Origin of the sequence: Gluconobacter sp. Gdi, from assembly GCF_014132155.1 — a bacterium.
In the GTDB taxonomy this organism is placed as follows: domain Bacteria; phylum Pseudomonadota; class Alphaproteobacteria; order Acetobacterales; family Acetobacteraceae; genus Gluconobacter.
In genome coordinates this window covers 173,014-279,113 of record NZ_BLJQ01000005.1, presented here as the reverse complement: position 1 = coordinate 279,113, position 106,100 = coordinate 173,014, and the positions used below count along the sequence as shown (strand labels likewise).

The 106,100-nt window shown below is 54.6% G+C and carries 79 protein-coding genes, 2 pseudogenes and 2 riboswitches (1 of these 83 running past the window's edge); of the genes and pseudogenes, 50 read left to right on the top strand and 31 right to left on the bottom strand.

Features of this window, described 5'->3' with window-relative positions:
* Window positions 1-369 precede the first annotated feature (369 nt).
* From paoC to JN414_RS11525, 6 genes are all read right to left on the bottom strand, one after another.
* Window positions 370-2,574: an aldehyde oxidoreductase molybdenum-binding subunit PaoC gene (paoC, locus tag JN414_RS11550; RefSeq protein WP_202208006.1), complete on the bottom strand. Its 2,205-nt coding sequence runs from the start codon at window positions 2,572-2,574 to the stop codon at window positions 370-372.
* On the bottom strand, window positions 2,571-3,524 hold the full coding sequence (locus tag JN414_RS11545) for a xanthine dehydrogenase family protein subunit M (RefSeq protein ID WP_202208005.1): 954 nt from the start codon (window positions 3,522-3,524) through the stop codon (window positions 2,571-2,573). The genes paoC and JN414_RS11545 overlap by 4 nt, the downstream gene beginning before the upstream one ends.
* A complete protein-coding gene (gene paoA, locus JN414_RS11540) occupies window positions 3,521-4,150 on the bottom strand; it encodes an aldehyde dehydrogenase iron-sulfur subunit PaoA (protein ID WP_202208004.1) in 630 nt (209 codons plus the stop codon). The genes JN414_RS11545 and paoA overlap by 4 nt, the downstream gene beginning before the upstream one ends.
* A 166-nt stretch (window positions 4,151-4,316) precedes the next feature.
* A complete protein-coding gene (locus tag JN414_RS11535) occupies window positions 4,317-5,468 on the bottom strand; it encodes a replication-associated recombination protein A (protein ID WP_202208003.1) in 1,152 nt (383 codons plus the stop codon).
* A gap of 202 nt (window positions 5,469-5,670) precedes the next feature.
* Complete coding sequence (locus tag JN414_RS11530) at window positions 5,671-6,663, bottom strand: aldo/keto reductase (protein ID WP_202208002.1); 993 nt, start codon at window positions 6,661-6,663, stop codon at window positions 5,671-5,673.
* Between the two features lie 42 nt (window positions 6,664-6,705).
* On the bottom strand, window positions 6,706-7,533 hold the full coding sequence (locus JN414_RS11525; RefSeq protein ID WP_202208001.1) for an oxidoreductase: 828 nt from the start codon (window positions 7,531-7,533) through the stop codon (window positions 6,706-6,708).
* 1,284 nt (window positions 7,534-8,817) lie between these two features.
* On the opposite strand from JN414_RS11525, the gene JN414_RS11520 reads away from it, so the two are divergent.
* From JN414_RS11520 to JN414_RS11510, 3 genes and pseudogenes are all read left to right on the top strand, one after another.
* Window positions 8,818-10,275 (top strand): NAD-dependent succinate-semialdehyde dehydrogenase, encoded by a 1,458-nt coding sequence (locus JN414_RS11520; RefSeq protein WP_202208000.1) that lies wholly within the window; start codon window positions 8,818-8,820, stop codon window positions 10,273-10,275.
* Between the two features lie 29 nt (window positions 10,276-10,304).
* Window positions 10,305-10,808 (top strand): annotated as a pseudogene (locus tag JN414_RS11515) (Lrp/AsnC family transcriptional regulator).
* The gene (locus JN414_RS11510) at window positions 10,805-11,680 is read left to right on the top strand and encodes a GNAT family N-acetyltransferase (RefSeq protein WP_202207999.1); all 876 of its coding nucleotides are present in this window, start codon (window positions 10,805-10,807) and stop codon (window positions 11,678-11,680) included. The pseudogene JN414_RS11515 and the gene JN414_RS11510 overlap by 4 nt, the downstream one beginning before the upstream one ends.
* 452 nt (window positions 11,681-12,132) lie before the next feature.
* On the opposite strand, the gene JN414_RS11505 is transcribed toward JN414_RS11510, so the two are convergent.
* Complete coding sequence (locus JN414_RS11505) at window positions 12,133-12,954, bottom strand: MurR/RpiR family transcriptional regulator (protein WP_202207998.1); 822 nt, start codon at window positions 12,952-12,954, stop codon at window positions 12,133-12,135.
* A 315-nt stretch (window positions 12,955-13,269) separates the two neighbouring features.
* Between JN414_RS11505 and iolC the strand changes: the two genes are divergently transcribed.
* From iolC to JN414_RS11470, 7 genes are all read left to right on the top strand, one after another.
* Window positions 13,270-15,192 (top strand): bifunctional 5-dehydro-2-deoxygluconokinase/5-dehydro-2-deoxyphosphogluconate aldolase, encoded by a 1,923-nt coding sequence (gene iolC / locus JN414_RS11500; RefSeq protein WP_237390015.1) that lies wholly within the window; start codon window positions 13,270-13,272, stop codon window positions 15,190-15,192.
* A 24-nt stretch (window positions 15,193-15,216) separates the two neighbouring features.
* Window positions 15,217-17,073, top strand: coding sequence for a 3D-(3,5/4)-trihydroxycyclohexane-1,2-dione acylhydrolase (decyclizing) (gene iolD / locus JN414_RS11495; protein WP_202207996.1), 1,857 nt, complete (start codon window positions 15,217-15,219; stop codon window positions 17,071-17,073).
* Between the two features lie 45 nt (window positions 17,074-17,118).
* Window positions 17,119-18,021, top strand: coding sequence for a myo-inosose-2 dehydratase (gene iolE, locus JN414_RS11490; RefSeq protein WP_202207995.1), 903 nt, complete (start codon window positions 17,119-17,121; stop codon window positions 18,019-18,021).
* Window positions 18,003-18,803: a 5-deoxy-glucuronate isomerase gene (gene iolB, locus JN414_RS11485; protein ID WP_202207994.1), complete on the top strand. Its 801-nt coding sequence runs from the start codon at window positions 18,003-18,005 to the stop codon at window positions 18,801-18,803. Before iolE ends, iolB begins: the two co-directional genes overlap by 19 nt.
* Before the next feature lie 97 nt (window positions 18,804-18,900).
* Window positions 18,901-20,382: a sugar porter family MFS transporter gene (locus JN414_RS11480; RefSeq protein WP_202207993.1), complete on the top strand. Its 1,482-nt coding sequence runs from the start codon at window positions 18,901-18,903 to the stop codon at window positions 20,380-20,382.
* A gap of 5 nt (window positions 20,383-20,387) precedes the next feature.
* Window positions 20,388-21,509 (top strand): Gfo/Idh/MocA family protein, encoded by a 1,122-nt coding sequence (locus tag JN414_RS11475; RefSeq protein ID WP_202207992.1) that lies wholly within the window; start codon window positions 20,388-20,390, stop codon window positions 21,507-21,509.
* Window positions 21,510-21,539: 30 nt separating this feature from the next.
* A complete protein-coding gene (locus JN414_RS11470; RefSeq protein WP_202207991.1) occupies window positions 21,540-21,938 on the top strand; it encodes a tautomerase family protein in 399 nt (132 codons plus the stop codon).
* A 137-nt stretch (window positions 21,939-22,075) separates the two neighbouring features.
* On the opposite strand, the gene hydA is transcribed toward JN414_RS11470, so the two are convergent.
* From hydA to JN414_RS11440, 6 genes are read right to left on the bottom strand one after another with little or no spacing between them, the layout of a single operon-like run.
* Window positions 22,076-23,464 carry a dihydropyrimidinase gene (gene hydA / locus JN414_RS11465; RefSeq protein WP_202207990.1) on the bottom strand — a complete coding sequence of 463 codons (1,389 nt, stop codon included), beginning with the start codon at window positions 23,462-23,464 and terminating at the stop codon, window positions 22,076-22,078.
* 28 nt (window positions 23,465-23,492) lie between these two features.
* A complete protein-coding gene (locus JN414_RS11460; RefSeq protein ID WP_237390014.1) occupies window positions 23,493-24,146 on the bottom strand; it encodes a GntR family transcriptional regulator in 654 nt (217 codons plus the stop codon).
* Entirely contained in the window at window positions 24,146-25,087 is a 942-nt protein-coding gene (locus JN414_RS11455) for a dihydrodipicolinate synthase family protein (RefSeq protein WP_202207989.1), read from the bottom strand. Before JN414_RS11455 ends, JN414_RS11460 begins: the two co-directional genes overlap by 1 nt.
* Window positions 25,084-26,238: an FAD-binding oxidoreductase gene (locus tag JN414_RS11450; RefSeq protein WP_202207988.1), complete on the bottom strand. Its 1,155-nt coding sequence runs from the start codon at window positions 26,236-26,238 to the stop codon at window positions 25,084-25,086. The genes JN414_RS11455 and JN414_RS11450 overlap by 4 nt, the downstream gene beginning before the upstream one ends.
* Entirely contained in the window at window positions 26,235-27,656 is a 1,422-nt protein-coding gene (locus tag JN414_RS11445) for an NAD(P)/FAD-dependent oxidoreductase (RefSeq protein WP_202207987.1), read from the bottom strand. The genes JN414_RS11450 and JN414_RS11445 overlap by 4 nt, the downstream gene beginning before the upstream one ends.
* Window positions 27,643-27,918, bottom strand: coding sequence for a 2Fe-2S iron-sulfur cluster-binding protein (locus tag JN414_RS11440; RefSeq protein ID WP_202207986.1), 276 nt, complete (start codon window positions 27,916-27,918; stop codon window positions 27,643-27,645). Before JN414_RS11440 ends, JN414_RS11445 begins: the two co-directional genes overlap by 14 nt.
* 132 nt (window positions 27,919-28,050) lie before the next feature.
* Here JN414_RS11440 and JN414_RS11435 point away from each other — a divergent pair, with 132 nt between their 5' ends.
* The 12 genes and pseudogenes from JN414_RS11435 to JN414_RS11380 all read left to right on the top strand — a co-directional run.
* Window positions 28,051-28,845 (top strand): transporter substrate-binding domain-containing protein, encoded by a 795-nt coding sequence (locus JN414_RS11435; protein ID WP_237390020.1) that lies wholly within the window; start codon window positions 28,051-28,053, stop codon window positions 28,843-28,845.
* A complete protein-coding gene (locus JN414_RS11430; protein ID WP_202207984.1) occupies window positions 28,842-29,501 on the top strand; it encodes an amino acid ABC transporter permease in 660 nt (219 codons plus the stop codon). Before JN414_RS11435 ends, JN414_RS11430 begins: the two co-directional genes overlap by 4 nt.
* Window positions 29,498-30,151, top strand: a complete 654-nt coding sequence (locus JN414_RS11425; RefSeq protein WP_202207983.1) for an amino acid ABC transporter permease — start codon at window positions 29,498-29,500, stop codon at window positions 30,149-30,151. The genes JN414_RS11430 and JN414_RS11425 overlap by 4 nt, the downstream gene beginning before the upstream one ends.
* Entirely contained in the window at window positions 30,138-30,911 is a 774-nt protein-coding gene (locus tag JN414_RS11420; protein ID WP_202207982.1) for an amino acid ABC transporter ATP-binding protein, read from the top strand. Before JN414_RS11425 ends, JN414_RS11420 begins: the two co-directional genes overlap by 14 nt.
* 26 nt (window positions 30,912-30,937) lie before the next feature.
* Window positions 30,938-31,828: a dihydrodipicolinate synthase family protein gene (locus tag JN414_RS11415; RefSeq protein WP_202207981.1), complete on the top strand. Its 891-nt coding sequence runs from the start codon at window positions 30,938-30,940 to the stop codon at window positions 31,826-31,828.
* Between the two features lies 1 nt (window position 31,829).
* Complete coding sequence (locus JN414_RS11410) at window positions 31,830-32,687, top strand: transporter substrate-binding domain-containing protein (protein WP_237390013.1); 858 nt, start codon at window positions 31,830-31,832, stop codon at window positions 32,685-32,687.
* A gap of 28 nt (window positions 32,688-32,715) precedes the next feature.
* On the top strand, window positions 32,716-33,447 hold the full coding sequence (locus tag JN414_RS11405; protein WP_202207980.1) for an amino acid ABC transporter permease: 732 nt from the start codon (window positions 32,716-32,718) through the stop codon (window positions 33,445-33,447).
* Entirely contained in the window at window positions 33,447-36,335 is a 2,889-nt protein-coding gene (locus JN414_RS11400; protein WP_202207979.1) for an FAD-dependent oxidoreductase, read from the top strand. The genes JN414_RS11405 and JN414_RS11400 overlap by 1 nt, the downstream gene beginning before the upstream one ends.
* Entirely contained in the window at window positions 36,332-37,060 is a 729-nt protein-coding gene (locus JN414_RS11395; protein WP_202207978.1) for an amino acid ABC transporter ATP-binding protein, read from the top strand. Before JN414_RS11400 ends, JN414_RS11395 begins: the two co-directional genes overlap by 4 nt.
* Before the next feature lie 112 nt (window positions 37,061-37,172).
* Window positions 37,173-38,441 carry an ArgE/DapE family deacylase gene (locus JN414_RS11390; RefSeq protein ID WP_237390019.1) on the top strand — a complete coding sequence of 423 codons (1,269 nt, stop codon included), beginning with the start codon at window positions 37,173-37,175 and terminating at the stop codon, window positions 38,439-38,441.
* A 114-nt stretch (window positions 38,442-38,555) separates the two neighbouring features.
* Complete coding sequence (locus JN414_RS11385; RefSeq protein WP_202207977.1) at window positions 38,556-41,132, top strand: TonB-dependent siderophore receptor; 2,577 nt, start codon at window positions 38,556-38,558, stop codon at window positions 41,130-41,132.
* Between the two features lie 186 nt (window positions 41,133-41,318).
* Window positions 41,319-41,666: pseudogene (locus tag JN414_RS11380) on the top strand (transposase); the annotation flags it as partial.
* Between the two features lie 114 nt (window positions 41,667-41,780).
* On the opposite strand, the gene JN414_RS11375 reads toward JN414_RS11380, so the two are convergent.
* The 3 genes from JN414_RS11375 to JN414_RS11365 form a co-directional block, all read right to left on the bottom strand.
* Entirely contained in the window at window positions 41,781-43,712 is a 1,932-nt protein-coding gene (locus tag JN414_RS11375) for a Hint domain-containing protein (RefSeq protein ID WP_202207975.1), read from the bottom strand.
* A gap of 715 nt (window positions 43,713-44,427) precedes the next feature.
* Entirely contained in the window at window positions 44,428-46,137 is a 1,710-nt protein-coding gene (locus JN414_RS11370; RefSeq protein ID WP_237390012.1) for a Na+/H+ antiporter, read from the bottom strand.
* A gap of 607 nt (window positions 46,138-46,744) precedes the next feature.
* Window positions 46,745-48,853: a TonB-dependent receptor gene (locus JN414_RS11365; protein ID WP_202208024.1), complete on the bottom strand. Its 2,109-nt coding sequence runs from the start codon at window positions 48,851-48,853 to the stop codon at window positions 46,745-46,747.
* A gap of 835 nt (window positions 48,854-49,688) precedes the next feature.
* Here JN414_RS11365 and rsgA point away from each other — a divergent pair.
* The 8 genes from rsgA (at window position 49,689) to JN414_RS11325 (ending at window position 66,906) form a co-directional block, all read left to right on the top strand.
* Entirely contained in the window at window positions 49,689-50,720 is a 1,032-nt protein-coding gene (gene rsgA, locus JN414_RS11360; protein WP_202207973.1) for a ribosome small subunit-dependent GTPase A, read from the top strand.
* A 615-nt stretch (window positions 50,721-51,335) separates the two neighbouring features.
* Complete coding sequence (locus JN414_RS11355) at window positions 51,336-53,318, top strand: Hint domain-containing protein (RefSeq protein ID WP_237390011.1); 1,983 nt, start codon at window positions 51,336-51,338, stop codon at window positions 53,316-53,318.
* Between the two features lie 117 nt (window positions 53,319-53,435).
* A complete protein-coding gene (locus JN414_RS11350) occupies window positions 53,436-54,887 on the top strand; it encodes an AMP-binding protein (RefSeq protein WP_202207971.1) in 1,452 nt (483 codons plus the stop codon).
* Window positions 54,888-54,946: 59 nt separating this feature from the next.
* Complete coding sequence (locus JN414_RS11345) at window positions 54,947-61,300, top strand: type I polyketide synthase (RefSeq protein ID WP_202207970.1); 6,354 nt, start codon at window positions 54,947-54,949, stop codon at window positions 61,298-61,300.
* A complete protein-coding gene (locus JN414_RS11340) occupies window positions 61,297-63,108 on the top strand; it encodes a fatty acyl-AMP ligase (RefSeq protein WP_202207969.1) in 1,812 nt (603 codons plus the stop codon). The genes JN414_RS11345 and JN414_RS11340 overlap by 4 nt, the downstream gene beginning before the upstream one ends.
* 2 nt (window positions 63,109-63,110) lie before the next feature.
* A complete protein-coding gene (locus tag JN414_RS11335; RefSeq protein WP_202207968.1) occupies window positions 63,111-64,295 on the top strand; it encodes an autotransporter strand-loop-strand O-heptosyltransferase in 1,185 nt (394 codons plus the stop codon).
* Entirely contained in the window at window positions 64,292-65,626 is a 1,335-nt protein-coding gene (locus JN414_RS11330; RefSeq protein WP_202207967.1) for an autotransporter strand-loop-strand O-heptosyltransferase, read from the top strand. Before JN414_RS11335 ends, JN414_RS11330 begins: the two co-directional genes overlap by 4 nt.
* Window positions 65,627-65,727: 101 nt before the next feature.
* Complete coding sequence (locus tag JN414_RS11325) at window positions 65,728-66,906, top strand: serine hydrolase (RefSeq protein ID WP_237390010.1); 1,179 nt, start codon at window positions 65,728-65,730, stop codon at window positions 66,904-66,906.
* An 86-nt stretch (window positions 66,907-66,992) separates the two neighbouring features.
* Here the strand turns inward: JN414_RS11325 and JN414_RS11320 are convergent, their stop codons facing one another.
* The 5 genes from JN414_RS11320 to JN414_RS11300 all read right to left on the bottom strand — a co-directional run bounded on the left by JN414_RS11320 (window position 66,993) and on the right by JN414_RS11300 (window position 73,048).
* Window positions 66,993-68,627: a S10 family peptidase gene (locus JN414_RS11320; protein WP_202207966.1), complete on the bottom strand. Its 1,635-nt coding sequence runs from the start codon at window positions 68,625-68,627 to the stop codon at window positions 66,993-66,995.
* Between the two features lie 232 nt (window positions 68,628-68,859).
* Window positions 68,860-70,221, bottom strand: a complete 1,362-nt coding sequence (locus JN414_RS11315; protein WP_202207965.1) for an 8-oxoguanine deaminase — start codon at window positions 70,219-70,221, stop codon at window positions 68,860-68,862.
* 152 nt (window positions 70,222-70,373) lie between these two features.
* Window positions 70,374-70,868 (bottom strand): nucleoside deaminase, encoded by a 495-nt coding sequence (locus JN414_RS11310; protein ID WP_202207964.1) that lies wholly within the window; start codon window positions 70,866-70,868, stop codon window positions 70,374-70,376.
* 12 nt (window positions 70,869-70,880) lie between these two features.
* Window positions 70,881-72,212, bottom strand: coding sequence for an amidohydrolase family protein (locus JN414_RS11305; protein WP_202207963.1), 1,332 nt, complete (start codon window positions 72,210-72,212; stop codon window positions 70,881-70,883).
* Window positions 72,209-73,048 carry an aromatic ring-hydroxylating dioxygenase subunit alpha gene (locus JN414_RS11300; protein ID WP_202207962.1) on the bottom strand — a complete coding sequence of 280 codons (840 nt, stop codon included), beginning with the start codon at window positions 73,046-73,048 and terminating at the stop codon, window positions 72,209-72,211. Before JN414_RS11300 ends, JN414_RS11305 begins: the two co-directional genes overlap by 4 nt.
* A 128-nt stretch (window positions 73,049-73,176) precedes the next feature.
* Between JN414_RS11300 and JN414_RS11295 the strand changes: the two genes are divergently transcribed.
* From JN414_RS11295 to JN414_RS11260, 8 genes are all read left to right on the top strand, one after another.
* On the top strand, window positions 73,177-73,404 hold the full coding sequence (locus JN414_RS11295; protein ID WP_099212816.1) for a hypothetical protein: 228 nt from the start codon (window positions 73,177-73,179) through the stop codon (window positions 73,402-73,404).
* Window positions 73,401-74,012: a Rieske (2Fe-2S) protein gene (locus tag JN414_RS11290; protein WP_202207961.1), complete on the top strand. Its 612-nt coding sequence runs from the start codon at window positions 73,401-73,403 to the stop codon at window positions 74,010-74,012. Before JN414_RS11295 ends, JN414_RS11290 begins: the two co-directional genes overlap by 4 nt.
* On the top strand, window positions 74,009-74,560 hold the full coding sequence (locus JN414_RS11285) for a glutathione S-transferase family protein (RefSeq protein WP_202207960.1): 552 nt from the start codon (window positions 74,009-74,011) through the stop codon (window positions 74,558-74,560). The genes JN414_RS11290 and JN414_RS11285 overlap by 4 nt, the downstream gene beginning before the upstream one ends.
* A complete protein-coding gene (locus tag JN414_RS11280; protein ID WP_086634647.1) occupies window positions 74,551-75,654 on the top strand; it encodes a BMP family ABC transporter substrate-binding protein in 1,104 nt (367 codons plus the stop codon). Before JN414_RS11285 ends, JN414_RS11280 begins: the two co-directional genes overlap by 10 nt.
* Entirely contained in the window at window positions 75,647-77,233 is a 1,587-nt protein-coding gene (locus JN414_RS11275; protein WP_202207959.1) for an ABC transporter ATP-binding protein, read from the top strand. The genes JN414_RS11280 and JN414_RS11275 overlap by 8 nt, the downstream gene beginning before the upstream one ends.
* A complete protein-coding gene (locus JN414_RS11270) occupies window positions 77,230-78,276 on the top strand; it encodes an ABC transporter permease (protein ID WP_046901946.1) in 1,047 nt (348 codons plus the stop codon). Before JN414_RS11275 ends, JN414_RS11270 begins: the two co-directional genes overlap by 4 nt.
* 2 nt (window positions 78,277-78,278) lie before the next feature.
* Window positions 78,279-79,214, top strand: a complete 936-nt coding sequence (locus JN414_RS11265; protein ID WP_202207958.1) for an ABC transporter permease — start codon at window positions 78,279-78,281, stop codon at window positions 79,212-79,214.
* A 111-nt stretch (window positions 79,215-79,325) separates the two neighbouring features.
* Entirely contained in the window at window positions 79,326-80,543 is a 1,218-nt protein-coding gene (locus JN414_RS11260) for a cation:proton antiporter (RefSeq protein WP_202207957.1), read from the top strand.
* A gap of 56 nt (window positions 80,544-80,599) precedes the next feature.
* Here JN414_RS11260 and JN414_RS11255 read toward each other — a convergent pair whose 3' ends face one another.
* Entirely contained in the window at window positions 80,600-83,233 is a 2,634-nt protein-coding gene (locus tag JN414_RS11255) for a M1 family metallopeptidase (protein WP_202207956.1), read from the bottom strand.
* Window positions 83,234-83,432: 199 nt separating this feature from the next.
* On the bottom strand, window positions 83,433-86,999 hold the full coding sequence (gene putA, locus JN414_RS11250; RefSeq protein WP_202207955.1) for a bifunctional proline dehydrogenase/L-glutamate gamma-semialdehyde dehydrogenase PutA: 3,567 nt from the start codon (window positions 86,997-86,999) through the stop codon (window positions 83,433-83,435).
* A gap of 136 nt (window positions 87,000-87,135) precedes the next feature.
* Between putA and JN414_RS11245 the strand changes: the two genes are divergently transcribed.
* Together JN414_RS11245 and JN414_RS11240 are read left to right on the top strand one after the other, a co-directional pair.
* The gene (locus tag JN414_RS11245; protein WP_202207954.1) at window positions 87,136-87,588 is read left to right on the top strand and encodes an Lrp/AsnC ligand binding domain-containing protein; all 453 of its coding nucleotides are present in this window, start codon (window positions 87,136-87,138) and stop codon (window positions 87,586-87,588) included.
* Window positions 87,589-87,673: 85 nt separating this feature from the next.
* Entirely contained in the window at window positions 87,674-88,603 is a 930-nt protein-coding gene (locus JN414_RS11240; RefSeq protein ID WP_202207953.1) for a bile acid:sodium symporter family protein, read from the top strand.
* Here JN414_RS11240 and JN414_RS11235 read toward each other — a convergent pair.
* The gene (locus tag JN414_RS11235; protein WP_202207952.1) at window positions 88,590-89,495 is read right to left on the bottom strand and encodes a LysR family transcriptional regulator; all 906 of its coding nucleotides are present in this window, start codon (window positions 89,493-89,495) and stop codon (window positions 88,590-88,592) included. The two genes, JN414_RS11240 and JN414_RS11235, sit on opposite strands and share 14 nt — an antisense overlap.
* Window positions 89,496-89,694: 199 nt before the next feature.
* Window positions 89,695-91,413, bottom strand: coding sequence for a M20/M25/M40 family metallo-hydrolase (locus JN414_RS11230; protein WP_202208022.1), 1,719 nt, complete (start codon window positions 91,411-91,413; stop codon window positions 89,695-89,697).
* Between the two features lie 139 nt (window positions 91,414-91,552).
* Between JN414_RS11230 and JN414_RS11225 the strand changes: the two genes are divergently transcribed.
* Complete coding sequence (locus tag JN414_RS11225; RefSeq protein WP_202207951.1) at window positions 91,553-92,104, top strand: histidine phosphatase family protein; 552 nt, start codon at window positions 91,553-91,555, stop codon at window positions 92,102-92,104.
* Here the strand turns inward: JN414_RS11225 and bluB are convergent.
* From bluB to cobT, 5 genes are all read right to left on the bottom strand, one after another.
* Window positions 92,094-92,732, bottom strand: coding sequence for a 5,6-dimethylbenzimidazole synthase (gene bluB / locus JN414_RS11220; RefSeq protein WP_202207950.1), 639 nt, complete (start codon window positions 92,730-92,732; stop codon window positions 92,094-92,096). The two genes, JN414_RS11225 and bluB, sit on opposite strands and share 11 nt — an antisense overlap.
* 3 nt (window positions 92,733-92,735) lie before the next feature.
* On the bottom strand, window positions 92,736-93,473 hold the full coding sequence (locus JN414_RS11215; protein ID WP_202207949.1) for a CbtA family protein: 738 nt from the start codon (window positions 93,471-93,473) through the stop codon (window positions 92,736-92,738).
* Between the two features lie 15 nt (window positions 93,474-93,488).
* A complete protein-coding gene (locus JN414_RS11210; protein WP_202207948.1) occupies window positions 93,489-93,713 on the bottom strand; it encodes a CbtB-domain containing protein in 225 nt (74 codons plus the stop codon).
* A 26-nt stretch (window positions 93,714-93,739) separates the two neighbouring features.
* Window positions 93,740-93,878: riboswitch (cobalamin riboswitch) on the bottom strand.
* Between the two features lies 1 nt (window position 93,879).
* Window positions 93,880-94,647: an adenosylcobinamide-GDP ribazoletransferase gene (gene cobS / locus JN414_RS11205; protein ID WP_202207947.1), complete on the bottom strand. Its 768-nt coding sequence runs from the start codon at window positions 94,645-94,647 to the stop codon at window positions 93,880-93,882.
* The gene (gene cobT, locus JN414_RS11200; protein ID WP_237390008.1) at window positions 94,644-95,702 is read right to left on the bottom strand and encodes a nicotinate-nucleotide--dimethylbenzimidazole phosphoribosyltransferase; all 1,059 of its coding nucleotides are present in this window, start codon (window positions 95,700-95,702) and stop codon (window positions 94,644-94,646) included. Before cobT ends, cobS begins: the two co-directional genes overlap by 4 nt.
* 72 nt (window positions 95,703-95,774) lie before the next feature.
* On the opposite strand from cobT, the gene cobU reads away from it, so the two are divergent.
* The 8 genes from cobU (at window position 95,775) to cobJ (ending at window position 104,815) form a co-directional block, all read left to right on the top strand.
* On the top strand, window positions 95,775-96,293 hold the full coding sequence (gene cobU / locus JN414_RS11195; protein WP_202208020.1) for a bifunctional adenosylcobinamide kinase/adenosylcobinamide-phosphate guanylyltransferase: 519 nt from the start codon (window positions 95,775-95,777) through the stop codon (window positions 96,291-96,293).
* A gap of 37 nt (window positions 96,294-96,330) precedes the next feature.
* A riboswitch (cobalamin riboswitch) is annotated at window positions 96,331-96,569 on the top strand.
* A gap of 120 nt (window positions 96,570-96,689) precedes the next feature.
* Window positions 96,690-97,103, top strand: a complete 414-nt coding sequence (locus JN414_RS11190) for a DUF1636 domain-containing protein (RefSeq protein ID WP_202207946.1) — start codon at window positions 96,690-96,692, stop codon at window positions 97,101-97,103.
* The gene (gene cobW / locus JN414_RS11185) at window positions 97,100-98,152 is read left to right on the top strand and encodes a cobalamin biosynthesis protein CobW (RefSeq protein ID WP_202207945.1); all 1,053 of its coding nucleotides are present in this window, start codon (window positions 97,100-97,102) and stop codon (window positions 98,150-98,152) included. Before JN414_RS11190 ends, cobW begins: the two co-directional genes overlap by 4 nt.
* 4 nt (window positions 98,153-98,156) lie before the next feature.
* Window positions 98,157-101,525 carry a cobaltochelatase subunit CobN gene (gene cobN / locus JN414_RS11180; RefSeq protein ID WP_202207944.1) on the top strand — a complete coding sequence of 1,123 codons (3,369 nt, stop codon included), beginning with the start codon at window positions 98,157-98,159 and terminating at the stop codon, window positions 101,523-101,525.
* Complete coding sequence (cobG, locus tag JN414_RS11175; protein WP_202207943.1) at window positions 101,522-102,706, top strand: precorrin-3B synthase; 1,185 nt, start codon at window positions 101,522-101,524, stop codon at window positions 102,704-102,706. The genes cobN and cobG overlap by 4 nt, the downstream gene beginning before the upstream one ends.
* The gene (locus JN414_RS11170; protein WP_202207942.1) at window positions 102,703-103,344 is read left to right on the top strand and encodes a precorrin-8X methylmutase; all 642 of its coding nucleotides are present in this window, start codon (window positions 102,703-102,705) and stop codon (window positions 103,342-103,344) included. Before cobG ends, JN414_RS11170 begins: the two co-directional genes overlap by 4 nt.
* Window positions 103,341-104,066, top strand: coding sequence for a precorrin-2 C(20)-methyltransferase (locus JN414_RS11165; RefSeq protein WP_202207941.1), 726 nt, complete (start codon window positions 103,341-103,343; stop codon window positions 104,064-104,066). The genes JN414_RS11170 and JN414_RS11165 overlap by 4 nt, the downstream gene beginning before the upstream one ends.
* Window positions 104,063-104,815, top strand: coding sequence for a precorrin-3B C(17)-methyltransferase (gene cobJ / locus JN414_RS11160; RefSeq protein WP_202207940.1), 753 nt, complete (start codon window positions 104,063-104,065; stop codon window positions 104,813-104,815). Before JN414_RS11165 ends, cobJ begins: the two co-directional genes overlap by 4 nt.
* Here the strand turns inward: cobJ and JN414_RS11155 are convergent.
* Window positions 104,788-105,549: a cobalt-precorrin-6A reductase gene (locus JN414_RS11155; protein ID WP_202207939.1), complete on the bottom strand. Its 762-nt coding sequence runs from the start codon at window positions 105,547-105,549 to the stop codon at window positions 104,788-104,790. The genes cobJ and JN414_RS11155 overlap by 28 nt on opposite strands.
* Before the next feature lie 29 nt (window positions 105,550-105,578).
* On the opposite strand from JN414_RS11155, the gene cbiE reads away from it, so the two are divergent.
* Window positions 105,579-106,100, top strand: the 5' portion of a protein-coding gene (gene cbiE, locus JN414_RS11150) for a precorrin-6y C5,15-methyltransferase (decarboxylating) subunit CbiE (protein WP_202207938.1). It continues 699 nt past the right edge of the window; only the first 522 of its 1,221 coding nucleotides appear in the window; its start codon is at window positions 105,579-105,581; its stop codon lies off the right edge, out of view.

Genomic DNA, 106,100 nt, shown 5'->3' with positions numbered 1-106,100 from the left:
TTCCACATACCGCTGGACAGATGGCGATGCGACGTTGCCGCTGCAAAGCGGAAATAGCAGCAGGGAACCGGGTATTCTTTCCATTCAGGTCGTGTCCAGCGGACCCTATCTGATGGAGGATCGCTCTGCTCTGTCCGAACTCCGTCAGGTCGGATAACAGCCTCTGGGTACTGATGGGGAAGCCTCGGCTTCCCCATCAGTCTTGAAGAAGACCATCAAGCCCTTAATGGCTCTCAAATGATGTTCGAACGCTTCAAACGACAGGCTGATTTGTTCTTGCGTTAGAGAGTAAAGGGCACTTCGGAAAGAGACATCAATCTGTTTGAACCACTCGTGGTTGGCCGGGTTGTGTAACTTTTACGGAAGTGTTCAAGTCATACGCGGTAGGTGAGCCAGATGCTTGTCTAACGTGACGGGGTAATCACGGACACGGACCCCTGTTGCATTATACACGGCATTGGCAATCGCTGCTGCCACGCCACAAAGCCCCAGTTCCCCGACCCCTTTTGCTTTCATGGGAGAGGACAGGGGGTCGACTTCATCAAGAAAAATCACGTCCTGATGAGGAATATCAGCGTGTACGGGGACTTCGTAACCGGCCAGATCATGATTGACGAAGAAGCCACGTCGAGTATCGACTGCCAGTTCTTCCATGAGGGCTGCGCCAGCGCCCATGGTCATGGCACCGATGACCTGGCTTCGGGCGGTTTTGGGGTTCAGAATGCGGCCTGCGGAGCAGACGGCCAGCATCCGCCGGATACGGACTTCGCCGGTAAATCCATTGACACCGACTTCGACGAAATGGCTTGCAAAGGTGGACTGCTGGTATCGTTTGTCTACGTCAGCATATTCAATGGTGTCCTCGGCAACCAGTTCACTCTCATGTGCAGCCTGTCCAAGGGGGAAAACACTGTTACCGACATGGACATTTCCGCCTGAGAACTGCGCTTCGGCTGGTGGTAATCCCAGTTTCTCCGCAACATTTTCTCGCAGTTTGACGCATGCGGCATATACGCCCGCAGCCGAATTGTTGGCCCCCCACTGGCCTCCGGATCCTGCCGATACAGGGAAATCCGAATCACCAAGAATGACCCGGACCTGATCGATGCAAACTCCCATCATTTCCGCCGCTGTCTGGGCAAGAATGGTATAGGTGCCTGTGCCAATATCGGTCATGTCGGTCTCGACCGTCACGATCCCCTGCGAATCAAGACGCACGCGTGCCCCGGATTTTGTCAGGAGATTGTTGCGGAAGCCTGCCGCGACGCCCATGCCGATGAGCCATTCTCCCTCCCGCACGGATGCGGGGCGGGGGTTCCGACGGCTCCAGCCAAATTTCTCGGCTCCATGTTCCAGGCACTCGACGAGATGCCGCTGAGAAAACGGCCGTCCTAGTTTTTCAGGATCGACCTGCGTGTCATTCAGAATTCGGAAACGCACAGGATCCATGCGCAGCCGTTCCGCCATCTCGTCCATGGCAATTTCAAGTGCCATCAGGCCTGACGCTTCGCCAGGCGCCCGCATCGCATTCCCTTCAGGCAGATCCAAAACAGCCAGTCGCATCGCCGTCAGTCGATTGGCACCCGCATACAGCAGCTTGGTTTGATCTATCGCGGCTTCCGGACGCCCGTGAGGAAGATTGCCCGACGTGCTTTCATGGGCAATAGCCGTGATCCTGCCGTCACGATCCGTACCGATTCGGATGCGCTGGATCGTCGCAGACCGATGCGTTGTATTGTTCATGATAAAGGGGCGGGTGAGCGCAACCTTGACGGGACGTCCTGCAGCTTTGGCGCCGAGAGCCGCCAGCACGGCGTCAGAGCGCAAAAATAGCTTCCCGCCGAAACCGCCCCCGATATAAGGGGAATCAACCCGGACATTTTCCTTCGACAGGCCAAGGGCGGTCGCAATATCGCGCCGGTTCCAGGCAATCATCTGGTTTGACGTCCAGAGTGTCAGTTTTTCGCCTTCCCATGCGGCAAGTGTTGCATGGGGCTCCATCATGGCATGCGTCTGATCGGGGGTGGTGTACGTCTCATCCAAGCGCGTTGCAGAAGCCGAAAACGCCCTTTCAAAGTCTCCAACACGGTCCGCACGAGATCCATTGGCACCCTGCACCGGGCGAGCGGCATGTTGCGCCTGTTTCAAATCGAACTGACCCTCATCGTGGTCATATTCTGTTTCGATCAGAGCTGCTGCCGCGCGTGCCTGTTCGAAGGTTTCGGCCACCACAATCGCAGTGGCCTGATGGTAATGTGTTATGTCGGGTCCACCAAAGAGCTTTGCCGTATTCATGGGGCCATTTTTCAAGGCGGGCATGTCAAGCGTTGTGACAATTGCCAGAACGCCCGGTGCGGCTTTTGCATGGGCGACATCCATGCGGGTGATCCGCCCTTTGGCGAAAGCGCTCCCGATAATATAGCCGTAGGCCTGATGAGGGACGACGTCATGCCGTTCATAGGCATAAGGTGCGGTGCCTGTTGTCTTTAAACGTCCGTCAATGCGATCCAGGGGATGGCCGACAACATGTAACTGATCAATGGGGTTTTGACCTGCGGCTCTATCGAACTTCATGATGCCTTGGCCTCCTGAATGACGGCTGCCAGAGTGCGCTCCACCAGCGAAACCTTGAACGCATTCTCCGCAGTGGGGGAGGCACCTGCCAGAAGCTTTGCTGCAACAGCCTCCGACCCCTTTGGTATTTCTGAATCCGCAGCCTCGATACGCCACGGTTTCGGCGCGATGCCGCCGACAGCGACCCTGCCTGTACCATCTTCCTGGATGATGGCTGCAACCGAGACGAGGGCAAAGGCATATGAAGCCCGGTCACGGACTTTGCGATAGAACTGACGTCCTCCCACTGGGGGCGGGAGGGTTACGGAGGTGATCAGTTCATCCTGGTTCAGAGACGTTTCGATATGCGGACTTTTTCCCGGCAGATGGTGAAAATCGGCAATGGGAATACGACGCGATTGCCCATGGACGTTTATGGTCTCAACAGTGGCGTCAAGAAGACGCATGGCGACGGCCATGTCACTGGGATGCGTCGCAATACAGGCCTCGCTTGTCCCGATAATACCCAGCTGTCGGGTGACGCCCCCAATGGCCGCGCATCCTGCTCCAGGCTGGCGTTTGTTACAGGGCTGGTTCGGATCATAAAAATAGGAGCACCGTGTGCGCTGTAGCAGGTTGCCGGATGTCGTTGCCTTGTTCCGTAGCTGTCCTGAAGCACCTGCAACAAGGGCACGGCTCAAGACGCCGTAATGGCGACGAACCCGCATATCCGTTGCAAGATCCGTATTCCGGACAAGCGCACCAATACGGAGCCCCCCGTCTGGGGTGTCATCAATGGTGTCCAGACCAATCCGGCCGATATCGATCAGGTGTTCCGGCGTTTCGATCTGCAGTTTCATCAGATCAACGAGGTTGGTCCCTCCTGCAATGAAACGCGCTCCCGGTGTCCGGGCGAGGGCAGTGACCGCTTCGTGAGGTGTCCGGGCACGCTCATAAGTAAATACTTTCATGGTTGCGCTCCCGCGACTTCAGCCATGGCTTCTGCGATGTTCGAATACGCACCGCAGCGGCAGATATTGCCGCTCATCCGCTCCCGCATTTCCAGACCGCTATGCTCCATCGGTCCGAGCAGATCCTTCGTCACATGACTGGGAATGCCGCTCTTGATTTCATCAAGAACGGCAACGGCGGAGCATATCTGGCCGGGCGTGCAGTATCCGCACTGATAACCATCATGCTGAATAAAGGCGGCCTGCATCGGATGAAGATGCTCCGGGTCCCCGAGACCCTCGATCGTTGTAATGCTGTCTCCCTCGTGCATGACCGCAAGGCTTAGGCAGGAATTGATGCGCTGACCGTCCACAATGACCGTGCAGGCCCCGCATTGCCCATGATCGCATCCCTTTTTGGTGCCGGTCAGAAGCAGGTGCTCGCGGAGGGCATCCAGAAGTGTGGTTCTTGGATCCAGGCGAAGGCTGTGAGCGCGTCCGTTGACTTCGAATGTAACGTCCATGCCTTCGCTCACCTGTGTTTGAGCCTCAGCAAATGGTACGCCAGAGGCCATGATGGTTGCAGTGCTGCCTGCCAGAACCGTGCGACGGGGAAAGCGCGCTCTCTTAATCGTCTGAGAGGTCATGATCGGGTTCCTCGCTCGCCATTAAAAGCAGGTGGCACCAGCGTCATTCAGTGCTGACTTGGTGATTGGGGCATTCTATCGCCTGCTAAGCTAACGTATCCAGACCGCAGAGGTTCTGTTCAGATTGTTCGTTCATTCCGCATAAGCTTATAGACTTTATCATTAATCATTCTTGATTGTGGGCATTGCCTGTGAGGCGTTTCCAATAATCGTCGGCACGTTTTTCAAACGTTGCGGCATCGCGGGCATCACTTTGATAAAATGTCCCTTTAGGTATTGGAGAATAAACTTGCTCTACCCAGCCTCTGGGATCGTCATGTGGTAGGCGATACCCGATATGGCCGAGTGCTGCGGCTCCCTTGTAATGGGCGTCGCGTAAATGCAGGGGGACTGCCGCCGGAGGCTGAGTTGCGACATACTGTAGCGCACTTGAAATGCCTCGGCATGCCGACATTGATTTCGGGGCCCGTGCGATATGTAACGCTGCATGGGCCAGAACAATCTGCGCTTCTGGATAACCGATTTTCTCAACGGCTTGCGCTGCGGCAATCGCGGTTTGCAGAGCGGTGTTATCGGCAAGTCCTACATCTTCAGAGGCATGGATCATGATCCGTCGTGCAATATAGCGTGGATCCTCGCCTCCGTCGATCAGGCATGCCAGCCAGTAAAGCGTTGCGTCCGGGTCTGAACCTCGCATGGATTTAATGAAGGCCGAGACAATGTCATAATGCGCGTCTCCCGAACGGTCATGGTTGATGGGAGCCGCGGCATAGACTTCCTCAAGCATGGCATCAGTGACAGTCACTATCGCTTGGGTATGTCCTACTGCAAGGCTTTCAAGTGTTGTCAGAGCACGTCGCGCATCGCCGCCGGAACGTCCGGCGATCAGTCGGATCTGAGGAGGGGTTAGCGCAATCTTTACACTGTTGTTTTGCAGATGGGTTATTCCGCGTTGGATAACCAGTTCCATCTCCTCAATGTTCAGAGGCTCCAGTTTCAGAATTGTTGAACGAGAGACGAGAGCAGGGGTAAGGACGTGGTAGGGGTTGCCAGTTGTTGCGCCGATAAAATCCGCCGTGCCTTCTTCACAGATGGCAAGAAGGTCATCGGTCTGGGTTGCTGAAAATCTCTGGACTTTGTCAACGAAGATCAGAAGGGGAACCATACGGGCTTCATCAGCCAGCTTGCGGATATCCGAGACCCCGGCACGTGTAGCGTTAAGGGCCCGGAAATTCTTGCCAAGCATGTTGCCGACAGTGCGTGCGATTGATGTTTCGGCTACCGCCTCGATGGCTATAACCGGGGCACCGACAGTCACGACCGGCCGGGCGCAGGCATGGTGGCTGCTCTGCGGAGAGCTATACTAAACCGAATTTTGTACCCGTAAGACCGATTTCGTCACGTAAGTATTGGAGCAGGGACGTGTCAGGATTACCGTTCAGGTGGCCAGTTAAGGTTCGGGTACCAGCTAAGGGTACCCGGGCGGGATTACCACGGTCTTTTGTGAAAAAGTGGCCTTTTTACAGGCCAGTCATTTTTAGGACGGCTTCAGGCAGCCGGTCGCCCTGCACGATGATCCTTGCGGTTGCCGCGTCGATTTCCTGAAGATCAGATGGAGTAAGCACAAGATCGACGGCGCCAAGGTTCTCTTCCAAGCGTGACAGCTTTGTCGTTCCGGGAATAGGGGCAATCCACGGTTTCTGAGCCAGAAGCCACGTCAGTGCGACCTGAGCTGACGTGGCTCCTTTACGTTTGGCCACATCTTTTACAATACTCACAAGAGCCAGGTTGGCCTTACGTGCTTCTGGAGAGAAGCGCGGCACCAGATTGCGAAAGTCACCCGGCGGGAATTTGGTGTCCATGGTGATCTGGCCCGTCAGAAAGCCTGCACCGAGTGGACTGAAGGGCACGAAACCGATCCCAAGTTCCTCAAGGGCGGGGAGGAGTTCTTTTTCTGGTGCACGCCAAAACAGGGAGTATTCGCTCTGTACAGCCGTGACGGGTTGTACGGCATGAGCCTTCCGAATTGTTTTTACACTGGCTTCAGAGAGGCCGAAATGCTTGACCTTGCCCTCCCAGATTAGTTCTTTAACCGTATCAGCGACCTCTTCGATCGGCACGTCGGGATCGACACGGTGCTGATAGAACAGATCAATCCGGTCGGTCTTCAGGCGCATTAGAGCTGCTTCCGCTACAGCTCGGATATGCTCGGGGCGACTATTAACGCCACCAGAGCGCTGACCGGTTTTCAGGTTAATATCGAAGCCAAACTTGGTGGCGATAACCACCTTGTCCCGAATAGGGACAAGGGCTTCGCCTACCAACTCCTCGTTGACAAACGGTCCATAGGCTTCGGCGGTATCAAAGAACGTGACGCCATGTTCGAACGCATTGTGGATCAGTTTGATCATAGAGGCACGGTCAGTGGCTTCGCCATAAACCCCCGTCATCCCCATGCAGCCGAGGCCAAGTGTGGAGACTTTGAGATCCTTGCCCAATGTACGATATTTCATAGTAATCTGTCTCAATTGCTACTTAGGGAATACAAAGCGTAATCACGCAAAATCCGTGCTTGTGCTGACGGCTTTCCAATCATCGATTTCCTGAAGCTCGGTTTTGATGGCTTCCATGGCCCAGGTCACGGCATCGCTTCCAAGAAGAAGACTGTCAGGTAGCTTTGCTTTCATGACGACATCCACGAGAACATGAACGGCCTTGGCCGGGTCTCCCAATTCCTTACCGCTGGTTGTATCAGCGGCTTTGCGCCGGGGACCAACAGTTTCATCATAATCGGCAATGGTGTTTGCTGAGCCCTGCAGGGAACGACCCGCAAAATTCGTACGAAAGGCTCCCGGTTGCACAACCATAACCTTGAGGCCCAGAGGTGCTATTTCCTTGCGCAGAGTTGCGGAAATCCCTTCGAGCGCCAGCTTCGTTGCGGAGTAATAACCTGATCCAGGGCTAGCGATGCGAGGTGCTACCGATGAGACGTTTACAATTATTCCGGACCGGCGTTTACGCATACCGGGGAGGGCAGCTTTTATGATGTAAACCGGCCCGAAGACATTAGTGGCAAACAGAGCCGTTACGTCCGCTTCCTCGCCTTCTTCGATCGCTGCGCGATAACCGTATCCCGCATTGTTGACCAGTACATCTATGCTGCCGAACCGCCTCTCGGCAGCCTGTACGGCTTGTGCAATCTGGTCTTGGTTTCTCACATCAAGCGCCTGAGCCAGAGCATTGTTAGGATAGGCCTCAACGAGTTCTTTCAGGCTATCCGGGTGTCGGGCGGTGATGACGGCGTTATGACCGCGTTCCAGCACAGCCTGTGCCAGATCGCGCCCTAATCCGCTGGAACATCCTGTAATGAGCCATGTGGCCATTATATTTCTCCATCGAGCTCGAGCGTATCAGGGCGCTTGTGCTCTGTTTGTTTGCTGTTAGGGCAGGACTACGAGAGCAAAAGATGCCTGTTCTTTCGTAGTGTGAGTTCATGCCCAACGGGGTATGGCAGATAGATTATCCCGCATTATGTTTTGTGATTAGGCACCATAAAGCGGATGATATTATTAGTGTGTCTAATTAATAGCGCATAAAAATTTTAATGGTCTGACTCTGCGGATAAAATCTGTGCTCGATGGCTCAGCCATGGACGATACTAATTTTGTGTCTATAAAAATCTCTTGTTCTTTCTGGGCGGAGAGAGCCGATAGTTCGGGTTTTGGTTCTTCCTGTGTCGGGAACAATCAGTGAAAGATACTTGGGCGCGCATTTTACAAATCAATTGTCGCGCCAGATAACAGGCGCTGTAGGTGTCGGTTTCGATGAGTTTACGACCGACCTTGAGATTACAATTCAGGTTGAGGTTCTTGCGAACAGGGGAGGCATAGCGGGCATCTATGCAACCCATAACTGGGCGGCTCTGGTTCAGACCGCTAACTGCGCGTTGCTTTCAAAGATGCAGCTTTTTGGGAAGGTCTCGAAGATCTAGCTCCAGACAGCCAGTAAGGTCAAAGGATCGAGACGAGACGCCCTGCTGGACGTGCGTAATCTGGTGATAGGGTAGAGTCGGTCTACGAGGGCGGGTCGGCGGGGGAAGTGATTATCAGTCATGCCAGCTTTAGCGTTTTTAAAAGAGGCGTGCTGGGTATGAATGGAAAGTTAAGGCGTGGGAGAGTACGCTTGTTTGTGCATCGTGAAGTTTCAACCTTGGGGCGCAAAGGAGATTCTTAATGAAGCGTTGTTCTCCGGGAATCGTGGAGCGCGCACGCCAGAACGGCAGTGTTACTGACAGCTTGTCGTTCACGATGCGCACAGCGTCTGAGTTCTTCGAAGTTGACTGAGAAAACCCTCGAATGGGTTATCCGTTTTTATGGCGGTTAGCAGGGCGAGGCTATGGTGTGGCGTTTGACCGAATTTTTGAGTCTGCCGCGGCTTTGGCTCATTTGCGGATCCCGATTGCCCTCGGAGTTTCTTCTTGGTCAGAAAAAGAGGATTAGCTTGGCCTTCGCACGAACTGCAGATCCGGAACTATGCTGCTTTCTTGAGCGGTGCCCTGATCGTGTGAGCGGCCTCTGCGACAGGGTTCCACCTCCTGTTCGTCCTGTTCCAGCAGGCCCCAGAGTTCTTTGTCATTTGCCTGCGTCAATCTGTTCGGAGTTTTCGACATGACATTTTCCTTGAATGATCCAGATCTTTTCCGTCAGACCGTTTTTCTCGGAGGAGACTGGAAAGCATCCACGAGCGGTAAGACCCTGACGGTCGATAACCCTTCAACAGGTGAGATCATCGGCAGTATCCCAGCCTGCACGGCTGAAGAAACCCGCGCTGCCATTGAAAGCGCGCGGATTGCGCAGGGCAAGTGGCGTCGGAGCTCAGCCGCAGATCGTGCGGGTCTGCTGATGGCATGGTACCAGCTGATGCTGGACCATGCTGATGACCTGGCCAAGATCATGACACTTGAGCAAGGCAAGCCTCTAACAGAAGCCAAAGGAGAGGTTGCTTATGCTGCATCTTTCCTCAAATGGTTCGCGGCTGAAGCCGAGCACGTACAGGGCAGTGCACTGGTGCCGACAGCCGACCGCCGGGTCATCATCCTGAAAGAGCCAGTGGGAGTGACAGCGGCTATTACGCCCTGGAATTTCCCTCTTGCCATGATTACCCGCAAATGTGCCCCGGCTCTTGCCGCAGGGTGCAGCATGGTGATCAAACCGTCCGAACTCACACCGTATTCTGCTTTGGCTCTAGCCGTTTTGGCAGAACGCGCAGGCCTTCCAAAAGGGCTTCTGTCTGTTGTGACGGGCTATGCGCAAGAGATTGGCCCGCAACTGACTTCAAGTCCCGTTGTGCGCAAGCTGTCTTTCACGGGCTCTACGAAAGTCGGGTCGTTGCTGATGCGTCAGTCCGCGGACACGATCAAAAAACTCAGTCTTGAACTAGGCGGAAACGCTCCTCTCATTGTCTTTGATGACGCCGATCTTTCTGTTGCGGTGTCCGGAACAATGCTGAGTAAATTCCGGAACGCCGGGCAGACCTGTGTCTGCGCGAACCGCGTTTACGTTCAATCCGGGATTCATGATGCGTTTCTGGAAAAACTCGCAGCAGAGGTGATGACTTTGAAGACCGGCGACGGATTTGATCCGCAAACGCAGATTGGACCGCTGATTAATGAAGCTGCCGTTGCCAAGGTAAAGGAACATGTGGAAGACGCTTTGGCCAAGGGCGCTCGTATTGTTGGTAAACCACTGGACATTAACGGTCGGTTCGCCTCTCCCGTGCTGCTGGCGGATGTGACGTCCGAGATGCGGATTGCACAGGAAGAAACGTTTGGTCCGATCCTACCCGTGTTCCGCTTCGATAACGAGCAGGATGCAGTTCAGCAGGCCAATGCTACTCCTTTCGGTCTGGCGAGCTATTTCTTCACGAATGACATCGCGAGAGGTTGGCGGGTTGGCGAGGCTCTCGATTTTGGCATGGTAGGACTGAACACCGGTTCCATCTCCCTTGTGTCAGCACCTTTCGGGGGCGTGAAGAAGTCCGGGCTCGGGCGGGAAGGGGGCGCACTGGGCCTCGAAGAATTCTTGGAAGTGAAGAGCTTTCACATTGGACTGGCGACTGCACAATGACCGTCGTTGAAGAGAAAATGGCCTGACTTATGGCAATCGCGCCCAAGCTTGATCGTATTGATCTTAAAATCCTTGCTCAGCTGCAGAAGAACGGCCGGCTGACCAATGTGGAACTGGCAAACCGCGTTGGTTCTGTCTGCCAGTCCATGTCTGATCCGCGTCAAGCGGCTGGAAGCAGCCGGTTACATTGTGGGATATGGGGCGCAGATTGCCCTGCAAAAAATCTCGAGCGTCATGACTGTCTTTACAGAGGTCACACTGTCAGATCACAGAAGGGATGATTTTTTCGCTTTGAGACTGCAATGCAGAAAGTGGAATCTCTGGTGGAGGCGCATCTTATCAGTGGTGGGTACGATTACCTTCTGAAATTCATGGTCAGAAACATTGATCATTATCATGAAACAATCGAAGCTCTTCTGGATCAGAATATCGGTATCGAGAAGTACTTTAGTTATATTGTTATAAAATCTCCCATTCTGAAGCCTGCATTTCTGATCGAAAGTCTTACCAGAAACACGGAGCGTTCGTTATGAGCCTGGAAAATGCGAATGTACGTGAACAGACGGCCATTAACCTCCGGAGTATGACCGAGGAAGATCTGGGGGCTGCATCGGGTCTTTCAAAGGTATTGGGGTGGCCACACCGTCTTGAAGACTGGTATTTCATGCTGCGTCTTGGTCATGGGTTAGTGGCGACACTGGAAAGTGGAGAAATCATTGGCACCATTATGTGGTGGTCATTTGGGGAACGTCACGCCACAGTTGGGCTGATTATCGTCAATGGTGCATGGCAAGGGCACGGCATCGGCACAAACATGCTGACAACGGTGCGCAGGCTTCTTCCTGGCCGTTCAATATCCCTTAACGCGACGCCTGCTGGGCAGCCGCTCTATGAAAAACTGGGTTTTGTTCCGACGGGGATTGTGGAGCAGCATCAGGGTAATGGTGTGTCTTCTCCCATTATCGCTCTTGAGGCGGGCCAGCGGCTGCGGCCGGTTGTTCAGTATGATCTTCAGGATCTCATAACGTTCGACAGGGCCGCTACTGGGATGGATCGATCTGCACTTGTTGAAGAACTGGTGCAGAGCGCCAAAGGTGTGGTGATCGATACGGAAGAGGGGATCCGGGGATACTCGTTCTGCCGTCGGTTCGGGTGGGGATGGTTGATTGGTCCTGTTGCAGCGGAAACGACAGAGCAGGCTAAGGCGCTCATTTCTCATTGGATTGGTACGTATGGTGGAGAATTTATCAGAATTGATACGCCGACTTCATCTGGTCTCTCAGGCTGGCTGGATGAAATGGGGCTAATCCGCGTGGACGTCGTCAACACAATGTCGACCGAGCCTGTGGTGATCTCTGACAGTGCTCCGCAATATTTTGCTCTGACCAGTCAGGCTCTTGGTTAAGGATTATTGAAGTGTCTTTTGTGCTGAAATCTACTGAAGAGCGTGCACGTCTGTGGAGGCCAATGTTCGCTAGCGAACTGCCTGAGCTTGCGTTTCATGTTTGGCCAGAACCGGAGATCCGCAGAAGGTTCGCTATCTGGCCGCGTGGCAGCCACCGGAAAATCTGGCAGAGGTTTTTCCCAATCTTGAAGTGCTCTTTTCTGTTGGTTCAGGTGTGGATCAACTGGATGATTTTCGGGCTGACACAGATGTTTTTGCGTGCCTATTCCGGCAGAGAGGGGCGGTGTCTCATATAGAATCTGAACGCTGGATGCAGGGCAACTGAGCTAGGTTCTTTTTGGATGTGGCAGCCTTTGCTCTCGACTTGAGGTACATTCTTCTATCGTATCGGACAAATTTTTTGAGATCAGCGTTGTGTTATGAGATCCGAATTAAAAAATAGCGAAAATGATCTATAAATTCCTCCGGTAGTTTCCGATTGCCATGGCGAGCGTCATGATCATCACAACTGAAGCAGCATTGGAGCGGAATCCATGGAAATCGGCTTCAGTTACTTGAATCCATACTCCTGATTTCGGTATAATCGGGCTATTTTTATTGTCAGTCATAGAAACGATAGGCACTTTTCGCTCTTCGAATTTGGTGAACAGCTCTACTGTTTTTTGGGCATACGCTGCGTAGCTGATAATAAGTGCTGCATCTGACGGTGTTGCGGAAAGAAGTGCCTCGTCTTCCATGCCACTCTCCGTGCCAATAACCTGATGGGAAATGCCCATTTTTGTCAGTAGATAAGCGAAATAGCGCGCGACTGGCATAGAGCGTCTGAGGCCAAGAATATGAATGCATCGGGCATTCGCCAGAATATCGACTGCCTTATCAAGAAGGGCTGGGTTTGTCTTTTCCTGGAGGCTGTTCAGGGACGTAACTGCTGCGCGGTGGAAGCCGGTTAACAAATTAATTGTGGAATGTGCAGTATCGTCAGGGCTCTGCAGTGCCTGCAGGCGCTCAGGGTAGGATGAAGCTAATCCGCGAAGCCTTTCCCTAAAAATTGCCTGGAAATCTGAATACCCTTGAAAACCGAAAGTCCTTGAGAAGCGGACGACCGTAGAGGGCTGAACATTGGCATGATGCGCAAGAATGCTGACGGTCCAGTGTGCAATGTCGTCAGGATTGCTGGAAACCACATCAGCAAGCTGTTTTAGGCGCGGGGGGAGCGAAGTATAGCGTTTTCCCAGTTCATCGGAGAAAGTTTGATACCGGTCAGTCATGGTCATTTAGTCAAGCCTTCCTTGCCATCTTATGTGCATTGTTAAGGCGATGGTTTTTCCGCTGGGAAATCTTAGACGAAAGCTATGAAAACGTCTGCATTTCCAAAGAGAACATATATTCCATACTTACTGAAGATTGGGCTCTCAATCTCACAAAAAGACGGAACAATGAGATATATAACATGATACGTATGACATATATCATCATAAAGTGATATATTTAACTGAGAATCAGATTGCAGGCTCATCACAGAGTGTGGGAATAGAACAAATATTCCGCATGTCGGGGAATGTTCAGACACGATGAAGGTGGATCCTGCGATGTCTACAGATCTTGATGTTATCACCATTGGTCGCGCGTCCGTGGACCTTTACGGACAGCAGATAGGTAGTCGGCTTGAAGACATGGCCAGTTTTAGCAAGGCGGTCGGGGGGTGTCCGGCCAATATTGCAATCGGAACGGCGCGTCTTGGATTGAAATCCGGCATCATTACCCGCGTCGGGAACGAGCATTTTGGACGCTTTATTCAGGAGCAGATGAAGCGTGAAGGTGTGGCGATTGAAGGAATTCATACAGATCCGGACCGGTTTACTGCTTTAGCGATTCTGGGCGTCAAAAATAGGGAAAGTTTTCCGCTACTATTCTATCGGACAGATTGCGCAGATGCTGCATTGAATGAAGACGATATTGATCCGGCCTTTATCCAGCGCGCGCGGGCAATTGTCGTAACCGGAACACATTTTGCCCAATCTGGGTCTGCCGCAGCACAACGTAAGGCAATGCGTCTGATCCGACAGGCCGGTGGTCGTATTGCTTTCGATGTGGATTATCGGCCGAACCTCTGGGGACTGGCTGGGATCGGGGACGGCGAAGCCCGCTACGTTCGTTCTGAGAATGTGACATCTCATTTGCAGGACATTCTTCCGGATTGCGATCTGATTGTTGGCACGGAAGAAGAGCTTCATATTGCGGGTGGTAGCGAAGAGACGTTGGAGGCCATCCGGAATATCCGTTCGGTGTCAGACGCCACGATTGTTTGCAAGCGTGGGCCTATGGGATGTGTCGTTTTTGACGGCGAAATACCTGGCAGTCTTGAGGAAGGTATCAGCGGCCCTGGTTTTCCTGTGGAAGTCTATAATACGCTTGGCGCGGGGGACGCATTCATGTCCGGCTTCCTACGTGGCTGGCTGAAAGATGAGCCCCTATCGGAATGCTGCCGATATGCAAATGCCTGTGGTGCTTTTGCTGTTTCGCGTCTGCTCTGCTCGTCTGAAATCCCAAGCTGGAAAGAGCTCGAATATTTCCTTTCACACGGATCGACTTACAGGGCCCTGAGATATGATAAAGCTCTGAACCATCTTCATTGGGTTACAACCCGCACAGAGCAAGCCTTTCCGGTCATGGCCTTGGCCTGTGATCATAGGGTTCAGCTTGAAGAGATGGCCACCGCAGCCGGAGCACCATCCAGTAGGATTGCCCGTTTCAAGATCCTGGCTGTCGAAGCAGCGGCGAAGGTCGCGAAGGGGCGGGAAGGTTTCGGGGTCTTCATGGACGGTCGGTATGGTCAGGATGCTTTGTTCCAAGCGGCGGAAAATGGCCTCTGGACAGCACGTCCTATTGAAAAAACCGGCTCAAGGCCGCTGGATTTTGAAGGGCAGGGCAGCTTGGGTACGTCGCTCATCGAATGGCCGAAGGATCAGATCATCAAATGTCTCTGTTTTTACCATCCGGACGACAGCGACGATCTGAAACTCCGGCAGGAACGTGAACTCCGCCGCGCTTATGAGGCATGTCGTTTGCAAGGGCGGGAGTTGTTGCTGGAAATTATTGCTGGAAGGCACGGTGAACTCAAGACGGATACTGTCTCTTGCGTGCTTGAGCGGCTCTATGACATCGGCATTCAGCCAGACTGGTGGAAACTGGAGTCACAGCCCTCCGAAGCTGCGTGGAAAAAGATCGGCGAGGTTATTGAACAGCGTGATCCGTTCTGCCGGGGCATTTTGCTTCTCGGACTGGACGCTCCGGTCTCGGAACTTGAAGAGTCATTCCACAAGACGACAGCAACACCCTGGGTCAAGGGTTTTGCAATCGGGCGGACCATTTTCAGTGACACGGCCCGGGCGTGGTTGGCTGGCCAGATGTCGGACAATGAGGCTCGTGACGAGTTGGCGCGTCGTTTCGAGCATTTTGTAGTGGCTTGGCAAAGCAGGGGGCGTCCTCTGCCTCATCAGAGTGCAGCCTGAGCGAATGCCCGGAAGGATATCCCCATGAAAACGATACGCCTGACTATGGCTCAGGCATTAGTGCGCGCCATGGCCGCACAGAAGACTGAAATAGATGGCCGAATAGAGCCGTTTTTTGCCGGAGTATGGGCAATTTTCGGGCATGGCAATGTGGCGGGCCTCGGAGAGGCATTACACGAGGCCAAGAATGACCTGGTTACCTGGCGTGCCCATAATGAGCAGGGTATGACGCATATTGCGACGGCCTTTGCCAAAGCATCTCGTCGGCGCCGTGCGATGGCCTGCACGAGTTCTATTGGGCCTGGTGCCTTGAATATGGTGACGGGGGCGGCTGTGGCTCATGTCAATCGCTTGCCGCTGCTGCTTTTACCAGGCGATGTGTTTGCCAATCGTATTCCGGATCCTGTGCTTCAGCAGATCGAGGATTTTAGCGACGGTACAGTCAGTGCAAATGATGCGTTCCGGTCAGTGTCGAGCTATTTTGACCGTATAACACGGCCAGAGCAGATCATCCCGGCGTTCAATCGTGCCATGACGGTTCTGACTGATCCTGCCGAATGCGGTCCAGTCACACTATCTCTTTGTCAGGATGTTCAGGCAGAAGCCTTCGATTATCCGGAAAGCTTCTTCGTCGAGCGTATTCACCGTATTCGTCGGGTTCAACCTGATGAACGTGAGTTGATGGAAGCGGCGGAGCTCATCCGTGCATCCAGTAAACCGCTGGTGATTGCAGGTGGGGGAACCCTTTATTCTGGCGCGGAGCAGGCGTTAGCGGAGTTCTGTACCCGACATGGGGTTCCGTCTGGCGAAACTCAGGCGGGGAAATCCTCTCTGTCTCCTGATCATCCGTTGAATATGGGAGGTCTTGGTGTGGCTGGTACATCTGCAGCCAACGACCTTGCGGAAGAAGCGGATCTTATTATTGCTGTCGGGACCCGTCTTCAGGATTTTACTACGGGGTCCTGGGGGATGTTCCGTAATCCATCCGTAAAGATCGTGACTTTAAACGTGCAGGTAGCCGATGCGACCAAGCATCTCGCAACCCCACTTGTGGCGGATGCCCGCGTAGGATTGCGGGCGCTGGAAAGTTATCTTGCAGAATGGAAAGCTGACCCTGACTGGATGCAGAAGGCCAGAAACGCTCTTGCAACATGGTCTGAGAGCTCTCTGGGCTATCAGGCCGAGCCCTCTGTCAGGCAGGAAACCCTACCCAGTGATGCACAAGTGGTGGGGGCGGTGCAGCGCATGGCCCAGCCGAGCGATATTGTTGTGTGTGCTGCCGGAGGATTGCCAGCGGAGCTCCAGAAGCACTGGCGTCCCGGGATGCCAGGTGGATACCACATGGAATACGGCTTTTCCTGCATGGGGTATGAGCTGGCAGGTGCGATTGGCGTGAAGATGGCGGAGCCTGACAGGCATGTGACTGTTATGCTCGGTGATGGTTCTTACCTCATGCTAAATTCCGAAATCGCAACTTCCGTGATGCTGGGCCAGAAGCTGACGGTCGTTCTCCTTAATAATCAGGGTTATGGCTGCATCAATAGGCTTCAGCAGGCAGTCGGCGGTGCGCCGTTCAATAACCTTCTGGAAAATTGTACACAGGTCGTGACGCCGGAAATTGATTTTATCCAGCTGGCGCAGGGGCTTGGTGCCCGCGCAGAAAAAGTCTCGGGAACTGCGGAGCTTTCGGAAGCCGTGCAGCGGGCAAGAACTGCAGATCGTACAACAGTGATCGTTATTGATACTGACCCCAAGGCAATCACTGATGACGGTGGAACATGGTGGGACGTTGCGGTCCCGGAAGTGTCATCGCGTGAATCGGTTCGGGATGCGCGTGCAACCTATGAACGCTTGCGCATGGGACAGCGCATCGGAAACTAAAACTGCACAGGATGTGTGGCCTTCAGGGAAGGCCGGGAGTCTTCAATGTCTGTTAGAATTGGTGCCAACCCGATCATCTGGAGTAACGACGACATGCCGTTTCTGGGTGGAAAAATTTCTCTGGAAACCTGTCTTTCCGAAGCGCGAGAGGCAGGTATTGAAGGAATGGAACTAGGGAACAAGTTTCCCAGAACGGCGTCTGAACTGGAGACAGTGCTCACGTCCTATGGCTTGAAGCTGGTTTCCGGATGGTATTCGACAGAGCTTCTGATCCGGAGTGCCGAAGAAGAAATTGAGCGCATGCAGCCGCATCTTCAGGTTCTTAAGGCGCTGGGTGCTCCCGTTTTTATCGCCGCGGAAACATCTAATGCCATTCACTCGGATGTCAGCATTCCGCTTTCCCGTCGGCCTGTTCTGGAAAATGAGGCGTGGCTGGAATTCGGACGCCGCATGACGCTCATGGCGGATGCTGTCGCTGCTGAAGGCCTGGATTTCGTTTATCATCATCACATGGGCACTGTTGTGCAGTCCCGGCAGGATATCGATGACTTGATGCGTTTGACAGGGCCGTCCGTAAAATTGCTTCTTGATACCGGGCACGCTCTGTGGGGAGGTTCAGATCCTGCAGAACTGGCGAAAGTTTATCGTAATCGTATCCGGCACGTGCATGTGAAGGATCTGCGACCAGAAAAGCGAGCCAAGGCGGATAGGGAAGACTGGAGTTTTCTGCAGGCAGTCATGGGAGACGTTTTTACCGTTCCCGGAGATGGTTGTATCGACTACGCCAAGGTATTTTCGGAAATCCCTGAATATTACGGCTGGGTCGTTCTTGAAGCCGAACAGTATTCGGAAGAAATCAGCCCTCTGACTTACGCTCGGATGGGCCGGAATCATCTGGTGAATATCCTCTCACAGACGGGGCACATGTCATGTCTTCGCGCCTCCTGATTCACGCTCACCCTCGCGATGAAAACTGCCGGATCATCAATCTGACGCCGGAGAAAGCGGGTTGGGACTACATTGGTTTTGAAGTGATGTCACTCAAGGCTGGTGAAACGGTTTCTGAACCTACGGATCGTACTGAGGTCTGTCTTGTTCTCGTGAGCGGTCGTGCACGTATCGAAGGTGCGGAGCAGGATTTCGGTTTGATTGGAGAACGGATGAGTCCATTTGATGGGCTTCCATGGTCCGTATATCTTCCTCCGGGGACAATCTGGCGGGCGGAAGCCGAGACGGATGTTGAATTGGCAGTTTGCCGCTCACCCGCGTCCGGCAAATACCCTGCACGGCTTATTCCTCCCGATGAGGCTGGCGAAGTTGCTCGCGGAACCGGGACAAACGAGCGGTTTATCCGGAATATCCTGCCGGATACTGCACCAGCGGAAACGCTTCTGGTCGTAGAGGTAATTACCCCTGGTGGCCACTGGTCCAGCTATCCACCACACAAGCATGATACAGACGATTTCCCCAATGAGACCTATCTTGAGGAAACGTATTATCATCGCTTGAAACGGGGAAGTGGCTTCGCTTTACAGCGTGTTTATACCAAAGACGGATCGCTGGATGAGGCCATGGCCATATCCAATCGCGATACGGTTATGGTTCCGAAAGGGTATCATCCTGTCGGGGCGCCGCATGGTTTTGACCTTTACTATCTCAATGTGATGGCCGGCCCGCGTCGGGCATGGAAATTCTCCATGGATCCAGACCAGGCACACCTTCCATATTGAACGATAAAGAAAGCCTGCAAGGCAGGTTTTCAACCAGGAACGATAAAGCCAACCAGTCACCAAGAGAGAAATGCTTCTTAGTGATGGAGTAGAAATCATGGCAAGTATCAAGGATGTCGTGTTCGTTCAGTCTGAGCGGCATGACGTGAAATATGTGCTTCGTATCTGTGCCGTTGCAGCGCTTGGGGGTATCCTCTTCGGATATGATACTTCCGTCATATCCGGCGCCATTGACTCACTTCGCGACTATTTCCATCTGTCTCCGGCAGAGACAGGGTGGGCGGTCTCGAATGTGGTTGTTGGATGCATCATCGGTGCAGCCCTGTCTGGCTGGATGGCGCACAGGCTGGGTCGGCGCGTAACGCTTTTTGTGTGCGCCATTCTGTTTACGATTTCGGCGCTGGGTGCCGCGCTCGTTGATAGCTTCATGTGGTTTGTTATTTACCGCATGATTGGTGGCATTGCAGTGGGTGTGGCTTCGGCAGTCTCTCCGATGTACATGTCGGAAGTCTCACCGAAAGACATGCGCGGTCGTGCTCTGACAATGGAGCAGTTCGCTATTGTTTTTGGGCAGGTTGTGGTCTTCATCGTGAACTATCTGATCGCGAGAAGTGCGTCGACCGAGTGGTTGAGAGACGTTGGCTGGCGCTGGATGATCGCCTCGGAAATCGTACCCTGCGTTATTTTCTGCGCTACGATTTTCCTGATCCCGGAATCTCCCCGTTGGCATGTTCTGCGTGGCCGTGACGAAGAGGCACTCAAGACCCTGAAGCGGATTTCCAATGAGCAGCATGCTCAGTCTCTGCTGGGTGAAATTCGTGAATCTGTTGCCAATATCGAAATGGATGCCCGAAATAGCGTCTCTGTATTGAAACGCGACGGAGCCAAGTGGATCATTTTCGTAGGCGCCATGATTGCTCTGCTGCAGCAGCTCACAGGCGTTAATGTCATCATGTATTATGCTCCTATGGTTTTGAAGACAACCAGCGGTGGCATTCAGGCGGCACTCTTCCAGACGATCTGGATTGGTGTGGTCTCAGTCTGCGGTGCGATACTTGGCGCGTGGATTATTGACCGAAAGGGGCGTCTACCCTTGATCCGTGTAGGATCGGTTGTCATGTGCATTGGCCTGCTGACAGTTTCCTGGGCTCTCTATACCCAGACGACAGGGTTGCTGGCGCTGGTTGGTATGCTGGTTTTCATGTTTGCTTTCGGCATGTCTTGGGGGCCGGTAACATGGGTTTTGGTCGCCGAAATTTTCCCAAATGCTATTCGCTCCATTGGTATGAGTATTGCCGTTTCATGCCAATGGACCATGAATTTTGTTGTCAGCCAGACATTTCCGATGCTGAGTGAAAACAAGTTCCTGAACGAGCATTTTCACGGAGCATTCTCCATGTGGCTCTTCGCCGGATTGTGTCTCGTATGCATGTGGTTCGTGCTTAAATTTGTTCCGGAAACCAAAGGCGTTTCTCTGGAAAAAATCGAATCTGTCATGCTTAGTCGTCGTCCGGGTGGTGCACCAGTAACTGTGCCGGTAAGTGCGCCGATTGCTCCTGCCGTATCTGGTCAGGAGTAAAGGTTGTGAATACATTGAGGATTGGCCTGATTGGCACGGGTTTCATGGGAAAAGCCCATGCCCTTGCTTATCAGGCGGCTGGAAACGTTTTTGACGACATTTCCCGGCCCGTTCTTCATAAGATCGCCGATATTGATGGAGAACGCGCACGCCTTTTCCAGCGTCAGTTCGGTTTTGCGTCCTATACCCAGGATTGGCAGGAGCTCATTGATGATCCATTGATTGACATCATCTCCATTACGACTCCGACACTTTTACATCGTCAGATGGCACTGCCTGCTATTGCTGCGGGCAAACACGTTCACTGCGAAAAGCCATTGTCTCCTACCGCGTCAGAGGCGTGGGAGATTGTTCTGGCGGCTGAAAAAGCAGGTGTGAGGACACAGAGTGGTTTTAATTATCTTAAAAACCCGCTGCTGAAATACGCACGTGATTTCATCGAGTCAGGGGAGTTGGGAGAAATTTACGCTTTTAATGGCATCCACGCAGAAGATTTCATGTCGGATCCCTTGTCCCCCTATAGCTGGCGATGCGATCCTGCGGGAGGGACGGGGGCGCTGGCAGACGTGGGAAGTCACATTATTTCCGTTGCACGGTTTCTGTTAGGACCCATAACGTCGGTCTTTGCCCAGTTGGACACGGTAGTGAAGAAACGGCCTGCCTTTGCCGGGGCGTCAGAGCTCAGAGACATTAATATTGATGACGTGGCTAGAATGATTGTCACGTTTGAGCGTGGATGTTCCGGAACTCTTCAGGCCAACTGGCTTGCGACAGGACGGAAAATGCAGCTGGAATTTGAAATTTCCGGCAGTAAGGGAGCATTGTCATTCACTCAGGAACGCATGAATGAACTGCTCTATTATAAGGCTGGTGAGGATAGCCGGACAAACGGTTTCCGGCTGATCGAAACTGGCCCACAACATCCGCCTTACGGCGCATTCTGCGTCGCGCAAGGCCACCACCTTGGCTTCAACGATATCAAGACGATCGAAATGGCAGAATTTATTCGCGCCATTGATCGTGGCGAACCCAGCACTCCAGATTTCCGGGAGGCATGGGAAATTCAGAAGATCATCGATGCTGCTGTTTGCTCACATCAGCAAAGGCAGTGGCAGACGATTTCCTGATCCGTTTCAATTAAAACTGGAGAAAATACCATGCCATTACTTCACTTTCATATGCTTGAAGGCCGCACGGATGCGGAGATCAAGACGCTTCTGGATGCTGCCCATGAAGCGATGCTGGAAGCCTTTGAGGTCCCGCGTGGAGACCGCTATCAATTGGTTTCTGAGTACAAGCCTTCACGCATGATCGTGGAAGATACGGGTCTTGGAATTCCGCGGACTGAAAAAGTTGTGGTTGTTCAGATGTTCAGCCGGCCACGCGGCGAAGAAAAGACGGCATTATTCTACAAACTGCTAACAGAACATCTTGAACGGGAGTGCGGAATTTCTTCGTCGGACGTTATGGTGTCCGTGGTTGAAAATCAGGATGCGCACTGGTCCTTTGGGCTGGGAAGAGCACAGTTTCTGACGGGGGAACTCGGAGGGAAATAGTCTTCACCTCCCATAGCTCTAACCAAACCTTGATCAGAGGACAGGCTGCATCAGTGTTGAGAAATATTCTGTGCAGTCTGTCTCTTCTGAACGTGGTTCATAGATGTGGAAAAGTGCAGTATAAGTGCCAGAGCCTTTCAAGCGTGCCGAACCTTGAGAAATTGTCCGGCTCCTGGCATGGCGACAAGCTTTCCTTCTTCCATGGCAAGAGTTCCACGTAGAAAAACTTTTGTCGGCCAACCGCGCACAGTCAGGCCCTCATAAGGGGTGTAGTCAATATTGCTCTGGAAGAGGTCATTGGTGATCGTGACTACGCGGTTCGGGTCCCATAGAACCAGATCGGCGTCAGAACCGGGGGCGATCGTGCCTTTTTCGGGATAGAGACCATAGCGTTTTGCTGGGGTCGTAGCGGTGAGGCGCACGAAGTCGGTCAGGTCCAGCTTCCCGCTGTTGATGGCGGCATCATAAAAGACTGGCAGGCGTGTGCCGAGACCGGGCATGCCATTGGGAATAAGGGAGAAATCGGCATCCCGACCATGACGACCTTTCCCGACGGCGCCATCAAATGTGTAACCACAATGATCGGACGAAATGATACTGATGACACCGCTTCGAAGGTAAGACCACATACCCTCCTGCTGTGCTTGGGTGCGCAGCGGTGGGCTACAGATGTATTTTGTACCTTCGAAATTGTCGCGTTTGAGGGCGTCTTCGGTCAGAGTAAGATAATGGGGGCAGGTTTCAGCCACAACCTTGACGCCCCGTGACTGGGCCCGGCTGATTTCCTCAGCGACTTCGGGGCAGGAAACATGGAAAATCTGAATTTCCTGGTTCACGAGTTCACTCAGTGTCATCGCGCGGTAAGTGGCCTCACGTTCTACACTGGGGGGCCGCGAGGTTGCATGACCATGAGGTTCGGTCCGACCCTCATCCAGGTGACGCAGGATCAGGTGACGGATGGCATCGTAGTTCTCACAATGGACGGAAACAATGATCCTGCTTTTACGGGCGGCTTCCAGAACCTGAAGAAACTGCCCGTCGGCAAGATGAAAGTCGTCATAGGTCATGAAGACCTTCAGGCCGGCCGCTCCCCGTTCGGCTACAATGGGAATCTCGTCATGGATTGTCTGGTCATCGGTACGGGTGATGATCTGGTGAATAGCAAAATCGATCCGGGAATTTGCGCCTTTCTCACGATAAGCCTCAAATTGCTCCACGAGACCTCGTCCGGGAACATGCGAGGCAAAGCAAACCGCTGTCGTGGTGCCTCCAAGCAGGGCCGACCCGGTAGCTGAGACGAAATCGTCTTCATGAATTGTGCCGTCAGCCTCTTCCTGCTCGATATGGCAATGGCCGTCGATCCCGCCTGGCATGACCAGAAGACCGGTCGCATCGACCGTTTCATGTCCTTGGAGATTGGAACCGATCTCAACGATTTTTGAGCCGTTGATCCCGAGGTCGGCGATATATTTGTCTGTCGCGGTCACGATCATACCGTTCCGGATCACGAGGTCAAAAGTCGTCATGATGGTGTCTCCTGTAAGATGGGGCGTTTTAGCCGCCCCTGAGAATGTCCATGCAGTCGGCCGCGACATTGCGCAGATGTGTAACCATGGCTGCGCGTGCGGCCTCGCGATCGCCTGCAAGCAGGGCATCTACGATGGCCAGATGTTCAGATGTGGAAGAGGGGACGCGACCGAGGGGGTAGGTGACTTCGCACAGCCGGGTAAGGGTACGGAGTTCGTCGATCGTACGGAGAAGAACACTGTTTCCTGAAACTGTCGGGAACATGCGGTGAAGCCGGTCATCGAGCTGCCATTGGGCGGCTGTCTGGTCGGGAGTTTTTCCCAGTTCCACAATGTCGCGACGCAGTTCCTCGAGCGTGGCGCGGTCGAGTTTGTCGAACGAGAGGGCGATGGCTTCGCTCTCTAGAATTTCACGGATATGAATGGCCTGAAAAAACTCAATAGCCGAGACATTACGGACGGCAAAAGAGCGCGATCCCTGTTTGATCAGGAGGTCTTCGGCAGCAAGGCGCATCAGGGCTTCGCGCACAGGTGTGCGGGAAATTTCGAGATGGTCCGCAAGACGGCCTTCCACGACTGACATGCCGCTGGGTAGCTTTTTCTCAAGGATCATACGTTTAATCTGCGTGTAAGCCAGTTCTGCGAGATTCTGCTCGCGATCGGCCACCATGTAATCGCTCATTACGGTCCTTCCACTGTCATGGCAGTTTTCAATGCAGTTGACAGTTCCTGCCATTCTTCTGGAGCGATGATATCAGAAGCCTTGCGCGTGCGGCAGGAGGGCCATTTATCCTGCATGACCAGGCAGGCTTTCAAGCGTAGGGTGGCTCGTCCCCCTGGGGCACGGCCGTAGATCAGGTTGGCGAGGGGCTGGACAGCTTCATGGATCTTTTGCGCGGCAGGCAGATCGTTTGCACGTATGGCGCTGAACAGACCTGCCATGGCCTTTGGCAGAATAGCGGCCAGGCTGACGAGACTACCGGTGGTGCCGATAGCAAAACAGGCAAGGAGATGTTCGTCTCCCGATGCCATAACGTCTACGTGTGGCGCAATGCGTGCGGCTAGTCTGCGGTGTCGGTCATAGGCATTGGCTTCCCAACTGCCTTCCTTGACGGCAACGACCCCCGGAAGCCTTAACAAAGTTTCGAGAATTGGTAGGGAATAGGCCATACCCCCGCTGCTGATCGAGGACTGATAGAGCATGATTGGGACGTCAACCGCTTCACAGATCGCGGTGTGATGGGCGATAATGGCATCGGCGTCCTGTGAGACGGCCCAGGAAAAGGGTGGAAACACAAGGAGTGCGTCAGCGCCGGCAGCTACGGCGTCCCGTGCGTGCTCGCAGGCTTCATCAAGGTCTTCGGAAAGAACACCGGAGACAATGATCCGTGTTTTTCCGATGGTTTCCGCAGCCAGCTCCACCACCCGGCGCTTTTCGGCTCGGGTCAGAAGATGGTTTTCGCCAGCATGACCGTTGCAGAGAATACCGACGATGCCTTGGGGAGCAGTGCACTCTGCAAGATGCTGACTGAAAAGGGCTTCATCCAGCGTGCCATCAGCCAGAAAAGGCACAAGCGTGGCGGCGTAAACGCCCCGGAACGGCGTAGGAGACGCGGGAATCATAGCTGAGCTCTGGTGGCTGAAGAGGGGGAGAAACGAGAGGGATTAAAGGCGCTTAAGTCGGGATCGGCGCCGAGAATGCGCTCGGCAAGGAGACGACCCATGTAGGGGCCACTGGTAAAGCCCGAGTGGACGCAGCCAACAACAAAGGCATCATCATCAGGTGTAAGAGCGCCTATCAGCGGCATGGCATCTGGAGTTTCAGATTCCAGTCCAAGCCATACCCGGAGGATCTGTGCCTCGTTCAGACGAGGGACGACATGCTGGGCGAGGCGGACGTTACCCTGAAGATTTTCAGGAATGACGCGGGTGCCACCGTCACGAATGTTGCCTTCACCCTGCCAGCCTCCGCCAATCAGGACACTGCCATTGGCGAACTGTTTGAGTGACAGCAGACCGTTGGCGATGCTCAGTACGCTTCCCATGACAGGTGGCAGAGTTTCTGTAACGACGAGCTGGTTGATAAGGCAGCGGATTGAAATGTCATGTCCAAACCAGCCAAGCATCTTTTCCAGCCAGGCACCGGTACTAAGAACCACACGGCGTCCGTGTATGGCGCGCGCGTGACCAGTAAGGCGGATTTCATGACCTTGTCCCCTTACGGAGGAGATACTCTCGACGGGAGCATTCTCGATGAGAGTGATACCAGCTTCTTTTAATGCGCGGGCATAGGCTCCTCCGACGCGATAGGTCGGGATATGACCATCCAGCGCACAATAGGCGGCGGCACGCAGACGGGGATTTACGCCTGGTTCAATGCTGACGGCTTTTTCTGCTGAAATAATCTCAATAGGTGCACCCATATTTTGACGGACGCTCGCGCGCTGTCGAAGAAGATCTTCTTCTGCTTCGGTAAAAGCCATGGACAGCCCTGGCGTGGCTAGGGCACCGACATCCTCGCCCAGCCATTCTGCGCTGTTGAGCCACATTTCCCGCCCGCGAATGGCGTGAGGAATGAGTTGCGCACGTGTCATGTGCAAAGTCAGTGTTCCAGCGTTAACACCTGAAGCAGCACGAAACATGTCTTGCCGGTCAACTAAAGCGACTTTCAGGCCTGCGCGAGCCAGAAATAGGGCAGTAGTAGCCCCCATGACACCCGCCCCGATGATGATGGCATCATAGATCACGGGTGATTCATGAAATGCGACGGTCATAGCGGAGCCGCCTTTGGTAAAGGGATATCGGAATAACTGAAGTCTCCGGTTACGGAGGTCAGGGGCAGTGGAAAGAAAGGTATGCGGGCCGTGAAACTGCCTGCCTCTTCGGGAGTGCTGTTGCAGGCAGTCGTAAGAAGAGCACGCGCACTGTCTTCACACATACGTCCTTGACAGGGCCCCATGCCGCAGCGGGTCCATGCCTTGAGCTGGTTCAAATCTTCTGCGCCAGACTGGATGGCGGTTCGTAATGTTCCAGCTTTTACACGCTCGCAGCGACAGACGATGGTATCATCAGGCAAACGGGCGCCTATCGTACGCCCCGCGTTCATAAGCGGCAGCATTCGGCGGGAGACAGCATCAAGACGGCGAAGATGCCGGAGCGGCGTTCTGGTCAGGCTGGCATATGCTTTGGCTGGAATCAGCCCGCGATCGTGTGCGACTGCATGAGCCGTGACAAGGCCGCGTAGGCGGGCGACGGCCATGCCACGGATGCCCGCAGCGTCTCCCGTGACGTATAAATCAGGATGGCTTGTGCGACCCGCGACATCTGTGACGGGCTCGAGATAACCACCAAGTGAATCATAGCGGTGCTGAACACCAGCGGTTCGCGTAATGAGTGTCGAAGGCTTGAGACCATAGCCACATGCGGCGGCTTCGGCAGTGTAAAAGTGGTGACGCTCCGGATGGTCCATATCGCTAACCGTCAGAAGCAGGCCTGTTTCAGTTTCCTCCGCGGCCGACAGGAACGAGCGGTGATGGACTGGAATTCCAGCTTTGCGTAAGCGAAGCATCCACGCGGCAGCCTGCGTGAGGCGAGAGGAATCGAGCGTGAGCATGGCACCCAGCCGGGTCCAGTCGGCACGGTTGCCTGAATCTATAATCGCAGTGACTTTGCCGCCCATTTCAAGAACCTGATGGGCGACCGAAAAGAGAAGCGGCCCGGATCCTGCAACTACGACACTTTGGCCTGGTAATGTTCCACCATTGCGCATGAGAATACTGGCGCCAGCAAGGCCGGTAATGCGGGGTGTCGTCCAGCCTTGAAAAGGAAAGAATCGCTCAGTCGCACCATTGGCCACTACCACCGTAGACGGCGGAATCTGGTCCATTCCATCAGGGCCAAGTAGGTCGAGTGTCAGGCTGGGAGACAGGCCCCAGACGCGGGTGGAAAGGCGCACCCGGACGTTAGAGGTGGCCAGCTTCTGGCGAAGGGCGTCGCCTCCGCTGAATTCATGGTTGGGTGGAACTGTCTGACGTGCATAAGAAGAGGGAGCACGAAAGATCTGTCCACCGGCTGAGGGCTGTTCATCGATAAGCGTGACAGGAAGGCCGTGGCGGGAAAGCGCAATGGCGGCGGTGCTGCCCGCAACTCCGCCACCGATCACGGTGACTGGGGATCGATCAGGCTTGGACATAAGGCGTAACGGTCATGTTCGGGAGGACGGAGGCTTTGCAGGCGTAATCGATCGCGCCATTGATAAGAACGCGGCATTCCTGACAACTCCCCATGAAACAGAAAGCGCCCCGCGGGGTGCCGTCGATACCGGATTGTCCAAGTTCGAGAATGCCTGAGCGACGGAGCGCCGCTGTAACAGGTTCCCCCTCAATGCCATTTACCGTGCGGGTGCCCGATCGGCTTTGAAAAACAAAAGTGATCGGGGAGTTTTCGTTGCTCATCTGGATCGGTCCGGAGAAGAAAATTCTTCTAAAGGGTTTTCTATCGTATACATAACGTATATTCGAATTAGATCAGTGATCTGACAACCGCAACCCTAAAGTCGCACAGCATCAGGGAAACCTTTCTTGAGAGTGATCCGGATCAACCAGTTTCTGGGATTCTGCGCTGTCTGCAGTGTTCTTGCTTTCGGTAAAGCCGAAGCGAGGGAGAGCGCTGCCATCCGGGCGAGCGGTCATATCAATATCGGCGTGGAAGCCGGATTGCCGCCTTTGGGGCAATATGATGTCCGTAACGAGCTGGCGGGTTATGATGTCGATGTTGGGCGAGCCATTGCATTGGGGCTGGGTGTAGAACCGCGGTTTGTCACGCTGTCATCCAGTGGTCGCATTCCCTATCTGTTGGCAGGGAAGGTTGATATCGTTCTAGGCGGGCTGACGCGCACCCCGGAGAGAGCGCAGGTCATCGCGTTTTCCCATCCTCTTTATACCGAGCAGTTCGCAATCATTGCGCCAAAAGAGCGAGGTATTTCGTCGTTTACTGATCTGCTTTCAGGAATGCACCAGCTCGTGGAGGTCCGAGGATCAACGGCTGTGGCGTATCTGCGGGAGCATGCTCCAGAAGCGCCGATGCTGCTTCTGGATAGCTACGCGGATGCAATTCGGGCTCTTGCGCAGGGACGGGGAGATGCGATGGTTGATGTCATTGAATATGTTGGCCATTACTTGCCGGTGCAATCACAGGTTCAGTGGACTGTCATTCGCGGGTTTGCACCGCCTGTCGGGGAGGACTGCATTGGCCTTGCCCGTAGAGACGTGACGCTGCGAGCGGACGTGAATCATGTGCTTGAAGCAATGGAGCAGGACGGGCGGCTTGAGGCGATTTATCGCAAATGGTTCGACCCCGGTTCTGCGCAGGCAGTTCCATGAGTCAGCTAAATTTTCATCCGGTTCTGTTGCGGCTGCCTTTTTTGCTGGGTGGTGTCGGTGTCACAGTCTTGATTGCGACACTCGCTTTTGGGTTGGGGCTGTTTCTGGCTGTTCTTCTGGTCGTTTTGCGGTTTGAAAATAAGGGCTTCTGGTGCAAGGCAAGCCGCAGTTTCAGCACAGCTTTGACCAATACACCGCAGCTCTCTCAGATTTTTGCGGTTTTCTACTGTCTACCCCTGATGGGACTGATGGTGTCACCGTTTCTGTCCGTTGTCATTGGAATGACGCTGAATGCGGCTGCGTATCTGGCGGATATTCTTGGGGCTGGTATGGCAAGGGTGCCCCCAGTCTATCATGAAGTGGCTCTGACGCTGGGCCTCAACCGTCGTCAGACCTATCTGCGGGTCATATTGCCGCATGTCGGACGCACGATGTTCCCGGCACTGGCCAATCACTTTCAGATCATGATTCTGGGAAGTGCAATGGCGTCTATCTTTGGTGTCGAGGACCTCACGGGCCGTGCCTATGATATCGGATCGACAACGTTTCGCATTCTGGAAGTCATGCTCGTGACCGGCGGTTTGTACGCCGTACTGTCCTTTGCATTGACAGGTTTTTTTGTGCTGTGTCGTCGCACAATGGAGCGCATGGTATGATTGCGTTCTCGCATTATGACATGGCGCTACTGCTGCACGCGATGCTGCGGACGATCGTTCTGTCTCTTGGTGGAGGATGTCTGGGGATCGTCGGAGCGGTTCTCCTGACGGCGCTGCGGCTTTCAGCAGGGCGTGCGTTGCTCCCGCTTCGGGCTCTGGCGGTCGCATATGTGCAGACCATCCGGCGAGTTCCGTTCATTGTGACGCTTTATATTCTGTTCTTCTGTACGGGAATGGCAGGGGTAGACGTCTCAGCAACTGGAGTGGCGATCTGCTCAATCGGGTTGATCGCAGCGGGATATCTCTGCGAAATTTTGCATGGCGGGATCAATACGGTCCCGGTTGAACAGGTTGAGGCTGCACTGGCCTTGAACCTGCCAACCTGGGCGCGTTGGCGGTACGTGATCGGGCCACAGGCGATGTCGGCCGTTATTCCACCTGCTGTGGGATATCTGGTGCTCTTTATCAAGGACACAGCGTTGGCCTCGCAGATCGGCGTGGTGGAACTCAGCCAGGCCGGTGTGATCCTTTCCAGCCGCGGGCTGCCGTCAGCGCAGGTCTTCTGCGCGGTACTGCTGGTTTATTTCGTTATTTCCTATCCGCTGACCTGTCTGAGCCGTCTTCTGGAGAAACGCATTGCCGTACATTGATGTTCGGGACGTCTGTGTCCGTCATGGAAAGAACGAGACGCTCGGGGAGGCCGGGTTTGTGGCTGAACGCGGGGAGATCGTCAGCTTCATCGGGCCTTCGGGTTCAGGAAAGACCACTCTGCTGCGAACCTTGATAGGGCTGCAACCTGTCGTGCGGGGAAGCATGACGGTGGATGGTCGTGTCGTCGATATGTCGGCGGCAGGCGCTGCAAAAATCCTGCGAGACCAATCGGCGATTGTTTTCCAGCAGTTCGGCCTCTTTGGTCATATGTCAGTGTTGCGCAATCTGACCCTTGCACCGACCGTCGTGGCGAAACGAACGCGCACGGAGGCTGAGAATGAGGCGCGCGGGCTGCTCGAACGGCTGGGGCTGGGCGACAAGGCGGATGCGCTGCCTGCAGACCTTTCGGGCGGTCAGAAGCAACGTGTTGCCATCGCACGTGCCTTGATGCTTCGGCCCTCGCTGTTGCTTCTGGACGAGCCGACATCAGCGTTGGACCCGCGGAAGGTTCATGAAGTCAGCGTGCTGCTGCGCGACCTCGCGCGTGACGGCATGACCGTGGTTCAGGTTTCGCATGCGATGAGTGTCGTCTCGTCACTGTCAGATCGGATCGTCCTGCTGGAGGAGGGTCGCGTTCGGGCTGTGGGCAAAGGCCTGAGAGAGGCCGCGCAAGAGCCCGATATCGCAGCGTTCATGAATGCCCATGGCAGTGACCCCGGGGCTGGTCTGCCCGTGGGCCAGCTTGGCCCACAACAATGATGTCTCGAGTAATAAAGGAAAAATCCATGAAATTTCGTGGCACTTACACCGTCATGATCACGCCGTATGACAGCGAGGGACGTATTGACGTTCCGGGGCTTCGACGCTTCACGGATTGGCAGATTGCTCAAGGGATCGCTGGTCTTATTCCGCTCGGTTCCACAGGAGAGTTCCTGTCACTGACGGATGATGAGCGCACGCTTGTTGCACAGACAGTGATCGAACAAGCCGCAGGACGTGTTCCGGTCTTTATCGGCACGGGTGCAGAAAACACCTATGACGTGATCCGCTACAGCCAAGAGGCCGAGCGTCTGGGTGCAGATGGCGTGATGATCATTCCGCCATTCTACTCCACGCCAACAGACGATGAACTCTTTGTTCACTATCGCCGTATCTCGGATGCGATTGGTCTGCCGATCATGCTTTACAACAACCCGGCAACAGCAAATGTGGACCTTAAGCCCGAACTGGTGGCGCGTCTGTCGCATATTGATAACTGCTGCCTGATCAAGGAATCCACGATGGATGTCACCCGCGTACGGGACATCATTCGTCTGTGTGGTGATCGGCTATCAGTTTTTGGCGGGATTATGGGCTTCGAGAGTTTCCTTGAAGGAGCGATCGGCTGGGTCGCTGTCGCGTCCAACGTGGCGCCACATGTCATGAGTGAGATTTTTAATCTCTGTGATGGGTACAAGGACATTGGCAAAGCACGGGACATGTATTTCCGCCATGTGCCGCTGATCCAGTTCGTAGGCGGGCAGGGCTATGTTTCGGGGACGAAAGCTCTCCTGAAACATATGGGATTCGATGTTGGCGGGCCACGTGCCCCGCGCCTGCCGCTGCCGGCTGCGGACGATGCCCGTGCGCTTCAGATTGTTAAGGATCTGGGCCTCCGGTTCGAAGAAGGTGCCTGAAATGGCTAAGGGGGCTCTGTCACACGTGTTGCGAGGCAAAGGGCTGTTCTGTGCGGTTCTGTGTTTCGGGTGGCAGGCAGCGCAGGCCACACCATGCCCGACTGTAGTCCCTGGCTTGATTTCGCCAGGTCAGCTTGTCATGGCGACCAATCCAACGCTGCCGCCATTGCAATATGTGACGGTAGATGGGCGGATTGCCGGTATGCGGATGGAACTGGGAGACGAACTGGCTCGCAGGCTCTGTCTGAAGCCGGTCTTTCTCTCGACCTCTTTTGCGCAACTCACGCTTGGCCTTCTCGAAAAGCGCTGGGACGTTATCAACACTGGAATGTTCTATACGTCTCAGCGCGCAAAGCTGATGGAGATGATCCCCTACGAGATTCAGGCGATCAGTGTATCCCTGAATAACGATACGACCCTTCGTCCCGCCCGACTTGAGGACCTTTCCGGCAAATCAGTTGGGGTGGAAATGGGGGGGATCGAAGAGCGTCATGCACGCGAAGCAGATCAGGCGCTCCGAGCGAGCAACCGGCCAGGACTTGAAATTAAAACGTTCCAGAATGTTGGGATTGCCTTCGCTGCTTTGCGGGCAAAGCAGATTACAGCCGTACTTTCCATTGATGCTGTAGCGCAGCGCAATGCTCATCAGGGAGGCGTCCGGCCTGTTTTGGCGGGGCTGTATCCCACACCGGTAGCGTTAGCGCTCCGCGATCCGGCGCTGGCACAGCAACTGGCCTCAGTTCTGGAAGGTATGCGGCAGGATGGCACGCTGGCCCGTCTCATGGCGCCTTATGGCGTTGCTCCGTTCCCGGGGCACATCACAGTTTCCAAGCCTCATTTTTCCGACAACACACGCTAATTTTCATACGCTGAAACGGGGCATCGACATGCAGATCTGGAGTTGGCAGGGCTTCTTCACCTATCTCGGCAGCCCGTATATTTTTCGCGGAGCACTTCTCACCGTCTACATGACGGCGGTCGCGATGGTGCTAGGGTTTCTTTTGGGTCTTATTATTGCCCTTATGAAACGATCTCGCCGCCCTTTGCTGTCTTGGCCTGCGCGCTTTTATGTCTGGTTTTTCAGGGGCACGCCTTTGCTGGTACAGCTTGTGGTAATCTACGCCGGATTGCCTAAGCTGGATATCCGTTTGAGCGTAATGGCGTGCTCGATTATCGGCTTAACGCTGAATGAAGCGGCCTATCTGGCAGAAATCATACGTTCGGGACTTAATGCCGTGCCTGCAGGGCAGATTGCGGCAGCGCGCGCGCTGGGTTTGAGCGAACGACAGATCGCTTGGCGTATCGCATTTCCGCAGGCGTTTCGCCTTGTTATTCCGCCTTTGGGCAATTCAGTGAATGGCCTGCTGAAAACGACAAGCGTGACGTCCGTTATTTCCATGGAAGAACTCATGCAACGCAGCCAGATCCTTGTGCAGGATCAGTTCATGGTGCTGGAGCTGTTTTCGGTAGCGGCGTTGTATTACTTACTAATGACCACAGCGTGGGATTTTCTTCAGCGCCGGATTGAGCGTTATGCTGAGCGTCCGTATCTCCGACAGCAGCGTCTGATCCCGGAAGATATCATCAGTTTGCCTGTCAGCACACAGGATGCGCGCTAATGGCTGACACTCTGAGTTTCACGTTTGATGGCAATACGCTTTCAGCGAAGCCAGGCCAGACTCTGACGGCTGCTTTGGTGGCGGCGGGAAAGATTGTGCATCGCGTAGCACCTGATGGTTCGGCACGCGGACCGCTGTGCGGCATTGGGGCATGTCAGGAGTGTCTGCTAAACGTGGACGGGCGGATGTCCCTCCGTGGATGCATGACGCCAGTGCGAGAAGGAATGGTGGTCCATCGCAATGCACGCCTGCCGGATGTTACAATCGCGCAGGCACTGGCTGCGGATGTTATCGATGGCGAACAGAACCAGTTGGTCGAGCATACATGTGACGTTCTGGTAATTGGTGCGGGGCCAGCAGGTTTAGTCGCAGCGACAAAACTGGCTCAGGGGGGGCTGGATGTTCTGCTGCTTGACGAGCGGCATATTCCGGGTGGTCAGTATTTCAAGCAGAATGCCGTAAATCCGCAGCATCAGGATAGTCAGGCTCGCCGAGGGCGGGCGCTGATTGAAGCCATGCAGCAGAGCGGTGCGCAGTTGTGGCACGATACGCTCGTCTGGTGTGCCTATCGCGAACAAGGTGCGCTCGTCATCGGTGGTCTCAGGGATGGTGAAGCGTTTTATATTCGGCCAAAGCGGATCGTCATAGCGACTGGTGGGCAGGAAACACCCCAACCCAGACCCGGTTGGACGCTTCCGGGCGTGATGACAACCGGTGCTGCTCAGACATTACTGCGGGCCTATGAGACGGTTTCGCCCGGCCGGGTTCTTGTCGCTGGAAACGGTCCGCTCAATCTGCAGCTTGCGGCCGAACTGGTCAGGCGGGGTGCTGAGGTGGCTGCCGTCGTGGAAGCCGCGCCTGATCCTATGACGCGGGCTGTTCTAACTGGCCAGCTTTCAGTGGCTTCCCCACGGCTGGCTCTTGCTGGTGTGCAGCATCTGTTGACGCTTCGCCGGGCTGGAGTTCCCGTGCTGTGGAGCAGTGTCGTGACACGCATTGAAGGAAACGAGCGTGTCGAACGAGCCTGCGTACGAAACGTGGACGGTCAAAACCGTTGGTTGGATATACAGACGGTCTGTCTTGGTGACGGCTTTGTCCCGGCGGGAGAATTGCCCCGGCTGCTGGGGTGTCAACAGCAGGTGCGGACGTGGCCAGTCATTCATCCTGAAACCGGGCGTACTCCCGACGGGCGCACGGATCAGGACGATGTCTTCATTATCGGTGAAGCGGGACGCTTTGGCGGGGCTTTTCTTGCACAGGCTCAGGGCGAACTGTGTGCGGGACGACTTTTGGAACTGGAGCGACGGGAGGCTTCGAAGGGCTTGGAACGGGCCCTGCGGATCTATCGGCGAAGCGAACGTTTCCAATCTCTTCTATGGAAACTCTACAGTCCTGTCATCACGTTGCCCTCACCGGAAGGCCAAACGGTTCTATGTCGATGTGAATGCGTTTCAGCGGGGACCGTCCTGGGGCGGATGGCAGAAGATGGCATTAACGATCTGGCCACTCTCAAGCGCACGACGCGGGCGGGAATGGGGCGTTGTCAGGGACGTTTCTGTCAGGCGGCACTGATGGCAGTTCTGCCTTCTGCGACCAGCGAGCGCGATTTTACAGCGCCGCAAGTTCCATTGCGTCCGGTGCCAGTGTCCGCGCTAGCTCGTCAGAAGCCTGAGTGGCGCGGGCACCGTCGTGTGACCATTCCTTCGGGTCTCGGAACGCCGCTGCGGACACCCGAAATTTCTGACGAAATGGTGGATGTCGTCGTCGTTGGGGCTGGGATCGTCGGACTTTTTGCAGCCCTTTTTCTGGCTGAAGCAGGAAAGTCCGTCGTGGTGCTGGAAAAGGGGCGTGCAGGAGCCATGGCCTCGGGAGGGAATGCGGGAAGCCTGCATGCTCAACTTATGGCCTTCGACGCAAGTGCAGACAGTGATGGGCCGTCTATGCCTGCCCGGACACTGGCACTGCAGCGTGAGTCGATCAGAATGTGGGAGGCGCTTCGGGGCCGGTTTGACCGGGATCTGGAAATCAAGATCTGCGGAGGACTGGTCGTTGCGGAAACAGACGCTGACATGACGCGCCTGCGGAGCAAGGTTGCGGTCGAGCAGTCTTTGGGCGTGGATGCACGGATCTTGGATCCGGATGAATTGCGGCGGATCGAACCCAATCTGCGTGAGGGGTTTCTTGGGGGAGCGTACTGTTCCGAGGAAGGTAAGATCAATCCGATGGCTGCCACGCAGGCCGTTTTGGCGCACGCCCGCAAGGCAGGCGTGTGCATCGAGGAATTGACGCCGCTGTCCGCGATTGATCGTGAAGGCAAACGGTTTGCCGTCCGGGCAGGCGCGCGGAGATGGTCGGCTGGTGCCGTGGTGAATGCGGCGGGTGCCTATGCGGGTGAGGTCGCAGGGCTTGTGGGACGGACACTGCCTGTTTTTGGAGCTCCGTTGCAGATGATTGTCACTGAACCTGTTGCTCCGCTGGTACATTCTCTTCTTGCCCATGCGAGCCGTCACCTGACGCTTAAGCAGGCGGCGAATGGCTCGCTATTGATCGGCGGTGGCTGGAGTGCGGGCCTCGATCCTGTGCATGGTCATCCCCGTCCGCTGCGGGAAAATCTTGAAGGCAATCTGTGGGTTGCTCAGCGCCTGGTTCCGGCTCTGGCTGCTGTTAATATCGTTCGGAGTTGGGCTGCCATGAACATTGATGTCGATGGGGCGCCCATTCTTGGGGAAAGCCCGGATGTTCCGGGCTTCTTTACGGCGGTGACAGCCAACGGCGTGACGCTGGCGCCTGCCATGGGTCGTCACGTGGCCGACATGCTGTTGGGGCGCTGCGAGCGGGCTGATCTGGGGATCTTTTCTCCAATCCGTTTTTATGGAAATCCGTCATGATCACACTTGAGAAGGTGACAAAATCCTACGGTGCTTTTCAGGTGCTCAAAGGATGTTCGGCAAAGATCTCCAAAGGGGAGGTCGTAGTTGTCTGTGGGCCGTCCGGTTCTGGGAAATCCACGCTTATCAAATGCATCAATGCGCTCGAAACGTTCGAAAGCGGCCAGATCTACGTGGATGGAATGGCAGTTCGTTCAGCGCAGACCAATCACTCGGCGCTAAGGGCGAAGGCGGGGATGGTCTTCCAGAGCTTTGAACTGTTTTCACACCTGACCATTCTGGAAAACATAATGTTGGCGCCGCGCATTGTGCAGAAGCGTAACAGCGCCGAAATCCGCCCTTTGGCGGAAGCGTTGTTGCGTCGTGTTGGTCTTGAGCGTCATGCGAGCAAGTATCCAATTGCGTTGTCAGGTGGCCAGCAGCAGCGTGCAGCGATCGCACGGGCTCTTGCGATGAAGCCGGATGTCATGCTGTTCGATGAGCCAACTTCCGCACTGGATCCAGAGATGGTTCAGGAAGTCCTTCAGGTCATGACAGAATTGGCGCGCGATGGAATGACCATGATGTGCGTGACGCACGAAATGGGATTTGCACGCCAGGTAGCGACACGGATCCTGTTCGTGGACGCGGGTGAGATTGTTGATGACTGTCCGGCGGAGGATTTCTTTGCAGGAAAATGCTCGCCGCGTGCCCAGTCTTTTCTACGCTTCGAAGAGGTTTCGTAAAAAAGTTAAAAATTTTTCGCATGGGCGTAACATTCCGCTTCTTGATCGAATTCATTCGGTATACAAAGAGAATATGAACCGAGGACGGAACGAAGATCCGATGGGAGGCGCTATGCTGGGAAACGATTCCTGTTGTGAAAAGACGGTGGCCAATCGCCTCGGTGGCGTCATTGATCGTGACTTCGATGCGCGGCAGGTTCCTTTCCTGCAGGCGCTCGTCGGTGTTCCTTCGGACAATCCACCCGGCGACTGCGCGCCGCATGCTTATTTTTCGGCTGAGCGCCTGAAAGACCTTGGCTTTGAGGTCGAGTGTCATCCTGTTCCACACAGCGTTGTGGGGCAGTATGGCATGAAGAGTGCCACGAATCTGATCATTCGGGAGCGCTTTGGCGATGGATCTGGGCCGGTCGTTGCCCTCAATGCACATGGTGATGTAGTCCCGCCGGGAGACGGATGGACTCATGATCCCTATGGGGGTGTTATTGAGGATGGACGGTTGTATGGGCGCGGTGCGGCGGTTTCAAAGTCTGATTTCGCGACCTATGCTTTCGCGCTTCAGGCTTTGCGGGAAGTCTGTACCGATCTGTCAGGAACGGTTGAACTCCATCTGACCTATGATGAAGAAATAGGTGGTCACGTCGGTCCCGGATGGCTTCTTTCTGAGGGGCTGAGCAAGCCGGATTACGTCATCAGCGCTGGTTTTACCTATGATGTGATGATCGCCCACAATGGTAGCCTTCAGTTGGATATCATATTCACGGGCAGGTCTGCGCATTCTGCCTGGCCTGAAACAGGTGCGGATGCGATCGAAACGGCCTGTCGGGTGATGACAGCGCTCTATACTTATCGTGACGGTCTGTCTGAACATCGAAGTGCCATCGAGGGGATCGACTCTCCTACGCTTGTGATCGGGACAATTGAGGGAGGCATTGCCGCCAACGTTGTGCCTGCCCAGGCGCAGTTCCGTTTGGAACGCCGGATATTGCCTGACGAACAGGCTGCTGACGTTGAAGCAGAGTTGCGGCGCGTGATTGCTCAGGCGGCAGATATGCCCGGTGTGGAGTGTGTTGTGTCGCAACATCTTCTGGCTTTGCCACTGGTGCCTACAGAAGGTCAGGCACCGCTGATCAAAGCATTACAGGATGCTGCGGAAGCCGCCTTTGGCGAACGGATTGCCCAGAAAGGCATGCCGCTCTTCACCGATGCACGGATCTACAGCAATTGGGGCTGTCCGACTGTTCTGTATGGGGCAGGGCCGCGCTGTCTACAGGATGCCAATGGCCATCGCGCCAACGAACACGTGGTTCTCGAAGACATGCGACGCGCGACAAAAGTGGTTGCAGGGGCGCTCTCGCAACTCCTGCGTTCCGAAGCTGCGTGATCCTTAACGTCTTTTGAATGTTCGACGCGGAAAGAGTCTCGTTTGAGAAGACTTCCGCATCGCCTTGAAAAAACCGACTGATATCCCTGCGCGGGCAGGGCAATGGAGCCGATTATGAACATCAGGAAATTTGCGCTTTATTCCACCTTCCTTTCAGTCAGTTTCGGCACCAGCCCGCTTCTGGCTGAAACGATGAGCGTGCCAGCAGGGCAGGTGAAAGCGCCCACGCACAAGGCACCCCAAAAGACTGCAACCGTGCGTCCCGCTGCCCAGAAGGCTCTGGCCCGTGCTCATCAAGTAAAGTCCATTTCTGGTGGTGAAGAAGGTCTGATCGTCACGGGTACTCACGCCACCAACCGCCATGCTCGTCAGAGCACAAGTCCCATCACAGTTCTTTCTGGAGCTGCGTTGCGTCGGTCTGGCATGATGAATCTGGCTGAGGCCCTGACGAAAACCTATCCTTCCATCAACATGAGTACGATGGGCAATGACGCAGGTGCGTTGACGTCATTCATCCGAATGCGGGGCCTTAATCCGAATCAGGTTCTGGTTCTGGTAGATGGCAAAAGGCGTCATACTACTGCAAACATCAATGCTGATGCCGGGCCGAATTTTGGTGCCACTCCAGTTGATTTGAACATGATTCCTTCGAATATGATCGATCATATCGAAGTGCTGGAGGACGGTGCTGCGGCAATGTATGGCTCCGACGCCATTGCCGGCGTTGTGAACATCATTACCAGAAAGCAGGATCATGGGCTGAACATGAGCGCCCAGACTGGCGCGAATGCTTATAATGGGGACGGTTGGCAGTATCAGCTTAATGCTGACGGAGGTCTGAAGCTTGGGCGCGACGGTTATCTTCATATTTCCGGGCAAGTGTACCATACGGATCATTTCGTAACCAACACGGTAGATAACCGCTTGGCCGGTTATGTTCCGGCAGGGGCTGCCAACGAGCTCTACACGGGGTCGGTCAAGGTTCCCAAGAACTCCAACAAGATCATGAGCACGCCCGAGGAGACGCGGGAGAACCTCGGGATTGATTTCGGCAAGAAGCTGACGGACAACGTCGATTTTTACGGTCAGGTCACTTACGCGCACCGTCATGCCGAAGCATACGAGAACTATCGTATTCCTTCTGGGAGCAGCGCGAGTAATCCGGAACTTTTCCCATATGGCTATTCGCCATTGGAGACGATCGACGAGAATGACTATGCGGCAACCCTCGGTCTGAAGGGGCGTCATCTCTTCGGGTTCGACTGGGATCTAAGCAGCACATGGGGCGAGGATCTGGATAAGATTTCCAACCAGAATACGACCAACCCGAACATGTATGCGACAACGGGCTACTCACCGACCACTGTGCGGACATCGAACTTCCGACTAGCCCAATGGACTAATAATCTCGATTTTCGCCGGAATTTTAATATCGCTAATGTCGTGCCGATGACGCTCGCATTTGGTGGTGAGCACCGGCTTGAGCAGTATACTATCCTTGCTGGTGAACCCGCATCTTATGAATATGGGGGAACTTCGGCCCTCGCTGGCCTGACGCCGCAGGATGCGGGCAAGTGGGACCGTGATGTCTGGGCGGCATATCTGGATGGTGATTTCCACCCGCTGAAGAACTGGGATCTGGATTTCGCCGGTCGTTTTGAGCACTATACCGATGTCGGCAATACCGAGAACGGCAAGGTTTCAACCCGTTACGATATCACCCGCCGCATTGGCCTGCGTGCGACCATCAGCAATGGCTTCCGTGCGCCAACGATGGCCGAGCAGCATTACAGTGCCATTAACGTTGGCCCGACATCAGTTCTGGGGCTGCTACCAGTTTCGTCGTCCGAAGCGCGTGCGACGGGCGCCACACCCCTGAAGCCTGAACGTTCCACCAGTGCGACAGGTGGTATCGTACTAGAACCAATTGATGGATTTCATATCGAAACGGATGTTTACCAGATCAACATTCGTGACCGTGTTGTTCAGGGCGGCAACGTGACGGGAGCACCAGCCATTGCAGCTCTTGAAGGAATGGGTGTTTCGCTACCAGCCTTAACACAGATTTCTGAAAATTCCGTGCAGACCTATTACTTCACAAACGGAGCCAGCACACGGACGCAAGGGCTTGATATCAAGGCGGATTATATGTTCCGCTTGCATCGTTATGGTAATCTGACGCTGTCCATGGCACTGGATCTGAACCGCACGCGTTTGACGCATAACGGTATGTCTTCAACGGGGTCTCCGTTGCTGAACGCTCAGAACATTGCGTATCTCACTACGGCGTATCCGCGTAGCAAGATTATTCTGAACGCTCTCTGGACTGTTGGAAACTGGGATATCAATGTTCGTCAGACGCGTTACGGCGAGACGACTGGGATGATGACGTATCAGGACTGGACGCCAACAGCATCAATCTGCCCGATCGACGGAAAGCAGCTTGCCCAGTCCAGTTCCTGCTTTGCCCAGTTCAAGAATTCACCCCGGTGGTTGACGGATCTTGAGATTGGATATCGTTTTAATTCGCGCTGGCATGTCGCTGTAGGTGCGAATAACGTGTTCAATATCCGACCGCGTAAGCTGCCAGGCGAACTGAACCAGCTTGGCGCCAATCCGTATGATACTTTCTCATCGCAGGTCCCGATGACGGGTGGCTATTACTATGGACGTATCAACTTCACGCTCTGAAGAAAGAGTTATGGGGGAGTGGGTCATTACTGACCCACTTCGTTTTTTTCTTTTTTCGAAGTATACGACAGATGTGTCATTGGTGGGCCACGGCGATTTTCGCTCAGATGATGGGCGTCCTAGTTGCGAGGAAAGTAGAGCATCATGATTGATGCGACTTACCCTAAAATCGGTCAGGGCATATGACCGCTCAGTTTCTTCATGGAAAAGGGACTGATCAGTAATTATACCGGTGTCAATACCCGTCTGGAAAGTCTTGCCGCAGCACAATTGATGCCGAGAGATCGGGTTATAACGTTGACTGGTTCAGGGACGCCTTGCAGGAAAAGGGCATCAAGCCCTGCATCTCGGGCCGAAAGTCCCGGAACAAGGCTGTCAAATAACGACAGGCGCCGCTACAGACGGCACAACTGCATCGAGATCATGTTCGGACGTCTTAAGGACTGCCGCCGCGTTGTGACCCGCTACGACAGATGCCCCACAACTTTCTTCTCCGGCATTGTACTCGCTGCCATTGTCATCTTCTGGCTCTGATCAATGCGTCCTGACCTTGGAGTGTCTTCGGAAATTAATGGAATAAATTTTTTCTGATAGTTGGATTAGCCCCATCTTTTTAAGGATGGGGCAAGGATACTTGTGGATTTAGAATTAAGCCGTAATTGCGCTGGTTGTTTTTGTTGTATCATTTAACAAATAAGGGCCACTGGCCAACACTTGGATAGCCAGTATTGCAATACTGTCAGGAGACCTCTTACCCAAATCAAGAAACCCATTTCCAGTCGTCCAGCGCAAATTTTCCTGTTCCAGATTGTTCCAGCCATCCAAAATTCCGGAGGTATAGTGATCCGTAAGATTTTTGGAATGGCTGTTTTCGAAAAGGGTAATTTGGCCTACGAGGACTCCAAGTTGACGACGGTCATCAACGAAAGGGCCGATAGTGTCGCACGGGCGCGATGCACGAGACACGAGGCGTACAGTTTTGGCACTGGCCGGTATCATAAATACCATACGCCCGTTGGCTTCACGAGCCTTGCGAATAACAGTACCGTTATTAGTAACAAGATGAAGATCTGAATTGCTTGTTAAATTGGATTGCTTTGCAGATTTCGACAGTTGTGCAGTTTTGTTGGCTCGCTCTTGAAGCTGATGGAACAGGGGCTCAACAAAGGAGCGGTCAACATCCAAAGGTGCCGCTGCGTCGCCTTCCCAGCTTTTTACAGGCCCTCCAAAATTCACTACATTTCCTTCCTGCCGAAAGGTATGGCGATTGCCTGTGTCCAGATAGCTTTCCGTGAGAACACCATCTGATATGATAACAGAATGTTGGTCCGTTTCTAAATGGTAATATTCATATGACGTAATGCTTTTGTCATAAAAAATAGTCTCTCCATTTACCAGCATACGTGCAGGTACGAACTTGCCATTAAAAAAGAGGCAATGCTCTGGCGTGATCAGCATGTCTTTATAGGGAACGCCATCGCTAATCGCATTCTGTAGAATGCGTACAGGGTAACCAGCTTCATCGTCGGGCAGCCCATAGCGAATACTCGCCTGTGTTTTTCCAGCCCACACAACTGGACGAACGACGTTTTTGCCTTCTTTCCAATCGAATGCAATGACTTTGTCACCAGCCAAAATTTCTTCAACGGCGACATCGCCATCTGGCGTTTTGATCATGCTTCCTGCCAGAAAACAGGCACCAATATATGTGTTCCCATTAGAATAAGTGATTCTTAAAGGGTTGGTTGCCAAATTCTGTGAGTTTGCAGCGTTATCGAAGGTACCTGTAGGAACATTGGCGCCGTCTGCAAGAGTTACGGAATAACTGGCAATATCCTGGCCGTCGCTTCCTTGAAGCGTAATGGTACGGGACGTTCCAGATCCAGAAATCACATAGCCCGAAACTGGAGCGACTGTGTTTTCAATTTCTATCGTATTGTATTTGGGGTCATACCCGGTGATTGATGTTCCTGATAAGTTTAGGAAAACACCGCCACCATTTAAAACCAGGGTCCCGCTGCCGCTGGTAAAGTTAACTGTTGTACCCTGAAGAAGGCTGATGAGTTGCGTATTACCATTATAAGTTCCGCCATAGCCAATATTAATGGTAGAACCACTTAGGGCACCGGCAACTAAGCCGCCCGAGAAAGAAGCCGTTCCACCATATATATCTATGGTGATAGCGGTTGCTGCATTGACTACGAAATTGATATCTGTCGTGCCGCCAATTGTAAAAGTAGGGGCAGACAAGACCGAAAGAACAATATTAATCGTCCCGCTGGATCCAGGAACGGATACCCATTGGCCACCCAGGACGCTCAGAAGGCTACCATTTGTAGCGTTGGCTCCAGTCTGGATATGTGCAGCCAAGAGACCGTCCGGGACGCCAGTAAGCGTTTGAATGGTCTGTCCCGAAGAATCCTGAACTGTTACTGTCGAGTTTCCTGTCTTGGCACCAAATAGGCCAGTCTCTTCAGTAATGGTCCAGGTTGTTTCAATCTGTTTATTGCCGTTGGTATCCAGAATAGGATTACCTTCAGCGTCAGTTACATACGTATAATAAGTTCCTGCACTACTCATGATTTTATTCCTTAAAATCTTCATTCTCGCAAACACGAACAATGGCCATGCTTGGGACGTTTGCAGAAACCAGACGCTAACGTCTAAAATTTCTTAAAGCAATAAACATCAAGCAAAAAACGATCACGATTCCTTGAACTTTTGGTTTTTTCGTTTTTATATTTAGTTTAATTTATAAAAACACAATGTTTATATTTTTAGTTATTTCAATAAAAATTATATGTTCTAGTTATATTTATATGTTTTGTTTATATTATAATGTTGTATCTATATAATTCTATAGGATTACATATTAAAAAGATATAAAATTACTTTTTTATAGATGTATATTCATTGGGTAGTTCTCTTGTTGTCGAATTGTAAAGATTGTCCTTTTCTTTTGTGAAGCCATTTTTACGATATTTCGCTTTGAGTCTGCTTGCTCGGACGGAGAGATCTTTTCCTGAGACGCATGTGTGTGTTTTGTAAGGATAATGCGGACGTTTGCTCGTTAGGCCAATGTTTGATTGCCATGTGAACATGTTGCGTGCCTGCGAGAGTGCAGAGGCAAAAATGCTACGATATTTTTTTTGTTCAGTAGTGCTGACAGCCGTGTGTCTTGTAGATTGCTGTTAGCCCTTTCTTATCGTGATCCTGAACTGACTCTGGTCATTTCCGCGTCCTCTGGGTGGAAAATGTTTGCCTGCATTCTGGTCGCCGCCGCCACACGTTACCATTAAATATCCTGGGGTAATCTCTGCACCCGACTGCGGATCACTTGTTCTTCATAGTCCAGTTCGCGCTGAATATCCCATTCAGTCTGATCATTGATGTCTCGTGCATCTACCAACGCATGAAGCGTCTGGCGTTGCAGGCGGAGAACGATGAGACGTAAAGCCAATTCGATGCGTTCCCGCCGAAGCGCCGTTGTCCGGGTTAAAACCGGGGATTGTGTCGGACCATCAATCTGGCTGAGGCGGTTCTCGTATGTCTGGAGGAGGCGTCCCAGAACTTCCAGTCTCATATCCTCGTTACCGTGATCGTTATTCGCGTTGTCAATCGCTTCACTCCGGTCCTTCTCAGCGCGACTTTGCTCATTATGCAGAAGTTGCAGAGTGGCCTGAAGCAAACGCTGGCGTGCGAGACTCTCTTCCTGCGCGTGTTTGTCAGACATATCACGTGGGAGAAATCGGATACACAGAGGGATAGCGATTGCTGCCATGACGAGGGAGAGAACAATCACTCCTGTCGCTACAGTAATAACGAAGCTGCGCTCGGGAAAAGCCTGAGGATCAATCCCAAGTGCTGGCAAAGAGAGCACGGCAGCGAGAGTAACGGCACCGCGGACACCGGAAAATGCCAGCAAAACGATCTCGAGAAAATGTGGAAATGCAAATGCCCGATGGGACATACGGGCAACCGCCCATCTTCGGATGACAGAAATCCAGATACCGCAAAATCGGATTACGAACATTATAGTATAGACGCTTGCGACAAGCAGCGAGAGTTGCCAGAAGTGCGCGCTATGCTCTTGAGCTAATTCGACGCCGGCATTCAAAAGCCATGGAAGCTGTAAGCCCAGCAGTAAGAAGATCAGGGCATTAAAGACATAGCTGACGGTATCGAGCACCGTGCTTGCCTGAAGCCTGGTAGAGGTGGCAGCCTCGTCTGATACGCCTGTCAGTTTAATCACCATGCACCCTGAGACAGCCGCTAGTATGCCTGATGCATGTGCTGTTTCAGCGGCCGCATAAATGCCAAAGGGCAGCAGGACAATCATCAGAACCTGCATGAGCGGATCATCAAATCCGCGTCGTAGGAGGATGCGCTCCGCGCGTACGGCAATCCATGCCAGTCCTGCGCTGATGGCCAGCCCTCCGAAGGAGACCAGCAAGAATGAGCTGAAAGCATGGCGGTATGAAAATTCGCCGGTCATTGCGGCAATCATTGCAAAATGAAAGCAGACAAGGCCAGAAGCATCATTAAACAGAGCTTCACCATTCAGGATATGGATAAGGCGTTCAGACACGCGTCGGCCTGCGATGAGGCTGGAGACTGCGACGGTATCCGTAGGTGAAAGTGCCGCCGCAAGTGTAAAACATACTGCTAGGCTGACGGCAGGTATCATCCAGTGAATGGCGTATCCACAGAGAACCGTTGAGATGACCACCAGGCCGAATGCCAGAAACAGAATTACACTTCGTAGTTCGGAGAATTCTCGCAGAGGCATACGGAAAGCGTCTGTGAAAAGGAGCGGGGGCAGGAAGACCAGCATGAATAAGCTTGGTTTCAACCCGACATGCAGGCCGCAAAGAGCCGCAACGATCCCTAAAAAGATTTGGACCAAGGGAGCAGGCACACGGTTGGAGAGCGCTCGTACCGCCAGACTGCTTATAACAATCATGGCGAGGAGAATGAGTATGGTTTCTGCTTCCGACATACTCATTCTTTTTGCCTATTTTTTGAAGGAGGCAAGTAGCTTATTTATTTGGAACTGAAAAAAGTGTAATTCTTTGTTAAATCGGTGCACTCCGTCTTATGGATTTCACAGTGCGATTTTGCCTATTGAGGAGGTCCATTTAAAATCTATGTGGCATTTTATTAAATGATAGATACTTTACGAAGTGGTCTGATAAGAATTTTTATCTGGGATATTGAGTAGAAAAAGACGGCAGGAGAAGCGGTCTTTGTGTTTTTATCTGTAGGCTGGGAAAATATCGGCCAAATCTATAGTATTACGGGCAGTCAAGGGCGCTCCCGCCAGTCGCTCAGCCATCAATGAAACCGAACAGAAAAGCAGCGCCGAGGCTCTGGGCATTTGTGCATGTCTAGCTGGCGGTCATGGTTCAGAGCACGCGATATGCCTTGAGCAAGAGATAATTATTTTGGACCGCCTACACCGGGAACATCCTCGCTTGGGACAGAGAAGTGGACCAATGATAGTCCACTTCTGATGCGCCAGACCGCCACATGAGATGTCTTTGACTGAGTTCTGTCTGGCTGAGGTATTCAGGGAAACAGAACTCAGTTTAATCAGATACTCCTGGAATACCTTAGAAAGCCGTTGAAACTGTTCCTGTAACTGTAAAGCGAGGCTCAAGAATAAATTGAGCGCCCGAACCCAGGTTTGAAAGGTTGCCGTTCATGAGGCGCACCTGACTTGCGTTTGTTCCAACGCCAACTACTCCGGTTCTTAAAATGGCCCCCGTAAGATTGGTGAAGTTTAGCCGGATGGTCGGTGATTTTGCATGCCACAGAGGCTTGAAATGATAACCTAACGAGAGCGTATTTGTGAAATAGCCAGGCATACGCTGGTCGCCTGCAAGAGTTGTTGATTGTGGGCCGGTGTAATGCAGGGCCCCATTGGCAAAAATGCCTTTGTAAGTGTACGTTAGCCCAAAGTTCGCCATAAAATGTGGAGCCAGGGGAGCCTGTTTGCCCTTGCTCGCGAAGGCTGTGAGATTTCCATAAATATCCGAGGCTGCGATATTCGTATCTGTCGTCGCGCTGAGATATTCGAGCGAAAAATAGGGGCTTAAGCCATAAATTGGTTGTGTTGATACCATCAGGTCCACGCCGCGTGCGGTTTGGTTGCCAGCATTGACGACACCGGTCTGGTTATTTCCGACATAAGTAGACAAAAGTCGGTTCGTGATATTGTAGTTAAAAAGATCAAGATCAACAATAAAATATTTATCGTTATATCGGTACCCTAATTCTTCTTTAATTGAGTACTGATTTTTCGGCAATGTTCCATCAATATTGGTATTAGCTACTGCCGAGGATGAGGGTTGCCGGAAATCACCTTCTGCATTCAGGTAGATCTGGTGATGGTCATTAAAGTGATAGCTGATGGATACGTGAGGAAGTGGCGCAGTCAGGTTTTGTCCGAGCTGTCTCCTGCTTGGATAAACGATGTACCAGACATTGGACATGACATATTTGAAGCCGGCGTTCACCAGAAGGCGGTCGTGAAAGTATTTCGCTGTGTCCTGAAAAAATATCGAATGAACTTCGAAACCCGCTGTATTGCCAGGATAGACACGGTTGCCATTCCGATAGATCTGGTAAGTAGCATCATTGGGGCTGGGATTGGCACCCTCAGCTGTTGTTACGCTGCTTGGAAAGTGCTGGGTATAATCCTGATTTTGATACCAGTAGCCCAGTTCGAAGTGGTTATGCTTATCAATATCGTAACCCAGGATTGCAGTTGCACCTACACTGAATGCCCCATCTTGCAAAAAGAAACTAGTTACTGGAGTTCCCGTGGCAACAGGCACGCCTGATTTGTGGGTGTTCCCGCTCGTCGCGCTTGAAAAGGCTCCGGCGCTTCCGCTCCATCCGCGACCCCAGTTATAGTAGGGGCGAAGGTCAAGGTGTAGACGTCGCGTTATGACAACGTGCATTGGGGCAGTAAGAAAAAGCTGCATCCAATGGTTGATGTTGTTCTTCCAGTAATCGTTATTAACCGGGTCGAACTCAGCTTTGCGCCCATAGCTGTTTCCGGTCCGCTTGAAATTATAAAACTGTGTAGCTGTGCCATATGTATCGACAACAAAGTCTTCAAGGTTCCAGCCCATGAAGGCGCGGGCATATGAGCCATTGGCCCAGTCTTTTCGGACGCCAACGTCTACATGGATCTTCTCGTTGCGGCCGCCCCCAAACCATGATCGAGCATGGGTGTGGGCAAAGGAAACAAATCCCCTGCTGCCTGTGTTACCTATGTCTCCCGACTCAAGGCGGATGAACTGGCGCGCCAGATTGTTTGTGCCATAGGAAAAGTCCATCGTTCCCCCAAATTTGTGTTGGGGATCATGAGTGGCCTGATTCAAAACACCTGCTGCTGCGGACGTCACGGGAAGGTCAATCGGAGATGATCCTGGCAGCATGCTGACGCTGTCAACGTCTTCGGATTCAACGTTTTCTGCCATATAGGCTGCGCTGGCTGCAGGGCCGCCATCAATCATCAGCGCCATATCGGCATCAGTAAGGCTTCGGCTCTGAATGCGACCACCTTGCAGGCCGGAAGTATCAGTAACGGCGATATTAACGCTTGGTAGGTTGCGAACGAGCTCCAGCGCAGTGCTTGTTGGGCTGCGCATATCAATAAATGATTTTGTAATGGTTTGTACTGCATAAGGTGCTGTTTCAACGCGCATCATTCCGCCGCCGCGGCTACGGTGCACGCTGGATACATGAACGGTTTCATCTGTGGTGGAATTGATTTCCGTACGTTTATGCTGCGGTTTGGGGTGCTCAGAAAGTGTGGGAATAGCATGTGAACGTGAGCGCGCTTCACGATGGGGCGCTGATTTTTTCGTCTCCTGCTCCGTGGTCGCAGCCTGAGCTTCCGAAAGAGAGAGAGCGTCAATGATTCCGGCTGGCACACTGGTTCCGAGGCAGGTCATGACGAGGAGGCGCTGATTCAACGCTCGGATTTTACAGGCACGAGAGCGCATCACATGGATTTCCTTTTATGTGGCACCAGGTCGTTTCCTGGAGTGATCTTTTCATGGACCTCGATTGAGTGGCATTGCCGATCAATATCCATAACGAAATCGTAACCTGTTTTATTTTTAAAAATAAAACAGTATTTTGTGTTTCAAGATTTCAAATTATTTTCTTTGGTGACGCATTAAGAAACGAAATAAAAATAATTAGTAACTTGGTTCTCTGTATTTTTTTAAGTTTCAATAATGTTTTATTCTATAATGTGGTGAGTTTCAAAAACTCTGCTTCGTTGAGATGCCAAGCGCAAGTGCCGTCACCGTTCGGACTTCCGACAGGGTGCATGCAGGGTAAATGGTTTTCGGTAGGGAGAGCGCTATTCTCGGAGAGAGGAGTGATGCGCTTCTTATGCATCACGGTTTTATTGCTGATAAGAAGCATGTGAAAACCTCGGGATAGTGCTAATAAAGCGGGAAGAGACCCAAGTGTGAACGAAAGAGAACATCCCTGACTATACTGGCATCTTATGGCTGGAATGCTGAAACGGCGTTGGCCTTCCAGCCTTATTCTGGAAGTGACCTGATCCTCGGTCGTGTCGTGGCGCAGCAGCGTGGCCTTCTTGGGGTTATTACCGAGAGCGGACTGATCCAGGCTGACACAGCAGGGAGGCTCCTGCATACTTCGGATCCATTGGATCGGCCTGCGATTGGAGATTGGGTGGTTTGCCAGCCGAGATTTTATGAGAGACGCGGCACCATTCAAGCTGTTTTGTCGCGCACATCCTGCTTTGTCCGCAAAGAAGTTGGCAAACGCACCCAGTCGCAAGTGATTGCTGCCAATATTGACGTGGCCTTTCTTGTGATGACGACGGGGGCGGACTTCAATCTTTCCCGTCTTGAACGCTATCTGGCGCTGACAAGAGAAAGTGGCGCAAAGCCCGTCATTGTTCTCACAAAAGCTGATTTGTGTGAGGATGTGGAGCAGGTTGCGGCTGAAGTGCAGGCCTGTGCGCCTGAGGTTGATCTCAGGATTGTATCTTCTGTTCAAGGGCAGGGCCTTGAGGAAATTGCTGCGTATCTTGATGGGCAGCGCACCGGTGTCATGGTGGGGAGTTCGGGTGCAGGAAAGTCGACGCTGCTGAATGCTTTGCTGAAAACTGATTATGCCGCCACGGGAGCGGTATCTGAGTATGACGGGCAGGGCAGGCACACAACGACTCATAGGGAGATGGTCAGTCTCCCGTCAGGTGGCCTTCTGATCGACACGCCTGGAATGCGTGAACTGGGGATGGTTAATGCAACGGAAGGCCTCGCTGCTGCGTTCGGAGACTTTGCTGCTGAGATTGAAGAGCTGGCGCAACAGTGTCGTTTCCGCAATTGCCAACATGAAGGCGAGCCAGGCTGTGCAGTTCGAGAGGCATGTGAAGACGGAAGGCTTGATGAGCGCCGCTGGAATAACTGGCTAAAGATGACACGTGAAATTGCAGTTCAGCAGCAGAAAAACCCGGCCGGACGGAGAGCGGAGCGGCGGGAGCAACTCCGTCTTAATCGAGAAGCGCGGAAAGCGAAGCGTCACGACTGACCTGATTGCTGGGAGATCGTAGATGCCGTTCTGATGGCATTCGTGGCACCTCGGGGCATCGATATTCCGATCTTAAAGCCGGATTGAAATCCTTTGCGTTCTAGGAAAGTAAATCAGGACTTGAGGTGTCCAAAATTAGTGTGACCACAAGACTCTGAATTGATGTAGAGCAAAAAGTAATGATTTTTTGGGGGTATTATGGAATATAGAGCTTAGATAACGAGTAGTTTACGACGGAAAACAGCAGAAATTTAGGTTTATCGTTAATTCATAGTTATTGAGTTTTTTTTTATATCAACATGGGCATTGATTAAAATTAACAATATCTTCTATGTTCGATTCCGGCGCTGAGCACGGATTAACAATATATAATTCGTTAATAAATGCTTAACTCTTCTAGAGATGGAGGAATTAGGCATGGCTGGCGGAACGAGCTACACTCATAGAAGTGTCTATGTTGGTAATGGAGGAACAATATCAGGTTCCACCTCAACGGATGCTTCTGGAAATGTAACTATAAATGAATCGTATTTTCTAATAAATAATACGCTATCGGGCGCTACGGCTGCTCAATATGGCGCTATTATAGCTCAGTCTGGTGATGTCGGGACGAATTTGTCTGCGACGTCTGCTGGTGCTGTTCTTGCATCTGGCGGTATTATTAGTGGAGTAACTGTTGGAAATTCAGCTGCGGCGCTGGCTTTCAACGGTGGAACAATTAACAATTACAACATAGCCTCCGGCGGCGGGTTGCTGGTCGGAGATCAGTCCCTCAACGCCTCTGCTTCTGCGATCCTGACGTCCAAGGGGCTGACAGATCTGAGTGGAGCTGGCTTCGTCTCGGGCGGCGTCGTTCATACGGGTGCTACCGAAACCCTCACGAGCGGCGGTACGGACAAGGGATCCCTGATCCAGGGGACGCAGTACGTTTCTGCGGGTGGCCTGACGATTAGCGATACCGTCAACAGCGGTGGTGTTCAGAATCTTTATACCGGTGCTGTGACGACCGGGACGGTTGTAGGTTCCGGTGGAACGACGGTAGCCAGCAGTGGCGCGATCGTCAGCGCAACAACCGTTTCGGGTGGTAATGTCCTTCTGAATGCTGCAGCCGTTCTCCGAGGCGCTGTTGTTGCTGCTGGAGGAAAACTGACCGTTTCCAGCGGGGCAGCGGCTTCTAACGTCACTGTATCTTCCGGCGGTACCGAGAGTGTGCTGTCTGGTGGGACGGTTTCGGGCGGAACTGTTCTGCAGGGTGGCAATGAGATTGTTGCCTCTGGCGCAACATCCCTCAATGTTACTGTTTCTTCTGGTGGTTCGCTTACGGTTGCGGCTGGTGCTGTTCTTGCCGGAACGCAGGTGGTTCAGGGCGCTGTCATCGATGTTGATACGCTGTCCTATGTGTCGGGCGGCACAGTCAAACTGGATGGCAATACTCTCACGATTTCCGAAGGTGGCAGCACCTGGCAGACGACGTTTGGTGGAGCATTCAAGAGCACCGATTACTTCGTGCTGGGTCGTGACCCTGTTGATGGCAGCACCATTGCAACTTTCGTCTGCTTCTGTGCAGGTACGCTGATCCGCACAGAGAGCGGGGAGAAGGTTGTCGAAGAGCTCAAAATCGGTGATCGCGTGCTGACGTATGTTGCCGGCCGCGAAGTCGTTCAGCCTGTGACGTGGGTTGGTCATCGAACGGCGCAGGTTCGGGCGGATCTGCCGGTTGATCAGGCTGGCTATCCTGTCCGTATTCTCAAGGATGCGATTTCCCCTGGGGTTCCTCATCAGGACCTTGTGGTTACACCCGAGCACTGCCTGTATTTCGAAGGGCGTTTCGTTCCAGCCCGTATGCTCGTCAATGGCCGTAGCGTCTTCTACGATCTGACAATGACGAACTACGAATACTTCCACGTTGAAACGGAAAGCCACTCCATTCTGTGGTCCAATGGTGCGCTCAGCGAAAGCTATCTGGATACAGGAAATCGTCGTGAGTTTGGCCAGCAGGGTGGTATTGTCCGTCTTGTCAGTGGTCCGACCCGCGAATGGAGTGTCGATTCAGCAGCCCCGCTGGCGGTAACGCGTGATCTGGTTGAGCCGATTTATCGCACCCTTGAAGAGCGTGCTGTTGAAATGTCTCTTCCAGACCAGCGCAAGCCTGTCGTTCTGACCGAAGACGCCAATCTTCATCTTGTAACCTCTGCAGGTCATCGGATTAATCCGGCACGTCGCGCAGAAAACGGAGATTTCGTTTTCATGCTTCCTGCCGGTATTGACGAAGTTTACATCGTTTCCCGTGCATCTCGCCCGGCTGATGTCTTCGGTCCGATGGTTGATGATCGTCGTTATCTTGGCGTTTTGGTTGGCAACATCAGTCTCTGGGCGGGCAATGGTCAGAAGAGCCTTACGGCACACGTCACGGAAGACAACCTGTCTGGTTGGAATAACCGTGAAGAAGGCGGCGTCCGCTGGACAAATGGCAATGCCCTTTTGAACCTTCCAGCCCGTCAGGATCTTTCGATCTCTGTGCTGACGATCGAAGTGAAGAATGCAGGCCCATATGTGCTTGATGATGAAAATGACGCTGTAGCCGTCGTTGCATCTTGAAAAACCACTTGGATATTTGAACGAAAAGGAAGTGACGTGCGTTTTCAAGGCGCACGTCACTTCCTTCTTTTTAGTTGCAGGGTTTTCATAGAGTTCCGAGGAATAGGTTGACGCACTATGTTTGAACGTCTGGCCCTGAAATATGCTGCCGGACAGCCGGCCTCACTTGCGATGAGCTGGTTTGAGGGGGAAGCGAGTTTCGGTCAACTTTCCCAGGATGTTAGCCGAGTGGCCTTCGCACTGTTTCAGCTTCGGGATCTTGTCCCGTCTGTTGTGGCTATTCGTTGCGAACATCCGTACAGACACTGGGTTTTCATTCTCGCTCTGTCCCGTCTCGGAATACCCTCGGCATCACTGCCGGGATATGTGGATGCAAATTTCCACCGCTCTGTGAAAATCCTGTCACCGGATATCGTGTTGCTTGATGAGCCCGTTGAAGGGCTCGACCAGCAATCTCTGGTACTGAATGAGGCATGGTTCGAACATGTCTGTCAGACAGGTTCAGACTGTGTAGAAACCATTGCGGTACAGCCTGAAGATGTTGTCCGTTACTCTGTAGCTGGTGGAACGAGCCAGGATGCACGCCGCATCGCCCTGACATCGCGATACGTCGAAACGGCCGTCTACCATCTCCTGTTTCAGGATATCCTGTCTCATAGTCACCGCCCTGAGGGATTGCGTGTCCTACCAACGCTTGGAGCAGAGACTTCAAGTGGATTCCTCATCATTCTGTCGGCTCTTGTGGCTGGAACACGTCTTCAGATGGTAACCGGTTCTGAACTGGGTCTTGTCTTCAGTCAGGATGTCCCGACTGTAGCCGTTGTGTCCCCACGACATGCCGAAGGAATACTCTCTCGGCTTCCGCCCGGTATGAAACCGCTGGACAATCTGTTTCTAACGGTTGCTGGAGGAAAACTGCCTAAAGCCCTCTGTGCATCCATTCGTCAGACGCTCACACCGCATGTGCAGGTCGTGTACGGTGCGGATGAGTGCGGCGTTGTGACCATTGCCTCTACGGATACTCAGTCCACCGATGATGAGGTGGGTCAGCCGCTGCCGTGGGTTGGTCTTGAGATTGTGGATGAGCAGCATCGGCGTGTCCCGACGGGTGTCGTGGGTTGCATTCGTGTCAGCGGAACAGGAGTTGTAGACGGGTACGATCTTGATCCAGCTGCTACTGCCGAACAATTCAGGGAAGGCTGGTTTTATCCGGGCGATAGCGGGTTTCTGGATGCAGACGGAACGTTGCATCTTAGAGGGCGTGCAGATGATCTGATAAGCTTTGGCGGTGACAAGTTTGACCTGGATAGACTGGATACGCGTCTTCTTGAGTGTCCCGGCGTGAAAGACGGTGCGATGTTTGTCGTACCTGATGCTCAAGGGCTGCCTGCTCCCTGGGTCGCTCTTGTGACCGCAGAAGATTTCAATCTCGAAGTTCTTTCAAAGTGGATGAGGAATGTTTTCCCTAATCTGCCAGATGTGACTGCCGTCTGGATCGATGCTCTTCCACGAACGGAGAGCGGGCAACCGGATAGGCTGGCGTTACAGAAGGCGGTCAAACCGTCCTGAATAACAAGATTTTATAAGTTACGTTCTACACAGAATAGAAGACGAAAAGCGGGTTTTAGATGGTCGATTACGGAAATGAAGTGGCAGTCGTAGGGATCGGATGTCGCCTTCCGGGAGGAATTGAAACAACCCAAGCTCTCTGGCGCTTTCTGTGTGAACAAGGTGATGCCACATCCGACATTCCCGCCGATCGGTGGGGTATCAAGCGCTTTTACGATCCTGAATACGAAACCCCAAACAAGACTTACATGCGGCGCGGTTCCTTCATTGACCAGAAGATTGATGAAATGGATCCGCTGTTCTTCGGTATTTCGCCGCGTGAAGCCGCCCTCATGGACCCTCAACAAAGGCTTCTTCTGGAAGTCGTGTGGGAGGCAATGGAAAATGCTGGCATTCTTCCTTCCACGTTGGCAGGCACTCGGGCTGGTGTCTTTATTGGCACGTTCTCTCTGGACTGGCTGGTGGCCTGCGGTTCTCCCCTCAATCGGAACCTGATTACGGATCATTTCGCCGCAACTGCGGCGTCAGCCACCATGCTGGCTGCGCGGATTTCTCATAATCTTGGTCTTCAGGGGCCATGCATGTCTATTGATACGGCATGCTCATCATCATTGGTGGCTATTCATCAGGCCCGTACCAGTTTGTTGAATGGTGAGAGTGATGTTGTCGTAGCGGGTGGCGTCAACATGATGCTTGCTCCACCGGCCTCAATCACAATGTCCAAAGGGCACTTTCTGGCTGCGGACGGGCGCTGCAAAAGCTTCTCGGCAGATGCAGACGGCTATGGGCGCGGTGAGGGGGCCGGCATTGTCCTGCTTAAACGGCTCGCCGATGCAAAACGGGATGGAGACGTTATCCATGGTGTCATCGTGGGAACGGGTGTTAATCAGGATGGTCGTACGCTGTCATTGACGATGCCCAGTGAAGATGCTCAGCGCGCGCTCATTGAGGAAGTCGCCCAGAAGGCGCATGTCGATCTTGCCACGATTGGATATGTAGAAGCCCATGGTACCGGAACGCCTGTTGGCGATCCTATCGAAGCCCGTGCTTTGGGAACGGCGATCGGCCATAAGCGAGCCCCGGAAAGCCCCCTGATTATTGGGTCTATTAAAGCCAATCTGGGGCATCTGGAAGCTGCAGCGGGTGTTACCGGCCTTATCAAGGCACTCCTTTGCCTGAGGCATGGCTCTATTCCACCGCAGACGAACCTAACACAGGTTAATCCCACGATTCCGTTTGCGGACCTTAATCTGCAAGTCGCTCAGGATACCATGACCCCGCTGACGGCTGAGGCAGGAACAGTGTATGCGGGCGTCAACTCGTTTGGATATGGCGGAACAAACGCGGTTGCCCTGCTCAGGTCGCTGACAGTAGAGGATCAGCCGATCCACCCTATGGCAGAAGTGGTCAGGCTGCCGTCCGGGCGCTTCCTGCTGCCCGTGAATGCGCTTGTAGACGCCTCGTTGAAAAATCTGGCGCGCTCCTATGCAGATCTTCTGGCGTCTTCTTCTGCTCCATCTATCGCCGATGTCTGTTTCTCTGCTGCAACCTACAGGACGCGTCTGCCGATGCAGGCCGTCGTGTCTGGCCAAGATCGTGAAGAGCTGATTGCAGGCTTGAAAGCTCTGTCGGAGGGGCAGTCTTCCTCTGCTGTTACACTGGGCCGACGTCGAAACGGTGAGATGCAGCAACCTGTTTTTGTCTTTTCTGGCATGGGCTCCCAGTGGAAGGGGATGGGGCAGTCTATCCTCAGGCAGATGCCCGAACCCATTTCTCGCAGTATCCAGCAGATTGATAGCCTGTTTTCCGAACTGGCCGGCTGGTCCATTCTGGATGAAATCCTGAAGCCTGCGGAACATTCCCGCATTGATGAAACAGTTGTCGCCCAGCCTGCCATTTTCATGGTTCAGGTTGTTCTTGCAGAGCTGTTCCGTTTTCATGGCGTGACACCGGCGGCTATCGTTGGGCATAGCGTGGGCGAGGTGGCTGCGAGTTACATCGCGGGTGCTTTGTCGCTGGAAGACGCTGTAACCGTGATCTTCCATCGAAGCCAGCAACAGGCTCGACTGGCGGGGCGTGGCACGATGTTGGCTGTCGGTATTTCCGGCAAAGAGGCAGCCGAAAAATTACTTCCTGGTTATGAAGACCGGGTGTCAGTCGCGGCTCTCAATAGTGCGAAGTCTTCCACACTTGCGGGTGAAGAAAATGCGCTCAGGGAGCTCGCTACGCGCTGTGATCAGGATGAAACATTCAATCGTCTTCTTAGGGTTGAGGTGCCGTATCACAGCATCCTGATGGAAGAGATCCGTCAGGATCTTCTCAGTCCGCTTGGCATGCTCTCTCCTCAAAACCCAAGCATTCCGCTCTATTCAACAGTAACAGGCACGCGCTGGGCTGAAGATGCTCTGCATGATGCGGAATACTGGTATGGCAATGCGCGCAAGCCCGTCCTGTTCCATGATGCCATTCAGAACTTGATGGCCGATGGGCACCGGGTTTTCCTTGAGATTGGTGCACACCCGGTGCTGGGCGGTTTGATAAGGGAAACAGCGCAGCAGGTTGACGGAGAAGTCTCTATTATTGCCAGCCTGAGCCGGAAAGATCCGGAAGACACAGCCATAGCGCGCAGTATCGCCAAACTCTATATGGCGGCCGTGCCGTTGGATTGGTCTCTTCTGACGGGAGGCCACCGCACGGACCTTCCTCATTATGCCTGGTCTCGAAGCCGGTTCTGGTCTGAGACTGAAATGTCGCGCAGGGATCGGCTGGACGGAACCGTTCACCCGGTTCTCGGTATTCCAGTCAGTGCGTCGCGTCCGGGTTGGCTTGCCGATATTAATCGCAACTACATGCCGTGGCTGCCGGATCATAAAGTTGACGGGATCTGCCTGTTTCCTGCTGCGGGCTACATTGAGGGCGGATTGGCTTTACACCGGCAGATTGAGCGCTCTGATGCTGCAATTCTTGAAGACTTGGAGATCGGACAGGCGCTCCTTCTGGATAGTCTGACGCCACCGGTTGTCGAGTGGGCATTTGACGAAGAAACGCGCGTTCTGACGGTATCATCGTCTCACGGGGAGGATGGCGAAGAAGAGTGGATTCAGCACGCGAAGCTACGGGTTCTGGCGAATGAACCATGGGCAGCAGACCCGGTGGCTCCTGACAGTCTTCAGGACAACCTGCAACACTATATCCCTCCAGAAACGTTTTATGCGCGGCTTGCAGAACACGGCTTTTCATACGGCCCCGCTTTCCAAACGATCAAAGAGCTGAAGGCTGGCGAGGGTATTGCCTATGCACGCCTTGAATTGTCCGAGGCACAGAGCATCGCAGAGTATTTTCTTCATCCGGCACTGCTTGATGGTGCTTTCCAGGCATTGATCGGTGCTGGATACAGTGCTGCGGAAGAGAGAGTTTTTGTTCCGACGGGCGCGCGCCAGGTCGTCTATCGCGGCGGACAGCATAAAGTCCTTTTGGCTCATGCGGCCCTGACACGACGTTCCGAAACCGGCATTGAGGGCGATATCCGACTCTTTACGGAACAGGGTGAGCCTGTTGCTGAAATTCTCGGCTTCAAGGCGCGGGCTATCCGGAAACTGACCGCTACAAATATGGGTTCGGACAATGTCCGCCGTTTCTATCGTCCCGCCTGGGTTCAGACGGAATTGCTCCCGCATTTCGCGGAGCCTTTAACCGCACTGGCTCTGGGACGTGATAGCTCTTTATTGGAGAAATTCAGTCAAATCTCTGCTGCTCAGGGGATCATGGTCGACACCCTGAAAATTGACGGTCTGGATCAGACGGAATTGGCAGGCGCATTGTCTCAAACGACTGATGCAATCCTCTATCTGTGCTCATCCAACGAAGGGGAAACCGGACAACAGGGCATCGCAGAAATTTTGCGTCTTGTTCAGGCAGTCAAGATTTCGGAAGACAGCGAAACTGCGCCAAGATGTCTGATCGTAACGCGGGGAGCGGTATCTGTAGAAGCTCTTCAGAGCGATGATCTGGATACGGGGCAGGCAGCCATTCGGGGTTTTGCACGAGGGATCGCATCAGAGCGACCAGATCTTGCGCTTCGGATCGTCGATATCGGACGCACTGTTGATGAGGCTGTCTTGCAGCAGCTATGCGCAGAGATCGTTCAGCAGGATTCAGAAGACGATATTGTTCTGCGTGTTGGCACACGGTCTGTGGGGCGGTTAACACCTTCGGAAACCAAGCCAGACCCCGTTCCAACACTTTATCATACGAACGAAACGTTTGACGGGAAGCTTGTTGGAGTACGTCTTGTCAGCGCATCAAATGGTTCGCTGGACCGCTTGCATCATGAGCGGTTTATCGCGGAACCGTTGCAGCGTGGCCAGGTGCTATTTCGGACGCTCGCTGCAGCGCTGAATTTCAAGGATATCCTGAAAGCAACGGGCCTGATTCCGCAAAGTGTTGTGGATGATACGTTCCATGGCGAAAGCCTTGGCATGGAAGCGTCTGCTGAAGTGCTCGCTGTCGGCGAGGGCGTAACGGACTTCGTGCCGGGGGAACGTTATCTCGTCTCATGGCCGGGGTGTTTTGCGTCTCATTTCACTGCCGACGCTGAAAGCATTTTTGCGCTTCCCATTGAAGGGCTTGGGTCTCCACTTGAAGCCGCCACACTGCCCGTCGCTTTCATCACGGCGTATTATGGTCTGTGCCGTCTGGCTCATCTTGAAAAAGGTGAAACAGTCCTGATCCATTCCGGGACTGGTGGCGTGGGTCTGGCGGCGATCCAGCTGGCAAAACGGATCGGAGCACGGATTTTTGCGACTGCGGGTACTCTGGAGAAACGGCAGTACCTCAAGGATCTTGGATGTGAAGGCGTTTGGGACTCCCGGTCGCTTGAGTTCGCGGAAGGGATCAGAGATGTCACGCAGGGGCGGGGGGTCGATGTTGTACTCAACTCATTGCCCGGAGAAGGGCAGACACACAGTCTGTCCATCGTTGCCCCCTATGGGCGTTTTGTAGAAATCGGGAAGAAGGACATCATCGAGAAGCGTGGGCTACCGCTAGCGCCTTTCAACGAAAACCTATCGTTCTTCTCGCTCGACCTGGATCGCATGATGCTGGAGCGGCCTGCATTGATGCGTTCCCTCCTGTCAGACGTTGCAGAACTGTCCAAAATGGGCGCAGTGCAGCCTCTCCCTCTGGAGAGTTTCCCTGCGCAGGATGCTGCAGGAGCCTTCCGTCTGCTGGCTTCTGCAAAACATATGGGTAAGGTCGTTATCGATTACTCCAACCTGGATAATCTCAAAGCCTCACCATTGCCACGGACACAGCCTCAGGTAGGGGATGGCAAGACTTACCTTGTTACAGGAGGCCTGAGTGGCTTTGGCTGGGCAACGGCTGAATGGTTGATTGAGCAAGGGGCCCGGAGTCTCGTCCTGCTAGGCCGCAGAACACCAGAGGAAACCGGGATCAGCGAGCAACTGTTGGTTCATCGTGCTGCGGGTGTGCAGGTTCATACTATCCAGGTTGATGTCTCTCATGAAGAAGCCATGAAAGATGTCTTCGATGAGTTGGCCTTCACAAGCAATCTTCCGCCGATCAAAGGCATTTTCCATTGCGCTGGCATGCTGGACGACGCCCTGATCTACAATCTGGACGAGGAGCGGATTAGTCGGGTTCTCGAGGCAAAAGCCAAGGGAGCAATCATCCTTGACCGTTTGGTCAGTGGCATGAGCCTTGACTATTTCGTGCTGTTTTCTTCCGTGACTACGCTTCTGGGAAATATTGGGCAGAGCGCTTATATCGCAGCCAATGCCGTTCTGGGCGCAATAGCGGCTAATCGCTGGAAAGATGGAGAGGCTGCTCTGGCAGTAGACTGGGGGGCTATTGCGGATGTTGGCATGCTGAGCCGGAACGAGACGGCAGCCCGCGCTCTGGAAGCGGCTGGTCTGAAGGGTATGTCGGCCCGGGACGCACTGGGACACATGCGGGAAATGCTGGCGCTAGAGCTACCCGAGGTTGCTTGTGTTGAGATTGACTGGAAAAAGTGGGCACAGATCGTTCCTGGGGCAAATGCGTTAGCGCGCTTTTCACTGGTACGCCTTGCCGATGCCAGTAACAGGGCGACCAGTGAGCGTCTAGCCACGCTCTCGGCGTTGCCGGAGGATGAGCGCCTTCCTTATGTTGTGGAGCAGGTCAAAGTTCTAATCGCCCAGACCCTGCATCTGGAGCCGACAAGCATTGACGACCGTGCACGTCTTTCCGAACTTGGGATCGACTCTCTGGCCGGCGTTGAACTTCAAACGGCCTTGCGGGTAGAATTTGGTGTTGAAGTTTCCATCCTTGTTCTCGCACGCGATGAAAGTATCCGGAAAATGTCCCAGTTTCTTTTGAACAGGGTCAAGATCGGCCAGACGGCACAACTGCCATGACACAGCCCTTCGCCACAGTCCTTGCCGCTGATGGCAAGGAAATGCTGGACTGGCAGCGGAGTACGATCGTTGATGCGCTGTTCTTTCATGCGTCAAGAACGCCAGACCTCAAAGTCTATACTCTGCTCGGAGACGGTGAGAACGAGACAGATGCTGTAACAGCGTCTCAACTTGCCGCACAGGCAACGGCGTTGGCTACGTGGCTGCGACGCATGCTTTCGCCGGGCTCCCGTGTATTGCTCCTGTATGAGAGCAGTCTTGATTACATTCGTGGGCTTCTCGGGTGTTTGTGCGCAGGACTGGTGCCTGTCTCAGGAGTGTACCCAAAGGCTTTTGGAGCACGGGACCGGTTTGTCGCATTGAGGGACGATGCCGAGGCTGCGGCCGTTATCGGAAACCGCAGTATTCTCACAGAATTTCAGAAGGTTTGCCCTGATAAAATCGATGGTCCACGGTTTCTGTGGATACCGACAGACAAGATCCGCCCGTCTGCAAAGCCCGAGAGTGTGGCACATCCTTCACCGGAGGACGTCGCGCTTATTCAGTACACGTCTGGCTCGACCCGTACGCCGCGGGGTGTTCTGCTCACGCACCGCAATATTGCACATAATCTCTTCCGTCAGGCAGAGGCTTTTGGGTATCGGCAGGGCGATTGCGGCGTTAACTGGCTCCCTCTCTCTCATGACATGGGATTGATTGGGGGCGCCCTCATGACACTGGCAACGGGAGGACGCTGTATTCTGTTGCCGCCAGAAGCTGTTGCTGAAAAGCCGATACGGTGGTTGCAGGCTATTAGTCATTACAGGGCAACGCTTTCCGGCGGCCCGAATTTCGCGTACGGAATGTGCGTGAGGTCTATCGCCCCCGAAGAGGTTGCATCGCTGGATCTGTCCTGCTGGGAAGTGGCGTTTAACGGGGCAGAATATATCCGCGCCGAGACGATGCAGTCGTTCACAGAACGTTTTGCGTCATCCGGGTTTGATGAACGTGCGTTCTTTGCATGTTATGGCCTCGCGGAAGCCACCTTGCTGGTCACAGCCAGCGAGCGCGGGCAGGGCGTATCATTTCGGGAGTTTTCGCGCGATGGTTTGGCGCACGGTCATGCGATGCCGCCGCACAATATTCTCGATAGACGCCTCTTGGCAGGCTGCGGGAGGCCGCCCTCAGATATTATCGTACGAATTGCCGATGCGGACACTGAAGCGGTCGTGCCGGATGGGGACGTCGGGGAGATCCGTATTCATAGTCCCGGGGTCGCAACCGGATATGTGAACCGCCCTGTAGAAAACAGCCAGGTTTTTCAGGGCCGTGTTGCGGGTGAAGAGGGAACCTTCCTGAGAACCGGAGACCGAGGTTTCCTGTTGGACGGAATACTTTACGTCACTGGGCGCCAGGATAATCGTATCAGGCTAGGCGACAGTGTTCTGGATCCAGAAGATATCATCGCCTGCCTGGGAGGGTTCGAAGACGATATTCGGTTATTCTCAACGGCGGTATTTGAGGAAAGCACTGAGGATGGAACGACGCTTGTTCTAGTGACGGAACTGCCCTCAGGATCAGCCGGCGATCTGACGCAATTGGGGAAAGCTATTGGCGAGAAAATCTGTGCACATTTTCCGGCCTCTCGATGCCGTATTGTTTTCCTGCGTGCCAGTGCGATCCTGAAAACACCGAGTGGGAAAATCCGCGTAGGGGAAACAAAGAAAGAGCTTCTTCAGGGTAACATTCCGATCCTTGGCGAATATACCCACAGTCCTCTTGGATCTGGCCGGGTGCGTATTCTGAAAATCGCAGAGGGAAAAATGTGAGCATGAGCAGTCCCTCAGTGCCGCTAGTTCAACAAGCCCCCATTGTGCCAGCACGAGAAGGGCCAGGAGGCATCCGCTTCGATTTCAATGATGGCTGCCGCGTTTTTCTTCCAGCGGGGAACTGGCATGTTGTTCTGAAGGACCTGGATACGCATACGATCCTGTTTTCAGAGGATGTATCTCAAGGGATCGTGCAGAGCTCAAAGCGATATTACCTCCGCTTTCAGATCGAGATTACGAAAGACGGTGAACCTTTCTTTACGTATGAAATGAATCTGAAAGACCAGCCTGTTCTTGTTCGAATGCGGGAAGGGGGCATTGGAGATCACTTGGCTTGGTTTGGGCAGGTAGCTGAGTTCGCCCGCAAACACGAGTGTCGCCTGACATGTATCGTGCGCCCGGATATCGCAAATCTGCTCATCCCGGTTTATCCTCATATTCGCCTTGTATCGACCGAAGAAGAGGCGGGATCAGACTATTACGCCTCTTATAAAGTTCTCATTTTTTACAACGACGTTGCCCGGAACCATAGTCCGGTCGATTATCGCGAAGCAGGTCTGGAAACTAATGCGGCGCTCATCCTGGGCCTTTCGCGGACATCGCGTCGGCCCGATGTTGCGATCATGGAGGGAGGGAGACCTCTTGAAGAGCGATATGTCTGCATTGCTACCCAGGCAACATCCCAGAACAAATACTGGAACAATCCTTTCGGCTGGCTGGAAACGATCCGCTTCTTAAAAAAGCGAGGGTATAGGGTCATCTGTATCGACAGAAACCGGGTGAACGGGGTCGGAACAATCTGGAACCATATCCCGTATGGGGCGGAAGATTTCACAGGCGCGCTGCCTCTGGCCGAACGTGCCCGATGGTTGCGACATGCGGAGTTTTTTATTGGTCTTTCCAGTGGTTTGAGCTGGTTGGCATGGGCTGTCGGTACGCCTATCGTGCTGATCAGCGGCTTTACGAGGCCAGATAATGAGTTCGAAACACCCTACCGCGTGATTAACTGGAACGCCTGCAACAGTTGCTCCAATGATATCCGCTGTCAGCTCAATCCAGCCGATTATCTCTGGTGCCCACGACAGAGCGGTACAGACAAGCAGTTTGAATGCACCAGACTGATTTCTTCGCAACAGGTGATCGACACAATCATGCAAATTCCCGACCTTGAGGGAGTGTCAGAATGACCGTTGCCAAAGTGAATGACATTTTCCAGTCGATTATGCTTGCTGGCAGTTCGAGTGCGTCTGTTTCAGCGCCGGTCGCCGAGGACCCATCTAGCGAGACCGATAAAGCCCCGAGAGAAGTGGGGGCAGTAGCCTCGGCGTCATCAACCGAGACGACGACATTTCCCAGTCCTTCAAATGTGGCGACACAGGAGGGGCCTGCAGGCATTCGATATGACTTCAATCAAGGTATCCGTGTTGCGGTTCCAGAAGGGAGATGGCGTATTCGGCTTACCGATCTTGATACTGACATGGTTATTTTTGATGGTGAGGGAAGTGCCTCTACTTTTGAAAGTCGGAAAAAGCATTATCTGAACGCAAGGATTGAAGTCTTTAAGGCGGGCATGCTCGTTTTTTCGCATGACTACGATGCTAAGGGTAAAAAGATAGCCATTCTTATGGCCGGCAATACAATCGGCGATACGGCTGGTTGGGTGCCATATGCTGTGCGTTTTGCACGAGATCATGCATGCGAACTCACAGTGATGGTATCCGCGCAGATGAAAGAGCTGCTGTCTGCGTCATACCCATATATCAGATTTATTGAAAAGCAGGAATTCAGCGCGTTAAAAGACGAGTTTTACGCCACATATTACATCGGTTTATTCTTCGGGGATGAAGATAATATCTGGCAGCCTTCTGATTTCAGGCTCGTGGGATTACACAGAACAGCAGGCTATATTCTCGGGGTTTCTCCCAAGGAAGAACCTCTGCATCTGGATATTTCTGAAGAAAGACCGATTGAAGAACCCTATGTTGTCATAGCCAGTCAGGCCAGTGCACAGTGCAAATACTGGAATAACCCGACAGGTTGGTATGATGTCGTGGAGTTTCTCAAGAGATCAGGTTACCGCGTTATCTGCATCGATCGTGAAATAAAGTATGGTCAAGGTCTTCACTGGAACCAGATTCCTCATAATGCGGAAGATGAGACGGGGGCACGGCCCCTTCAGGAACGCCTCCAATGGCTGAAGCACGCAGAGTTTTTTGTCGGCCTTTCGAGCGGCTTATCCTGGCTTGCCTGGGCGGCTGACACGCCCGTCGTGATGATTTCCGGATTTACACATCCGATAAATGAGTTTCAGACACCATATCGGGTCTTTAATACTAATGCCTGCAACAGTTGCTGGCACGATATTCGCCATCCGTTCATCCACAGTGATTTTCTCTTTTGTCCGCGCCATGCAGGCACCAGTCGTCAGTTTGAATGCACGCGGAATATTACCTCTGGGCAGGTTATCAGCGCCATTAAGGCGGCGATGGGTAACAGGAGAGCGGACAGACAGACCTAATTTGAACTTGCTTTTAAAACTGCCCTGCTTGCGCTCTGCCTGAAGCACGCTACTGTTCAGGTTCTTACGTATCCGGAAGAACCTGAAAGCAGGAGACCAGATTGCAGTATCCATTGAGCAAAGAGCGCAGCAGTCGGCGTCAGTTTCTGATAGGAAGTGCAGCGCTGTCTTGTAGCGCTCTGGTGGGGTGTGCCTCCTCCGGTGAAGGCAAGTTCTATAAAGTGGATGCCTTGGCTCGACAGGCCGTGAAAGACAGAGAGACACCAGGCGTTGTTCTTGCTGTTGGTCATAGTGGCGAGGTTGCACATCGTTATGTGTATGGAAACCGTGCTCTGGTTCCTACTCGTGAGCCCATGACTTGGGACACGCGGTTCGATATGGCGTCGCTGACCAAGCCGACAATGACGGCTCTGGCTGTCATGCAGTTGGTGGAACATGGAAAAATCAATATTGACGATCCGGTGGTGCGTTATCTTCCAGAGTTCGCCGCAAACGGGAAATCGGCAGTTACCCTGCGGCTTCTGCTGACCCATTATTCGGGCCTTCCCCCGGATGTGCCGCTTGATAGTCCATGGAGCGGAAAAGCAGAGGCTGTCCGCCTTGCCATGACATCGCCGCTTGCCAATCCGCCGGGGGCAAAGTTCGTCTATAGCGACGTCAATTACATTACGCTGGGTCTGATCGTGGAAAAGGTTACAGGTCAGCCCCTGAACCAGTATGTCGCTGACAATATTCTGGCGCCTTTGGGGATGTCTCACTCCGGTTACCTGCCCGATGCTGCATTACAGCCAGATATTGCGCCTACGCAGTATGATGACCAACATCACATGCTGCGCGGTGTCGTGCATGATCCGACCGCCCGCCGCATGGGGGGCGTCGCAGGGCATGCGGGGCTTTTCTCCAATGCACAGGACATGTGCCTGTATGCACAGGCGTTACTGGATCGTCTTGCCGGTCGTCCCAGCGCGTTTCCGCTTCAAAGAAGTACATTGGAGTTGATGACAACCCCACAACAGCCCGCTGGGAAAACTGACCTGCGAGGACTGGGCTGGGATATCGCCACGCACTATTCCTCCCCAAGAGGGGATCTGCTTTCGGCGAGATCATTCGGCCATACCGGCTTTACGGGGACGTCGCTCTGGATTGACCCTGAGAATGACAGTTATGTGCTTATTCTGACCAATCGGGTTCATCCGTCCGGGGGCCACAGTGTCGTGAAACTCCGGCATGATATTGCCACGGACGCTGCTCGTGCACTGGGCGTAGCAGCACACGCCTGATCATGTTCTGAATGGCGGACCTGTCAAAGCTCAAAAGTTGACAGGTCCGCCATGCAGTATGGGTTAATCGTCAAGACGGAATGGTGTTAGCCATGCGTCTTGTTGATGAAGTTGACAACATTATCGTGCAGTTCAGTCAGAGCCGGTGCATGGGCATAGACCATGTGACCGGACTCATACTGATGAATTTCGATGTTTGAGGCCAGCTTGTGAGGGATCGGGAGATGCTGCATCTCGTAGATCCCTTCGAAGAAGGGCGTCCCCAGATCGTAGTATCCCTGATTGAGCATAATCTTCAGGCTCGGGTTCTGCTTCATGGCACTTGCAAGGTCCGGCAGGACATTTGGCGCGCCCTTGGCTGGCCGACCGGCGCCTGGCTGCTTATGCACAAAGGCCCATTTGCCAATTGAATGGGCGCTGACCTTGTATTCCTCATAGCCGTCATTGAAAGCCGGGTTTGTGCCGTAATGCAGTGTATTGCGCGCATAATCGTTGAAGGCGGACACATAGGCTGACTGCATCGCGGCAAACTGGGGGTCATAGTCAGGGGTCTGCGCCAATGGATCAATGGCTGGCCCGGAGAAGCGACTGTCCAGACGGCCTGTATCCATTCCGTCATCGCCAAGCAGGGTTTTGGCAAATTCGCCACCACTGACGCGAAGGTCAGCTTTCTTCAGGTAGTCGACGGGAAGCCCCGTATATTGGTGCAGCTTCTGGGCCGTTTGTTCCAGCTTTTCGTCTGAGATGGCGGTGCCGTCCTGAAGGGCGCTGGTATAGTCCGTCAGCGCAAAATTTTCGACTTCGCTCAGGAAGCTTTTCAGGTCTTTGGGTTGTGCTGGCAATTTGTGGTGATACCAGGCCGTGGCAGCGAAGCTAGGCAGGGCAAGAACATAGGGCTGATCAACACTGGGGTTTGATTTCACGTTGTCGATCGAATTGTCGTAATCCAGAATCTGCGACAACAGCATAACGCCATTCAGATCGATGCCTTTTTCAGAGGCAAGCTGGTTGGCGACGATTGCTGAGCGCGTCGTGCCGTAGCTTTCTCCGAACAGGTATTTGGGAGAGTTATATCGCCCGAAACGGGTCAGAAATTGAGCAATAAAGTCCGTGAAGGCTGCGGCGTCCGGGTCTGTACCGTAGAACGCTTTTTCCTTGTCTTTGCCGACAAGGCGCCCAAAGCCAGTACCTGGCGCATCAATGAAGACAAGATCCGTGGCATCCAGCGGACTGTCATTATTATCAATCAGTTTGTACGGGGCCGCTGCGGTGTGGCTGTCATCTGCGGTGACGATACGATGTGGGCCAAAAGCGCCCATATGCATCCAGACACTCGAAGAACCGGGACCACCATTATAAACAAACGTAATCGGGCGGTTCTCTGGATGCGCGCCCTTCTTGAAATAGGCCACATAAAAAATGGACGCGACGGCGTCCGGGCTTTTCTTTTCAGCTTTTGGATCGCTGGGGCCGGTATCGGAATCATCCCACCCTTGGGCATGGACAATCAGCGTGCCGGTGACGGCCTGATAAGGAATGTGCTGACCACGAATGGTTACAGCTCCATCTGATACAACCTTCTGGGGGGTTGTCAGAAACTGTGATGCCGTTTCAGCCTGTTTGACGTTGTCTGAGACCGGGGCCTCCGCGTGAGCTGTGAGACAGGTGGCTGCCAGCAGGCTAACAGCAAGAAAAGAACGGGTCAGGATGCCTGAACGCATGGGTAACTCCTTACAGATTGAAATGATTTTGTAAGGAATACGGAACCGTTACAAGTTCAGGATCTGGTGAGGAAAATTCGGCACCTCTGAACTGTCACGTTCTGTCTGACGAAACAGGGGCATACCGCACTCTTTTCGTTAAAAATAATATTTTCGCAATCTTCAGAACGATCGTTTTCCGTTAGCTGAATGATGATCCAGACGGATGTCCAGATCATCGTTCAGCTCTGTTTCAGGCCTCGGGCGTCAAACGCTGGATGCGCATGGCTTCCTTGCGATGAGCCCCAAGGATATCCCCCAGGTTTTTCAGCACAGGTTGCCCGTTCTCAACCAGAATTTTGCCGTTGACGATGGTGGTTCCGGCAGTCGCCGGGGCGCAGCGAAGCCATGCCTCTACGGGGTCGGTCAGAGCCCCTGCAAGGGAAATGTCCGACATCTGCCAGATAACCAGATCCGCACATGCCCCGGGACGTAGATGTCCGATCTCATCGTCCCAGCCTAGGCAGGCAGCTCCACCGCGTGTGGCCATATCCAGAGCGTCTCGGGCCGTCATGGAGTGTGGGCCATTGCGGAAGCGGCCCAGAAGGAGCGCCATGCGGGTCTCTAGCCAGAGCGATGCATGGTCTGTCGAAGCTGAACCGTCACAACCGAGCCCGACACGCATCCCACGACGCCGCATATCCATGGCATCCGCAGAGCCGCCTCCAATCATCATGTTGGAGCAGGGACATTGCGCTGTGCAGACGCCAGCATGCGCCAGACGATCGATTTCGTCAGAGGAGGGGTAAATATAGTGTGCCACCCAGGAGCGCGGGCTGGCCCAACCTACACGTTCGAAATATTCTGTTGGTGTGCAGCCATAGACTTCCGCACAATAGCGGTCCTCATCGTGATCTTCTGCCAGATGGGTGTGTAACCGGAGGTCATATCTGTCTGCCATCGCGGCAGATTCTGTCATGATCCGTTCGGAGACACTGAAAAGAGAGCAGGGCGCCAGAGCGACCCGACCCATCGCGCCTGGAGAGGCATCATGATAGGTTTTTACCAGCCTTTCACTGTCTGCCAGAATGGTCTCTTCGTCTTGCACAACAGATGCGGGTGGAAGTCCTCCATCCTCCACGGATCGCGTCATTGAGCCGCGAGTGGCATGGAAACGAAAGCCTATATCCTTGGCCGCACGAAACTGGGCGTCGATCAGAAAGGGCTTGGGATGGACATACATGTGATCCATAGATGTCGTGCAGCCCCCCATCAGGAGCTCAATCATGGCAACCGCTGTTGAGAGATAAACAGACTCTTCGTCCAGTCCGGCCCAGAGCGGATACAGTCCCTGAAGCCACTCGAACAACGTCCCATTGGTTACGGGAGCATAGGAGCGTGTGAGATTCTGATACATGTGATGGTGGGCATTGATCAGGCCCGGAGTTACCAGCTTTCCATTGGCCGATATGATTTTTTCTGCTTGTGGAGCAGCTTCTCCGGAGTGGCCTGTGGAATGAACGCGCCCGTCTTTAATGGCGATCCATCCATTTGGGATTTCCCAATTCCGATCAATGTACAGAGAAGCATTTGTGATGAGGAGGTTGACCGTCATTGCGGCATCTTTTCCCAATAACCATCAGCAAGCCATGATTACTCATGGCTTTCGCAGAAGGCCCTGTTCCGGAGATGCGAAGTCCGGATCGTCATCAAACTTGCTTTGAGCGGGCGAAGAAGGCTTATCGTAGCATCAGGTTCGTCCTGCTGTCACGAGCCATGTGCCGCCCAGAATTCTGCCTGCAATGCGGCTGCTTCCTGTTCCAGGAGGGGACCCACAACGTCCACTGGCTGTTGACCAGCAGCAAAGACGGTCCTGCAAGGGAGATCCAGTGTGGGATTTTCCGCGTGATTGCCGGTCATGTCTTTCAGGTCCTTTTCGGACTGGCCGTAAACCACGCGTCCGATCCCGGACCAGTAGATCGCACCTGAGCACATCGCGCAGGGTTCTGCAGAGCTGTAGAGCGTGCACTGGCGCAGGCGTTCTGCCCCATAAGCTTTGCTGGCCCGGCTGGCGAGGAGACGCTCGGCATGGGCTGTCATGTCGCATCCTTCTGCGCTGTAGCCATTACCCTGCTCCATCAGAACAGTGCCTGTCTCGTCCACGAGAATAGACCCGAAAGGGTGATCCCCGCCGTCACGTGCTTTCCTGGCAACATCGAACGCTATACGGAGGAAACGCAGGTCGTCTGTTTCTGTAATCATGCAATCAGTTCCTTATTTCTTGACCAGACGGCCATTGATCCAGACACGATCAATCGTCTCAGGCGAAGCATGACAGACAATTTTTTGAGCGCAGCTGGCCGCACTGTCTTGCGACGATAATCGCAGACTGCCTGACGTGCAGCGAAGCTCCAGCGCATCGAACGCCTGTCCGGGCAGGAGTTGTCCACTTGGCACCCCGAGAGCCTCCGCGCCGCCTCGTGTTGCAAGCCAGAACGCTTCCTGAAAATCTATCCTGTGGTTAGGCAGGCCGCGTTTTGCCGGAGGAATTTCTGGGTTTGTCCCGCTTTCCAGCATCCGGGACGCGAGAACGGCCTGTCGCGCATTTTCAAAGATGGACGGAGAATACCCGCCTGAAAGGTCTGTTCCCAGCCCACAGTGAACGTGCTCATCGAGAACGTCGCGAACGGGAAGGGCCGCTCCTGCAAAAAAGGCGTTGGAAATCGGGCAGTGAGCAAGTCCGGCGTTGCGCTCTTTGACCAACGTCCGGTCATTCTGGTTCAGAAATCCTGCGTGCGCCAGAATGGTATGGTCTCGCAGGAGACCAAAAGCATCCAGTGCAGACGTGTCTGTCTGGCCTGTTCTTTCCAGAACATGATGATGCTCCCAGTCGCTTTCTGACGCATGGGTCTGCACTTTGACATTCATTTCTGCAGCTAGCGCGCCAAGACCATTCAACAGTGCGTCGGAGCAGGCAGGAATGAAGCGAGGCGTAATAACAGGCTGGACCAGACCGGCCTCGTTGCCTGGCAAGGTCCGGACGGCGTGAATGAAGCGTCGGGTTGCATCGAGAGCATCCTGAGCGCTGGCCTGACGGTAGTCTGGTGGACACAGATCTGGATGATCCATTGCCACCAGCCCAACGAACCCGCGTTGCCCGTATTTGAGGCAGGTGCGGGCAAGAACAAGACTGGCTTCTTCGTGGATCGTGGCAAAATAGAGCGCAGTGGTGGTGCCATTTCGCAGAAGGGTTTGAACCAGGTCCTCATAAACCGCGGCTGCGAAGGTGGTGTCCGAGTAGCGGGCCTCTAGAGGAAAGGTATATGTGCCAAGCCACTCTTCCAGTGGACGGTCCAGAGCCGTGCCAGCTTGAGGCCATTGAGGCGCATGAATGTGTAGATCTGTCAGGCCGGGAACGAGGAGAGTGTTGTCTGGCAGTTCAATCACAGTTTCACTGCTTTGCAGGTCTTGATAGGCCTGTGTCCCGCAGGTTGCACGACGCTGAATAATCCCGTCGTCGCCAACCAGCAGAGCTACATTTTCCAGAACGGCCTGCTGCGGCGTTCGGGACGCCAGCGCCCGGCCGGTGACGACAAATGCACTCACGACAGAGCACCATATGTCACGCCTTTTCCTTTAAGCCAGCGCCGGTACGCCACGGACGAACGATCTGCCATGGTCGGAATTTCATATTTTCCGTCCAGCGGCATCAGGCGAGGGCGCTGGTTTTCAAGAATGATCCTGTCCTGAAGAAAAATGAATTGCTGGAATTCAACCAATCCGCCCAGTGAAGAACTGTCGTCGATCAGGAACATCACTGGGTGGGCGCGCGAACGGGTTGCGGTCATCGGTTGGACGAACAGAGCGATAACGTCCTGTCTTTCGGGAGAGGCCGGGCAGGTTTTATAAAGAAGCGTCGAGAACGGGGCAGCAACTCGATAGGTATAGTCAGTTAAAATCCCGCCGGACGCGGAGAGTGCCGCTTGAGGCTGGAAGAATGTACAGTCGGTTGCCCAGATTTCTGCACCGTCTTCACGCGTTTCGATCTGATATCGCCGAACTTCGGTTTCAGGCTCTGCCCCAAGAATATTGGTATGAACAAAGGGGAAGTGGGCCATATCGAGGAAGTTTTCGACGACCCTTAGGCCTGACGAATGTACGGCAATAGACCCGCAACATACCAGTCGGCGGTCTGCCTCAGCGGCCTCGGGAATCGCTGGGATATCCCGGACGGGCTCTCCAAGAGACGTCCAGAGATAACCGTAGCGTTCCTGTACGGGGAGGGGGCGATTGCCGCAGAGCGCCTGAAACGCATTGTTTTCATCGCGGGAGATCTCAATCAGCCGGTCGAGCAGTATGGTCTGGAAAGTCGCATGTGTCAGATCCCTGACCATAGCCACAGGATACCAGTGTGATAACGTCTCTGGATCGGGGCTAGTCATGGCACGGGCAACCTGCTGCTGGTGACGGATGGGAAGAGTTAATCATGCTCCCCGGCATTGATGGAATACAGAATATTGATAAACCGGAAAATTCTTATTGTGAAATGAGATAAGAAAGGCATGATCCAGTGGTTCGGGAGATTCGTTTCGAAGGGCGCTTTGATCCCGAGCTGTTCCGGGATTTTGCTATTGCCCGGGCGCGCCTTCTGGCCGTGGAGATTACAGACATGTCTGTTTCAGATCATTGTTTTTCAGTTCGGCTGGTAGGTGAAGAAGCACTTCTCGGAATGTTTGAGATGGCGTGTCTCCTCGGGCCAGCGGGCTGTATTGTGACAGGCACGGAGAGCCTCGGATGACAGGGTGGTTTCCAGTCGCTCTCAGTATGGATGTACCCGCTGGAACAGCCGCTCCGGTACGCTTGTCTGGCAAAGAAATTGCTCTTTGGCGTGGCACAGATGGTGAGATCCATGCCTGGGAAGATCGTTGCCCACATCGAGGAATGCGGCTGAGTTTCGGTTTCGTGCGGAACGGAAATCTGGCTTGCCTCTACCACGGCTGGCAGTTTGGAGCAGATTCAACGTGTCGCCACATTCCAGCTCATCCTGAACTCCGTGTGCCGGGCACCATTCGCGCGACAGCTTATCAGGTGCAGGAGAGATGCGGAGTGATTTGGGTGAGCCTCGATGAGAAGCCATCACTTTCGCACCTGCCGGAGGGCGAGGCGTCAGGTGTCCGGAGCTTGCTGGTTCAGGTGCCTTTGCAAACTGCGCGGACGTCTCTCAATATGGAGGCTTCGAACTGGAAGCAGCAGGATAACTGGCTTTTCGCTGTGCATGAACCAGCAGTTGGCCTGACCATGTTGCATGTCGCGTCATGGACTGTCGCCGGGCAGCGGGAGGCTGCGCGACAAGCTGTGCAGTTACGGGATCGTCTGGAAGCCATCAAGGAGACCGTTTCAGCATGAGGTTACGAGACTGGGCACTTGATGACAGATGCTATGCCGTTCGGCTGGGAGCGTCCCTGATGGGAGTGAAGCTGCCTACGGTCACGGATGATAGCGCCTTGGAAAGTGGCCCGGCCCTTGAACTCGTTGACGATGTTCTTCATGGGCCGTTAGAGATCCTGAAACGGCTCGTAACGCTTCCAGACGTCCTGCAGGAATGGAATTCCGGAACGGACGAAATGACGTGGGCAGCGAACGCCTTGGACAGCTTTTCCATCATGCGCAGGACGGTCATGCTGGCGTCTCTTCCTGTTGAAAATCCCGCCCAGCTCGCGATGCCATTGATGGGCGAGATTGAAGATCGGCTTGCAGAGAACCGCTTGGACGGTAGATGCTGGGTGTCAGGGGATCATCCAGGAGTTGCCGACATCATGCTGTTTCCAGTTGTTGCCCTGAGCCAGGACCTTGAAGTTCCTTTGGATCTTTATCCGGTAGCTCGAAACTTCATGAGGCACTTCAAGGCGCTGCCTGGGTTCATAACGATGCCAGGAGTGCCGGAATGTCACTGAAAAATCCTCTGATGCTCCCGCGGCGTTCCGTACTGGCTGCTTTGGGCAGCTCGCTTGTGATGCCGTCGGCTCTGAAGGCAGCGTCACGTCGTTTTGCGCCCATTCGGGAAGAGGATCTTCTGATTGGCTTTGGGCACACCAGCCCCATCACCGATGGCGGATGGAGCCACGCTCACGATCTGGCAGTTCAAGCCGTCAAACGTGCCTATCCAGCTGTCAAAACCCTCTTTGTCGAGAGCGTGCCTTACTCCGCAGATGCAACCCGCATCTTCCGCCAGTTCGTGGCGGAAGGAGCGCAGATGGTGATTTCCACATCCAATTACGGAGACTTCATTCGCGACGTCGCCGATCGTGCTCCGGACGTTGCGTTCATGGAGTGTGATGGCCATGCTGTCAGCAATAACCTTGGCTGGTATTACATCACGCACTGGTACGCCAGTTATGTCATTGGTATCGCCGCAGCCCGTCTGAGCAAAACTGGTAAGCTTGGCTACGTGGCCTCTTTCCCGGTTCCTTCTGTCTATGCCAGTGCGAATGCCGTGCTTTTGGGGGCGCGCTCGGTCAATCCGCAGGCGACAATGCGTGTTATCTCCATCAATTCGTGGTTTGATCCGCAGGCTGCAACGGAAGCGGGGGCTGCTCTGGTAGACAGTGGCTGTGACTTCCTGTGCGGGATTATGGATGATCCGGGCTATCTGCGTGTCGCGGAGAAACGCGGCGTCTGGGCCGCGATGTGGAATACGGACATGCGTGAGTTCGGGCCCAATGCATATGTCAGCTCTGTCGTGCTGGACTTTGCTGACTATTATATTCAGCAGGTTGGTGCGCGGATCCGGGGAGAGTGGGCGCCGGAGGGACGTTTTCTCACATTGGCCAAAGGCGTCGATCGGGATCGCTGGGGGCAGAACGTTCCTGAGGCTGTACAGAAAGAAGCCGACGCTGCGCGGGACCGGATGCTGGCTGGATGGTCGCCTTTTCAGGGGCCAATTTATGACTCTGAGGGAACGCTGCGGGTTCCAGCAGGCCATGTCATGACTGACATGGAGATGTATAACTGGTCGTGGCAGGTTCAGGGAGTGTCTGGTCTTGGCTGATGTCACTCATGCGTCCAACGCGCCTCCCGCTCATCTTGCAGCAGGAACACCGCCCATTCTGGAGCTGGTGAATATTGCGAAATACTTTCCAGGCGTCATTGCGAACGAAAATGTTTCCCTGAATGTGTTCCCCGGTGAAATTCACGCCCTGTTAGGGGAGAATGGTGCAGGGAAGTCCACATTGATGAATGTGGTAACGGGCCTGTATCAGCCCGATGCCGGGGAGATCATCATTGATGGATATGGGACTACGTTTCCGGCCCCCGACGCAGCCATCGCGGCCGGGATTGGCATGGTGCACCAGCATTTCCGTCTGGTTCCCCGTTTTACAGTCGCTGAAAACCTCCACCTGGGCTGGTCTGAAACACCTCGGCGCCTCGCGGGAAAAGACATTGAAGAGCGTGCCGCCGCACTTTCCAAGAAGTTTGGCCTCCCCATTACACCGTCGGCCGTTGTGTCTTCTTTGTCTGCGGGCGAGCAGCAGCGCGTTGAAATCCTTCGTGTTCTGTCTCGGGGCGCGCGGCTTCTTATCCTTGATGAGCCAACGGCTGTTCTCAGCCCCGTCGAAGTCGGCGAACTGTTTTCCGCTCTTCGTCGGTTTCGCTCCGAGGGAGGGGCAGTCGTGATCATCAGCCACAAGCTTGATGAGATTATGGCGCTTGCAGACCGGGTTTCCGTTCTGCGGCAAGGGCGACTGGTGGGCACGCATCAAACGTCCGATGTAACGCCTGACAGTCTCGTAACAGAGATGATCGGGCGCCCTGTTACGCTTGCAACCTCTTATCCACGGCAGTCTCCTGCTCCGGGAGGCAGTGGGGCTGAACCTCTGTCTCTGAAACAGGTGACAGTGCGGGATGCCGCAGGCGTGGTCCGTCTGGATGATGTCAGTCTTTCTCTTCGTCCGGGAGAAGTCCTGGGGATTGCAGGGGTGACGGGTAACGGCCAGCCTGAGCTGGCAGAAGTCCTTACCGGATTGAAGGCGGCTGAGAGCGGAACGGTCTATTTGAATGGCAAGGCTGCCAATCGTGCAGACCCGGCAATGTTTGCGCATGCGGGTGTGGGGCACGTACCGGAAGACCGACTGAAACGTGCCCTGATGCCGGGGCTGAGCGTTGCGGAGAACATGGCACTTCGGGAGTATGACCGTGCGCCGATTGGTGGCCGGTTCAGCTTCTCCATGGCGCAGGCCCGCAAGTTTGCCCAGATGCTCGCAGACAGGGCAGGTGTGAAGCTTCCGGGCACACAGGTGCAAATTCGCGGGTTGTCTGGCGGCAATCAGCAGAGGCTGGTTCTGGAACGCGAGATCCGGATTGCCAGTCATGTTCTGGTGGCCAGTTATCCCAGCCGGGGTCTGGACATTGGAGCTATATCTGCCATGCGGGATATGCTCGCCCGTGCGCGTGACGCAGGTGTTGCCGTGGTTCTGATGTCAGAAGATCTGGATGAAATCTTTGCCCTGAGTGATCGTATTGCTGTTCTGTATGCAGGGCGCCTCATGGGGGTCATGGATCGTGCAGATGCAGATCGGGAAAGCATAGGCGCGCTCATGAGTGGCCGTAATCTGTCGGAGGCCGCATGAGCGCCGTATCCCCTCGCACGCGTCTTACGGTTGTTCCGTCTCATCGTATTGCCGTTGGCCGCGGGCTCTCCATCCTTGCGGCTCTGGGCATTGTAGCGATTACGCTCGCCGCGATGGGACGATCTCCGATCGAACTCGCCGGGCTCGTCGTTCGATCGACCGTCGGGTCGCGCTTTGGCATTGAGGACCTCGCACTCTTCATGACGCCTCTGATGCTTACAGGGGCGGCAGTTTGGGTCGGGATCCGTGTCAATCTCTGGAATATCGGGGCGGAAGGGCAGCTTTATGCAGGTGCGACGGCAGCGACGGCTGTTGGTCTATTCACGCATTGGCCCGCGATTGTCGCTCTTCCGGCGATGGTTGTAGCAGGCGCTTTGGCGGGAGCGGCATGGATTTTTATTCCCGCTGCGGCCCGGGCCTGGCTTGGCGTCAGTGAAATTGTTACCTCTCTTCTTCTGAACTTCGTGGCCTCCCTGCTTGTCTATTATCTGGCAACCGGACCGTGGGCTGATCGCGTGACTGGTGCTCTGGCCTCAACTGAACGCCTGCATGTGGCACTTCCGGAGCTCTGGGGGGCGGTTCATCTGGGGTTCTTGCTCGCATTGGGTATTGTTGTTGGCTTGGGAGTAGGGCTCGCGAAAAGCCGGTTTGGTTATGAAACGGCTGTGTGTGGCTCCAATCCTCAGGCTGCGCATTATGCTGGGATTAAGGTCGCTCCCCGTATTCTGGCTGTGCTGTTGTTGTCAGGCGCTTTGGCGGGGTTGGCTGGTGTGTTTGAAGTCGCGGGAACTGTTCACCGGCTTCAGGGTGGCCTTGCCAATAATTATGGATATCTGGGCATTGTCGTGGCGCTTCTGGCTCGTGGGTCGTGCTTTGCCCTTATTCCAGCAGCGCTTCTGATGGCACTGATTCTGGATACGGGGATTGTTCTCCAGACAACCCAGATCAGTTCTTCCGCCGTTCTTGCCATTACCGGTCTGCTGGTCCTTGCCATTGCGGCCGGAGACGAAATGGCAGCCTATGTCCGTGTGAACAGGAACTGATCATGGCACTTCTCAGCGACCTTCTCGGTCATGCCGTTCTGTCAGGCGGTGTTCTGGCGCTTGGTGCCCTCGGCGAGGTGATTGCCGAGCGTGCAGGTGTTCTGAATCTCGGGGTGGAGGGTCTGATGTCTCTCGGGGCCGTCGTTGCAGTCATGACTGTGAACGCGACGCCTCATCCATGGCTTGGCCTGCTGGCAGCAGGACTGGTTGGTGGGCTGGGAGCAAGTGTGCTTGCGCTCTCCAGCGTTGTACTTCGTGCCAATCAGGTTTTGTGTGGTGTGGCGATCACCTTCCTGGGGCTGGGTCTTAGTTCTGTAATCGGGCGGTCCGTTGCCGGTGTTCCGGTCTCTGCTGTTTTCGAACCAGTCTCCATCCCGGTTCTGTCTGCCATTCCTGTTATCGGGCCTGCCTTTTTTAGCCAGAATATTCTCGTTTACCTGATCTATCTCGTCTTTCCCTTAATGGCGCATTTCTGGCTGTTTCGGACGCGTTCGGGCCTGGATCTGAGGGCCGTGGGCGAAAATCCGGCGGCGGCAGACGCAGTCGGGGTGCCCGTCATGAAGTACAGAGCTCTGGCGGTGATTGTTGGTGGTGTTCTGGCAGGCGTGGCTGGCGCTGATCTGACGCTCGCCGTCGTGCCTGTCTGGTCAGACGGGATGATCGCCGGACGTGGCTGGATTGCCGTGGCGCTGGTAATCTTTGCGGGATACCGCCCAATTGTTGCCGTCTTGTCCGGGCTACTGTTCGGGCTTGTAACGGCAGTAGGGTTCATGGGGCAGGCCAGGGGCTGGCCGGTTGCACCCGCGATCCTGAATACGCTCCCATATCTCGGGACGGTTGCCTGCATTATTGTGCCGATGCTGGCCTTCGCAAAACTGCGCTCTGCCATGGCCGCTCCAGCCGCACTCGGGACGCCCTATTATCGAAGTGGAAGATAACCGAACCGGGTGTGGAGTGGGGCGCGAGAAGGCGTCCCAAACACTTTGGTTTGCACCTTTTCCCCATAATCGCGTACTCTGTCTCTTCATTTAGGCATAGAGGGGAGGCTGATGACAAACATTACGGCACTTATTGCAGACGCCGCAGTTTTTGTTTTTCTTCCATGGGTTGCATGGAGGATACTGAAGAAAACAATACCGATTGTGGTTCTGCCAATACTTGTCGGTATATTGATTTCTGTCTGGCATATCCCTGTAAAATCACTTGGGATTCCATCGGTTTATGGAAGCGATATTGGCTGGGTTGCCGTTCTGGTTCTGGCGTTTACTGCCGGCCTTGAAATGTGGCAGTCCCCTGGAAGCGTGGCAGACGATCATGCCCTGCCAACGCCGACATTAGGGCGTCTGCTAACGGGTGCGGCCGTCGCGTTGGGTGGTCCACTTCTGGTGGGATCAATACTGGCTTACGAATTCTTCCTGCCGCTTCCCGGATGGCACCCGCCACACGCCCAGCCTTGGGTCGCTGCGGCGTCCATTGGGCTTTGCATCGCTGTCAGTGCTTTGCCCGTTCTTATAGGCGTTGTGCGTGAGCTTGACCCTTCGCAGCGTCCGTTAGGACAGTTGGCGCTTAAGCTGGCCGTTGTCGACGATGCTGCTCTCTGGATTGGTCTGGCAATGCTTCAGGTTGCCGAGCGTGGGACGGCTGCCCTCCATGGATGGACGGGCCTCGAAGTCCTCGCGATTGCGCTGCTGGTGGGGCTGGCTGTTGCCGGAAACTGGGCTTCCCGTCATTTCAGGAATCCGCCTTCCGCTGTTATCTGGATTGCGGTGCCGATTTATCTTGCTGCCGGTTCGTGGGCCAGCATGCAACTCGGTCTGCACGAACTGATTGGCGCTTACTTTGCTGGCGCGATCATGCCGCCGTCGTGGGTTCGACGGTTGCCTGTTGAGAAGGTGGGAACGTTCTCACTCATCTGGCTCGCCCCGATGTTCTTTGGTCATAGTGGCCTGAATATTGATGGTGATGCCCTGACGTGGCCATCCGTAATCGCCTCTTTGTCACTGGTTGCAATTTCGATCGTGACGAAGATTTTGGCGGTCTATATTTACCCACCGGCGTCAGGTCTGAGCAGGCGTCAGGCGTTGAGTGTCGGTGTTCTGTTGCAGTGCAAGGGGCTCATGGAAATTGTTGCTGCAACGATTTTCCACGCCCAAGGCATGATTTCAGAGTTTGCTTTCGCATCTCTGATGGTTCTTGCTGTCATTTCCACGGTCCTGACAGGGCCCATGTTCAAGCTGGTCGCGCCCCGATCTTCTACGGCGCCTTAAGGGCTTGAAGAGGAGAGGGGAATTAATCCCCTCCCCATAATAATCCTTTAAAGCAATCAGTGATGCGTTGCCAGCCACTCGTGGATTTGTTCCTGAGTGGCTTTAATAGCGTCCTGACGGGCATTGATCGTATTGACCGCTTTTGCTGTCGCGATTTTCGCACCTGTTGTCTTCGTGGACCAAGGATCATTCTGGAGTGCCTCCAGGACCTGTGGGCTATTGGAGTGTGCGGCGATTGAGGCCAAGAAGTCATCCTGTGACCACGGAGCCAGATGCGTGCGAATATCTGCCTCATGCTCCTGCACCAGTTGCCACACCAGATCAGGATTTTCGCTCGATGCTGCAATGACGGCCAGTGACCGTGCAATCCGCCCGTTCGGAATGGCTCCGCTATAGGCGAGGGCCACGTTCTTGCGGATCAGATCCGGGTTGGTTGCGCTGGCAAGAGCTGCGAAGTAGCGCAGTTTGAGTTCCGTCGCTTGGGTGGTGCGAACTTTGTCAGCCATGAAGTCATATGTCTGGCCATCCGCCGTCTTCATGGCAATGGTCGTAACGGCACCGACAAGATCGGGACGGAGAGAGGCTGGGTTTGCCTTCCAGAGCGCAAAGCGACGCTTGGCTTCCGCAATAACCTGCGGATCGTTGAATGTTCCGAGTGCGCTGATCACTGATGGGCGCAGCATCGTGTCGAGAACGTTCTCGTGCGGCTTTTCGTCCCAGCCCAAACGCGCCAGAACCGGTGCCAGACGGCTGCGAGCATATGTCTGGAAGTCATCACGATCGGCATTGCCGATTTCGTACTGATCAATCGTTTCAATGCGGCTGATAATCTCTTCCAGAACCGCAATGTCGCTCTCATGCGCTGCGGTCAGAGTATCGACCAGATCCAGATAAGACCCAAGTTTGGCCTGTCCTGACCGGAAAAGGGCATACTGGTCCCCAAGCAGGTTGGCGCGATCAACGGGAGCAAATTTGCTGAGAGATGTTGCAAGGGCGCCGAGCGCGTTCTTGTCATAAGAAACGCGATAATAGCCGCTCTCGCCAAGATTGAGTTTGAAGGCCGTATCGCAACGGGGCGCTGTGATAGTGACGGGTTCAGTGCCGAGAACGAGGGTTTTTGTCGGAAGTCCTGGTCCGCCAGCCACAACCGGAACGCTCCATGTTAGAGGCTGAGCCTGTGGGTCATGGATTGTGAAGCGGCTCTGGGTGAGTGTGTAGGTGGCCTGATCATTCTGACAGAACGATGTGACATTAACCTGTGGGATACCTGGCTGCTCCGTAAAGCTGCGCGCTACCTTGGCAACGTCTTCGCCAGAGGTGGACGAAAGGGCATTCCACAGATCCTGACTGGTAGCATTGCCGAATGCGTGAGCTTTCATGTAGGCCCGCATGCCATCACGGAATTTGTCCTCACCCAGCCAGCCTTCCAGCATCCGGATGACCAGCTCGCCTTTGCCATAGCTGATGCTGTCAAACGCTGAATTTGCTTCACTGACGTTGTGAATGGTCTGCTGGATCGGATGGGTCGTTGAAAGGGCATCAATGCCCATCGTTTCTTCGCGGGTCTCATGCTGGCGTGGCCAGATGTCCCACTGTGGGTTCAGCTTGTCCGTGACCTTGATTTCCATCCAGGACGCAAAGCCCTCGTTGAGCCAGATGTTGTTCCACCAGCCCATCGTCACAAGATCGCCAGACCACTGATGCGCCATCTCATGCGCAACGACTTCGTGAATCAGCTCGCGTGTTTTGGGTGTGCTGTTTTTTGGGTCAAACAGAAGCACATTGTCGATGTATGTGAGAGCGCCCCAGTTCTCCATCGCACCGGCCTGATAATTCCCTGGAATGGCCAGCATATCCATTTTTGGGAGAGGATATTTCACCCCGAAATAGCTGTTGTAATACGGCAGAATGCGCTGGGCTGATTCAAGAGCATACCGACCCTGTTCCTCAAGGCCGGCCGGAGCATACACACTCATGGGCGTGCCGTCAGCCTCTCCATGAACGGCTCCCATGTCACCGGCAACTAGTGCCAGCAGGTAGCTGGACATGCGAGGTGTTGGGGCAAAGGAAACACGCTTGGTCTTCGTGTCCTGCTGAGTGGTGCCGATAATGGGCATATTGCTGACAGCAACATCATCAAACGGCAACGTCACATTCAGCTGGAAGCTGGCCTTGAATGCGGGTTCATCCCATCCGGGGAACATCCGGCGGGCATCAGCAACTTCGAACTGCGTCACCAGCATGCGGCGTGCCTGACCGGTGGCTGACGTATAATCGTTGATGTAGAGGCCATTTGGCGTTTTGAGGATTGGGCCCGTATAATCGATGGAAAGAGTGTGTGGGCCCTTGGGAACAGGCTGTGAGAAATGCAGCGTGGCAGTTTCTGCAGCGTCATCCTGTGTGATGGTCGCATGCTGCGTCCCATCCAGAACGGCACCAGATAGCTTTAGTCCTGCCTGATTGAGAACAATGTCCTGCGTATCTGTCAGGACCGTGACGTCGATGGTTTCCTGGCCCTTGAGAGTCAGATGCTCCGGGTCTGTTTCGAGATCGATGGCATAGGAGGCCGGAACAACGGTTTTGGGAAGTTGTCCTGGTGTCTGCTGGAAGGAAAACGTTCCTTCGGCATGCGCCACCATGGCAAAGGGAAGACCGGCAAGAAGGGTGCTGAAAGCCAGAAGGCGGCGCATAACGATGCGTATCCTTAATCAGTCAGAATATTGAAGAAACAGCGTAACGCTTTGTTTCAATGGTGGCGCAAGGGTCGCACACTCGGTCCTGACATGAAAGTGGGAGGCAGGTTTGATGCGTCTGTCTCTTTAAACCAAGACCTCCCACCGCAGCCTGTATGACCACGATGGTAGTATGTCTCGTGTTGGGGCGTGAATACTAAACGGTCGCCATAAGAGCTGCATTTCCGCCAGCAGCCGTTGTGTTGGTGCTACAGGCCCGCTCCTGAACCAGCCATTCCAGTGGGTAACGTCCGTCTGCATCTGGTGTGTGCAGGCAGACTACTGGTCCGTCTTTACGTTCCAGTGCTGACAAGACCCGCTTACGGTCTGTTGCATTGCCATTGCACAGCGCTACATCCACCTGAATGTCTGTTGATAGTGGTAGGATAGAGTCTCCGAGGGCCGCAGGCGGTGGGGGTAGACGGCGCCAGATTTCCGCAGGGATCGCACAGGCATTCCCAGTGGAAAGGGCATCTGTGATTTGCTGACACAGATTCTCGAGTGTAGGCCCTGCACACAGCACGGTGCCTCGTGCTGCCAAAGTGTAAACGTTGTCTTCTCCGACAGGGCCGGGGAGGGAAAGGGTTGTTCCCAAAGGCGTTCCGGCAGGCACAACGGCTCTGAAGTCTGGTGCTATGGCCCTTAACCACTGCCCGGCAAAATTCAGAACAACTGGCAGGTCATGGTGCGCCAGAGCACCTTCAGGGCGTCGGGACAGAAGGCGACGCAGGTAAAGCGGCCCACCTGCCTTCGGGCCTGTTCCAGAAAGGCCGTGCCCCCCAAACGGCTGAGATCCGACGACGGCGCCCACCAGATTGCGGTTGACGTAGATATTTCCCGCATCTGAGGTGGCTTTAAGGTCGTCAATCGTACTGTCGATGCGTGAGTGAACGCCGAAGGTCAAGGCATATCCAGTGTTATTGATGGCTGCTATCAACTGCGAGCGCTCTTCGCGGCGATATCTGACGACATGCAGAACCGGCCCAAACACCTCGCGGCGCAGAGCTGACAAACTGTCGATTTCGATCAGTGTCGGCGGCACAAAGGTCCCGTTTGCGCACTCTTCAGAAATTGCAGACTGATGGATCGAAAAACCACGAGCGCGCATGTCTTTAATATGGCTGAGAATTCCGCTCTGAGCCTCTTCTGTGATGACTGGCCCGACATCTGTCTGCGGGAGAGCTGGATTTCCCGTACGCAGTTCTGCCATCGCCCCTTTGAGCATCGTCAGAACACGATCTGCGCTATCGTTTTGCAGGCATAGTACCCGGAGTGCGCTGCATCGCTGTCCGGCACTGTCAAAGGCGGAAGATAGCACATCCCCGACGACCTGTTCAGACAGAGCTGAGCTGTCCACAACAAGTGCATTCTGGCCGCCCGTTTCGGCAATCAGAGGAATAGGTGTGCCATCTGCATTCAGGCGTCCGGCAAGCTGCTTTTGGATCAGCCTTGCGACTTCCGTCGAGCCCGTGAACAGAACGCCGGTTATGCGGGGATCGGCGACAAGCGCCGCTCCGATTTCGCCGCCACCTGGTACAAGCTGTAAGGCTTCTGCTGGCACTCCGGCATCATGGAGAATGCGGATAGCTTCTTGCGCAATGAGAGGTGTTTCTTCCGCTGGTTTGGCGAGAACGCTGTTCCCGGCTGCCAGGGAAGCAGAAACCTGCCCCAGAAAAATGGCGAGAGGGAAGTTCCAGGGGCTAATGCAGACGACGGGTCCCAGTGGGGCAGCATTGTCAGCAGTAAATTCGCGGCGGATCTGGGCAGCATAATAGCGTAGAAAATCTACAGCTTCGCGGATTTCAGACACGGCGTTGGCGAGAGTTTTTCCGGCTTCCCGGATAATCAGTCCCATCAGTCTGGGCATCTCGTCTTCGAGGCTCTGAGCGGCCTTCTCCAGACATATAGCGCGCTCGAAGACTGGTGTGTTCTTCCAGACATCAAAACCTGTGACGGCTTTGCTGATGACAGCCCCTACGCTTTCGACAGCCGTGGGTTTGATATACCCAATGACATCTGACTTGTCGGCGGGATTAACAACATCTTCGCCCGCGGTTTCACCAAATGAGGCCTCCTTATTCAGGGCAACACCAAGTGTTTTCAGAGTGTTTTCGTCTGCAAGATCCAGCCCATGCGAGTTTTCACGCTCAGGCTGGAAAAGATCGCTTGGTAGGTGCAGGGTGCTCGGGAGGGCATTGGCGGAGAGCGTGACTGGGTCGGTAATCAGCTCTTCCACTGAAATTGCAGGATCCTGAATTCGGTTCACAAAGGACGAATTCGCGCCATTTTCCAGTAGACGGCGTACGAGATAGGCCAAGAGCGTTTCATGCGTGCCCACAGGAGCATAGACACGGACAGGCCGATTCAGCTTTTCCGGACCAACAACTTCTTTGTACAGCGTTTCTCCCATGCCGTGCAGGCATTGAAACTCATAGGACTCAGTCGTGAAATTCGGGCCAGCCAAGGCGTAAATGCTGGCCAGTGTTTGCGCGTTATGTGTTGCAAACTGTGGGAAAATGGCGTCTGGAGCAGCCAGAAGCTTCTTGGCGCAGGCAATGTAGGAAATGTCGGTATGGATCTTCTGCGTGAAGAGCGGGAAATCGTCCATCCCATCGACCTGGGCACGTTTGATTTCACTGTCCCAATAGGCACCCTTAACCAGTCGGACCATCAGACGGTGATTTGTGCGACGTGCCAGATCAATCACCCAGTCGAGTACGAACGGCGCACGCTTCTGATAAGCTTGGACTACGAAGCCAATGCCCTTCCAGTCTTTCAGGGCTGGGTCGAAACAAAGCGTTTCCAGTAGGTCCAGAGAGAGCTCCAGCCGGTCTGTCTCTTCAGCATCGATGTTGAAGCCGATGTCATAGTGACAGGCACGGCGCGCAAGTGCTGTCAGGCGAGGGCCCAACTCGGCGAGAACGCGTTCCCTCTGGAGGCGGCTATAGCGCGGATGAAGGGCAGACAGCTTGACTGAAATACCCGGGCCTTGATAGGCGCCAGCGCCTGCTGATGCCTGGCCAATGGCGTGAATAGCTGTTTCATAATCACGGTAATACCGATCAGCGTCCGCCATGGTCGTGGCAGCTTCTCCCAGCATGTCGTAGGAGTAACGGAAGCCTTTTGCGACGAGGGGTTTGCTGTTTTCGAGCGCGTTCGCGATGGTTTGGCCGGTTACGAACTGCTCACCCATCATGCGCATTGCCATATCGACGCCCTTGCGGATCACAGGCTCACCGCACCGTCCGATCAGGCGTTTGAGGCTTCCCGGCAGCGCTTTCGTCTCTTCCGTCGACAGGACCTTGCCTGAGACGACCAGTCCCCAGGTCGCTGCGTTTACGAACAGGGAGGACTTGCGACTGATATGCTCATGCCACTGACCGTTCCCAATCTTGTCGCGAATGAGAGCGTCACGCGTGGGAAGGTCAGGGATACGAAGCAGGGCCTCCGCCAGGCACATCAGGGCGACACCCTCCTGAGAGGAGAGATCGTATTCCTGCACCAGATCCTGAACGATACCGCTACTGCGGCCTTGACGAAGAGCTTCGACCAAACGCCTCGCTGTCTGACGGGCGAGGGCGGTCTGATCGCCCTCAAGGCGAGCTTCACGTGAAAGCTCCGTCACCCGGGGGGCTTCCGCTACACGGGTATGGTCGGTGATGGCCTGACGTAGCGGAGACCGCGGCGGAACGATGGCTGCAAGGGACGCGAAAGGTGAGGTCATGAGGATACCGCTGTTCTGATGGTCTCTCACAGATATTGAAACGTTTGCGAAACAGGTTCTGGTATTTTAAGGGAGACGACGAATTAAATTCGGTTTATCGAATTTATGGAAAATTATATTTAGCAGGTGGTGCGAAGTGGATGACATAGATCGCAGAATTCTGAGGTTTCTTCAGAAGGATGGCCGCATCACGAACATTGATCTGTCACGGCAGATTCATCTCAGCCCGGCCGCTACGCTGGAGCGCGTCAAAAAGCTGGAGCAAAATGGGGTAATCCGCGGTTATATGGCCCGTCTTGACCCTGAAACCGTCAATCTTGGGCTGCTTGTTTTCATTCAGGTCACGCTGGATCGGACCAGTCCGGATATTTTCGAGGCATTTTCCAAGGCACTCAAAACCATTCCTCAGGTCAGTGAGTGTTATATGGTTGCGGGCGGGTTCGACTATCTGGTGAAGGCGCGGGTCAAGGATATGACCGCATATCGTAATTTTCTGGGGAAAACCCTGACCCGGCTTCCGGGGGTTCGGCAGACGCACACCTATACCGTCATGGAAGAGGTTAAGGCCGATCCCGAATTGCCGATCTGACGGCCATCATTTTCCCAAGTAGGCAGGATGACGGTATGAGGAACGTTACCTTACCCGTGTTCTAACAATGGAGACGCTCCGCCAGATGATGACGCGCCTTTTCCCGGTCTGGGCCATTCTGGTCTCGCTGGCAGCCATCGTGCTTCCCGCGCCGTTCTTGAAACTGTTGCCGGTCATCACACCGCTGCTCGCGTTTATCATGTTTACGATGGGTGTGTCTCTGACAGTGCAGGATTTTTCCCGCATTGCCCGGCGCCCTTATCCTGTTCTGGCAGGTGTAGGATTGCATTATCTCGTCATGCCTTTGGCAGCATGGGGTATTGCGCATCTGCTCGGTATGCCTCCCGGTCTGGCGACAGGCATGGTTCTTGTGGGCTGTGTCTCTAGCGGCACAGCCTCCAATGTGATGATTTTTCTCTCCAAGGGGGACGTCGCGTTGTCCGTCAGTATTAGTGCGCTGTCTACTTTGGTAGGAATTTTTGCAACACCGTTACTGACACGGCTGTATGTGTCTGCGGGTGTCTCTGTTGATAGCTGGGGGCTGTTTCGAAGCATCATTACCATGGTTGCGTTACCGGTTTTTGCCGGTGTGATCGTCAACACGCTGTGGCATCGGACCATCCAGCGGATTGAGAGCGCCTTGCCACCCGTGGCCATGGTGTCCATTTTGCTGATCATTGGTTGCGTAGTCGCTGGCGCCGGTCCCTCCTTGGCTCAAGCAGGTCCCCTCCTGATCCTGGGCGTTATTCTGCATAACGCTATTGGTTTGTTGGGGGGATACTGGGGCGGCAGGCTTCTGGGCTTCGATGAGTCTGTCTGCCGAACGCTTGCGCTTGAAGTCGGGATGCAGAACTCGGCGCTCGCCGCAACGCTGGGCCGTCTTTACTTCTCACCCATTGCAGCGCTGCCAGGAGCAGTTTTTTCCGTCTGGCACAATGTGTCCGGCTCCGTTCTGGCCGCATACTGGGCCGCGCGGCCTCTCAGTAAGGGCACGTCACGGATCAAGGCACCTTGAGATAATCCTGTATTCGCGGAACCATGAAATCAAGAAAGGCACGCACTCGCGGTGGGCTCTGATGTCCTGCAGGGAAGAGGGCATGAATGTCTTCTTCGTCCTGTATCGTGGCATCACTCAGAACTTCAACCAAGCGGCCAATCTTTAGGTCTTCACGGACATGATACTCCCCAAGCCGTGCCAAGCCGACGCCTTGCAGGGCCATACGCCTTACCGTTTCACCATTATTCGCCAGAAGGGGGCCGTGCACGCGCCGGTCAATCAGCCGCCCTTTCTCCTGAAACGGCCAGACTGGGGTTGTGCGCTGGAAGTTAAACCCAAGGCATTGATGGCTGTCTAAATCCGCAACGGTCTGAGGCGTTCCATGGCGTTCAAGATAGGTGGGTGAGGCTACAATCCTGCGTGGCACCGCCCCCAGGTGACGGACTGTGAGGCCTGAATCCTGCAGTCGGCCGACACGGAAAGCCACGTCTGTCCGGTCAAGGTAAAGGTCTGTTACGTCGTCAGAAAGTGAGAGATCAATCAGAATATCCGGATAGGCATCCCAAAACGCAGGGAGGAATGGCTCCAGTCCAAGGGTGCCGAACGCAACGGACGCGTTGACCCGGACCGTCCCTCTGGGATGCATAGTTCCCGTTGTGAGGCTACGTTCAATATCATCGAGATCCGCTATCAGGCTGACAGCACGCGTATAATAGGTCTGTCCTTCCTGCGTTACGGAAAGGCGGCGGGTCGAGCGTTCGATCAGGCGGACACCCAGACGGGCTTCAATTCTGGCAATGAGCTTGCTGACGGTTGACGGCGTCATGACCAGCAGCCGGGCGGCTTCCGAGAAACTGCCGCTTTCGACTACCCGTAGGAAAACCTGCATTTCGCCAACGCGATTGTCCATCTCGATCTCATCTATGAACGGGTTGCAGGTGTTCTGTTCAAGGCGCGCAAATTCTCAGGCGCGCAGGATGCCAACAATGGCTTACTGTGTGGTTGAATAAGGGCGGCCTGAATACGAAACGGATAATGAGAAATCTACAATATATCGTTTAAAATCAGACTTCAGGCAGCTCTTTCTCCGAGCCGCCTGAACCTGAAGTTTAGTGAGCTGAACGAACGTCGTTGCTCTTTTCACGGATAGCCCGGAACTCGGAGCCACCTTTCCACGTCGGCCAATCATGCGAGAAGGCCGCATTATATCCGACCTGGCGGACAACATCGACGTCCTGCGCCGCACCTCGGACGTCCCAGTCAGGGCTCCAGGCATCGCAGGCCTGATGATAGCAAGCCATATATGCCGTCAGCCACTTGCTGCCTGCGGCTGTTCCACCCTTAAGAAGATCGAACGGGCCAGCCATATCCATAACCGCGAGAACGGGCACACCAGCCCGGGCGAAAGGCAGATGGTCCGCACGGTAAAAGGCTCCGCGCTCTGGCATGGTTTCCGGCTGGGTTGTACGGCCCTGCTTGAGGGCTGCGGCTGCGAAGTCGTCCTGCAGAGTATCCTGTCCAGCGCCGATAATGAAGGCATTATGAGCTGGGCCTGCCATCTGAAGCACATCCATGGTCAGGTTGGCCGCAGTCTTATCCAGCGGTGCCAGCGGATGTGCGACATACCAGCTCGATCCCAGAAGGCCGCGCTCTTCACCGGTCCAAGAAGCAAAACTGACAGTCCGTTTTGGCTTTGGCCCGTTTTTGAAAGCCCGTGCGATTTCCAGAACGGCTGCAATACCAGAGCCGTCGTCAATCGCTCCGCGCCGAATAACGGTCTTGCCTGCGGCATCGGTGCTTTTGCCAAACGCATCCCAGTGCGCGCCGAACATTACAGTTTCGTCGGGATAATCCGTACCCGTGATCTTGCCGATGACGTTCTGGCTCTGGAGGTGATCGACCTTGACCGGCATGTCCACTGAAAGCGTCGTGTCATGAATATTGACCGGATGGAAATCCGGCGAACGCGCCTGACGACGCAGACGGTTAAGATCCAGCCCGGCCCGTGCGAACAATGTTTTGGCTGCATTGCCTTCGATCCAGCCGATCATCGGTACGGACTTCAGGTCCTTATCGTCGTGAAGAATGTCATACTCTTCACCCTGAGGTGCGACGACCGTGCTCCAAGGATAGGAAGCGCCCGGAGTATCATGAATGATCAGCGCTCCAGCTGCACCGCGACGGGCTGCTTCTTCAAACTTGTAGGTCCAGCGGCCATAATACGTCATGGTCTTGCCACCAAAGCGGCCAGCAACAGGCTCTTCCGGTCCAGCATCGAAATCAGGATCATTCACCAGGAAGACCGCAATCTTGCCGTGCAGATCAACCTGCTTGAAGTCATTCCAGCGACGTTCCGGCGCCGTCACACCATAGCCCACGAAGACCAGAGGGACGTTTGACAGCTGAAGGCGCTCGATCGGCTGGAGCGTCGACATGACGATATCTGTCAGCTGATGAAGCGGCAGAGCAGCCTGCCCCCGTGTCTTGATCGTCGCGATCGCTTTCGGATCAGGGCGGGTACGGATCATGGGGACATTCTGCGTCCATCCACCATTTTCGCCGCCAGGTTCCAGTCCAAGCTTCTGATACTGATCAATCAGCCACTTGACCGTGACGGCCTCACCTGGGGTGCCAGGGGCACGTCCCTCAAATGAGTCCGATGACAGAACCCGCATTGTCTCCGACATCCGAGCCGGGTCGATAGGGCCGGAGGCGCCTGCGTCAGACGCTGCATAGGCTCCGGAAATGCCGGTCGCGAGCGGAGCTATGGCGAAAGCGGCAAGAGCGGTCGCCAATTTCAGCCGGTTTCGAAGGGAAGGTTTGTGCATCATGTCCTCAGTCTTTGTCATAACGCGTGTCTGACGAGATGAGGCACACCTTACACATCGTATTGCTGATCAGGAAATGGCATAAAATCATCGGACTGGCTGGTTGACGGAAAACGCGTGGCACCCCCATCTACGATTAATGACCACTCTTACCATTCCGGTTCTCCTGTCCCGCCATCCTCCCGTTGAGGGAAGTGAAGGCCTTTGTTACGGGCGACAGGAAATGGAACTCAGAGCGGGGTGGGAGGCCCAGGCCGCTGGTCTGCTGACCCTTGCAAGGGGCGCCGGCTGTTCCGTTATCTACACGTCACCATCGGCCCGGTGTCTGTCTGTCGCGCGAAGACTTGAGGCACAGACCGGGTGGCCGCTGCGTTTGGATGACCGGTTACTGGAACTAAATTTTGGCCAGTGGGAAGGGCTATCCTGGAATGTTGTGCCGCGTGTGGCTCTCGATAGCTGGGCCGAAGATCCTGAAGGGTTTTCTCCCCCCAAGGGTGAAAGTGGCCGAGCGCTACAGGAACGTGTGCAGTCTTTCTGGGTAGACCTCGTTCAGGCCGGAAAGGCTGCGTTAGTCATTTCGCACGGCGGCCCGCTTCGTCTCCTTGATGGGCTTGCCAAAGGAGAGAGGGCCAACCTGCTAGCACCTTCAATGCCGCAGGGCAGCAGCAGGCTCCATTACGTCAGCGTTTGATCCACTCACGTCGGTCCGGGTTTCTTGTTTCCCAGCCCATGCGCTCCAGTTCTGGCGTTTTGGCATGGGCTGCAGGATATCCGATGCAAAGATACGCGATAAGGTTCCATCCCGGCTCGGCATCGAGGAGGTCTGACACGTGCTCGGGCTCAAGAATGGAGACCCAGCCCAGCCCAACACCTGCCGCCGTTGCAGCCAGCCAAAACGTATGGATAGCCATCACAGCGGACCAGGTCGTTGTTTCCGGCATGGTCGCACGTCCAAGACCATGCCCTTGATCCGGGAATGTTTCGCAGAAGACCGCGACATGATGCGGGGCATCATCTAATCCGGCCAGTTTGAGCATCGCATAGGATGCTGCTTGTTCGCCTTCATATCCCTGAAGGGCTTCCCGGTTACAGGTTTCAAAGCTCTTCCGAACGGCGGCTTTTCGCTCTGGGTTTTCAACGAGCACGAAGCGCCATGGCTCACTCAAACCAACGGAAGGCGCCAGGGTCGATGCATGCAGGAGATCATCGAGCACTGATACGGGCAGAGGATTCCGTTGGAAATGTCGCGCATCCCGACGCCATGTGAAAAGGCGCTCCAGATCTTTTCTGAAATCGTCTGAAAAGGCTGGTACCGTCATGGTTTATCCGTTGCGTACAAAAGGTTTGTCAGCGCCCACCGTCAGGACACGGGATGCCAGAGGCCCGAAGAGCAGTCCGATCGTAGCCCACAGAACGATCTGCATCCCCAAGGCTGCCTCGCGGAAACGCCAGAGCACTGTTGCCGGGAAATCTGTTGGAACTTCATTGATATCAGGCATACCGGCTTGTACGGCGGCCACCAAAATGATGAAGACACCGAGAGAGGCTAGCACACCGTTCCAGTGGCCCAGGCGCCGGATGAGTGGTCGGCTGACCATATAGGATGCCGCTGCCGCGCAAAGCGAGAGAGCGATCATACCGAAATAGGCGCCGGTTCTTAGGCCGATGGTGGATGGAAGGCCAACGGCAGGGGGATTGGGAGGATATTTCAGGTCCGGCACCAGCACGAACACAACGAATGCTGCGGCTGCCAGAAGTGCAGATAAGGCTCGCGGCGAAAAGCGGCCTACGCGACCGTACGCAAAAGCAAAAATAGTCGCGAAAATGCCGCCGTAAGCCGCACCATACATAATGGCAGCGGTGAGAAGCCCGAAAGACGCCTGTATGTCTCGGCTGATAATTTCCGGTTCAGGCGGCTCACCAGCAGCGAGGTCTTTCGCGCTCTCGAATGCAATCGCAAGATTAACCTGCGGCTCTCCAAAAAAACGCGCAAACACGAATGCAAGCAATGCGGCAGCAATCCCGGCAATCATGCCGCGGCTCAAAAGACGACCTGTCATAAAACTATGCTGCGTTTAGTGGCAGGGGAAGCCGAGCAGATGGCGCCCATCATGAACAAATTCATGGACCGCATGCCCTGAAATCAGAGACGTCGCGCCTTGTTCTGCACCAACAAAATAAAGCAGCAGAAGGCTGAGCACGACCGTAAAGGCAGCCCATGGAAGGAGCGCGCGGATCGGTAGCGCAACCGGTGCGGTGATGCTGGCGGGCAGGTGGGACGGGGAAAGGCTCTGGCTCATAATAGGCTCCGCTGGAAAAGCGCGTTCTGCGGTGGAAAATTGATAAAGGAGGTCTGGCTTCGCAACGTGATTTCACGAGCATTACAGTGGCGCGACCGCACCGGATTTGCACCGGCTTCTCCCTGCTTCCGCTAGGAGAGAGGATGTAGCGTTTCGTGAGAAAGTGTCAACTTTTCCATGCTGAGGCCAGCACTGTCAGGAGAACGCACTCGGCAAAACTGGCCGTTGCTCCCAGCACGTCTCCTGTATATCCGCCGAGCAGTTTTCGGGCGACGGCGCGAACTCCAAGCATTGTGCATAGTACGGCAAGAAGAGTTTGGAGGCCCAGTTGTGCGGGAAGGCAAATCACTGTCACGCAAAAGCCGGAAAACAACGTGCCCAGCAGCTGATCCCGCGTCAGACTGGAGAGCTGCTTTGCCAGCCCGTTGTCACGCGCAGGCTTTGTGATGAACGTCAGGAGTGGGAGTACTGCGCGGGAGAGCGCTCCCGTGACAGCCATTGCCGGCAAGATCATTGCATTAGGCAGCGCTGCTAATGTCGTAATGCGGATAATCAAGCTGATGCCCAGAGCCAGCGCACCATAGCTGCCGATACGACTATCGCGCATGATGGTCAGGCGCTTCTCAGGAGTATGGCCGCCACCACATCCGTCCGCCATATCCGCCAGTCCGTCTTCGTGCAGGCCTCCGGTTAAGAGAACTTGTAGGCCGACGCTCCAGGCTGCCGCTACCAGAGGGGGAACACTCAAGGCGCTCAGCAGCAAGAACATTGATGCGCTGAGAATACCGACAAGCGCCCCAATTAGGGGCCAGCACCAGACAGACCGCGCCAGAGACCAGTCCTGTCCGCTGACGCGCAGCCATCCCAAGGGAAGGCGGGTCAGCAGGCCCGCACCACAGGCGATGTCTTCTCGAATGGTGCGCCAAAGCCTCATTGAATGGAGACGTCTGATTGGGAAACGGCAGCCTCTGCGAACGTCGCCATACCGTTGTGGCAGGCCAATGCTGCTCTGAGGACGGGAATGGCAACCGCAGACCCAGATCCCTCTCCGAGGCGCAAGCCCAGGTCCAGTATTGGTTTCAGCCTGAGGGCATCTGCCAGCCTGCGGTGACCAGCTTCAGCGGAACAATGCGAGAGCTTTGTGTGGTCGAGTGCTGAGGCAGTCAGTTTGATCAATGGCAGCACGGCTGCGGTACAGACGAAGCCGTCAAGCAGAACCGGGATACGATGGTGTCTGGCGGCCAGAGCACTTCCCAATATGGCGGCCAGTTCGTAACCACCCAGACAACGTGCGGTATCCAAGGGGTCGCTAAGTGACGCCGCGTGCAGACACAGGGCCTCATCAATAACAGAAGCCTTGAGGTTAACGCCCGCCTGATCGAGACCCGTTCCACGTCCTGCCCAGTCCGCGCCAGTGCCTCCTAGAAGGGCAGCACAGAGTGCGGCGGAAGGGGTTGTGTTGCCGATGCCCATTTCGCCTGGGCAGAACAGATCCAGCATGGGGGATACAGCGGTGTATCCGACCGAGACCGCATCAAGGAACTCCTCTTCGCTCATAGCTGGGAAAGCTGTGAAATCTGCCGTGGCCGTTAGGTTTCGGACGGGAACAACAGCAAGGTCCGCACCAGCATTTCGGGCAAGCTGGTTGATTGCTGCGCCTCCACGCTGAAAATTTGACACCATCTGGGCCGTAACATCCGAAGGCCACGGAGATACGCCCCGGCGGACCACACCATGATTCCCTGCGAAAATTGTTATCTGAACGTGCTCTAGCCTTGGTTTCTGATGGCCTTGCCATTCACCGAGCCAAATGGATAGCTCTTCCAACCGCCCGAGGCTGCCGGGAGGTTTGGTCAGAGTTGCGTCTCGCTCCGCTATCAGGGCGGCGACTTTTGGGTCGGGGTCTGGAAGTGACAGGCAGGCAGTGCGAAGTTCTGCCATGCTGGCGAAAGGGGACTGACAGGACGAGGGCATGATGTGCGGTGGCATGACAGGTCTTTTGTGCTGTTATCAGGGACCATGCAAGAAGAAGGCGCAGGACACATTGTGGCACAGACCATCATGCAAACAGGACTACCGGATGTGTCACTGGTCCTCGGGGGCGCCAGGTCAGGAAAAAGCCGGATCGCTGAGGCCCTTATCACTGACCTTCCGGCGCCTTGGGTTTACCTCGCGACCGGTCGGGCTTTTGATGAGGAAATGCAGGCCAGGATAGATTTGCACCGTACCACCCGTGGGAACAAAGGGTGGCGTACAGTTGAAGAGCCATTTGATATCGCAGGTGTTTTACAGGCCGAGCAGCGCGCGCCGGTCCTGGTTGATTGCCTGACTTTATGGCTGACAAATCTCATTCTGGAAGATCGTAATATTCACACGGCGACGAAAGATCTTCTCGAGGCGTTGCAAACACGGAAAGGCCGGACCGTTCTTGTGGGCAACGAGGTAGGGCTCGGAATTGTCCCGGACAATGCCCTGGCGCGGCGTTTCCGCGATGAAGCGGGTCTTCTTCATCAGAAGATCGCCGCAGTCGCCGGAGAAGTGCTGTTCGTGGCGGCGGGTTTGTCTTTGAAAATGAAATGAGCCCATTTCCCGGACTTTGACACGCTTTCATCCCAGAGATAGGAGAGGGTTTGATGGTTCCTCTGAGAAGAGGATGAAAAGGGAAGCTGGTGCGGCCTTAGAAATAGGTCAAACCCGGCACTGCCCCCGCAACTGTGGACGGTTTTCTGTCCTGCCAGTCTTTCTTTCAGGAAAGGCAGCCACTGGATTTCGATCTGGGAAGGCCCGGTGGGAGAGGAGGTGCTAATGGCGCCTCAGCCGTGAGTCAGGAGACCTGCCATCTGAGCCAAGTGTCATGATCCGGCGGGGTGCCCGGACCGTGAGGGCGCGCCATCATGTGCGTGTCACTTTCGCGACTGCGAAGGCCTTTAATCGCGCCTTTTGTTATGCCGTTGTGCCTGCAAGAGAGACGAAACCATGGCAGATACCCTGCCTTATCCTGAAACGGGCCAATCATCCGTTTCGCCAGTTTTCCACGTCTGTGTGACGTGTCGTCGCGGTCTACCGGTTGGGAATGACCCTGTTCAGGGGCGACAGCTCTACGATGCCTTGCTTGACCAGGCTGCTGAAGGCGATTTCAGCGTCCAGCCCGTTGAATGTATGGCAGCCTGTAGCCGAGGCTGTATTGCCACGCTTTCCATGCCGGAAAAATGGACTTTTGTTCTAGGTGAACTTGGTCCGGAAAAGCTGTCTGACCTGCTGGCTTACCTTCAGCTTTACCGAGCATCGAAAACTGGAACAGTGATGCCGTCAAAGCGACCCGCATCGCTTTCTGATATGGTTATCGCCCGTCTTCCATCTTCATTGTCTGCTTCACAGGAACTTTCATGATGTCCCAGACTGTTTCAGGCTCCGGTCGCAAGATTCCGGTTACGATCATCACGGGTTTTCTGGGGGCAGGGAAAACAACCCTTCTGCGAAATCTTCTCGCACAGGCTGATGGGCGCCGTATTGCAATCGTCGTGAACGAGTTCGGTTCGCTTGGGATTGATGGTGAAATTCTGCGGTCCTGCGGGATCGAAGGTTGCGCTGACGAGGATATCGTCGAACTCACCAACGGGTGCCTCTGCTGCACGGTTGCAGACGACTTCATTCCGACCATGGAGGCTCTGATCGATCGTCCTGATCCGCCAGAGCACATCGTGATCGAGACATCTGGCCTTGCGCTACCCAAGCCTCTTCTCAAGGCATTCAGCTGGCCCGGGATCCGTACTCGCATGACCGTTGATGGTGTGATTACGCTGGTGGATGCACCCGCTGTCGCCGCGGGTCGCTTTGCGGACGATCCGGAAGCTGTTGCTGCACAGCAGGCTGCTGACCCTTCTCTGGATCATGATAATCCGTTGGCTGAAGTCTATGAAGATCAGTTGAATGCGGCGGATCTTATTGTTCTGAACAAGACTGATCTTCTGGACGAAGCCGGGATTGATGCGGTTGAAAAGGGCATTACGGAGGCTGTGCCGCGGAAAGTTATCACGCTGCGCGCAGTAGAGGGACGACTGGACCCCGCTGTTCTGCTGGGAATTGGTGCCGGTGCCGAAGACGACCTTCAAGCGCGCCCGTCCAATCATGATGGCGCAGATGACCACGAACATGATGACTTCGAGAGCTTCGTCGTGGTCCTTCCAGAGCAGAAAAGTGCTGAAGCATTACTCAAGCGCTTGAGTGAGGTTGCGGGGCAATTCGATATCCTCCGTATGAAAGGCTTTGCAGCCGTGCAGGGCAAGAAAATGCGATTGGCCGTGCAGGGTGTCGGGACCCGTTTCCGTCATGAATTTGATGTGCCTCTCGCAGATGCAGGCCGGGACGGGCGTCTCGTCGTAATTGGCCAGACAGGCCTGGATCGCGCAGCCATCGAAGCCGCATTGCTGGCGGACTGACCTGATGCATCTGCTTGTCCGGGAACGACACGGAATAGACGATCAGGACGTGGCCGAGGATCTCGGTCATGCGCCTGCTGATGTCGTGTTTCTATCATTCTCGGATAGCGATCTTCTGGCGCTTGAGCGGGCGTACTCTAATCTTAATGAGCAGACCCCAAACGGCGCAGGTTTTTCGCTGCGGTTGGTCAATCTTGCTCGCCTCCGACACCCCATGTCGGTCGATTTATACGTTGAGCAGACCATAGCATCGTCCCGATGCGTCATCGCACGGCTTCTGGGTGGTGTGGATTACTGGCGCTATGGGGCGGAAGAATTTCAGAATTTTTGTGGCAGGAACACCATCCCACTGGCTTTGTTGCCCGGAGATGCCCGCCAGGATGCACGGCTTGAAGAGTGGTCAAGCGTCGAAGCAGAAAACCATTCCAGACTCACGGGGTTTCTGAGGGAAGGTGGTCCTGAGAATGCGCGTCGTGCCCTTTTGCTCATGGCTCATCTTGCCGGACATGGAGATGACGTCTCAGGGCAGCCCGCAGCGCTTCCGCCAGCTGGAATTTATTGCCAGACGACAGCGGATTTTCCTTTAAGAGCCACAATCGTTTTCTACCGCGCTCACCTTCTGGCTGCCGATACAGCAGCGATTGACGGTCTTGCCGATGAACTGGAAAAGTCCGGGGTCGCGACAGATGTTCTATATGTCGCATCGCTGAAGAACCCGGATGTTGCCGAGTGGATTCAGAACCGCCTGATTGAAACTCCGCCAGACATTATTCTGAACGCGACTTTCTTTTCTGCGCGCGGAAAAGAAGGGGCATCTCCTCTTGATATTGCTGCTGTTCCGGTTCTTCAAATTTTGCAGCCTGGTGTGACAGCCTCGGCATGGGCTGAGAGCGGACGCGGCCTGTCGCAGTCCGACCTCGCCATGCAGGTCGTTTTGCCAGAACTTGATGGGCGGATTTCTTCGTCTCCGATCTCCTTCAAATCCGAAACAGTTCCGGGGGATGCGGCAAGGCATATGCCCTTTCAACAGGGTATTGCCGCTGCCGCAGAGCAGGCTCTCGCATGGGCAAGGCTTAAAAAAACGCCTCCGCGCGAGAAGCGTCTTGCGATCGTCCTTTCTGATTATCCCGGTGCGGATGGACAGACTGCACACGCCGTCGGGTTAGATACTTTTGCCAGCCTTGAATCCATCCTTCATGGGTTGAAACAGGCAGGCTATGACTGTGGAACTGAGAAAATTCCCGCTAGTAGGGCGTTGGTGGAGGCTTTGTGTGAAGACCTGCCACAGCCCTGTTTGCCTCTGGACGATTATAACGAACTCTTTGCGCGCTTGCCCGCTCCCTTCCGGGACGCTGTGACGCAGAGTTGGGGCACCTCTGCGGAAGACCCCGTCGTTCAGGACGGTTCATTTTGCCTTAAATTCGTGGCGCTGGGTAACATCGTAGTCGCTGTCCAGCCCGATCGCGGGAGCGCGCAGGATCGTAAAGCCCAATACCACGACCCTGATACACCCCCACGCCATGCCTATATCGCGTTCCACCTCTGGCTACGTCATGTCTGCCAGACAGATGCCATGGTTCATCTTGGAACGCATGGCACGCTCGAATGGCTGCCCGGCAAAGCTGTAGCGCTTTCCAATCAGTGCGCTCCCGCCGTTCTTCGTGGCGCTTTGCCGGTTCTTTATCCTTTTATCGTCAACAATCCGGGAGAAGCAGCCTCGGCGAAACGTCGTCTCGGCGCAGTCACCATCGGACATATGACACCGCCTGTTATGAAGGCCGGACTTGATCCGGACATGGCAGAGCTGGAACAACTGATCGACGAGTTTGCAGAGGCGGATGGTCTGGACAGGCGGCGTGGCGCCATTCTGAAGCGTAATATTCTGGACCGAGCCACGCGCATGGGGCTTTTGAGCGAAAGTGGCGTCAAAGCGGGGGAAGGCGACGAAGCAGAGGCTCTGGCGCGGCTGGATGCTTATCTATGTGATGTGAAGGACCTTCAGATCCGTGATGGTCTGCATGTTTTCGGTCAAGTAGCACCACATGCCGAAAAATTAGCCGAAATGGTGTCTTGTGTCGCACAGGTGCCGCAGCAAACGGTTGCTACTCTGATCGAAGCCAGCGCAGATGCGGAAATGAAGGCACTTCTGGCCGGGCTGGAGGGACTGTTCATTCAACCCGGTCCGTCTGGTGCGCCGACACGTGGGCGAGTAGACGTTCTGCCGACTGGCCGCAATCTTTTCACGCTTGATCCGAGAGCTGTTCCCACGGCTTCTGCTGTGGAGCTGGCCCGAACGCAGGCAAAGCAGATCCTTCTGTGTCACTTGCAGAACGAGGGCGAGCCGCTTCAAACCATCGTTATAGATCTGTGGGGTTCCTCCACCCTGCGCACGGGGGGGGAGGATCTGGCACTGGCTCTGATCCTGATGGGAGTTGACCCCACGTGGGATGCGTCGAGCGGTCGTGTATCAGGATTTGAAATTACACCGCTGGCTCTTCTCGATCGTCCGCGTGTCGACGTGACACTTCGAATTTCAGGATTGTTCCGGGACGCTTTTCCGGCACAGATTTCTCTTTTCGATCAGGTGGTTGAAGCTGTTTCCTGTTTGGAGGAAGGCGAGGAATGGAACCCGTTGTCTGCTCGTGTGAGAAATCTGGAGGGTGAGGCCCGAAAAATTGCTGGAGCGCGGATTTTTGGTGCAGCGCCCGGTACGTACGGGACAGGCATTGAAGACGCTCTCACGCGGAGTAACTGGGAAGACCGGTCTGAGCTTGGCCAGTCCTATCTGGACGGCAACGACTGGATGTATGGTGGCGGCCGTGACGGGACACGTAGCAGCGCAGCACTGGCCCAAAATCTGGCACGGGCAGACGCAATCCTGCATGTGCAGGACCACGCAGAAACGGATATTCTCGAAAGCCCGGATTTTGCTGCTCATGAAGGTGGGCTTGCAGCGGCGGCGGCTCTGCTAGGGGCCGATCCCGTCCTTTGGCATGGCGATACGTCCCATGCGGACGCGCCCCGTCTTCGGAGAGTCGAAGACGAAGTGAAGCGCATCGTTCGAGGGCGTCTGGCCAATCCCCGTTGGCTGGCAGGGATGCAGCGGCATGACTATCAGGGAGGTGCCGAAATTGCCCGGGGACTGGACGCCCTCTGCGCTTTCGCCGCGACCCTTTCTGTTCGGTTTGATCAACAGTTTGACTTGGTATTTGCCGCAACGCTTGGCGATGACACCTGTGATACTTTCCTGAAAAGCGCTAACCCTCAGGCACGTCAGGCAATGCGCACGCGGTTCCAGGATATGATCCGTCGAGGCCTCTGGCACCCACGCCTGAATAGCGTTTCTGCGGTGTTGGAGAGCGGGAGCGAATGACAGTTCCCTCCCTTGTTCGCGGCTGGTGTCCGGATATGTTCGCGCCGATGGAAGCGCGAGATGGATTGCTGGTTCGCGTCCGTTCTCCGCTCGGTGGTTTTGATGGGCCACAAGTGCTGGCTATTGCAGAACTGGCACGACGTTTCGGAAACGGCGTTGTTGAACTGACCAATCGTGGCAACGTGCAGCTACGGGGATTTTCTTCGACGAGTGCAAAGCTCGCGTTAGAAAGCGCACTGGCGGAGGGGCTTGTAGATCCTGATCCAGCGAAAGAGCGCCGAAGGGCCATTCTGGTTTCACCCCTTGCGGGCTTGGACCCTAAATGCGACCCGGGAACGTTGGACGTCGCCCAATCGCTTCAGACGGCGCTTCTTGAAGAAGACGTGTTGTCGGGGCTGAGTGGCAAGTTCGGTTGGGTCGTTGATGGCGGCGGGTATGTTCCAGAGGGCACGTTATCAGCGGATATTGCCCTTCAGTCCCGCCCGGATGGATGGTCAGTTGTCTGTGGTGCTATGGCAACCGAAGCTCTTGAGAACGATGCGGCTGTTAGCGCAGCCGTGATGTTGTCCCGGGTCTGTGCAGAAAGTTCTGACCTTGGGCGGCCATCGCGAGACACTGCGGCCGCAGCTTTCGCCCTCTCGAAGGCGAGGCTAGAGGGAATTCCGTGCAAACGGCAGGGTACTCGTCCGGTATCTCTCATAGGGCCACTGCCGGGGCAAGTCATGGGTGTTGGCCTGCCATTCGGCCGATGCCATGCTAAAGATTTTGAGGTTCTTGCCGAACTTACCGGGACATCACGGCTGCGGGTCACACCTTGGCGTAGTGTCCTCCTGCCGCAGCAGGACGGAACATGGCCCGGCTTCATCACCAGTTCGGTAGATCCATTGTTGCGAGTGGAAGCCTGTATTGGCCGTTCCGGGTGTGCGAAAGCCACCGCAGATGTTGTCGAGACAGCCTCGGCTCTGGCATCTGATGTGCCGCCCGGCTGTGTGCTGCATGTTTCAGGCTGCATAAAGGGGTGTGCGCATCCCCGTGCGGCAGATATGACGCTTGTTGCTGATGACGGGCATTATGAGGTTGTGCGCAATGGGCGCACAACAGACACGCCATCATGGCACGACATGGATATTCCGCAGATACGGACCCTGTTGCGTCATGAATTGAAGGAGACACAGGTTTGAGCGCCGGACCCTCTTCCTACGACTATATTCGGGATGGCGCGGCCATTTATGCCCGGTCCTTCGCAACGATCCGTGCAGAGGCCGATTTGTCGGGTTTTACGCCTGAACAGTCCAAGATTGCAGTGCGCATTATCCATGCATGCGGAATGGTGGAGGTCGCAGGATCAGTCGCCATGACGTCTGATCTTGTTAGCAAAGCGCGTGCAGCGTTGCAGGCGGGTAAGCCAATCCTGTGTGATTCCGAGATGGTCGCCCATGGTGTCACGCGCGCCCGGTTGCCAGCCAATAATGCCGTTATCTGCACGTTGCGCGATGAACGGACGCCAGATCTTGCCAGACAAATTGGCAATACGCGCTCTGCCGCAGCTCTTGATCTTTGGGGCGATCAGATTGAAGGGGCTGTTGTAGCGATCGGCAACGCCCCGACAGCGCTTTTTCACCTTCTCGAGCTCATTGATGCAGGTGGCCCGCGCCCCGCAGCAATTATCGGTATGCCTGTTGGTTTTGTGGGAGCCGCAGAGTCCAAGGACGCACTGGCAGCTCGCCCTGACCTTGCGCATGTCATCGTACGTGGCCGGCTGGGCGGAAGCGCCATGGCTGCCGCGGCCCTGAACGCCCTTGCCAGCGAGGCAGAATGACAGCTGCAACAGTTTACGTCGTCGGCGTAGGGCCGGGTGATCCGGAACTTATGACGCTCAAGGCAGCGCGGGTCATTTCAACAGCTCCCGTCATCGCCTATTTCTGCCGTCATGACAAAATGGGTCATGCGCGGAAAATCGCTGACACGCACATTACGCCGGGCACGAAAGAGCTGCGTTTTGCGTACCCCTTTACGACGGAGCGCCTTGTTAATGATCCGTCCTATCATCCTGATATGTCGTCATTTTACGATGAGTGTGCAACGCAGATTGCCGTCGAAATAGAGGCTGGCCGGAGCGTTGCTCTTCTTTGTGAGGGTGATCCGTTTCTGTATGGTTCCGCCATGTATGTGTTTGATCGGCTTGAGCCTGTCGGACCTTGTGAAGTCATTCCCGGAATCACAGGAATGAGTGGATGCTGGACGCAGGCGGCACTCCCCATGACGCATGGTGATGATGTCTTGTGCGTCCTGCCTGCCACTATGCCGGAAGATGATCTTGCTCAGTGGCTGGAGCAGGCTGATGCAGCCGTTGTGATGAAACTGGGACGCAATCTTCCAAAGCTGCGCACAGCGCTGGAACGTGCGGGGCGATTGCAGGATGCCGTTTATGTGGAGCGGGGAACCCAGGAAGAGGCCCGTGTTCTGCCACTGAATGACATGGACGGTGCGGCTCCTTATTTCTCTCTGGCGTTGTTGCCAGGGCGCCGGGGTGTCCGGTGAGCCGGATCTTCGTTATCGGTCTCGGGCCGGGAAAGCCCAGCCAGAGAACGCCTGAGGCTCAAGAGGCACTTGCTCAGGCAACAGATGTCATAGGATATGGCCCATACGTGGATCGTGTGGATTTGCCAGCGCATATCACTCGCCATCCATCGGATAATCGTGTCGAACTGGATCGCGCTCGCCATGCTCTTGAGCTTGCGGAGCAGGGGCGTTGTGTGGCGATCGTGTCAGGCGGGGATGCGGGCGTGTTTGGCATGGCAAGCGCCCTGTTTGAAGCCATCGGTCACGAACCGGATCGATGGAGTGATATGAATGTCACGGTCATTCCCGGTGTTTCCGCCGTTCTGGCTGCCGCAGCCCGTATTGGCGCGCCCCTCGGAGGCGATTTCTGCGTCATGTCTCTGTCTGATAATCTCAAGCCTTGGGAGACGGTCTGCCGGCGTCTGACGTTGGCCGCGCAGGCGGGCTTCGTGATTGCGCTCTACAACCCCCGTTCAAAGGCACGTCCCTGGCAATTGGGCGAGGCTTTCGAAGTGCTGCGTCAGGAATTGTCTGGAACTGTGCCTGTGGCCTTCGCAAGGGCTATTGGAAGAATCGATGAACGGCTGCATCTGACGGATCTAGACCATGTTGACCCCGAACTGGTGGATATGAGTACACTTGTCCTGATCGGGACCACTCTGACACATCGCATCGAGCGGCCGGATGGACAGGCATGGCTTTATACGTCCCGGTCTGTGCCCGCGTGATAATGGCGGTCCAACCAGTCCAGCGCTTCGTCGACGGTCGTGACACTCTCCGCTGGCGGCAGCGTCGGGCGGTTAATCATGATAACGGGCAATTTCAACGCTCTGGCGGCAATCAGCTTGGCGGCCGTCGCATCAGCTCCAGCATTCTTGGTGACGAGAACCTGCACAGCATGGTCTCTCATGAGCGCGATTTCGTTGTCCACAGTGAACGGCGGCCGGGCAAGCAGAAGCGTGACGTTAGACGGCAGGGACAAGGGATCAGGCTGGTCGATACTGCGCAGCACGTAATGATGATGCGGAGCCTTCTGGAACGGCAGCAGGTCCTTGCGCCCCGTCGTCAGAAAGACAGTGCTCGCGGCCGCCCCCAGCGCTTCTACGGCGGCGTCAATATTGGGAACGAACGTCCAGTGGTCGTCAGGTTGGGCTTCCCAGCTAGGGCGGTCTATCCGCAGCAGAGGAAGGCCCATTCGCTCGCATGCCGTCACGGCGTGTCGGCTCATCTGTGCGGCGAACGGATGGGTCGCGTCCACAACCGCACCAATGTTCTCTGCGGCCAAGAACGTTTCCAACCCCGATATGCCGCCAAAACCGCCAATGCGCACAGGGATCCCGGGAAGAACTGGATTTTTCGTTACGCCAGCAAGAGAAAAGACTGGCTCGAAATCCTTTCTTTCCGCGAGATGTTGTGCCAGCTGGTTGGCCTCTGTCGTGCCGCCAAGGATCAGAACGCGCATGGATTTGGTTCCTTTGCCGGAGCAGGCCGATGAAGACCCCATGGCTGAGCGTTATCGGAATTGGCGAGGATGGTGTCGAGGGGCTTTCGTCTCTCGCACGTCAGATCGTTCGTCAGTCCGAGTTTGTGATTGGCGGTGAAAGGCATCTTGAACTGGCTGCGAGTTTGATCTCAGGGCAAGCTGAACCTTGGGGTTCACCGTTTTCGAGTGGAGTGCGTCGTGTTCTTGAGCGGCGTGGACAGCCCGTCACCGTCCTCGCATCCGGAGACCCGTTCTGCTTTGGTGTGGGGAGCACGTTGGCACGCCATATTCCGCCAGAGGAAATGCTCTGTGTGCCCGCGCCGTCTTCAATATCCTGGGCCTGCGGACGCCTTGGATGGGCTGAACAGGACGTGCGTGTCGTGTCGCTCTGTGGACGCCCGATTGAGATACTGGTTCCGTACCTTCATCGGACTATGCGGCTGATTGTTTTGTCAGAAGACGGTAGCACGCCGAGAAAAGTCAGTCAGTTTTTGACTGGGCGAGGCTTTGGACCCTCTCGCATTCATGTC

Bases quoted from the DNA above. Each gene is read 5' to 3' on its own strand.
- paoC (WP_202208006.1), bottom strand. From the start codon at position 2,574: ATGAAGTTCGATAGAGCCGCAGGTCAAAACCCCATTGATCAGTTACAT.
- JN414_RS11545 (WP_202208005.1), bottom strand. From the start codon at position 3,524: ATGAAAGTATTTACTTATGAGCGTGCCCGGACACCTCACGAAGCGGTC.
- paoA (WP_202208004.1), bottom strand. From the start codon at position 4,150: ATGACCTCTCAGACGATTAAGAGAGCGCGCTTTCCCCGTCGCACGGTT.
- JN414_RS11530 (WP_202208002.1), bottom strand. From the start codon at position 6,663: ATGAAATATCGTACATTGGGCAAGGATCTCAAAGTCTCCACACTTGGC.
- JN414_RS11525 (WP_202208001.1), bottom strand. From the start codon at position 7,533: ATGGCCACATGGCTCATTACAGGATGTTCCAGCGGATTAGGGCGCGAT.
- JN414_RS11520 (WP_202208000.1), top strand. From the start codon at position 8,818: ATGACATTTTCCTTGAATGATCCAGATCTTTTCCGTCAGACCGTTTTT.
- JN414_RS11510 (WP_202207999.1), top strand. From the start codon at position 10,805: ATGAGCCTGGAAAATGCGAATGTACGTGAACAGACGGCCATTAACCTC.
- JN414_RS11505 (WP_202207998.1), bottom strand. From the start codon at position 12,954: ATGACCATGACTGACCGGTATCAAACTTTCTCCGATGAACTGGGAAAA.
- iolC (WP_237390015.1), top strand. From the start codon at position 13,270: ATGTCTACAGATCTTGATGTTATCACCATTGGTCGCGCGTCCGTGGAC.
- iolD (WP_202207996.1), top strand. From the start codon at position 15,217: ATGAAAACGATACGCCTGACTATGGCTCAGGCATTAGTGCGCGCCATG.
- iolE (WP_202207995.1), top strand. From the start codon at position 17,119: ATGTCTGTTAGAATTGGTGCCAACCCGATCATCTGGAGTAACGACGAC.
- iolB (WP_202207994.1), top strand. From the start codon at position 18,003: ATGTCTTCGCGCCTCCTGATTCACGCTCACCCTCGCGATGAAAACTGC.
- JN414_RS11480 (WP_202207993.1), top strand. From the start codon at position 18,901: ATGGCAAGTATCAAGGATGTCGTGTTCGTTCAGTCTGAGCGGCATGAC.
- JN414_RS11470 (WP_202207991.1), top strand. From the start codon at position 21,540: ATGCCATTACTTCACTTTCATATGCTTGAAGGCCGCACGGATGCGGAG.
- hydA (WP_202207990.1), bottom strand. From the start codon at position 23,464: ATGACGACTTTTGACCTCGTGATCCGGAACGGTATGATCGTGACCGCG.
- JN414_RS11460 (WP_237390014.1), bottom strand. From the start codon at position 24,146: ATGAGCGATTACATGGTGGCCGATCGCGAGCAGAATCTCGCAGAACTG.
- JN414_RS11455 (WP_202207989.1), bottom strand. From the start codon at position 25,087: ATGATTCCCGCGTCTCCTACGCCGTTCCGGGGCGTTTACGCCGCCACG.
- JN414_RS11450 (WP_202207988.1), bottom strand. From the start codon at position 26,238: ATGACCGTCGCATTTCATGAATCACCCGTGATCTATGATGCCATCATC.
- JN414_RS11445 (WP_202207987.1), bottom strand. From the start codon at position 27,656: ATGTCCAAGCCTGATCGATCCCCAGTCACCGTGATCGGTGGCGGAGTT.
- JN414_RS11440 (WP_202207986.1), bottom strand. From the start codon at position 27,918: ATGAGCAACGAAAACTCCCCGATCACTTTTGTTTTTCAAAGCCGATCG.
- JN414_RS11430 (WP_202207984.1), top strand. From the start codon at position 28,842: ATGAGTCAGCTAAATTTTCATCCGGTTCTGTTGCGGCTGCCTTTTTTG.
- JN414_RS11425 (WP_202207983.1), top strand. From the start codon at position 29,498: ATGATTGCGTTCTCGCATTATGACATGGCGCTACTGCTGCACGCGATG.
- JN414_RS11415 (WP_202207981.1), top strand. From the start codon at position 30,938: ATGAAATTTCGTGGCACTTACACCGTCATGATCACGCCGTATGACAGC.
- JN414_RS11410 (WP_237390013.1), top strand. From the start codon at position 31,830: ATGGCTAAGGGGGCTCTGTCACACGTGTTGCGAGGCAAAGGGCTGTTC.
- JN414_RS11405 (WP_202207980.1), top strand. From the start codon at position 32,716: ATGCAGATCTGGAGTTGGCAGGGCTTCTTCACCTATCTCGGCAGCCCG.
- JN414_RS11400 (WP_202207979.1), top strand. From the start codon at position 33,447: ATGGCTGACACTCTGAGTTTCACGTTTGATGGCAATACGCTTTCAGCG.
- JN414_RS11395 (WP_202207978.1), top strand. From the start codon at position 36,332: ATGATCACACTTGAGAAGGTGACAAAATCCTACGGTGCTTTTCAGGTG.
- JN414_RS11390 (WP_237390019.1), top strand. From the start codon at position 37,173: ATGCTGGGAAACGATTCCTGTTGTGAAAAGACGGTGGCCAATCGCCTC.
- JN414_RS11385 (WP_202207977.1), top strand. From the start codon at position 38,556: ATGAACATCAGGAAATTTGCGCTTTATTCCACCTTCCTTTCAGTCAGT.
- JN414_RS11375 (WP_202207975.1), bottom strand. From the start codon at position 43,712: ATGAGTAGTGCAGGAACTTATTATACGTATGTAACTGACGCTGAAGGT.
- JN414_RS11370 (WP_237390012.1), bottom strand. From the start codon at position 46,137: ATGAGTATGTCGGAAGCAGAAACCATACTCATTCTCCTCGCCATGATT.
- JN414_RS11365 (WP_202208024.1), bottom strand. From the start codon at position 48,853: ATGATGCGCGTTGAAACAGCACCTTATGCAGTACAAACCATTACAAAA.
- JN414_RS11350 (WP_202207971.1), top strand. From the start codon at position 53,436: ATGTTTGAACGTCTGGCCCTGAAATATGCTGCCGGACAGCCGGCCTCA.
- JN414_RS11345 (WP_202207970.1), top strand. From the start codon at position 54,947: ATGGTCGATTACGGAAATGAAGTGGCAGTCGTAGGGATCGGATGTCGC.
- JN414_RS11340 (WP_202207969.1), top strand. From the start codon at position 61,297: ATGACACAGCCCTTCGCCACAGTCCTTGCCGCTGATGGCAAGGAAATG.
- JN414_RS11335 (WP_202207968.1), top strand. From the start codon at position 63,111: ATGAGCAGTCCCTCAGTGCCGCTAGTTCAACAAGCCCCCATTGTGCCA.
- JN414_RS11330 (WP_202207967.1), top strand. From the start codon at position 64,292: ATGACCGTTGCCAAAGTGAATGACATTTTCCAGTCGATTATGCTTGCT.
- JN414_RS11320 (WP_202207966.1), bottom strand. From the start codon at position 68,627: ATGCGTTCAGGCATCCTGACCCGTTCTTTTCTTGCTGTTAGCCTGCTG.
- JN414_RS11315 (WP_202207965.1), bottom strand. From the start codon at position 70,221: ATGACGGTCAACCTCCTCATCACAAATGCTTCTCTGTACATTGATCGG.
- JN414_RS11310 (WP_202207964.1), bottom strand. From the start codon at position 70,868: ATGATTACAGAAACAGACGACCTGCGTTTCCTCCGTATAGCGTTCGAT.
- JN414_RS11300 (WP_202207962.1), bottom strand. From the start codon at position 73,048: ATGACTAGCCCCGATCCAGAGACGTTATCACACTGGTATCCTGTGGCT.
- JN414_RS11290 (WP_202207961.1), top strand. From the start codon at position 73,401: ATGACAGGGTGGTTTCCAGTCGCTCTCAGTATGGATGTACCCGCTGGA.
- JN414_RS11285 (WP_202207960.1), top strand. From the start codon at position 74,009: ATGAGGTTACGAGACTGGGCACTTGATGACAGATGCTATGCCGTTCGG.
- JN414_RS11280 (WP_086634647.1), top strand. From the start codon at position 74,551: ATGTCACTGAAAAATCCTCTGATGCTCCCGCGGCGTTCCGTACTGGCT.
- JN414_RS11270 (WP_046901946.1), top strand. From the start codon at position 77,230: ATGAGCGCCGTATCCCCTCGCACGCGTCTTACGGTTGTTCCGTCTCAT.
- JN414_RS11265 (WP_202207958.1), top strand. From the start codon at position 78,279: ATGGCACTTCTCAGCGACCTTCTCGGTCATGCCGTTCTGTCAGGCGGT.
- JN414_RS11260 (WP_202207957.1), top strand. From the start codon at position 79,326: ATGACAAACATTACGGCACTTATTGCAGACGCCGCAGTTTTTGTTTTT.
- JN414_RS11255 (WP_202207956.1), bottom strand. From the start codon at position 83,233: ATGCGCCGCCTTCTGGCTTTCAGCACCCTTCTTGCCGGTCTTCCCTTT.
- putA (WP_202207955.1), bottom strand. From the start codon at position 86,999: ATGACCTCACCTTTCGCGTCCCTTGCAGCCATCGTTCCGCCGCGGTCT.
- JN414_RS11240 (WP_202207953.1), top strand. From the start codon at position 87,674: ATGATGACGCGCCTTTTCCCGGTCTGGGCCATTCTGGTCTCGCTGGCA.
- JN414_RS11235 (WP_202207952.1), bottom strand. From the start codon at position 89,495: ATGGACAATCGCGTTGGCGAAATGCAGGTTTTCCTACGGGTAGTCGAA.
- JN414_RS11230 (WP_202208022.1), bottom strand. From the start codon at position 91,413: ATGCACAAACCTTCCCTTCGAAACCGGCTGAAATTGGCGACCGCTCTT.
- JN414_RS11225 (WP_202207951.1), top strand. From the start codon at position 91,553: ATGACCACTCTTACCATTCCGGTTCTCCTGTCCCGCCATCCTCCCGTT.
- bluB (WP_202207950.1), bottom strand. From the start codon at position 92,732: ATGACGGTACCAGCCTTTTCAGACGATTTCAGAAAAGATCTGGAGCGC.
- JN414_RS11215 (WP_202207949.1), bottom strand. From the start codon at position 93,473: ATGACAGGTCGTCTTTTGAGCCGCGGCATGATTGCCGGGATTGCTGCC.
- JN414_RS11210 (WP_202207948.1), bottom strand. From the start codon at position 93,713: ATGAGCCAGAGCCTTTCCCCGTCCCACCTGCCCGCCAGCATCACCGCA.
- cobS (WP_202207947.1), bottom strand. From the start codon at position 94,647: ATGAGGCTTTGGCGCACCATTCGAGAAGACATCGCCTGTGGTGCGGGC.
- cobT (WP_237390008.1), bottom strand. From the start codon at position 95,702: ATGCCACCGCACATCATGCCCTCGTCCTGTCAGTCCCCTTTCGCCAGC.
- cobU (WP_202208020.1), top strand. From the start codon at position 95,775: ATGCAAACAGGACTACCGGATGTGTCACTGGTCCTCGGGGGCGCCAGG.
- JN414_RS11190 (WP_202207946.1), top strand. From the start codon at position 96,690: ATGGCAGATACCCTGCCTTATCCTGAAACGGGCCAATCATCCGTTTCG.
- cobW (WP_202207945.1), top strand. From the start codon at position 97,100: ATGATGTCCCAGACTGTTTCAGGCTCCGGTCGCAAGATTCCGGTTACG.
- cobN (WP_202207944.1), top strand. From the start codon at position 98,157: ATGCATCTGCTTGTCCGGGAACGACACGGAATAGACGATCAGGACGTG.
- cobG (WP_202207943.1), top strand. From the start codon at position 101,522: ATGACAGTTCCCTCCCTTGTTCGCGGCTGGTGTCCGGATATGTTCGCG.
- JN414_RS11165 (WP_202207941.1), top strand. From the start codon at position 103,341: ATGACAGCTGCAACAGTTTACGTCGTCGGCGTAGGGCCGGGTGATCCG.
- JN414_RS11155 (WP_202207939.1), bottom strand. From the start codon at position 105,549: ATGCGCGTTCTGATCCTTGGCGGCACGACAGAGGCCAACCAGCTGGCA.